The 100,725-nt window shown below is 49.9% G+C and carries 86 protein-coding genes; 41 read left to right on the top strand and 45 right to left on the bottom strand.

From position 1 onward, the window contains the following. Positions 1–190 precede the first annotated feature (190 nt). From EKK48_03170 to EKK48_03150, 5 genes are all read right to left on the bottom strand, one after another. Complete coding sequence (locus tag EKK48_03170; protein ID RTL45454.1) at positions 191–1,234, bottom strand: NAD(P)-dependent oxidoreductase; 1,044 nt, start codon at positions 1,232–1,234, stop codon at positions 191–193. After that, entirely contained in the window at positions 1,235–2,908 is a 1,674-nt protein-coding gene (locus tag EKK48_03165) for a hypothetical protein (GenBank protein RTL45453.1), read from the bottom strand. A 24-nt stretch (positions 2,909–2,932) separates the two neighbouring features. Continuing rightward, entirely contained in the window at positions 2,933–3,178 is a 246-nt protein-coding gene (locus EKK48_03160) for a DUF3343 domain-containing protein (protein RTL45452.1), read from the bottom strand. A 532-nt stretch (positions 3,179–3,710) separates the two neighbouring features. Further along, on the bottom strand, positions 3,711–5,972 hold the full coding sequence (locus EKK48_03155) for a hypothetical protein (protein ID RTL45451.1): 2,262 nt from the start codon (positions 5,970–5,972) through the stop codon (positions 3,711–3,713). A gap of 111 nt (positions 5,973–6,083) precedes the next feature. Then, positions 6,084–6,761, bottom strand: coding sequence for a response regulator transcription factor (locus EKK48_03150; GenBank protein RTL45450.1), 678 nt, complete (start codon positions 6,759–6,761; stop codon positions 6,084–6,086). Positions 6,762–6,812: 51 nt separating this feature from the next. Between EKK48_03150 and EKK48_03145 the strand changes: the two genes are divergently transcribed. Continuing rightward, positions 6,813–8,000: an aminotransferase class V-fold PLP-dependent enzyme gene (locus EKK48_03145; GenBank protein RTL45449.1), complete on the top strand. Its 1,188-nt coding sequence runs from the start codon at positions 6,813–6,815 to the stop codon at positions 7,998–8,000. Positions 8,001–8,004: 4 nt separating this feature from the next. Here EKK48_03145 and EKK48_03140 read toward each other — a convergent pair whose 3' ends face one another. Then, positions 8,005–9,288, bottom strand: coding sequence for a DUF2029 domain-containing protein (locus EKK48_03140; protein RTL45448.1), 1,284 nt, complete (start codon positions 9,286–9,288; stop codon positions 8,005–8,007). 104 nt (positions 9,289–9,392) lie between these two features. Between EKK48_03140 and EKK48_03135 the strand changes: the two genes are divergently transcribed. Next, positions 9,393–11,045 (top strand): glutamine-hydrolyzing GMP synthase, encoded by a 1,653-nt coding sequence (locus EKK48_03135; protein ID RTL45447.1) that lies wholly within the window; start codon positions 9,393–9,395, stop codon positions 11,043–11,045. Between the two features lie 5 nt (positions 11,046–11,050). Here EKK48_03135 and EKK48_03130 read toward each other — a convergent pair whose 3' ends face one another. Then, a complete protein-coding gene (locus EKK48_03130; protein ID RTL45446.1) occupies positions 11,051–13,612 on the bottom strand; it encodes a tetratricopeptide repeat protein in 2,562 nt (853 codons plus the stop codon). A 153-nt stretch (positions 13,613–13,765) separates the two neighbouring features. Beyond that, the gene (locus EKK48_03125; GenBank protein ID RTL45445.1) at positions 13,766–14,320 is read right to left on the bottom strand and encodes a hypothetical protein; all 555 of its coding nucleotides are present in this window, start codon (positions 14,318–14,320) and stop codon (positions 13,766–13,768) included. A 630-nt stretch (positions 14,321–14,950) separates the two neighbouring features. On the opposite strand from EKK48_03125, the gene EKK48_03120 reads away from it, so the two are divergent. The 4 genes from EKK48_03120 to EKK48_03105 all read left to right on the top strand — a co-directional run bounded on the left by EKK48_03120 (position 14,951) and on the right by EKK48_03105 (position 18,715). Continuing rightward, positions 14,951–16,456 (top strand): 30S ribosomal protein S1, encoded by a 1,506-nt coding sequence (locus EKK48_03120; protein ID RTL45444.1) that lies wholly within the window; start codon positions 14,951–14,953, stop codon positions 16,454–16,456. Positions 16,457–16,508: 52 nt separating this feature from the next. Then, on the top strand, positions 16,509–16,901 hold the full coding sequence (locus tag EKK48_03115) for a hypothetical protein (GenBank protein RTL45443.1): 393 nt from the start codon (positions 16,509–16,511) through the stop codon (positions 16,899–16,901). Between the two features lie 56 nt (positions 16,902–16,957). Continuing rightward, a complete protein-coding gene (locus tag EKK48_03110; protein ID RTL45442.1) occupies positions 16,958–17,824 on the top strand; it encodes a hypothetical protein in 867 nt (288 codons plus the stop codon). 219 nt (positions 17,825–18,043) lie between these two features. Beyond that, positions 18,044–18,715 (top strand): response regulator transcription factor, encoded by a 672-nt coding sequence (locus EKK48_03105; protein ID RTL45441.1) that lies wholly within the window; start codon positions 18,044–18,046, stop codon positions 18,713–18,715. Here the strand turns inward: EKK48_03105 and EKK48_03100 are convergent. After that, a complete protein-coding gene (locus EKK48_03100; GenBank protein RTL45440.1) occupies positions 18,672–20,939 on the bottom strand; it encodes a PAS domain S-box protein in 2,268 nt (755 codons plus the stop codon). The genes EKK48_03105 and EKK48_03100 overlap by 44 nt on opposite strands. Between EKK48_03100 and EKK48_03095 the strand changes: the two genes are divergently transcribed. Next, complete coding sequence (locus EKK48_03095) at positions 20,886–22,412, top strand: hypothetical protein (protein ID RTL45439.1); 1,527 nt, start codon at positions 20,886–20,888, stop codon at positions 22,410–22,412. The two genes, EKK48_03100 and EKK48_03095, sit on opposite strands and share 54 nt — an antisense overlap. A 76-nt stretch (positions 22,413–22,488) precedes the next feature. Here EKK48_03095 and EKK48_03090 read toward each other — a convergent pair whose 3' ends face one another. Continuing rightward, entirely contained in the window at positions 22,489–22,695 is a 207-nt protein-coding gene (locus tag EKK48_03090; GenBank protein RTL45438.1) for a Flp family type IVb pilin, read from the bottom strand. Positions 22,696–22,919: 224 nt separating this feature from the next. Here EKK48_03090 and EKK48_03085 point away from each other — a divergent pair, with 224 nt between their 5' ends. The 3 genes from EKK48_03085 to EKK48_03075 all read left to right on the top strand — a co-directional run bounded on the left by EKK48_03085 (position 22,920) and on the right by EKK48_03075 (position 25,192). Continuing rightward, positions 22,920–23,924, top strand: a complete 1,005-nt coding sequence (locus tag EKK48_03085) for an SDR family NAD(P)-dependent oxidoreductase (protein RTL45437.1) — start codon at positions 22,920–22,922, stop codon at positions 23,922–23,924. A 286-nt stretch (positions 23,925–24,210) separates the two neighbouring features. Then, positions 24,211–24,837: a hypothetical protein gene (locus tag EKK48_03080; protein ID RTL45436.1), complete on the top strand. Its 627-nt coding sequence runs from the start codon at positions 24,211–24,213 to the stop codon at positions 24,835–24,837. Next, positions 24,827–25,192, top strand: a complete 366-nt coding sequence (locus tag EKK48_03075) for a hypothetical protein (GenBank protein RTL45435.1) — start codon at positions 24,827–24,829, stop codon at positions 25,190–25,192. Before EKK48_03080 ends, EKK48_03075 begins: the two co-directional genes overlap by 11 nt. Before the next feature lie 147 nt (positions 25,193–25,339). Here the strand turns inward: EKK48_03075 and EKK48_03070 are convergent, their stop codons facing one another. Continuing rightward, the gene (locus tag EKK48_03070; GenBank protein RTL45434.1) at positions 25,340–25,570 is read right to left on the bottom strand and encodes a (2Fe-2S)-binding protein; all 231 of its coding nucleotides are present in this window, start codon (positions 25,568–25,570) and stop codon (positions 25,340–25,342) included. Positions 25,571–25,600: 30 nt separating this feature from the next. Between EKK48_03070 and EKK48_03065 the strand changes: the two genes are divergently transcribed. Next, entirely contained in the window at positions 25,601–26,866 is a 1,266-nt protein-coding gene (locus EKK48_03065; GenBank protein RTL45433.1) for an MFS transporter, read from the top strand. 90 nt (positions 26,867–26,956) lie between these two features. Here the strand turns inward: EKK48_03065 and EKK48_03060 are convergent, their stop codons facing one another. The 7 genes from EKK48_03060 to EKK48_03030 form a co-directional block, all read right to left on the bottom strand. Beyond that, positions 26,957–27,925, bottom strand: a complete 969-nt coding sequence (locus EKK48_03060) for an FAD-binding oxidoreductase (protein RTL45432.1) — start codon at positions 27,923–27,925, stop codon at positions 26,957–26,959. Between the two features lie 526 nt (positions 27,926–28,451). Next, positions 28,452–29,261 (bottom strand): MOSC domain-containing protein, encoded by an 810-nt coding sequence (locus tag EKK48_03055; GenBank protein RTL45431.1) that lies wholly within the window; start codon positions 29,259–29,261, stop codon positions 28,452–28,454. Between the two features lie 19 nt (positions 29,262–29,280). Continuing rightward, entirely contained in the window at positions 29,281–30,564 is a 1,284-nt protein-coding gene (locus EKK48_03050) for an FAD-binding oxidoreductase (protein RTL45430.1), read from the bottom strand. Beyond that, the gene (locus EKK48_03045) at positions 30,539–31,681 is read right to left on the bottom strand and encodes a PLP-dependent transferase (protein RTL45429.1); all 1,143 of its coding nucleotides are present in this window, start codon (positions 31,679–31,681) and stop codon (positions 30,539–30,541) included. The genes EKK48_03050 and EKK48_03045 overlap by 26 nt, the downstream gene beginning before the upstream one ends. Next, positions 31,675–32,409, bottom strand: coding sequence for an SDR family NAD(P)-dependent oxidoreductase (locus tag EKK48_03040; GenBank protein ID RTL45428.1), 735 nt, complete (start codon positions 32,407–32,409; stop codon positions 31,675–31,677). Before EKK48_03040 ends, EKK48_03045 begins: the two co-directional genes overlap by 7 nt. A gap of 81 nt (positions 32,410–32,490) precedes the next feature. After that, entirely contained in the window at positions 32,491–33,927 is a 1,437-nt protein-coding gene (locus EKK48_03035) for a hypothetical protein (GenBank protein RTL45427.1), read from the bottom strand. Continuing rightward, on the bottom strand, positions 33,924–36,713 hold the full coding sequence (locus EKK48_03030) for a pyridoxal-phosphate dependent enzyme (protein RTL45426.1): 2,790 nt from the start codon (positions 36,711–36,713) through the stop codon (positions 33,924–33,926). Before EKK48_03030 ends, EKK48_03035 begins: the two co-directional genes overlap by 4 nt. 287 nt (positions 36,714–37,000) lie before the next feature. Here EKK48_03030 and EKK48_03025 point away from each other — a divergent pair, with 287 nt between their 5' ends. Continuing rightward, a complete protein-coding gene (locus EKK48_03025; protein ID RTL45425.1) occupies positions 37,001–37,606 on the top strand; it encodes a hypothetical protein in 606 nt (201 codons plus the stop codon). A gap of 38 nt (positions 37,607–37,644) precedes the next feature. Here EKK48_03025 and EKK48_03020 read toward each other — a convergent pair whose 3' ends face one another. The 5 genes from EKK48_03020 to EKK48_03000 form a co-directional block, all read right to left on the bottom strand. Continuing rightward, positions 37,645–38,586: a tetratricopeptide repeat protein gene (locus tag EKK48_03020; GenBank protein ID RTL45424.1), complete on the bottom strand. Its 942-nt coding sequence runs from the start codon at positions 38,584–38,586 to the stop codon at positions 37,645–37,647. Beyond that, on the bottom strand, positions 38,586–40,115 hold the full coding sequence (locus EKK48_03015) for a hypothetical protein (protein ID RTL45423.1): 1,530 nt from the start codon (positions 40,113–40,115) through the stop codon (positions 38,586–38,588). The genes EKK48_03020 and EKK48_03015 overlap by 1 nt, the downstream gene beginning before the upstream one ends. A gap of 5 nt (positions 40,116–40,120) precedes the next feature. Further along, the gene (locus EKK48_03010) at positions 40,121–40,678 is read right to left on the bottom strand and encodes a hypothetical protein (protein RTL45422.1); all 558 of its coding nucleotides are present in this window, start codon (positions 40,676–40,678) and stop codon (positions 40,121–40,123) included. Positions 40,679–40,685: 7 nt separating this feature from the next. After that, positions 40,686–41,102 carry a hypothetical protein gene (locus EKK48_03005; GenBank protein RTL45421.1) on the bottom strand — a complete coding sequence of 139 codons (417 nt, stop codon included), beginning with the start codon at positions 41,100–41,102 and terminating at the stop codon, positions 40,686–40,688. 239 nt (positions 41,103–41,341) lie between these two features. Beyond that, positions 41,342–42,289, bottom strand: coding sequence for an alpha/beta fold hydrolase (locus EKK48_03000; GenBank protein ID RTL45420.1), 948 nt, complete (start codon positions 42,287–42,289; stop codon positions 41,342–41,344). A gap of 278 nt (positions 42,290–42,567) precedes the next feature. Here EKK48_03000 and EKK48_02995 point away from each other — a divergent pair, with 278 nt between their 5' ends. Beyond that, positions 42,568–44,364, top strand: a complete 1,797-nt coding sequence (locus EKK48_02995; GenBank protein ID RTL45419.1) for a PAS domain-containing sensor histidine kinase — start codon at positions 42,568–42,570, stop codon at positions 44,362–44,364. A 50-nt stretch (positions 44,365–44,414) separates the two neighbouring features. Here EKK48_02995 and EKK48_02990 read toward each other — a convergent pair whose 3' ends face one another. Then, positions 44,415–45,965 carry a hypothetical protein gene (locus EKK48_02990; GenBank protein ID RTL45418.1) on the bottom strand — a complete coding sequence of 517 codons (1,551 nt, stop codon included), beginning with the start codon at positions 45,963–45,965 and terminating at the stop codon, positions 44,415–44,417. A gap of 314 nt (positions 45,966–46,279) precedes the next feature. Between EKK48_02990 and EKK48_02985 the strand changes: the two genes are divergently transcribed. Together EKK48_02985 and EKK48_02980 are read left to right on the top strand one after the other, a co-directional pair. Then, the gene (locus EKK48_02985; GenBank protein ID RTL45417.1) at positions 46,280–46,729 is read left to right on the top strand and encodes a DUF695 domain-containing protein; all 450 of its coding nucleotides are present in this window, start codon (positions 46,280–46,282) and stop codon (positions 46,727–46,729) included. Between the two features lie 29 nt (positions 46,730–46,758). Continuing rightward, complete coding sequence (locus EKK48_02980; GenBank protein ID RTL45416.1) at positions 46,759–48,417, top strand: hypothetical protein; 1,659 nt, start codon at positions 46,759–46,761, stop codon at positions 48,415–48,417. A gap of 107 nt (positions 48,418–48,524) precedes the next feature. On the opposite strand, the gene EKK48_02975 is transcribed toward EKK48_02980, so the two are convergent. From EKK48_02975 to EKK48_02965, 3 genes are all read right to left on the bottom strand, one after another. Further along, positions 48,525–49,511, bottom strand: a complete 987-nt coding sequence (locus tag EKK48_02975; GenBank protein ID RTL45415.1) for an NAD-dependent epimerase/dehydratase family protein — start codon at positions 49,509–49,511, stop codon at positions 48,525–48,527. Between the two features lie 223 nt (positions 49,512–49,734). Continuing rightward, positions 49,735–50,649, bottom strand: a complete 915-nt coding sequence (locus EKK48_02970; GenBank protein RTL45414.1) for a hypothetical protein — start codon at positions 50,647–50,649, stop codon at positions 49,735–49,737. An 18-nt stretch (positions 50,650–50,667) separates the two neighbouring features. After that, the gene (locus EKK48_02965; protein RTL45413.1) at positions 50,668–51,435 is read right to left on the bottom strand and encodes a glycosyltransferase family 2 protein; all 768 of its coding nucleotides are present in this window, start codon (positions 51,433–51,435) and stop codon (positions 50,668–50,670) included. Positions 51,436–51,680: 245 nt separating this feature from the next. Between EKK48_02965 and EKK48_02960 the strand changes: the two genes are divergently transcribed. After that, positions 51,681–52,445: a nucleotidyltransferase family protein gene (locus EKK48_02960; protein RTL45412.1), complete on the top strand. Its 765-nt coding sequence runs from the start codon at positions 51,681–51,683 to the stop codon at positions 52,443–52,445. A 29-nt stretch (positions 52,446–52,474) separates the two neighbouring features. On the opposite strand, the gene EKK48_02955 is transcribed toward EKK48_02960, so the two are convergent. After that, the gene (locus EKK48_02955) at positions 52,475–53,356 is read right to left on the bottom strand and encodes an SDR family oxidoreductase (protein RTL45411.1); all 882 of its coding nucleotides are present in this window, start codon (positions 53,354–53,356) and stop codon (positions 52,475–52,477) included. Between the two features lie 262 nt (positions 53,357–53,618). Between EKK48_02955 and EKK48_02950 the strand changes: the two genes are divergently transcribed. Beyond that, complete coding sequence (locus EKK48_02950; protein ID RTL45410.1) at positions 53,619–54,839, top strand: hypothetical protein; 1,221 nt, start codon at positions 53,619–53,621, stop codon at positions 54,837–54,839. A 50-nt stretch (positions 54,840–54,889) separates the two neighbouring features. Here the strand turns inward: EKK48_02950 and EKK48_02945 are convergent, their stop codons facing one another. The 3 genes from EKK48_02945 to EKK48_02935 form a co-directional block, all read right to left on the bottom strand. After that, a complete protein-coding gene (locus EKK48_02945; GenBank protein RTL45409.1) occupies positions 54,890–55,852 on the bottom strand; it encodes an NAD-dependent epimerase/dehydratase family protein in 963 nt (320 codons plus the stop codon). A gap of 73 nt (positions 55,853–55,925) precedes the next feature. Next, the gene (locus tag EKK48_02940) at positions 55,926–56,690 is read right to left on the bottom strand and encodes a glycosyltransferase family 2 protein (protein ID RTL45408.1); all 765 of its coding nucleotides are present in this window, start codon (positions 56,688–56,690) and stop codon (positions 55,926–55,928) included. A 7-nt stretch (positions 56,691–56,697) separates the two neighbouring features. Beyond that, entirely contained in the window at positions 56,698–57,732 is a 1,035-nt protein-coding gene (locus tag EKK48_02935) for an NAD-dependent epimerase/dehydratase family protein (protein RTL45407.1), read from the bottom strand. 101 nt (positions 57,733–57,833) lie between these two features. On the opposite strand from EKK48_02935, the gene EKK48_02930 reads away from it, so the two are divergent. After that, positions 57,834–59,651: a hypothetical protein gene (locus EKK48_02930; protein RTL45406.1), complete on the top strand. Its 1,818-nt coding sequence runs from the start codon at positions 57,834–57,836 to the stop codon at positions 59,649–59,651. 43 nt (positions 59,652–59,694) lie between these two features. Here the strand turns inward: EKK48_02930 and EKK48_02925 are convergent, their stop codons facing one another. Together EKK48_02925 and EKK48_02920 are read right to left on the bottom strand one after the other, a co-directional pair. Then, complete coding sequence (locus EKK48_02925; GenBank protein RTL45405.1) at positions 59,695–60,810, bottom strand: hypothetical protein; 1,116 nt, start codon at positions 60,808–60,810, stop codon at positions 59,695–59,697. Between the two features lie 105 nt (positions 60,811–60,915). After that, a complete protein-coding gene (locus EKK48_02920; protein RTL45404.1) occupies positions 60,916–62,517 on the bottom strand; it encodes a glycosyltransferase in 1,602 nt (533 codons plus the stop codon). A 231-nt stretch (positions 62,518–62,748) separates the two neighbouring features. On the opposite strand from EKK48_02920, the gene EKK48_02915 reads away from it, so the two are divergent. Next, entirely contained in the window at positions 62,749–64,401 is a 1,653-nt protein-coding gene (locus EKK48_02915) for a hypothetical protein (protein RTL45403.1), read from the top strand. On the opposite strand, the gene rfbH is transcribed toward EKK48_02915, so the two are convergent. From rfbH to rfbF, 4 genes are read right to left on the bottom strand one after another with little or no spacing between them, the layout of a single operon-like run. After that, positions 64,398–65,708 carry a lipopolysaccharide biosynthesis protein RfbH gene (gene rfbH, locus EKK48_02910; protein ID RTL45459.1) on the bottom strand — a complete coding sequence of 437 codons (1,311 nt, stop codon included), beginning with the start codon at positions 65,706–65,708 and terminating at the stop codon, positions 64,398–64,400. The two genes, EKK48_02915 and rfbH, sit on opposite strands and share 4 nt — an antisense overlap. Continuing rightward, entirely contained in the window at positions 65,701–66,654 is a 954-nt protein-coding gene (locus EKK48_02905; GenBank protein RTL45402.1) for an NAD(P)-dependent oxidoreductase, read from the bottom strand. Before EKK48_02905 ends, rfbH begins: the two co-directional genes overlap by 8 nt. Beyond that, positions 66,614–67,591, bottom strand: a complete 978-nt coding sequence (locus tag EKK48_02900; GenBank protein RTL45401.1) for an NAD-dependent epimerase/dehydratase family protein — start codon at positions 67,589–67,591, stop codon at positions 66,614–66,616. Before EKK48_02900 ends, EKK48_02905 begins: the two co-directional genes overlap by 41 nt. After that, on the bottom strand, positions 67,588–68,364 hold the full coding sequence (gene rfbF, locus EKK48_02895; GenBank protein ID RTL45400.1) for a glucose-1-phosphate cytidylyltransferase: 777 nt from the start codon (positions 68,362–68,364) through the stop codon (positions 67,588–67,590). Before rfbF ends, EKK48_02900 begins: the two co-directional genes overlap by 4 nt. A 178-nt stretch (positions 68,365–68,542) precedes the next feature. Between rfbF and EKK48_02890 the strand changes: the two genes are divergently transcribed. Then, positions 68,543–69,604 (top strand): hypothetical protein, encoded by a 1,062-nt coding sequence (locus tag EKK48_02890; GenBank protein RTL45399.1) that lies wholly within the window; start codon positions 68,543–68,545, stop codon positions 69,602–69,604. A gap of 67 nt (positions 69,605–69,671) precedes the next feature. On the opposite strand, the gene EKK48_02885 is transcribed toward EKK48_02890, so the two are convergent. The 3 genes from EKK48_02885 to EKK48_02875 all read right to left on the bottom strand — a co-directional run bounded on the left by EKK48_02885 (position 69,672) and on the right by EKK48_02875 (position 72,626). Further along, the gene (locus EKK48_02885) at positions 69,672–70,361 is read right to left on the bottom strand and encodes a glycosyltransferase (GenBank protein RTL45398.1); all 690 of its coding nucleotides are present in this window, start codon (positions 70,359–70,361) and stop codon (positions 69,672–69,674) included. A gap of 109 nt (positions 70,362–70,470) precedes the next feature. Further along, positions 70,471–71,613, bottom strand: coding sequence for a DUF362 domain-containing protein (locus EKK48_02880; GenBank protein RTL45397.1), 1,143 nt, complete (start codon positions 71,611–71,613; stop codon positions 70,471–70,473). 5 nt (positions 71,614–71,618) lie between these two features. Continuing rightward, entirely contained in the window at positions 71,619–72,626 is a 1,008-nt protein-coding gene (locus tag EKK48_02875) for a hypothetical protein (protein ID RTL45396.1), read from the bottom strand. Between the two features lie 396 nt (positions 72,627–73,022). Between EKK48_02875 and EKK48_02870 the strand changes: the two genes are divergently transcribed. The 10 genes from EKK48_02870 (at position 73,023) to EKK48_02825 (ending at position 82,805) form a co-directional block, all read left to right on the top strand. Further along, complete coding sequence (locus EKK48_02870) at positions 73,023–73,220, top strand: Flp family type IVb pilin (GenBank protein RTL45395.1); 198 nt, start codon at positions 73,023–73,025, stop codon at positions 73,218–73,220. 342 nt (positions 73,221–73,562) lie between these two features. Next, positions 73,563–74,513: a Flp pilus assembly protein CpaB gene (gene cpaB, locus EKK48_02865; GenBank protein ID RTL45394.1), complete on the top strand. Its 951-nt coding sequence runs from the start codon at positions 73,563–73,565 to the stop codon at positions 74,511–74,513. Between the two features lie 82 nt (positions 74,514–74,595). Continuing rightward, complete coding sequence (locus EKK48_02860) at positions 74,596–75,780, top strand: hypothetical protein (GenBank protein RTL45393.1); 1,185 nt, start codon at positions 74,596–74,598, stop codon at positions 75,778–75,780. A 339-nt stretch (positions 75,781–76,119) separates the two neighbouring features. Further along, positions 76,120–77,517: a CpaF family protein gene (locus EKK48_02855; GenBank protein RTL45458.1), complete on the top strand. Its 1,398-nt coding sequence runs from the start codon at positions 76,120–76,122 to the stop codon at positions 77,515–77,517. Positions 77,518–77,541: 24 nt separating this feature from the next. After that, entirely contained in the window at positions 77,542–78,471 is a 930-nt protein-coding gene (locus EKK48_02850) for a hypothetical protein (GenBank protein RTL45392.1), read from the top strand. Positions 78,472–78,478: 7 nt separating this feature from the next. Then, positions 78,479–79,402 carry a type II secretion system F family protein gene (locus tag EKK48_02845; GenBank protein RTL45391.1) on the top strand — a complete coding sequence of 308 codons (924 nt, stop codon included), beginning with the start codon at positions 78,479–78,481 and terminating at the stop codon, positions 79,400–79,402. Between the two features lie 18 nt (positions 79,403–79,420). Then, positions 79,421–79,780, top strand: coding sequence for a DUF192 domain-containing protein (locus EKK48_02840; protein ID RTL45390.1), 360 nt, complete (start codon positions 79,421–79,423; stop codon positions 79,778–79,780). Between the two features lie 123 nt (positions 79,781–79,903). After that, positions 79,904–80,278, top strand: a complete 375-nt coding sequence (locus EKK48_02835; protein RTL45457.1) for a RidA family protein — start codon at positions 79,904–79,906, stop codon at positions 80,276–80,278. Further along, the gene (locus tag EKK48_02830) at positions 80,279–80,890 is read left to right on the top strand and encodes a prepilin peptidase (protein RTL45389.1); all 612 of its coding nucleotides are present in this window, start codon (positions 80,279–80,281) and stop codon (positions 80,888–80,890) included. A 514-nt stretch (positions 80,891–81,404) separates the two neighbouring features. Next, complete coding sequence (locus EKK48_02825; GenBank protein ID RTL45388.1) at positions 81,405–82,805, top strand: hypothetical protein; 1,401 nt, start codon at positions 81,405–81,407, stop codon at positions 82,803–82,805. Positions 82,806–82,876: 71 nt separating this feature from the next. Here EKK48_02825 and EKK48_02820 read toward each other — a convergent pair whose 3' ends face one another. Genes EKK48_02820 through EKK48_02810 form a run of 3 tightly spaced genes read right to left on the bottom strand, consistent with a single transcriptional unit; the run spans position 82,877 to position 84,796 of the window. After that, complete coding sequence (locus EKK48_02820; protein ID RTL45387.1) at positions 82,877–83,422, bottom strand: hypothetical protein; 546 nt, start codon at positions 83,420–83,422, stop codon at positions 82,877–82,879. A gap of 22 nt (positions 83,423–83,444) precedes the next feature. Beyond that, positions 83,445–84,101, bottom strand: a complete 657-nt coding sequence (locus EKK48_02815) for a hypothetical protein (protein ID RTL45386.1) — start codon at positions 84,099–84,101, stop codon at positions 83,445–83,447. Positions 84,102–84,145: 44 nt separating this feature from the next. Beyond that, positions 84,146–84,796 carry a hypothetical protein gene (locus EKK48_02810; protein RTL45385.1) on the bottom strand — a complete coding sequence of 217 codons (651 nt, stop codon included), beginning with the start codon at positions 84,794–84,796 and terminating at the stop codon, positions 84,146–84,148. Positions 84,797–85,202: 406 nt separating this feature from the next. Between EKK48_02810 and tsaD the strand changes: the two genes are divergently transcribed. The 9 genes from tsaD to EKK48_02765 all read left to right on the top strand — a co-directional run bounded on the left by tsaD (position 85,203) and on the right by EKK48_02765 (position 94,085). Further along, positions 85,203–86,171: a tRNA (adenosine(37)-N6)-threonylcarbamoyltransferase complex transferase subunit TsaD gene (gene tsaD / locus EKK48_02805; GenBank protein ID RTL45384.1), complete on the top strand. Its 969-nt coding sequence runs from the start codon at positions 85,203–85,205 to the stop codon at positions 86,169–86,171. A gap of 273 nt (positions 86,172–86,444) precedes the next feature. Continuing rightward, entirely contained in the window at positions 86,445–86,786 is a 342-nt protein-coding gene (locus EKK48_02800) for a zinc-binding protein (GenBank protein ID RTL45383.1), read from the top strand. A 173-nt stretch (positions 86,787–86,959) separates the two neighbouring features. Next, positions 86,960–88,165 (top strand): hypothetical protein, encoded by a 1,206-nt coding sequence (locus tag EKK48_02795; GenBank protein ID RTL45382.1) that lies wholly within the window; start codon positions 86,960–86,962, stop codon positions 88,163–88,165. A 308-nt stretch (positions 88,166–88,473) separates the two neighbouring features. Beyond that, complete coding sequence (locus EKK48_02790) at positions 88,474–89,133, top strand: FHA domain-containing protein (protein RTL45381.1); 660 nt, start codon at positions 88,474–88,476, stop codon at positions 89,131–89,133. A 49-nt stretch (positions 89,134–89,182) separates the two neighbouring features. Next, positions 89,183–89,971 (top strand): hypothetical protein, encoded by a 789-nt coding sequence (locus EKK48_02785; protein ID RTL45380.1) that lies wholly within the window; start codon positions 89,183–89,185, stop codon positions 89,969–89,971. Between the two features lie 142 nt (positions 89,972–90,113). Then, on the top strand, positions 90,114–91,739 hold the full coding sequence (locus EKK48_02780) for a hypothetical protein (GenBank protein ID RTL45379.1): 1,626 nt from the start codon (positions 90,114–90,116) through the stop codon (positions 91,737–91,739). Positions 91,740–91,759: 20 nt separating this feature from the next. Then, a complete protein-coding gene (locus EKK48_02775) occupies positions 91,760–93,223 on the top strand; it encodes a phosphoglucomutase/phosphomannomutase family protein (protein RTL45378.1) in 1,464 nt (487 codons plus the stop codon). A 15-nt stretch (positions 93,224–93,238) separates the two neighbouring features. Next, a complete protein-coding gene (locus EKK48_02770; GenBank protein RTL45377.1) occupies positions 93,239–93,520 on the top strand; it encodes a hypothetical protein in 282 nt (93 codons plus the stop codon). A 100-nt stretch (positions 93,521–93,620) separates the two neighbouring features. Next, entirely contained in the window at positions 93,621–94,085 is a 465-nt protein-coding gene (locus EKK48_02765) for a restriction endonuclease (protein ID RTL45376.1), read from the top strand. Positions 94,086–94,142: 57 nt separating this feature from the next. On the opposite strand, the gene EKK48_02760 is transcribed toward EKK48_02765, so the two are convergent. Further along, positions 94,143–97,205: a HAMP domain-containing histidine kinase gene (locus EKK48_02760; protein RTL45375.1), complete on the bottom strand. Its 3,063-nt coding sequence runs from the start codon at positions 97,203–97,205 to the stop codon at positions 94,143–94,145. Positions 97,206–97,373: 168 nt separating this feature from the next. Between EKK48_02760 and EKK48_02755 the strand changes: the two genes are divergently transcribed. After that, positions 97,374–98,054, top strand: a complete 681-nt coding sequence (locus EKK48_02755; protein RTL45374.1) for a hypothetical protein — start codon at positions 97,374–97,376, stop codon at positions 98,052–98,054. 50 nt (positions 98,055–98,104) lie between these two features. Here the strand turns inward: EKK48_02755 and EKK48_02750 are convergent, their stop codons facing one another. Further along, on the bottom strand, positions 98,105–98,521 hold the full coding sequence (locus EKK48_02750; protein ID RTL45373.1) for a hypothetical protein: 417 nt from the start codon (positions 98,519–98,521) through the stop codon (positions 98,105–98,107). Positions 98,522–98,678: 157 nt separating this feature from the next. Between EKK48_02750 and EKK48_02745 the strand changes: the two genes are divergently transcribed. Continuing rightward, entirely contained in the window at positions 98,679–100,202 is a 1,524-nt protein-coding gene (locus EKK48_02745; GenBank protein RTL45372.1) for a response regulator, read from the top strand. Positions 100,203–100,725 lie beyond the last annotated feature (523 nt).

The following is a 100,725-nucleotide window of genomic DNA, read 5'->3' as shown; positions in this document are numbered from 1 at the left end:
ACTTATTTTTCTTCGTCATGCTGCGCTCCTTGGTTATTTTACCTAAGAAGCGGATCTCCATCAGACCGGACTGTCTACTTTTTGGGGGGACCCTCATTCTTCTCTTTTGTGATTAAATACTATAATATGTAGTGTGTGTACTGTCCCACATCACGTCTTTAATTGTGATTCGCTCAGGCTGCCGACGAAACTATGAAATCATGCGCAGCAAGTTGAGAATACCAGCCTTGGCCTTGCTGTGATGAGCGGAAACGTTGGTGGCGCTGTTTATTGATTCCAGATTGTCGATGTAGTACTGATAAGCGCTGCACAAGATTTCTGTATTGGTCTTGGTCGGGCGCCACTGGATTTCCGTTTTGATTTTGGTTGTGTCAAAGACGAAGTTTGCAGCCAGCATGCGGTAGTGATAGGGACCAAGCGGCGACAAGCCGAGTCGATTCAAGATTTTGAGTGCTATCACAGTTGGTGCCTCTGGGATGCAAACGATGCGCGGCTTTTTGCCTGCATATTCCATCAAAGAGCTGTACAACTGTCTCATCGAAGGTACGTTGTCTGAACCGATGTTGTACAGTCCCGATTGGACAGACTGCGCTGCCAGCAGGCAGGCGTCTGCCAGGTCATCAGCAGAGATGAATGAATATCTGTTACTGCCGTCGCCGACCACGTAAAGCCGCCGTCCTTCTCTGACGAAGTCGAAGAGGATGGTGAGCAGTCCCAGCCGGCCTGCAGCAATGATGGTCGGGCAGCGAATAATCACGGAGCTTATGTCTGTATATGTGCGAATAATCTCTTCTGCTGCCAGTTTCGATTTGCCGTATATCTCAATTGGGTGTGTTGCCGTTTGTTCGTTAACTGGTTCTGGAAACCCGGTGCTGAAGACGCAATTTGTGGAGGTGAAAACAACTTTCGGTATGGAGAGTTGTCGTGCGCATTCCATTACGTTTTTCGTACCGTCTACGTTGGCGGCCCAGAGTTCATTTGGGTCGGCTGTAACATGAGCGAGGAGCGCGGCGACGTGAAATATTGCATCGATTCTGCTTTCTTTTCCAAACTCGTTCAGTGTTGACTTGAGGGCGTCGAGATTTCTCAAGTCGAGTTGAACGTTTTTATATCGTCTGGTCGAGGTTGTGTCGGCAAGCAGATCGACGCTGAGAACGTCGTGCCCTCTGCTGAGCAGATGGTCGCATAAAATGGAGCCGAAGAAGCCCATTCCGCCTGTCACTACAAATCGCATCTATCTTTCCTGTCTTGGAGTTTTGCGAGCCACTATAGCGCTGTTGGAGTCTTGAAAGAGCACTGTCCACTCCGGATTTTGCGACAGTGCTTTGACCAATTGCATCTTTGGATTTAGAAAAACCCAGTCGATTGAATACTTGTCCAGGAGCTGTTGTGACTCTGGTTTATTCTCCGCCATTTTCCAAAAATCTTGCAAGAGGGTGTTGCCGTAGAGGTTGTAACGTGAATCGATAAAAACCGGCGGCGCATCGGCAAGTTGCCACATGAGAACATTGCCGAAGTGCGGATCGTTCAACATGCGCCCTTTCGGTCTGTTTTTGGCGATGAACTCAATTGCTCTGGCCGGAGGTTGGAAGGCGGCGCTGTCTTGTGGAATTTCAGGTGGAATAATTATTGTCATGACGTAAGCTCCGGCTGACACGACCAGGAGCGTCAGAGCCACCCACATTGGTTGCATCGGTTGGCAGAGTTCATCGATACTTTTGTCGATCAGAGCAATTTTGCTTGCCTGTACTGTTTCATTTGCTGAGTCGCCCTCAGTCACGTCTGTTCTCTGCCTTGCACTGCCGCATATCTGAGCCAGCCCGGCGGAAGCAAACAGATCGGAGATAGGAATGGTTCTGATTGTTTTAATACCACCTGCGATACCGACTGGAAGCAGCAATTTAAAGAACAGCTCACCTGATTTGGTCGGTCTCTTAAATGCGTTCCTGAAAAATACGACCAGACAAACTGTAATCATCAGGTAAAAGGGATAAAGCGTAATCGTTTTGAAATTAGACGGACCGATGGGCTGCATTTCGTTATTAGTGTCGTTGAATGGTCCGAATATATTGGGCAGATATCTCCAGAGCGTAAAACCATAAGGCGTTACCAGCGTTGCGGGAATGCTCAGAACGAAAGCAATGGGAGCGGTCCAGTCCATTTTTTCTTGTGTGAAATGGAGGGCTCTTTCGAGTGCGAGGCAGACTGAATAGAAAGCCAGAATCATCAGCCCGACTATAAAGAGAGTGTGCAAATTTGACCAGAGCGCCATGAGAAGAACGAGGACGATGACCGACTGGTAATGGAAAGTTGTGTTGCGCTCACGCAAGCGCATCAGGATCTCGAGGTAGATGGCTACTATAAGGTACGAAAAAATTTCCGGTCTCACAGCCAGGTGGCAAAAGGAAGTGAAGGTAGCAAGCGAGGTCAGTAACAAAGCTTTCAGTCCGCTTACACCATTCAGTTTCAGGAAGCGATAAGGCATTATCGTGAATGTGAGTGTCAAAATTATCGCGTCGAAGACGAGCAGTCCGGCAGGAGTTGTCCACTTCCACAGACCAAAGAAGATAATTTCAGTGAGCCACTTTTCAATGACATATGGCTGGTCGTGATAAATCGTTGAGTAGGAAAACGGGTCGCTGCTCGGCAATTGCCCGTGCTCAACAATCCATCTTCCGCTTGCAAGAAGAAAGCAGATATCCGGCTCTTTCAGAACAATGCCGCTAATGCAAGCACCGTAAAGAAAGAGAAAGACAATAAATGTTGCGACGATGGCGAGCGGAATAAATTTGACCATGGTAAATTTGCGCCGATAAAGCACCAGTATTGCATATACTGCCGCTTTGCAAACATCTTGAATGGATATCAGGGCGTGCTTTCTGGAGCCCTGAAACGATTTTGAAACCATTTGAAATCCGGTTCTAGAAACCCGCTAGTTAATCTCAAAAACACCGCTTGGTGTCATGGCTCTGGCTGTCAAAAATTCCAGGATGTCTTCTTTCTGACCAACCTCTAGAATTTCGATTGACATGCCGCAAATCGAGGTAGATAGACCTGGGGGGGTAGGTGTTGGTCGAATCTTGAAAACAACCGGATTTGCTTCTCGCAAGGCTTTCTCAGCTGCCAGCACCTGGTGCAGGGTTTTGAAGGTAACGATGAGTCGAACCGCGTGCTGCATAGACTGCCTCAAAATTTGTAGTTGCAATTTTTGCGTTTTTCGCTCCTAATAATAATTGCCCAGGCGTTGCAAAGTAAGAAACAGGTAAAAATGTGGAGAAATCACGGGGCTCCATCCTGAAACTGTCTTCCCGGCTTAATTTCCCGTGTTATACTGCGATCAGAAAGTGAGGGGCTTATGCAGTACTATCTCTGTCCACGTTGTCAATTTAGAATCGCCGCAAATAAGCAACGGTGTAATACCTGCGGCTTTAATATGGCCTCGCTCAAAAGTTCCGCTCCAGTTGAAGAGCAAACACCGGCATCCAAATTGCCCAAAACGGCATTCTGGTCTAAGTTTGGCATGCAGCCTGCCAACAAAGAAAAAGCTCAAGAAAAGCCCGCTTTGAGCTAAGAGCCTGATCTCTTAAATTGTTGAACGAGCCAAACTTTTCAGTTGGCTCGTTTTGTTTTAGAGCCTGTCGCACTGGATGCAGTACTACTGGCGCGTGCGCCATTGCTATGCTGTTGCATCGTCTGCGCGTGTGTCGCCGTTAAATGGTTTTGCCACCATATAGCTGTTCGTAAGTCCAGTATGAGCCAAAGACCTTACGCACATAATCACGTGTTTCTCGGAACGGAATGTTTTCCACGAAAATATCGAAGTCTGAATTGCCTGCCAGTTTGTGTTGTTGGAACCACGACTGAACAGCGTTGGGACCGCCGTTATAGCTTGCGATTGCCAAAAGCGCGTTATTGTCGAAGCGGTGCAGTGTGTAAGCCAGGTAATTGGTGCCCAGCTTGATATTTACTTCCGGTTTTAATACTTCCTGCGTTCCTGATAATGGCACCGACAACCGTTTGGCTACACCGTATGCGGTGCCAGGCATCAGTTGCATTAACCCCAGTGCTTTGACACGACTGAGTGCATCTGGGTTATATCGTGATTCTTCTCGGATTAAGGCGTGCACTAGAAGCGGGTCGACACCATTCACTTTGGCCTCGGAAGATATTGATTCGCTATACTCGAGCGGGTAGGCCATGCCCCAGCGTTCATTGAGTTTTGGATTGCCTGTCAGATCTCTGTTTGCGGCATTGATGGCTTGCAGCGGTTTACTGCCGGCAGCAAGTAAACTGGCTTTGAACTCCGGACCTGTGTTTTCGGGTAGCAAGCCGACAGCTTCTTCGTACTGGTGGAGTTTGACGAGTTCCGTTACTGTTGCGCCGTAGCGCTTTTCCATGTGCTCGTAAGAGATGATTTCAGAAGGGCTTGGCCAGTGCCATTTAAGGTTGGGTGGTACTCGGGCTGGTTTGGTCGACCAACCTGGATCGTTAGCTGGATCTGCCACCGGGTTTGGTGCATTGCTGGCCAGCCGTCGCAATCTCGCTTTCGCTCTGTGTCCGTAATAGTAAGAGGGGAAGTGAGTGGCTGAGAATTCATAGGATAATTTTGCGGCTTCCGTTTGATGCAGTTGTTCATACAACTTTCCGCTCCAGAAGCCCAGGCGTGCCGCAGCTTTGCTGGTCGGATATTTGGTCAAGCCTTCCTTTGCCCACTGCAGCGCGGCTGTTGCCTTGCTCGGATCTGATTTGGATTGTTTGGCTGAATCCCAGAATATCCACCAGATGCACTCGGGTGAATATTCCGACGTCGGATATTTGGTCAGAATCCGCTTATATAAAGGAATAGCTTCGGCCGGCTCTGAGCGGATGGCGATGTTCCAGAGCGGATCATCATCCCGGGCTGGATGTGCCATGAGGATGTCGTGCCAGAAAGTCTTAGTGTCCGCACGAGAGAGTGGACCCGAGATCAAGGCTGCGGTTGCTTCGTAGGACGTAGACGGTTGAGCTCGAATTGCTTGCAGTAAAATCTGCTGCGCCATCGCACTTTTGCCTGTACGTGCATAACAGATGGCTTGTTTGATGGCGTGTATTCCGGGTTTGGCGTGTGACCATTGTGACAAAGCGTCGGCATATCTGCCGTTGGCGAAGTAGACCAGTCCGTAGGCGTCATGATCTGCTTCTGTCAGTTGCGTTACCCCTGTCTTAACCAGGTCGTTTAATTTGGCAATGGCGTCATTAGCAAATCGCCCATCAGGAGCACTGTGTATATACTGGCGCAACAAAACGGCGGCTCTCTGTGCCGGCTCTGGCGAGGTCTGTGTTTGTGGTTGGGTCTGACTCTGGGCCTGAGCCTGGGAAAGCTCGATCTGAGCCAGGTAATAGTTGGCTGCTTTGGCGAACTCAGTTTCGGGATGCTGTTTTTTCAAGTCGATAAAGAGTGCTTGCGCTTTCTCCAATTCTTGCGTGCGCATCTCGGATTGCCCGATCTGGTATTGATAACGCGCCCTGTCAACCCCGGTTGTTTTACGTTTCAAATACTCGAGCGCCGCTCTTGCACGTTCTTCATCACCGATAGTTGTGGCTATCTCCACGATATGCACAGCCGACCGCTCAGCCAGAGCAGGCAGCTGCGAAGCATCGTCGAAAAGCCTTATCGTGTCGGTTAAGCGCTCGCTGCCGTTGCTTTTGGGATCAGCTGATTTGCTGTCGAAAGGAGTAGTTTGTTGTTGCAGGCGGGCGAGCACGTATGATGCTTCGGCCTTCTGGTGCTCGGTCAGTCCTTCTGCCGACAGGTAATCTCTTAGAGAGGCAGTTAGCTGCGCTGGCGAGCCACTATCGTCTGTGAGAATGGTTGATAAAGAGCGCGTTTTGCTCTGGGCCGAATTTTCGAAGGAGAATTTTCCAGTGCATGATTGCAGCATTAAGCTGCTGATCAATAGCGTGGCGGCGATTTGCGAGTAGCGCAAAAACATTCAACCTCGGGGCAAAAGCTGAGATACGAATCCGACTGTGGAAATGCTAGCACGAAGCTATTTCGTCCGCTGGCGCTTCACTTAAGATGTTCGTTTAAGGACCGGCTGAAACTATTCTTTCGGCGCTTCGAATTTGTAGCCAACTCCATGCACGTTGTGGATCAAAGTTGGACCACCGTTGTCGAGTTTATTGCGCAATTTTTTGATCAATGTGCGAACGCTTTCAGGGCTTCGCTCTGAATCGACCGGCCATACTCTCTCGAGAAGCACGTCATTGCTGAATACCTGTCCCTTGTTGCGCACCAGAAATTCCAGTACGGCGAACTCCAGTCGCGCTAGCTGAATTTCATTGCCGTTTCGGGTGACGCGATGAAGCGTCAGGTCAATTTTCAGATCGCCTACAGTTATATCGGAAGCGGCTAGCAGCGAGGGTCTTCTCAGCAGTGCCGTGATACGGGCCGATAGTTCTTTGATGTGAAATGGTTTGGTTAAGTAATCGTCTGCTCCGGATTGGAAACCGCGTTCCTTATCGATAATCTGATTCTTGCCTGTGAGCATGAGAACCGGCGTGTGCGAACCTCTTGCTCTCAAATTTTGCAATATTTCCAGCCCGGAAACTTTCGGCAGATCCCAGTCGAGAATGACCAGCTCGTAATTAACCGACCTGAGAACATCCATTCCTTCCTGCCCGTCATGCACAATATCGACTATGTGATTTTCAAAGCTGATGCCATCTTTGACAAGCATCGCTAAGTTTTTGTCGTCTTCAACTAGTAATATCTTCGCCATAAGCAGATAATCCTAGCATGACGGTGGCTAAGGATTGCGGTTAAGGCGAGCATGTCGGATTCCAGCGAAAAGCCGATTTATTTTGACAATGCGGCCACCAGTTACCCTAAGCCGGCGAGCGTTTATGCCGCTCACGATCAATACTTTCGCCATGCCGGTAATCCCGGACGGGCTGCCCATGAGCTTGCTTTAAATTCGGCGCGAAAGATCTTCGATGTTCGTCAAAATCTGGCCCGTTTTTTGGGCGTTTCAAATTCGGAGAGAGTGATTTTTACTCCGGGATGCACCTACTCCATCAATATGGTGTTGCGCGGACTGCCGCTTAAAGAGGGCGATTGCGTCGTCACTGGACCACTTGAGCACAATGCAGTGACGCGGACGCTAAATGAGCTGCACAAGAAATTGAATTTGAAAGTGGTGGTGCTCCCTTACGCTCGTCGAGGAATTATCGATCAAGTTGAACTGGAGCGATATCTCGACAACTGCAGACCGGCATTGTGTGTTGTTTCAGAGGCGAGCAACGTTACCGGTGAACGTCTATCTCTTGAAGTGGTGGCGTCAGTCTGTGCTGGCAGAGAAGTTCCACTTCTGGTTGATGCGGCTCAGACTGCTGGTTCTGAATTCGATAGCCCCGGCCAGTATCCAGGCGTTAGTTTCTGGGCTGCTCCGGGTCATAAGGGCTTGTTTGGTAGTGCCGGCGCCGGTCTGCTTTTCGTGCGCGATAGTGACAGTCTCTCTCCAACAATTTTCGGTGGAACGGGTTCTGCTTCAGAGTCTCTCGATATGCCCCCTGATCTTCCAGATCGATTAGAGCCGGGATCGTTGCCCGGGCCGGCAATCGCCGCGATGGGCGCAGGGGTTGAGTTTATTGAGAATACGGGTGCTGAGAGCATCGCCGCTCACGAATATCAATTGACGACAGCTTTTCTGGAGTGGTGCTTTTCCAAAAGCTGGATCAGGGTGGTCGGGAATACTTACTTAGAGAAGCGCTTGCCTTCGCCTTCTGAGATTGTGCCAGTCGTTTCTATAGAGCTGGAAAATTTGACACCAGATCGGGCGGCAGATTTGCTCAACATAGAATTTATGGTGGCTGTCAGAGCGGGCTTGCATTGCGCATTCAAAGCGCATGAAACTCTAAATACTGTTGATCGTGGACTGTTGCGATTTAGCTTCGGATACTTCAACACGTTTGAGCAATTGGATACAGTCTTTAAGGGACTTGAGCGAGTTGTTCGTTAGTGAACTAGTCGTTTGTGCTGGCATCAACTTGAACGGAGCGTTTTTGAATCTGGTCCGGATATTTATAGGCCAGGTAAGTTAGACCGGCAGTCAGTGCTGCCAGCGCGAAGAAGTGGGGGTTCAGCAGCCAGTGCTCTTTAAGCAGATAGTCCCAGTGGATGTACATGTAGAAGGGCACCATAAACGTGCCCACTACAAGAAACCCGGACAGCAGAAGCCATGGCGGAGTAATAGATTCAAGCGGCCCTGACATCACCAGCACCAGGCTTGGTATCAACAGTGTCAGGTCGTAGGAGTGAAAGTGAAGTGCTGTAAGAAGCCCAAGAGGCATTGCTATCAGCAGTCCAGCCTCGAGCCAGTCCGGGTTTTTAGCAAACTTTCTGCCGCTCAAAAATATGAATGCCCAGGAAAGAAGCATTAATGCGCCACTGGCAAGCGCTATTAGCGACCTGCTCTCCGGTGCAAGGCGCAGTAATTGTCCTCTTACTGTTGGTCCTAATTCAGGCTGCATGAGCATGCTTTGCTCTTTTCCCAATCCGGAGTTGAGTGAAGAGAAGTAATCCATTATTCCGTGGGGGCCAATCAGGCAGGCAACGACAAGCGAGGCGGCCAGCAGCACCACCGCTGAAAAGCCAATCACTTTGTAGCGTCTGGCGCCTGCCATGTAGACCAACAAGGGCAGTCCTTCTTGCGGTTTGAGCATGAGAAGGCTGAGTGCGACGGCGGCGACCCAGATTTTGTCGCGCTTAAACCCCCAGATTAGAAGAGAAAGCGCAAAGAGAATCGGCATGGAGATCTGCCCCAGTTGTGTAGCCGCGAATGCCGGTCCACAAATTCCTATGCCGGCAATCAGCCAGCAGAGGGCTTTTCGTCTCAGTGTGAAAGTATCTCGTAAAAGGAGAATCGCTCCAATTAGGGCAAGCAGCTGCACTAGTTTCCAGGCTAAAAATGCCTCTGAACCACCCATCAAGCCAAATGGCAAAAACCAGATCAAAGATGGTGGAGGCAGATAAGTGGGCACTGCCGATCGGTCGCCCATGTCTGGAAACGAGTCATGCTGCATTTTTGAAATGACACTAAAGTCGTAGCATTGCGCGCCATGCCCGCCGCAAATAAGACGTGCAGGCGCGTAATATTGAGGAAAGTCGCTGATTTTTCCGTTGAACGGTTGCAGAAAAAACCAGCCCAGCCAACCTGCTGCAAGCACGGCGAAGAGCACGGGCATAGACTCTTTCACGATTCGGTTTAATATTTCAATTGACATCGCTAATTTGCAATATACCAGCATGACAAGTCGCTCAAGGCTGATTTCATGGCAATAGCGGCAGAGACAAAAAGTTTCCAAACAATCATGGCTAGAGGCTGCTATCGACTGGCACTTGACCGGGATTTATGTTCATAATAGGTCACCGTGAAAGGAGTATTGCCGTGACCTCTACAAAAGCCGAGACTGTCCAGAAAGGCACAGAGACCCTAGCCGACAATTCACTGGCCGATAGCATCGCAATTTTAGATTTTGGATCTCAATATTCACAGTTGATAGCCAGGCGGGTGCGGGAGTTCAATACCTACTCCGAATTGCTTTCCTGCAGCATCAGCGCAGCTGAATTGAAGCGACTCAACCCGAAGGGCGTGATTTTGTCAGGCGGACCGGCAAGCGTGTACGAACCGAAAGCGCCAAAGTGCGACCCGGAGATCTACAAACTCGGTATTCCCGTGTTGGGCGTCTGTTACGGCATGCAGTTGATGGCGCAAGACCTGGGCGGCACTGTGGAAGCGGCGACGGTGAAAGAATTCGGTCGCGCCATGCTCACTATCGTTCACCATGGAGATTTGTTCAATTCACTCGATCCCGCAATGGAGAGTTGGATGAGCCATGGTGATAGTGTTGCTGTTTTACCTGAAGGTTTCTCTGTTGTAGCAAGAACAATGGCTACACCGGTTGCGGCAATTGCTGATGATGTGCGCAAATTCTATGGTGTGCAATTCCACCCTGAAGTTGTTCATACACGAGGCGGGCAGCAGGTTTTGAAGAACTTTGTTGTCGATATTTGTAAATGCACTCAGAGCTGGACGATGGCGCAGTTTATCGATCAGGCAATTGAAGATGTTCGGCAGAGGACACAAGGAAAGCGCGTTTTGCTCGCTCTTTCAGGAGGAGTCGATAGCTCCACTCTGGCATTTTTGCTGCACAAAGCGATTGGCGATAACCTTACGTGTATGTTCATCGACCAGGGATTTATGAGGAAGAACGAGCCGGAGTGGCTGGTTGATACTTTTGAGAACGATTTCAAAATCCACGTGCACTTTATCAAAGCGCGCGATCGATTCATTGAGAAGTTGAAAGGTGTAACTGATCCGGAAGAGAAACGAAAGGCGATCGGTGCGGAGTTCATTCGTGTTTTTGAAGCTGAGTCGAAACGTCTGGGACCGTTTGATTTCCTGGCGCAAGGCACGCTCTATCCGGACGTGATTGAGTCTGCTGGTACGAAAATAGATCCCAAAACAGGTGATCGAGTCGCTGTAAAAATCAAATCTCACCACAATGTAGGCGGACTTCCGAAAGATTTGCAGTTCAAGCTGGTTGAGCCGTTTGCGAAGTTGTTCAAGGACGAAGTGCGTAAAGTGGCTAAGGAACTCGAAGTGCCGGAAGGCATCAGAGAGCGCCATCCTTTCCCTGGTCCAGGGTTGGCCATCCGTGTGCTTGGAGAAGTCACAAAAGAAAGGTTGAAAACGTTGCGCGAAGCCGATTGGATTATCCGCGAGGAAATCAAAGCACACGGCTTGTATAAGCAGGTCTGGCAGATTTTCGGTGTGCTTCTGCCAACGCTCTCTGTCGGCGTCATGGGTGACCAGCGTACGTACCAGAATCAAATCGTCATTCGTGCCGTCACCAGTGAAGATGGGATGACAGCTGATTGGGCGCGACTTCCTTATGATTTACTGGAGACGATTTCGTCGCGCATTGTCAATGAGGTTCCTGGTATCAACCGCGTTGTCTATGATGTGACATCCAAACCGCCGGCCACAATCGAGTGGGAGTAATGTGCCTAGCGTTGCGTCGCTTTGCGTGCTTTTAGTTCTTTCTCGGCTTTTTCGAGTTTGGTGAAGGCGCCTTCCATAAGCTGTGTAGAGTTGTCATCCTCGCCAGCCAGTGCCTTGAATGCTTTCATTGTGTACTGCATACTGGCTGTGCTGTCGTGCTCTGCGACTTTTACTGATGCCATCTCGTTCAAGGCATCGTAATAGTTGGGATTCTTTGCCAGTACTCGATTTAGAATCTCTTCCGCTGCCTTTGCATCTTTTGATTTCTTGAGCAACTCTTCAGCGACGTGCACGGCGGGCTGTTCGAAGTCTGGATACTTAGTCATGCATTCGTTCCATTTTTGAAAGGCCAAATCATTTTCTTTGTCTTGCCTGAGCTTTAGTGCGTCCATGTTCATTTGAATAGCGGCATCTGGTTGGGCTTTTAGCGGCATTCTGCATGTTTTAGTGCGTTCAATGGAGTTTTTTGTTTTATTGGACGCGTCGACCACGGCTTTATCAAAAGCTTTGGCGGCGAGATTATAGTTCTCTTCGTCGATCAGTCTGTCTGCGAGCCGTTCGTATTCGACAGAAAGCAGTCCGCTTGGTACTGTATTCGGTGGCACCGAGAGTGCTTTGACAATTCCGAATGCACCGACGACCAGCACCACAAATGTGGCAATGCCGGTTTTGGACATTTGGCTTAGTTCCGGAAGCGCCGAGCGAGCGAAAGGAACCATGGAAAGGAGGGCCATGGATGCGCCCTGAGAGAGTTCGTTGCGGGAAGGTGGTCCATACTTCGTTTTCAATTTAAGAGCAAGCACGGCGCCGGCCGTGATCAGTAGCGCCCACTCTCTGTAAGGAGCGACCCGCAGCCCGCTCAGCCATAGTGAATAGCATTCCCACATGAAAAACAGAGTCCAGAAGATAGGGAATCTTGATGGCTTGTGGACTGCCTGCACACTCTCGACGATGCTGGCGTTGATTTTCTGAACTACTCCCTGATTCATATTATTTATGTCGCGCAGATTTTGCTGCATCTGCTGAGCTTTCTTCTTTGCTAAGTCTGCGTCGTCGTTGTGCTCGATGCTGCGCAGATAGTAAGCATAATCTTGCAGGACACGTAAATACTCGGGATTGACCAGAGGCTTCCATGTGTCATAGGCTGCAGTCGACTTCTGATAGAATCCTAAACCGAGATCGTGTTGTGCACCGGTCACGTACAGTCTGGCCAGATCATAGTAGATTCGTCCCAATTCTCGCTGTCCGAGCGGACCTTCGGCCAGGGCTATGGCTCCGTGGAAGAAGCCTTCGCTCTCATCCAGTTTTCCAATGCCACGATATGCGGTGCCAAGGTTGGAGCTGACGAATGCTTTCATTGTCTCGCGTACATGGGGCAGTTCCTGTCCAATTTCATGTGCGCGCACGAGCAATGTCAGGGCTTCTGCGTGCTGTCCCATCAGATTTTTTACATGACCGAGATTAGCCAGGGCCGACACGATCGCCTCGCCATCAGGGTTGAGTTCAGTGCAAATCAGTTGCAGTGTGCGCAAATAGATTCTGTGCGCACTTTCGTATTGCCCCATGAGCTGATGAAATTCGCCTCTGTAGTTTAGAGACATTTGCAATAGAACGGCATTACTGTCTGTCTGTCGAGCCTTATAGTTTGATTCGGAAAGTTCTTGCGCTTGTCTGATAATCGTGTCCGCTGCATCCGTTCTGCCCGTGTAGGCGTGAATCAGCCCCAGTAATCCATAAGCTGAAATGTATTGCTTAGCCTGTTTTGCGCTCATCTTTTTGCAGGCTTTTTCAAGGACTTTTTCGGCGCTGACAAAATCGGCTGTATCAATGTAAGAAATTGCGATTTCGCGCGGGTCGCCCCAGCCAAGGAGGCTGTTCAGTTTTTGTGCTGTCAGTGGCTGAACCTTCATCAGCCAGCGGATGCCTTCTTTCAGTCCATATACAAGTGACAGTGGCACTGCCAGCATGCAAGCACGATTGCACCACTTGGTCAGCTCTGGCGAATTCATTGAATTCGAGGCGATTGTGACGATGATCAGCAAAACGACGCCCGCCACTGCCGCAAGCGCCAGTAATTTCTGTTTGCGGTGGGCTGCAAGCAGCTTGGCGATTGTAAATCGCTCCAGCTCTTTCAGTAACTCCTCGCTCGTCGGCGGTTTTTGTTGACCGCGTTCCGTCAGGGCTGCAACGTCGAAGGAGCCTGTAGAGGTTGGGCGCGCCTGATCTTTTGTCTGTCGTTTGGCTTCCACCGCACCACGCCGACTGGCTTTGAATGACAGGCTGCTTGAGCCTGTATCGGCAGTCTGTGGCGGGGGAATCAGGTCTGTGCGTGATTCACCTGGATTTGTTCTGGAATGGTTCAGGTGACTGGGTGAATCGGATGAGCTTTGGTGCAGACTTTCTGAATTGTCGTGCAAATCGCTTATGCTGCCCTGCGCATCGCGCAAGTTGCCCTGAGCATCGTTTTGATTTGTTTGCCCTTGTGGTCTTGGTTCGGCATCGGCACTTTTTTGATTCTGAGCGGGGTATTCCAGGTGTTTCAGGCGTTCTCGCCAATCTTCTGTCACGGAAATTCGCCTCTGTTTGTGTGCCTCTCCCAGGTATCCTGCATCCTTGTACCCGGTGTCATGGGGCGCTATGCATGCAGGCGTCCTATAACATGCATAAAAGCGCAGCTGGGGAAGCCCAAACTACGCGTGAACATTTTGATTGCCTTAAAACTAACTGATGACCTCGAAGGTGGCTGCTTCGATTCTGTACTGACTGTAGTGCTGACCTACGATGTCCCCAATCCGTTGCCTGAGAGGGTGGTCCGATTTAAGTGACATTAAAAGCGGTTGCGCGGCACGTGAATTCTTTAGCCAGCCCAGTAACTCGGCCGCTTGTTCTGACTCCGTTAGATCCTGTGACTTGAGCATGGACGATAAGTTAGGAATACCAATCGCCAGCGCGATCTGTTTCAGCGCATCTTTAGCTCGATGCACGGAAAAATGTCCTGGTCCTTGTTCAATGTTTTCTATAAGGGACTTGACGATGACCTGCCGCCATTTTGGTGAAGAGCGCGCCAGCGCGACACTGTATTCCAGCATGGGAAGCTCAATTTGACGTTGTTTCAAGGCAAAGGGCATTTTGCTGTCGGCTGCGAATTCAGACAGCTTTGTCTGTCGCATCATGGACAGAGTCTCATGATAGTGCTGCTCAAAAGCTGTGGAATCGCTGTTTCCTGGCGGTTCTGCAATTATTGGTATCGGCGCCAGGCTACTGATTTGAAGCATATGATTCTGGGCTGAGAGGAGCGGCGAAGTGGATTGTTGAAATTGGAGAGTGGGTGTTCTCTCTGAATTGCACATCCGTGTTCATGTTGTAGCTTTTGAAGATAACAACCGCATAACAGAACCCGATAAGCTCGCGCAGAGCACTAGCTGAGTTACTTAACCGTTTTTGCGAGCTCTGCTAGATTTGGAAATAGTTTCAGATCCAGTGAGCAAATCTTTTCTTGTTCGTTTGGAATTTCTTTCGCGAATTTCTTTCATAAGGCAAGCACGTCTTCCCATAAGTTCACGACCAGATTCTCTCTGGCTGCCAGATTAGACGCAACGCTAGCTGTGCAAATCGGTAAGTAATTCAAGTGGATGAAGCCGCAATCATCTTCTCTGACTTCGTATTTACCCCACCTTTTGCGGGGTTTGTATGTTGCGCTCCCGACTTTTGGTGTACCCCGAAAAGCTTATGAATGCCTGGTTGGCAGCTTTCAGAGCGGTTCTGGACGCATCTCCTGTTGCCTTTTTTCTGTGTTAGGAACCGTGTCTTCGAATTTGTTAGCAATGGGTATCAAACAAATCGCCATTTGAACCCGGAGCCGCAAGCAGAAACCTCGATAGATTCCAGCGCTACAACAATATTCCATGCCTGATCGATCAGTGTGTCTCTGCCCGTCCTCGAATTTAGATTGCGATCGAACGCACCGCGGTTGGTGTTGTTCGTTTAACCATTTAAATTTCAAAAAAATGAAAAGTTCAAAAATCTTCGGAAGTGCAAACTTCGCCAGCGTAAACAACGCAAACACTGCTCATGACGACTTCGATTGGGACGACGTTGAGGGCAAAACAGCTTATGCCAACAATCCCATGCACGAGCTGCTCAACGGCACCAACATGCCGATCAAACATCCTGATCTGAAACAGCTTCTGCGCGGAACTGTCGTGGGAAAAGGCAGAAAAGAGTATTTCGTGTCCATTCCCGGCGTGGGCACTGACGCAATGCTGCCCTTCAGTGAGGCAGAATCTGAACTCTCGAACGGTGACACAGTCGACCTCTATGTGAGCGGCATCGTGCCGAAATCGGACGCTCCCATGATTGTTTCGCAGAAAAGAGCCACCGTGTGGCTGGAGCTTCAGTCCGCACAGGAGGAGGGTGCGACCGTCGAAGTGCACGTCCACGACGTGGTGAAAAGAGGTGACCGCATTCAGGGTTTGAAGGTCACTTATCACAACGGAATGCAGGGTTTCATTCCGCGGGCTCACTTCAGTCGTGAAACGTTCGCCGCTCCCGGTGCTGAAAAGACGATGCGGGTAAAGATCGTGAAGGCTAATCCGCAGGGGAAATTCGCAGGCGATCTTGTCTTCTCCGATCGTTTGTTCCGCAATGAGATGGCCGACAAAGCTATCGCCGAGCTGGAGGTGGGAGAGGTTGTTAGCGGAGTGGTGAAAAAGTTTGTCACCGCGCAGAATAGCCCACTTGAAATTGGTGCGCTTGTTGAAATCGCCGACACTGATTTCACCGCCTTCCTGCACGCCAGCGAAATCTCAGAAGGTCGCCGTCCCAGCACCGTATTAAGTGTAGGGGAAGAGATCGAAGTGGAAATCCTCTCTATCAACAAATCGAAGCGCGATGTAAAAGTCAGCTATCGCGCCGTGCAGTCTGCCAAGCAGGCGGCTGGTTTGGTTGTTGGTGATGTGATTACTGCCATGGTTCTGCGCTTCAAAGAACGTATCGGCTTCTTCGTTTCAATTGGCAACGGCTTTACTGCACTTCTGCCCTGCAGTCAGGTGACTGATGGACGTAACGTCAACGTCAAGCCTTTCTTCAAAGCCGGTGACATCATCAATGTCGTGCTCTCTGAATTGAATCTTGAAGAAAGCAAAGCAATCGTCAGTTACAAACTGGCGTCTATGCGCTCCATGGTCGAAGGCGAGAAACATCAGGGTGTAGTGAACAAGATTCTTCCCGAGATCGGGCTCTATGTGATCTGCGAAGGTGTTGGCGGTTTGCTGCACTTTTCGGAGCTGAACAAAGGCGAGAAGCTCAATTCTTTCAAGGAAGGTGAGGCGATCGAGGTTTCTCTTAAGAGAATCAGCGAAACCAGGGACCATCGCACGCTGGTTGCCTGGGCGCGCCGTGTTCGTAACTAATTCATTCATCATTTAAAACACTTGCATGCGTAACAGCAAAAGAAAGGTATTCGTGGTTTGCGAAGACCACGAATACAAAGATTCAAACAAGGTGATCGGTCTCTTCCCTACCAGGGAAGAGGCTGAGAACTGCATTCGCCAGAAAGGAAAGGTGGTTTGTTGGAAGGCGGAGTACTTCATGTCCTTTGCGCTCGTCTGGGCACAGCTGCAAACTATCCACGCAGCTTACGGTCGCTTGAGTGCCTGGTACTGGATTGAAGTTCACGAGATAGACTTGCCTTTGCCGAAACCCAGGTTCTTTTGGGATGTGCTTGTCATGGCTCTGGGCATCGTCTTCGTACTGATTGGCATTACCATGAATCATCACGGCTTAAGCGATGCGCTTGTCGTGATTGGCTGCGTTGCTAATCTGATTGGCTTTGTGAGCGCTTTCCTGAAGGCTTAGAACTGAATACGGCTCCGCTTATGGCGGAGCTATTTATTAACTGAAAATCTACTGTCATGTGTAAATTTATCCTCAGCCGGCGCCGGGCAAAGGTGCTGGCCTGCACTGTTGCTGCACTTTTCGTTCTGTGGATTGGCATCTCGCCGCGAGTCGCGCCTGTGCTCTACAACGGTAAGTTGTTTCATCCTGAGATTCAGCGAGGTGAAGCAAAAGATCTGCTCAACGTCGTTTCCTTCAAAAACTACGAAGTCTTCTTCAAGGCCGTTGATGGCAGGCGGTTGCACGGCTGGATGTTCATTAATCCAAGCAGCGACAAGGTATGTTTGCTGCACCCTGGAAATGCAGGCGACATACTCGGCAAATTGAGTTTCATACGAATGTTGCTTGATGCCGGTGTTTCTGTTTTCGCATACGAGCCGCGAGGTTTCGGTCTCAGTGAGGGGGCTGCGTCGGTTGAATCTGTCTGCGCAGACGGAGTGTCTGCATTTGATTTCTTGACCGAAACGCAGGGCTACAAACCCGACCATATTGTTCTATTTGGTGTCTCGCTCGGTGCTGCCGTTGCTACCTATGTTTCAACGAAACGCCCGGCAGCAGCGATGATATTGCAGTCTGGATTCTCGTCGCTCGAGCGAATTGCTAAGGAACAGGTTCCGTTTCTGAAAATTTTTCCGTCATGGTTGTTTCCCCGCCCGGCTATGAATACTGCAGAAGTTCTGGCTCGTCCGCATCCTCCCTTACTCCTGCTTCACGGTGCATTGGATCAGCTTATTCCGATTGCGCATTCTCGCCGAATCTATAATCATGCTGTCGGCCCGAAGCTTTTCGTTGTTTGTCCACATTCAACGCATACGACCATAGATCCTGGCGATCAGGGGCTTTGGAAATCTACAATCTCTGCTTTTATCCGGAAGTTGGGTTAGGAGTTAAGGCTATGAAGCAACAGATCAACTAGCCGTTCAAATCGCCATTGATTTGAGCGGCTAGTTTTACAATCTCAATTTTTCGAGTTTCTGAACTCTGAAATTTTGAATATTTTCTACTATAGAGTATAGCCTTAACTGTTTCAATCGTCAGTTGAGGGGCCTTCTTCGCAAGCAAATCAGCGGTCGCCGCTATAATGTCGTCGGAGGGCATTCCGAGTGGCAAAACTCTTACTAGTTGACGATGACGAAAACCTCGTCTCAGTAATTGAAAAGGTGCTTACTGATGAGAAGCACGTTGTCGATAAGGTTCACACGGGCAGTGAAGCAAAGGCATATCTGCAGGGTATTCCCTATGACGTAATTGTTTTGGATTGGAGTCTTCCTGACACGACCGGTGTAGAGATCTGTCTGGAGTACAGAGCGTCTGGTGGAAAAACGCCGATCATTTTTCTCACAGGACACGACCAGATCGCCGATAAAATGACCGGACTGGATGCCGGGGCTGATGATTATTTGACGAAACCCTTCGCCGTCGGAGAGCTTGTGGCTCGGATCAGGGCGCTTCTAAGACGTCCTGTACAAGTACGCAACAAGACTTTGTCTGCTCGAGATCTTGAACTCGATCCGATCACTCACGCTGTAAAACGCGGAAACATCGACATCAAGCTGTATCCAAAAGAGTTCTCTCTGCTTGAACATTTTTTATTGCATCCAAATCAAGTCTTTTCGGTAGATGATTTGCTCGATCGAGTGTGGAAGACGGACGCCGATGCCTCGACCGAAACTGTGCGTATGACAATTATGCGTCTGCGTCAGAAGATCGAGACTGATGAGAAGAATCCGCTTATTCAGACACTTCGAGGCGTCGGTTATCGGTTGCAGCCTTAGAGACTGTAAACCAGAACGTGCTGCCCTTGCCTTCGTCGCTCTCCACTCCGATTGATTCGTTGTGTTGGGCGATTATAGTTTTGCAGATAGCCAGTCCCAGACCAAATCCCTTCGATTTATCGCGAGCAGAATTTGCTTGTTTGAAGCGTTCGAAAATCTCGCCTTGCTTGCGCAGTGGGATTCCCGGTCCCTGGTCTTTGACCCGTATTTCGATACGGTTATCTGTATCATTCGCACTGATTTCAATCGATTCATTTTCCGGAGAGTAACGGATTGCGTTGGCGAGCAAGTTTGTTAGAACCTGTACGAGCGCTTCTCGATCTCCAAATCCCGCGAGCTTCGTAGGAACATTCTTGAATGTAATTGATTTTGCTGCGGCTGGTTCAGATACCATTTTCAGTGCAGATTCAATTAAGTCTTGAATGGCGAAGTTCTTCAAGGAAAGCTCAACCAAACCTGCTTCCAGCTTTTCTAGATCGAGAAGCTTGGTTACCATTTGCAGAAGATTTTCGGCGTTCGAATCCGCGATGCTTAGCTTCGCTTGAGCCTCGGTCGATATCGGTCCAAGGCTGCCTGATTTGATAAGTTCGAAGATGGCGCGCATGGAGCTCAGCGGTGCACGTATGTCATGGCTCACCATGGCCACGAATTCTCGCTTTAACCGTTCTAGTTTGTAGCGCTCTGTGACATCGATTATGGTGGCAAGAACTCGATTACCCGCTGACGTGTCGAAACTGGTGACAGACACTTCGACCGGAATGAATTCGTGATCGCTCGAGACGCCTTCCATCTGCGCTGGACGACTGGCTGTTTCTTTCTTGAGTCGAGGCAATAGCGCAGCAGGTTCTACATCGGAGCCGTTGACGTTGAAAAGACTCGTGATCGGTTGCTGGACAATTTGTGGCGACGAATATGAAAACAAGGCTTCTGCTGTCGGGTTTAAAGATTCGATTTTGCCTGTTTCATCGGCAACAACCAGGGCGACGGGAACTGTGTTAATTACGGATGAAAGTCGTTCTTCACTGGCTTTTAGCGTCTCAATCATACGCCGCTCGTTATCAGTTGCTTCCTGCAGTGCCCGAGCCATTTCGTGAAACATGCGGTCCACGTCGCCAATCTCATCAGCGGCGTCAATGCGCTTTTGCAGTGGCTGATCAGCTGCCAGGCGCCAGGCATTGTCTTTCAGGATGGAGAGATTGGTGACAGTTCCTCGAACGAAGAAAAAACCAAGTGCCACCGCTAGTAGTGCATTTGTAGCGACCGCTATGTCCAAAAATTGTTCCAGGTGCTCCCGAAATTCTTTCTGTTGCTCGTTGACGTTCAGGACACGTTTTTCCTCTTGCTCGGCCAGACGCGAGAGTTCATCGCTGAGTGTGGTTCCGGCCGCTCTGAATTTAACACTGGCGGCGAACTCGGCCATGAGCGAGCCGGGATTGCCTTCCCTGAGTGTCTGGTCACGCACCTTTCTTACTTCCGTGAAAAATCGCCTCGACATGGCTGTGATTTTTTTTGCTTCGTCTTCGTCGCCGCCCTCATTGGCGATAACTCTGGCAAGATTGGCGATGCGATCATGCGCGCGCAGGGTCACTCTATCGAGATCCCGAAGAGAATTCTCATCGCGGTCGTTGTAGTACAAGACCAGCGCGCCGAAAAGCTGCCCGGTCTCGACTGTGGCGGCCGTAATGTTAGCTACGATTTTCTTCGAAAGTTCCTGGCTCTCGGCCTGTTGCTCGGTTGCTCGCAATTGTGATTTCAGCGCGATATAGATGACGCTCTGAAAGATCAATGGAAGCACAACGATGAGAATGCCTTTGTGCGCGAGTTTTAGGCGTGGCGTTTTCATTCGTTGGGAGAATCTGTGCGGGGAGTAAGCAGCCCGGGGTTCGTATTGCAATTGTATCCTCTGAGACTTGAAAGCTACAGGGGCTGGAATGTATACACTGCTCCGCGTGCTCCTGGTTTCGCCCTGGCACTTCGTCTCCGCTGCCGGTTTCGCATTGGACTTCGTCCCCGCTGTCGGTTGGTGACGTGGCATTTCGACTCTTACTCTGTTTGGATGAAAAGCGGTCATAATCAGTTTATGTCTGAGGAAACGGAAGATATAAAAACAGTAGCGGACGTTTGGCGTGGCGTTTTTGTATGGATTTGCTCTCGCCTGCTTCTCGCCTTTATGTTCTTGCTTCCCTTTGTGCTGGGCTGCTTTGTCGGCGGTGTGGCTCTTCATGATCCAGACACATGCTGGTTACTGGCACTGGGACGCTACATTTTTCAGCACCACGCTTTGCCCATATCCGATCCGTTTTCATATACATTCGCTCTTCAACCAGGCAAATCATTTGTGATGTATCAGTGGTTAAGTGAACTGGTTTTCTATTGTGCGTATCTGCTTTCGGGTTTACCTGGGTTGCTGGCATTTGCCGCTTTGGTGCTGGGTCAGTCTTTTCTGGTCTTTCCACTGCGTCTTGCCAGTCGCTGTGCCCCGATTTCTCTGGCGTCGCTGCTCACTGTGATTGGTGTTTTCGCCTCTTGTTTTCACTATTTAGTGCGTCCGGAGATCATGTCCTACATTCTCATGTCAGTGTGTCTGGTCCTTTTGAGAAAAGTCTACACGGCAGAAAATTCAAGCTCAGTGCAATGGCGTTATGTCGGTGCTTTCTTCTTTTTGATGTTGATTTGGGCAAACGCTCATTCTGCCTTTGTTCTCGGTTTGGTTTTGCAACTGATAATTCTGATCGTCAATTGCCTTCAGTGTTATGCACAGAAAAGAGAATTCTGTCGGTCTTATCGGACTGCATTCTATGCCTTGCTGTCATCGCTGTTGGCGACATTCATAAACCCGTATGGATTCGGCTTGTGGGCGTATTTGCCAGGTCTATTTTTCGCCAGATTCAACTACAGAATCGCTGAGTTGAGACCGATTCAACTTTCAGATCTGACTGAGTTTACCTATTATCCATTTGTGTTTTTGGTTGTACTTTGCTTATGGATAATTATCAGAGCCGCTGTTCGAGCGCGTAACGGTGGTGTCGAGTTCAAGTGGAGCAATGTCGTTGTAATTGCCATTTGCGTATTTTATGGTTTTAAGGCTCGACGAATTATTCCATTTTCAGTTCTGATGATGATTGCGCAAGTTAGTGAGCTGTGGGGTCATGCTGCGTTAGCTATAGATTCCCCAGCGCGAAAGAAATCTTTTTGGAGCGCGTTTGAGGCAAACTATGCGGGCATTTTCAATCCTTCCAATTTTGTCTGGCCCATTACTGTGGCAGTCTTGAGTATTGTTGGCTGCTTTTTTACTTTTGGAAAGGTAGTTGCACCAACCATCCCACAAGGCAGCGTGGCTTTCCTTCCCCCGACAAAGGTGATTGACTTTCTTCGTGTCAACAAACCAAGCGGCAACGGTTTTAATGACGCGCAGTACGGTGACATGCTGATCTGGTATGCACCGGAGATTCCAGTGTTTATCGATACTCGTTACGACATGCATGGAGAGCAGATGGCTTCCGATTATGTGTCGATGATGAGTGTGACCGGCGATTGGAGGGCATTGTTTGAGCGCTACAAGATTGATTGGATCTTCGTACCAGCATCAGCAGACATTGTGAGGAGCTTGGAGGCAGATCCACAATGGTCCACTGTTATTAGGGATAGTGATGCGGTAGTAATGAGCCGGTCTGCAGCGCTAAAGCGCGCGAAATGAAAGATAAAGGAGCGCCCGCTGAGAAAACCTCAAACGTTGACGCTCGCTTTGGAAAGTGTATTTTTAAGCGCTAAGGCTAGGACGCGCTCGCAGCGGCCGATGACAGGTTGTTTAGCTGTGAAACGACTGCGGAGAAGGCTCTTGAAATGGAGCCCGTCAGGGCACCTTTGGTAATTCCGAACACGAGAGCGACGAGAATGGCTACGAAAGCCAAAATAGCACCATATTCGGTGATGCCTTGTCCACTCTCTTCATGAAGAAATCGATTTAGTAAATTTTTCATTGGGTTCTCCTGAAGTGAACGTGACCTGATCTATCCGACGCGCGAGACGCGTCGACCCCTTGTCTTTTGTTGTATCCAGTAATCGATTCCTTTCAACAACTTTTCAACTGTTTTTATCAACTTGAACTTGAGCACTGCTTGAGAAATTTGATGCGAACATTCGCAGTTTCTGACAGTTTTTGAATAATGTCGGATTTTTAATCGTGTCAGTCTGGAGATCAAATATGATGGATCAGACTCCGGGGGTGCGTATGAAGACCGTGATTATTACAGGCGCGACGGGCTTTGTCGGTGCCAATTTGGCCCGCCGCCTGCTGCAAGACGGTTGTGCAGTTCACCTGATCGTGCGACCTCAATACAGCTCCTGGCGGATTGACGAAGTCAGATCTGAGTGCAGAATCCACGAGATCGATTTGCAGGATGCCGAGCCGCTGCAAAGCGCGGTGGCCAAGATCAAACCGGATTGGATTTTTCACCTTGCTGCCAATGGGGCTTATTCCTGGCAGACCGATGTTCGCGAAATCATCAATACTAATTTGATAGGCACCGTTAATCTGGTTCAAAGCTGCCTGGCTGCTGGTTTCGAAAGCTTTGTTAATACTGGTTCTTCCTCTGAATATGGATTCAAAGATCACGCGCCTGTTGAAAACGAATATATAGAGCCGAACAGTTATTACGCTGTCGCGAAATCGTCTGCGACCATGTTTTGCCAGTTTATGGCGCGCTCGCAGAAGGTTCAGATTCCGACCTTACGGTTGTATTCGATTTATGGACCTTACGAGGAGCCAAACCGTCTGATGCCCACAATCATCATCAATGGGCTTGCCGGAAAACTGCCGCCGCTTGTTGATCCAAACATTGCTCGAGATTATGTTTCTGCTCACGATTGTGTAGAGGCGTATTTGCTCGCTGCGTCTAGCAAGATTGCCGATTTAGGAGCCGTTTACAACGTTGGTTCGCAGAAACAGACATCACTTGCTGAAGTTGTCGAGGTCGCTCGCAATGTCCTGAATATTACCGAAGCGCCGAACTGGGGCTCAATGCCCAATCGGAAGTGGGATACGAGCGTTTGGGTTTCTAACAGTGAAAAGATCAAAGCCGATTTGGGATGGCAGGCACGCGACAGTTTTGAGCAAGGTTTCTCCAATATGGTGTCATGGTTTAACGAGAATCCTGAGATGCGCAAATTCTATGAAGAGAAGATTCACGCCGTTGCATCATCCAAATGATGTCCCTTCAGCGTCAATGCTTTTCCTGGCTTTTTAATTCTCATGGCAATTTTGGGGTTGGGTCTAACTGAGAATGATTTGCCCATTGCCAAGGGAGAGTAGTTCATCGTCTTGGTAAAGCGATATCGGCGCGCCAAGCGCACCGGATTCTTCGAAAAATGTTTTCGGGCGCCAGTTTGCCTTTTGTGTACTTCTTGCGAAAACATCTAGATAATTTTGCGTCATCCATGTAGTATTTGAGAATTGCTCTCAATAATTACCAATGACTTAGTTGAGAATCTTGTGCATGGACGACTCGTCGCGCAAAGAAACCAATCGCAGTAAAACCGCCGAAGACACGCTCAAGCTTCTTGAGCAGATCCCTGCTGGCACGCATGTTAACGCCATGGAACTCTTCGAGTTGGCAAAGGAAAGCAGCCTTTCCATTTCGCTTTCGAGTATTTATCGTCATCTTTCCTTCCTTGAGCAGAAGGGGGCAATCATCGGTGTTTCCACTGAACGTGGTCGCGTATTCGAAATCAAAACTGCTCGAGAGCACCATCATCTAATTTGCATCGGTTGCGGACAGACAACTGAGTTTGTCGACTCATTGCTGGAGCGGTTCGGTGAAACGCTGGCAGAGCGAATCGGATTTGAGTTTCATAACAGTCGATTCGATATTCTGGGTATTTGTCTCAATTGCAGAAAGACAGATCCGAAATACTCCACAGACCGAGGAGTAGAGCATTTGGAGCGGGTGCTCGATCGCGTCAAAAATCAAATTACCGTCATGCAGAAGAAACTTGTTCAGTTGAGAAACCAAAAGGATCGCCTAGCACTGCAGGATCTTCAGACAGCGCAAAGTGAATTTTTTGAACTGGTCAATGAAATAAAGCCTCTGACATCTAATTTGAAGGACCGTTATGACGCCTAGGATGCGTTGCGCGGCGGTCTTCTACAAACGTCTTTCGGAGTTGCCTCAAGATTCCGCAAAGCGATTGCAGCACATAAACTATGCGGCTACTTCGGCACGTCATGTTATTCTTGCCATTAAATATGGTGTTGCTGATGTGCACATCAGGGGTTTGAATAAAACTATCATTGGCTTGCTTCTCTCCAGGCTGAGGGCGGAGCGCTCTTGTAACTACAAACTTATTGAGCGTATCAACGAGACTATGCTTGGATTGCATCTGGCCATTGACTGGGCCACCGGGGTTCAGCCACCGTTTTCGGTTCAACCAATTGATCGAGGTTCTTGCAACCGTGTTTCGCGCAGAAGTAAGGCGTGATCAGCCGTTGCTGTCGAGAGAAGTTTCTATTATTTCAATTAGTAGCGATTCTCAAAAGAAAATTTTGAAGAGAGCAAACCGGTGGGCGCCTGTTTGCTCTCTTCAATATATTGCGGTCATTTTCTGTCTCTGGGTTGACTGTGAAATCTATCTCTGCGGACTCTCGCTGTCTGGAACCGTACCTGTTTCGGTCGCAACTGCGTTGTCTTTCGCGGCCTTTAGTTCCTTGAACAAAGCAAAAGCATACTTGGCACAAATGCCGCATTGCGTGCCAACTTTGGTTTTCTGCATCAATTCTCTCCAGGTGCAAACGCCTTCGTCGGTGACGCAGCGCTTGATCTGTCCGTCTGTGACGGCGTTGCAAGAGCATATGTACATGGGTTCTTACCCTTTCGTAGGTTTGTTTGAGTGAAGGCTGGCGTTGTGGCAAAAACATCTCCTGTGATAGCGAGGCAAAACTTCGTTGTTTTCTTTGCTATCGTTTACTTTTCGCATGGCATCTCTTGCGGCCAGTTCGGACTGATAGCGCAGCCGCTTCAGTTCTTCATGATGACGGGTCTGAAGCTAAATGCGGCCCAGGTATCTTCCTGTATGGCCGTGATGATGCTGCCATGGGTTATTAAGCCAGTCTATGGATTGTTCTGCGACTTCGTGCCCTTCTTTGGATATCGCCGGAAGAGCTACGTCGTAATGGGAAATGCCGTCGCAATGTTGGGATTTCTTGTGATTTCATTTGCGTCGACACTGAATGTGGTGCTAGCCGCTCTTATGTTCACTGCTATTGGTATGGCAATTTCAACAGCATTGATGGTCGGGTTGGCGGTGGAACAAGGTCGAAAGGACGGTAAAAGCAGAGAGTATTTTGCTGTACAAGAGTTCTTCTACTATGGCGCCAGTATCATTGCTGCTTTTGTCGGCGGACTGATTTGTCAGTACTGCCAGCCGCCTGTCGCTTTGCATGCGTCGGCTGCAGCTGCTGTGATTCCTGTGACTGTCGTGGCTCTCTTGACCGCACTCGGGCTGCATGAAACCAGGGCATCAGTAAGCCGAAGGTCGATAAGGGCGACTGCCGTTTATCTTCGCCGCGCCTTTCAGTCTGTGCAATTGCGAATTGTGATGACGTTCTCGCTATTGTGGTGCTTCTGCCCGGCCATGGGGGTGCCTCTCTATTTTTTCGAGTCAAACAATCTCAAGTTTACTCAAAGCGAGATTGGGCAGCTTGGAGCCCTGAACTCAGTTGGCATGCTGATTGGCACAGTTTTGTACCGTCAGTTGATGAAACGATTTTCTCTCAGCCGCCAGTTGCTGGCGACTATTGCTCTGGCGTGCTTGAGCACGCTTGGTTACTTTTGGATTTCCAGTTTTGCTTCGGCTGCCATGCTCGAATTAGTTCGTGGGGCGGCAAACATTATTGTCATACTTTCTTTGTACTGCCTGGCGGCAGAGTTCTGTCCCCCCAGGGTCGAGGTAACGGTGATGGCGCTTCTGGTGGCGTTCCGTAATGTCGCCACCGACGCATCAACATTTGTGGGTGGACAGCTGTTTACCCACTTGTTTCATAATCAGCTGCGTCCGCTGGTTATCGTTTCGTTGATTGCTCCATTGCTTTCGACACTGTTAATGCCTCTGTTTTTTCGGTCCGTTGTGGGCTCTCGGCAGAAGATTGACGGTTAGGCGGTTGCGTCTGAGCATTCAGCAATCCGAAATGCAAAAGAGTGGTCGGAGAATGGCAATTTCTGCCATCCTCCAACCCTCTTGCCTCGTTTAGAGGTAGCTTGCCACCGTGTCAGCAGCGCCCCAGGAGCACAGGTAGCCCATGCCGTTGAAGCCAGTGCAGTGGATGAGCTGTCGACCGTCGGTTGTGACGGTGTTCTCGATCCACGGTGTGCTCCGCTCGGGACGTGTGGCGCGGCGCACCTCGATGATGTCTGCCGCCGAGAGCTTCAGCCCCGGCTCGACACGCATGGCTCGGTCGAGGATGGCCTGGGTCTGGCTCTCGTCGACCTCCAGTGTCTCGCCACCGTCGAAGAAGCCGCCGATCGTGATGTAGTCGGCGTGCGGCACGATGCAGCAGCGATTGTTCGGCCCTTCGTCGTCGGTTTTGCAGACGCTGATGTGCTGGTTGTTGTCCTTGCGGACTCGAACCACCTGCACCCGGACCGGGAAGATGGAGGTGTCGCCGGTGAGAGCGCGTGTGCCCAGGCCAGTGCAGTTGATGATGGTGTCGAATTCTGACGGCGTGTCGACGAACTGCTTCACCTCATGCTGCTCGATTTTCACACCTGCCGCGACTACTCTGGAGCGCAGCCAGGGTAGATATTTCTCCGGGTCGATGACGGGCGTGTTGTCGATAGCCAGACCGTCGGCGTACTGGTCGGTAAGCTCGGCAGCTGTGGCGTGACGGAACCCGTCCACATTCGCGTACCAGGGCTCTTCGCCCTTGTGCTGCTTGAGGACGATTGCAGTGCGCAGCTCGATTCCTGACTGATTGTCGGAGACCAGCGCGGCGAACTCTGCGCGGGTCACCTCGGTGATGGGGAGGATGCGCGGATCTGCCGTGTAAACCGGCACCCACAGTGCATAGGCGCTCGCCGAGGTGTTCGGCAGAGCCGTCGCGCCTTCGAGCGACCAGATGGTGACATCGTGCCCGGCCTGTCGAGCGCGCAGCGCCACCGAAAGTCCGATCACTCCACCTCCTACGACGAGGATGTTCTTTGTGTTTGTCTTGGTCATAACTGGATTACCTTTCGTTCGCTGTTGCGATTACGAATTGCGGTGCAGACAGGCTGAATGCTTGTGTCTGCGTCTGTCCATGCGAATACGCACAACGATGCAACCTGATGCAACGCGGCAGAATGTCTGCTCGATTGCGTCAGTTAAAGCATCAGTGTGCGCACTCAGAGAGCAGTGCCAGCTGGCGCTGGGTGGCGCTGATTGTCACTGCATAAAATCTCCCGCATTCTCTTGTTCCGCTACTTCTACCCATGTCACTCTCAGTCGTTGTCGACTCATGTGATACGGTTGCGGTGCGGCGATGGATGCGTTTTCTGGCTTGGTTCCTGGCGTTTGAAAAAATACGGGATGACACTATTCTATGCCATTACAAATCGCATTCTCCAGAGTCTATGATTTTTCGTGGAGGATCATCTTGTGCGCAATGCTTGCGGCCATGATGGTTTTGAGCAGAGAGGTTAGTGTTGCCTTCACAACGAATCACTATTTACTAGAACTAATTGGAAGCTGCTTCGCACCTTGCGCTTTATTTTGCACACACTGTCAATGTCTCTCCGACTGAGATGTTCCCTGGCTCAGCGGCGAAAAAGTAGTGACCCAATACAGCTTTTTGATTGACCATTCTGTAAGCCGCAAGTTCTTTCAAGCAATCTGTTCCGGCAATGATTCCTCTTTCCTGATCGACGTTGATCACAATGCAGCGTGCAATTGGGCGGATATATGTCAATACCGAGTTTTCAGTGCGAATTAGTTTCAGGTTCTGATGTTCAGCCGCAGATACCCCTTCAATGACGATGGACGGACGAAATCTACTCATCTCCACAGGGATGGCCAGTCTGGTATTGAGTTCTTGAACCTCTTCTGCGAAGACGACTGAAAGCGGGCAGCAGTCAACAAAAGAGGCATCGAATCTGGTGTTATCTGGCCGGTGTCTTGAAGCCTGTTCATGATCAGTCAATTTCTTGAGAAGCCGGCAGCTTAAGCCCAGTTGATGAGAAAGCCATTCCGCAATTTCTTTGCCCTGGTCGATGCCTTCATATGTGTTGCCCCAGAGGTTTAGCGTCAATATCTCGCCGTCGACTTGGCGCGGAATCAAGGCTTCTGTGCCGTCTAAGCCGCGAATGATAAGATGCTCTCGCTCACTCAGCTCAGGCTTCAGTCTTGCCATATGCGGCAAATCTCTCTGAGTAAGAATTTTGTTTGATTTTGCACACACAATCACGTACTCTCGATCATCCACCAGACCCGATGTCGAGCAGGCTGATCGGGACCGTGAAATCGGCGCACAGGACTTGATTGGATATGTGTAGAGAGCTGTGATTTTTGCAGGTGACATTTGTTAGTAAATGCTATTGCTAATTCATGCTGTTTTGTAGGATTCGGTCCAGGTCTGATGCAAGTGGGCGTGCCTCTACTCTCAATTGTTGTGAGACCAGCCTGGCCACTTGTATCGCGCACCCCCAGGACATGGTGATTCCAGAGCCCCCATGACCATAGTTGTGGATGATGCAAGCTCCAAACTTTTCTTCCATCTCCAGCCGCACGCCGCTAGCGAGCGGATCTCGATAGTAGCGATAGCCCTCCCTGGCAATCAACTGTTTTCGGTCGAATGTCAGATCAAGCCAGTTGGAGATCAGCGCTGCGTTTAATTCTATGAATGGTAGCGGAACGTCGATGCCGTTGATAGCTTCAGTTTCTACAGGAGAAACGATACCCTGCCAGTGCCCGTTCTCATCGACTGTGCCGGGCTCTCTTGTTTGTCCAAGCAGCCAGCCGTCGCTGCGCGAGAAAAAATGCATGTATTCGGGGTTGCCGTCACCGCGAGGAAAAACTTCTTCTTTCGGTGTGTAGTTGTAGGCCAGCGGCAGGGCTCGCTTGCCGATTACATACGGTGCACCGCGAACGAGGAGTTGTTTGCCGCGCAATATTTTGAAATCCGCTTTGTCATTTGCAAAGTCGCGTGCACCAAACCCCATGCAATTTACCAGGAGCCGCCCGGCTGCTTGCTTGAGACTGTTAACTGTCGATAGGTTTTGCAATAAGCTCTCCGAATCGTCCGTTATTTTCAGGGTTTGTAATTTGCCTTCGCGCTTGTGGAACAGCGACCAGAGAAACGAGAGATATTTAGGCATATCCGCAAAATATGTGTCGAATTTCCAACCCCATAAATATTCAGCGCCTGGTCGTGCCGGTGGATCGATGGTGTTTTTCAGTTGGTTTGGTTTGCCATCGAAATACTCTAGAGCCATGCGTCTGGAGCCCAGTGCAGGAGGTTCGGGTTTGTCTTCGAATACTTCGTAAAGTTCTTGAATTTCGATGCCCGAGTTTACGTCTGTATTTAGGAAACCAAATACAGTCTGCGAGTCATCGCTTATCTGCTCTAAATTTGCAACTTTCAAGTAATGCGGATACGCCGAGGCCATCGCATAAGACGTTGCCACTTGGGGGGCAAGTGATCCTTCTCCAGCTGCCGCGCGTGGCAGTTGCTCGGTGACTATTTTTACCGATAATCCCAGCGACTGCAAAACAATTGCTGTCGTCAAGCCTGTGATACCGCCACCCAAAATCACTATATCGGCTGTATCGAAGAGCGTTTCGGTTGTGTCTGGTGACTTACGCGAGGGCATTTCGAAGATCATCGATTAGTTCGTCTGGTGATTCGATGCCCACCGATAGGCGAATCGTCGAATCGTTGATGGCCGACTCGCCGACTTGCTGTTCTGGGAATGAGCGAGCATAGAAGAGCCAGGCTGGATTGGCGATTGACTGCGTAAAGCCGGTTCCAAATGCTATGCGGAAGATTTTTAACCGGTCGAGAGTCTGGCGCATCGCTTCTGCACCGCCTCTGGTATCAAATATGAGGACGGAGCCGAAATCAGACATCTGTCTTTTGGCTACTTCGTGGTCAGGATGGCTCTTCAAGCCCGGGTAGAGAACGCGGCTGACTTGAGGATGCGTGCTGAGAAATTCGGCAATCGCCTGGGCATTAGACGATTGGCGCTTTATGCGCAGGTCATAAGTTTGCATTCCTTTCCACAACTCCACTGCGGCGTGAGAGCTGAGCGCATCGGTGTTCCAGACGTTTGCGTTTTTGACTTGTGAGACCAGTTGTTTGCTGCCCAGTACTGCACCGCCCATGACATCACCGACGCCGGACGCGAATTTGGACAAGCTGTGTACTATCAAGTCGACGGGAATATCACCGTGCTGGTGAAAGCCGGAAAGCGAGTTATCCAGAATTGTATAAACATTGTGCCTGCGCGCGATTTCTGCGCATCGATTCAGATCCGGCACCCTGGTAACGGGATTGGTCGGGGCTTCGAGAACCAGGACTCTGGTGCGTCCTCTCTCTATCTTTGTTTCTAGCTTGTCCAGCTCATCTACTCCCATCAAAGTTACTTCGACTCCGAATTTTTGTAGCATTGCTTCTGCAAACAGTCGTGTTGACTTGTATCCTTCGCGCAGCAGGATCAGATGGTCACCTTGCTTGAGCAAGGCCAGCAAGCTTGCTGCAATCGCTGACTTGCCAGTGCTGGTCACCCAGCAGGCTTCCACGCCTTGAATCCTGGCAAGAAGTTTTTCGAGGGCTGCCAGTGTCGGATTACCGTCACTTAAATACACCCAGCCGTCTTGCTCTCCTCTGAGAAGATTTTCCCAACTGGCCATAGACGGCAGCGAGAAGCTGATTGTCTCAAAAGAAGGAACTACAAAAGGGTCGTTTTTCTCTTTAACCGACCAATGACGATCAACTACCATGGCACTTTTTCTCCTGATGCTCGGACGAACAAACCTTGATGATTTTCTGTTTCGACCATTTCGACTATCGATTCTGCCGCTTGCTCCGGCTCTGTATCAGCATCGACTGGTCCAAATCTTGTTTTGACTTTGCCCGGGTCGATGGACAAAATCCGAAACCCTTGATTCGACAGTTCTATGGACAGACAAGAGGTGAGCATATTCAAAGATGCCTTGGCAATTCGGTATGCATAGGTCGCCTGGTCGGGCGGTACCGTTCCTGTCGAAACGTTCTCGATTGATGCGAAACGAGATGAGATATTTACGACGGTTGGGTGTTGCGATTTTCGTAGCAGCGGCAGGCAAGCTTTTACGCAGCGTATCGGTCCGTGCAGATGCACGGACATAACGCGATCGAGTTCTGCAATCTGCAGCGCTTCGATGCCGTATGCGGTGGCACCATAGCCGGCGTTGTTAATAAGAAGATCGACTTGCTCGAATTGATTTTGCAAGAACTCCTTCAAGACGTCTTCAGTAGAGGGTTCTGTTATATCGCAGCGCAACGGGAAAATGTTGTTGGGGTCGAGCGCGAATAAATCTCGCACCGATGACAGAGTGCGCACGACGGCTACAACTCGGTAGCCGCGTTTGAGCAAGGCTTCTAGAAATGCTTTGCCAAGTCCTCTGTTGGCGCCTGTGACTACAGCCACTGGTGCTGCTTTTTTTACTTTAGTAAGTTGCTGTGTCATCTTTCTTCGTTCTTGTCGTAAGACTTCAGGAGTTCATGTGTTCGGGAGTTGAGGAGTTTATCTGTTCAGGAATTCAGGTGTTCAGGCGGTTGTGATTATTTCCAGAGTAGTCGAGTCTAAGAGCAAATTTTTTGGCAGAGAATCCCCGTGTGTGCCTATCTCCATGTGGTGGGCCAGATATCCAGCAGAATTGGCAAACAGCACCAGGTCTCCTGGCTCTGGCATGTGTCCCAGAGACAGTTTGCGGCGGAATATAAGGTCACTTTCAGAGCACAGATTGCCGACTAGAAACGCGCCTTCTGTCAGGAGTGGGCGATCTTTTCTGCTGAGAAAGATTGGATCAGAGCAAAACTCGGCGCGGAAGGGGCGGAGATTCAATCGATTCATTGCCACGCCAACGAGCATATGTCCAAGCGTGTCGCGCTTGCGGAATGTGACTTGAGCGAGAGTTGCGCCTGCATTGTCGAGGAGAGCTCTGCCTGGTTCAAAGTAGAGTTTGATGCCGCGACCGGCGAGCTGTTTATGCAGAGGACCGTTTTTGTTTGAATGTTCGAGCACTTGCGAAATGAACCGCTCCTTTGAAAGCGCGTTCCAGGCTGGATATAGATCGGCGCTGCCTTCTACGCCGTTGCCGACCTTGAAATAACCAAGCCCATCGCCACGGAAAGTGAACGCCGCTCGATCGCCACGAATTGCCTTTGTCAGAGCCTCTGTGAATTCTTCGAATTGCTCGGAATGATCCAGGTAGCGCATCAAAATGCCGCCCCCGAGATCTATAGAAGTTATTTCGTGTCCTTGGGTTTTGGCGTAGTCGATTAAATCCAGAAGCTGGAAAGCCGCACAAGCTCTCTCTTCTGTGTCGTATCGATCGAGGTGTGCGTGTAGATTTTCGATCTTCAGCAAACCGTTTGCCGTGATTTTTGATAGCATGCCAGGGACATCAGCCAGCGGAATGCCGAATCTGCTATAAACCTGTCGAGTACCGACTTCGAACCCGGCTATCCGCAGACCGACGCGCACTGTTTTGTTGTGCAAAGCGGATATCTTTTGAATTAAATTGAGTTCGTCGGCGTTGTCGATAATCAACAAACATCCGCTCTTGATTGCATCACGGATCAGACCTTCGTCTTTTCCAATTGCTGTGACGACAATCTTACTTGCTGAGACTCCCAGTTGAAGAGTCTCACGCAATTCAGCATTGCTTGCGACGTCTACGCCGATATCGGTTTGTCTGGCGGCAGTGACAAACCAGGGCAGCTTATTTGCTTTTCGTGCGAAGTAGAGGCTGCCTTGCACTCCGCGCGACCGCAGTGGTGAAAGTAAGTCGCGCACATTGCGCTCAAATTCTGATGTGACAGTAACGTGAACGGGCGAGCCAAAGTTATTGATCCATGACTTAGTTCTTTCGGGGGCCTTGCACAGCGCCTGTATCCAGGGCGCCAGTTTAGGAGTCAATGGTGGCGCGCAGTCGTCTCCATTTGAAATAACCGTGTTTTGGGGCTGCGTGTAGGTATTCATCTTTCTATCTCTGTTTCCATGATGTCCTCGCCTGGCACATCATGGATTTGCGGGAAATATTCCTCGCCTAACGTGTCGTAGTAGTCATTCACGTGCGGCAGTGGTGAATCACAGCAAATGAATGCGCAGTGGAAATCGCCATCGGTTTTGATTAGCTGTTCAAGACGTCCGGAATCCTTCTCCGCCTGCAAGTACGCCAACAGTCCGGCGTAATTCATGCCTGAACTGGGACCACCGAGAATACCTCGACGCAGCAGTTTGATACTGCCTTTGAAGCTTTCTTCCGCTGTCAATTCCATTTGAGCGTTAGCGACCGTCTTCCAGTCGAATGTGACGTCTTTGAGGAGTGACTGCTCCCTTGGGCCTGGTACCGCCTGTCCGGCTACAGGGCAGCACGCTACTACCTTCAGGTGAGGATTTCTTTGTCTCAGTCCTCGACTCAGACCCACCATTGTGCCGCACGTCCCCAGTCCGCATGCAAGCAGATCGAGTTCGCCATTTGTTTGTGCCCAGAGATGCGGCGCGAGCCAGTTGGCAAAGCCTTCGGGGTTGTCTGGATTAGTGTATTGCCCGGGATTGAACCAGCCATCTTGAGCGCCGATTTTGCTGGCTCGTTCGCTTCTTGGTGCAAGTTTCCCAAACATTTCGTGTCCGGCGGCGGGGTGTAAAAAGGCTTCAATTCCAAAGAGGCGGAGCATACGCAGCAGCCCTGCTGATATGTTGTGGTCGACAATTGCAGTTGTATTTTCCACGCCGAATAATTTCGACATTACACTCAACGAGAGCACCGTATTTGATGACGAGCTTTCGATGATGTTGCTGACTCCTGAAAGATCGCCCCGTTCAAACGCTTTGCTGAGCATAGAAAACGCCGGAACCGACTTGATGTTCATCAGCGGAACAAGGGGCATCATCTTGGCGAAGATTCTCACCCCATCGCCTCGGAACGGATTTAAATCGGCGGGTAATTCAACCAGAGGTGTTGGAGCATAGTTACTGGGTGAGAGATATGACTTGAGCGAGTCATCACCAGAAAAGACTGTTCTGCTTATGAAGAGATCATCGCTTGTGCTTATGGTGAAATCTTTAGGGCTTACGGAATCAGGTGTTGTGACAACGGCGCGATTTGCTGTGTTTGCGGATCCAGCTGTTGTGATGCGCTTGATGCTCGGCAGCGGCATATTTAAGGCTGACCCAGATTCTTGTGTTTCCACTTTCTCCCAAACCTGACCTAGTTCGGTGTTGATCTCGTCGATTATTTCGCACAGTAGTTTGATGTGCAGGCGTGGTTCCGTGCCTACGGCTAATCGGAGAAATGGTTCTTCAAAAGGCGTAGATGGCGCTGTTACGTAAAAGCGAGTGACGTCGAATCCGAAGCTCGTACCTAATGTGATCGAACAGCGCTTTCGTGCGGCTCGTTGCATAACAGCATGTTCAAATTCCTGAAATCTTTCAACGGTGCGGAATTCGCGCTTCATTTTCAGAGTCAGGCAGGCGCCACGATACCAGGGCAACTGCGGGTCGAGGCTCAAATGTGAAAGACCTTCCAGAACACCATTCTCATTCTCAAGCGTTGATTGCAGTTCTCTTGTGATCAAATCAATGTTCAGAGAGTGTCGCCGCATTCTTTGCTCAAGGCGAAAGCGATCGGGCGCAGGAAGGCATCCCACGCTCTGGTCCGTAATATTGGTGCCAAGCCGGGCGCGGGTCTTTCTGAATTCATTGTGATGCGTTTCACTGAGGTGCCCAACCACGATACCGGCTGTGGTGTTATCCATGCCGAATTGATGATGCTTAGCAAGGCTTTCAATAAGGATCACAGAGACATTCTCGGGGATGTTGCCGAGAAAATCTTTGGGCATCAGAAAAGCCGGCTGACAAGTTGTATCGATGACTATGGCTGTTGACCTGGTAGTCTCATGTGAGGCCCAGTTGAGAACGGTTTCGATGTCGTGACGAAGTATGTCACCGCAATTGGTGACTGCATCGCACAAGACAACTGTAGGTTGAATTTGGCGCAGAGCGTGCAATAAATCTTGCTTTGTGTAGTCACTGATAGTTGAGAGCGAGGGGAAAAATTGTCTTGCCAGATGAATGTTTTCAAAATACATCGGTTGCAAGGCGACGGCGTTGGTGCCGAGATCCATCTCATGAGCCAGCCAATGTAATACTGTTGTGTAGCCAGCCATGCCGCTGTTTGTCAGATAGGCTTTACACTTCGATGACCCTGAAGTGGCAAGATATGCTTTTATGAACGCTTCTTCGTAAACAACCGCGTCCAGGTGTCCATCGCGCTTGTAGTCCCAGGCATGCTCTTTGATCGGATCAGAGAAGCGATTCAATTCTAGTTTGAAAGTGGATGCATAGACTGGGCTCTGCCAGTCAGCCGCGCACAAGGCTAATCCTCTATGTCGATAGGCCTGGCGAATCGCTGATTTCAGATCCAGGGCATCTTTGCGAATTTGTCGCACCAGGATTCTCAAATCGGCGGAGCTTGACCAGCGGGCAGCTCTTTCCACAAGATCTAGCAAAGCATGATGCTTGGACTTGAAAGTCTTCAGGTCTTTGTTGAAAACGTCCGCAAAGCTCTGGCTAAAGAGGGATGTATAAGTTGCTTCGTAGTTGTGGAAGTCGTTTTGATCGAAACACAGTCCGTCTAATAGGAAACGGATTTCGCAAAGATCCTCTACAAGGTCGGTGATGTCGCTTCTGTCGGAATCTGTTTGGGCTGTTTCAGTTTGTGGTGCGCGAATCTTCTGGTGTCCTGTGCCCCGTAGCTCATGCATATAAGTCTGCCCTTGTGTCTCCAATGTCGGAGTGATATTAAACACCTAATTGAGAATAACTCGCAATTAGATTGCACAAATATTTCAGAGCAGCTTCCGGGTAAGCATTTTCAATGAATGCGTTTTCATTCAGTGCAAATGGTTCGCAATAATAATAATTTACAATTGCGGATTAGTGTCAATTAGTGGAGCCTGCCTGATGTCATGTGCACCAATTCTTATTGCGAACATTCGCAATAAGAATTGGTGTCGTGTACAGTACGCATTGTTCTGGGGCGGGGGTGACCATGGATTACATCAAGCGAAAACGAGGCGGAAAGGGACCTTTGCAGTGGGAGCAGAGCTACCGTCTGCTCGATGTGGTTCGCGTCAATCCATCGATTACAGCTGAAGAGTTACAGATGGAAGGCGCCAGCATAGGCATTGAGATCAGTACAAGGACAGCTTTCCGGTTTTTGGAGCGATATCGCTCTACCAAGGGCGATATCGTTAAGTCGTTTCGCCCTCATTTGCAGGTTGTGGCAAATGTGATGAGAGACGCAGATCCCGACTTCCTATTTACGGCCAGCATCATTCAGGAAAAGGCACTCGAGCAAGGTGTCAGTTTGCACCTGAGTACTGTCTATAGAATTTTGCGTCGGCTGGTATCTACGGGTACCGCTGTGCAAACGGAAATAAAAGGGGTGACGTTCTATACCTGGAAACGCGAAACGAGTCACCACGGTCATGTCAAATGTGTCATGTGCGGACGAACAGTTGAATTTCAGAAGGACTATCTCGATGGACTGGCACGAAACATTTGTGCATCTTTCGATTTTGAGTTTGAAGCGTTTGATCTGACACTGCTTGCGAAATGCAAACACTGTTTGCAATTTGTGGAGATGGAGCAGTAGACCCTGGAGTGGACGTACGTGCTATGGCTGAGCCGGGGTCATTTGTTCTTCGGACTGTTCGATGAATTGTTGTTTGGTGAAGAAGTTGGTCCCACCGGATTGATGTTGGCCGGAGTCGACATGGGTAATTGAGCACCATCTGGTGGAACTGTTTGATAGTTTCGAATGTATAAGTTTGTTCCGGCTGGCACTAGATGATGACTACCGGGTTTCGCCTGCTGCGTCATCAATTCGCGCAAATTGTCAGCTGTCTTTTGTAACTCATGGCTACTTTTAGCCGTCGGCACATAGCGATTTCCTTCGTAAAGCTTCCGTAGAGCTTCCAGTTGTTTTGCTATGTCGGCCGGACTGGTGGGTATCGGGGTCGGAGATGGCTGAACGGGTGACGGTTCAATTAAGCGTCCGCCGCGGCCTACTTCTACTTTCTGCCCGGGCGGCAGAGGTGGTAGCGGTTTGTTTGGATCTGGCGCTGCTCCTCCGGAACCGCCTGTAGGTAACGGCAGTCCATTCGGTCCTGTAGGCATCCAGCCGCCCGGTTTAGACTTAAGGTCCAACAATCTATCGACGGCGAGTTTTGCCATCGCGTCTGCGTTTTGATTCCCCGGAATTGCCGGACCGAGTGCTGTAGGTGTAGAACCATCGGCATTCAGACCAGCCAGAGCTTGCTTTGCATACTTACCTACATCTTTGTCGGGATCTAGAGCATAGGCAATACGAAATTCACGAATGGCTGCATCACGCTGTTTCATGTGCACGTAGCAATTTCCCAGGTAGTAGTGCAGAACGGAATTGTTGAAGTCGGTAGATAAAGCTGCGCCAAGGTGTCCGGATGCATCGGAATAATTGCCAGCGTTGAATTCTGCGATTCCCTGTTTCAAGAAATTCTGTTCAGCGAGAGCCACTGGTGTTAGAGGCAATGCGAGCGACAGCGCAAAAAGTGCACTCAATGCAATGGTTCTTGTTTTTACGAATTTTGTCATCAAGGAACACCTGTGAAAACGCACTTGGTGGTTCTGGAGAGTTTAAGGTCTCCCAGACATTGTCCCATCCCAGTGCCTGGCTGCCAGCTTATACTGCCGTAAAATTCGGTCCAGTGCCGTCCGGTTGGAGATTTCCCGCCAATAATATTGTCCCAGCAGATATTTGGATCGTCGATGGACGCTTCTTCTGTGATGATAACTGCGCTTTGCCCCTCCGGCGGATTAGCCGCCTGAAGCCAACCAGGGAGCGCTGAGCCTGGTATAGAGGCTATTCTCATGGTTGGGCTTGTTGCGTCAGGGCTCGTGTAATGTGGATAGATGATATAACGAGAGGCGCCAGGCATCAGCATCTGATTTGACATCAGGGCCGTTAACTTTTGAGTCGTAAACGTGTGATCGATTTCTTTCACCCTCTGGACAAGTTTGTTTAGCGCGGCTGTGTGATCACCCGGACACTTCGTGAATAGTTGCCAGAGGCTGCCCAACTTGTATTCATTACCAAGATTTGCGAATCCATCAAGCATGCCTCCCACAGAGAGAGGCTGTTTTTTTACACCTTGCTGTGTTTCAGGCTCGAATCCGTAAAAGCTTTCTTTTACCTGTTTCCCTTCCACAATCCATAAAGCTCGATTGGAAAAAGTAATCGTCACGAATGCATGTGGTATGGCCAGTTGATACTGGGTTCGAGGGTTGGCTTGAGCGCAAGCAGATGCACTGAGGGTGGTGCCCTGACCATCAGCGCTTCCCATCTCCCGGAAAGCGTTTGGTATTGGATTTGTGACTATGCCGCTGGTATTTCGCTGGAAAGTCGAGTCTGATATAAGATGCGGCATCTCACCGCGCTTGAAACTTGGAAAGACGAATTCCCGCCCATTTGTGCGGATCGGGGTGTATCCCTGCATGTACTGCTGGTTGCCGAGATCCACGATCTTTGCGTGTACTCCTGTTGGCAATTGGCTTTGCGAAACAGTCAAATTGCTTTCAGCACCTCGATCAACCATGGCTGTAGCCCAGCCGATTTTGTTGTCAGCCTGGGTTTGTACGGTGGCTGATTCTCCCAGCAGTTTGGCTGGCTTGTTGGATGACAGCTGATTGAAAAATTGGTCAAGGAGGCTTTTGTTGGTCAGTTGCGCTCGCAGGTTATCGTTGACTTGTTGCGCGGCTGAATAGACTTTGTCTGCTGCATCTGATGCCGAACCAGTCAGGAGTCCTTCGTATCGCATGCCCTCTACATTTGCATTAATCAAATAAGCCTTTCCCCAGACGCGGCTGATGTTGCTCATACCAATGAAACCGGCAGAGTCAGCACAGTCTGCGAATATGTTGGCCGGCACCTTGAGTTGTGGAACGCGTTTACCCACGTTCAGGACAGCCGCGTCAACTGCATTACGCACCTCTCGTGAGCCGCCCATGATAAGAGCCAGGTGAAAGCTAAGATAAACAAGTATGACCAGTCCGACTGCGCACAGTGCAACGAGGATGATAGATGCACCGCGTCTGGTTCTGAGTTGTTTGTTCTTCTGCCGCACTTGTTTCACCGGGGGGCCGGCGTGGATACGATTGGTTGAATGGCTCCAGCCTTGCATGAAACAGTACTGAAATTTGGAAAGGGCACGGGCATTTTTACAGTCATGATCAGCGATACGCTGACAGTGCCCTTGCCCAGGTCAAAATTGACATCATCGATTTGTAAGTCTTGAACTACGTTGTTGAGGGTGACTCTCTCAACGATTTGTTGCACCGCGTTTGTCGCGCTTGCCGCATTAGCCTTGGTTGAGGCTGCTCTAGCGGCTGTTTCTGCAATTTCTTCGTTGTTTTGACTGGCGTTTGTGAGCACCACTATATCCACTGCTGCTAAGCCTATCGGGATGATCACGAGCAAACCGACCATGACTTCGATTAAACTCTGTCCCTTTTTTCTGCCTGTTGCTGCAGGCGGTCTCGACCCTCTGGAGCCTGTGCGACCACCGGACCGTTGGCGCGGCGATATCGCTCTACCTGTTGGAGGACAAATGTGTAAACCGATATCGAAATGCGGGTTAAACCATCCAGACCATTTGTTAGAAGCTAGACGAATGTTATTGCTATTCATCGTCGCCTCAATAGTTCAAAAATGCAGGATTCTCGAGAATTCTGCTGGTTGTGATTGTTAACGGCATGGGCGCGCTCAGGCCAGGGATGTTTGGGAAGAAAGGTATCACCAGCAAAGGGCGCACTTGCACCGTAGTTGAGACAGTGGCGACGGCGTTGCCCGCGACAACGTCATAGCTTACTTCAGTGACTGGTTCGGCCATGAGCGGTGCCAGTCCCCCAAAGACAGAGGCCCTCCAGTTGTTCGGGATTTCAAGTTGTACGCTGCCATTCGGGTCAGTCGCTTGTGATTTTGGTACTCGCACGGCTTCGCGCAACTGCAAATTGTTCAGGGTTACGCAGGCGCAGTAGCCGAGTCCGTCGAAAATTAGATCGAGGACGGGAAAAACTGCCACCACAAGCAGAAGAAAGAGGGCTGGCGCCATCTCACTGATCGCCGAACCCCGCGGCTTTCTAATTGCCCGACCCGACCTTTTCATGGATGTAGACGTTTGTAGTCTTAAGTCTAATTTTCGTCGTACTGAGTAACTAAGAGTCATCTGTTGATTCCATTACTATGTTACACGTTAGCGCCGACAGCTTAATACGAATAGATGACAGTGCGATGCTATTGCCCTCTATCCAAATTAGTCGTCTGACGTGCAGAACGCATGAACGGTTCTTTTTACTTCGACTTAAAGTCTACGACGCCAGCGATTCTCTTTTGCAGCGTGCCGTCGTCCTCGCCTCTGGCATACTTATTGAGAAAGGCAATGCAGTAATAGTCAATTTGTGCTTGCTTATCGGGTTCACGATTAAAGTTCGACCAGGTGAAGTGTGTGAATTGATCGAATTCTACGAAGTAGGCTGGGGCAGAAGTTTTTTCGTAGGCTCCGCCTGGTCTTCTGACAAATGGTGTTATGCCGAAATCTTTGGTACCACCCTGGTACATGACCGGTACATGCATACCAGCCAGGTTGCCGCTGTCTATATATGGGGTGACATAGGGTGAAAGTGCAATCACAGCTTTGACTCCAGGTATTTTCCATGATGGCCAAGCTCCTGCCAGTCCCAGGACGGTATAACCTCCCAGCGAATGCCCACAAAGAGCCAGCTCACTCCAGTCGATTTGTTTATTCCATTGTGGATCTGAGTGTAGTGCGGAAATCAACTTGACGATATCGTCATGCCTGTCTAAATGGGTCTTATCGCTCCATTCTCTAGGGTTTTTAAAACCTACTTGAGGTCGGAAATTAGTTGCTGTTGACCCGTGTGCATCTTTGTGGTTCGGAGCGATGACTAGATAGCCGGCTCTTGCGAGAGCGTCCATGAGAAAGGCACTTTGTGTAGCACTACCGCCGAAACCGTGGGAAAAAATAACAAGCGGTGCTTTTCCTTGTTCCATCGTGAATGGTTTCCAGATCGCCACCTCCAACCCGGCAATATTTTGTGTTGTGTAACCGGCTGTCTTGTTATTGATTTTGTTCAGCCGCTCATGAAGGCGTTGTCGGATTCTTCCCCTCACGCCTTCTTCTTCTTCTTCTTCTTCTTGTCCGCTTGCGTTGTTGGAAAGAAAGCCATTACCCAGTGCGATTGGTGGCATTCCGTAACATTGAGCGAGGAAGAACGCCATTGCGCATGGTCCTGCCACTCTTCCAATTTGGAATAACGAGGCTCCTGATTTCCAGCGATTGTTCACCTCAGCACCTCGATGGCAGGATAATTCTGGAAGTTCTTAATTCGTATACACCCGGCTGAAGCGTAAGTTGTGCGAAGTGGGGAGATTTAATTTATCGGTTCAGGTTCTCGGGATGAAGCAGCAGAGCGCAGGCGACAAAGTCCGCGAAATCAGGCGTACTGCAAGCCATATCGTGCTATAAAAAGCCTGAAGATTTACCAGGTGGGACCAATTTGAAACTGACCATTTTGCAAAAGGGAATGATCATTGTCTTCGTTCCGCTAATGGTTCAAATCGTCTGTATCGCTTCGCTCTATTCACTGCAGTCTGAGTTGGAGCGTGAACTCGACCGTGAGCATCGGTCTCGTTTGATCGTTGAAACTGCCAGTAAAACTGCTAGAGACCTGTACCTTGGGCTTGACTCGATACATAAGAAAGGACCATTTAACATAAGTCAGGCAACACGAACGCTCAATGTTGTCTTTGTCAAAATAAAAGAGAACATGGCGAACCTGACTGAATTGACAAAGGACAATGCCGAGGAGTCGGCAATTGTTCGCTCAATCTCCTCGCAGGTAAACGATATTATCAACCGAATACTTGCCTCTAAACGTATGGTTCATGAAGGAAATATGGAGGAGGCTATTCAGACATTTCACGATGCGGTGGAGTCAGGAAAGTTGATCTCCATAAAAGCTTCTACCGATTTATTGAGTCTAGTTGACCGTGAGAAGTCTATATCGGATAAAAGCCCTTTGATTTTGAAATCATTTCGCGAGCAACAGCAAACCGCGTTGGCAACAGCATTTTTTGTCAATATTATTCTGGCCGCTGCCCTGGCGATAATATTCAATCGCAATATTGCATCTCGAATCAGTATTATTTCCGACAATATTTTGCGTCTGGCTGCTGGTCGTGATTTGCATGAAAGGCTAACTGGTAGTGATGAACTGTCAGTTATGGATAAAGCATTTCGTGACATGGCTGCATCGCTGTCGGAGGCGCAAGAACAAGAGCAAGCTATGGTGCAGAATGCGCGCGAGGTAATCTGTTCTCTCAATTCAGATTTGAAGTTCTTATCTGTTAACCCCGCTATAGAGCTGCTTCTCGGATATTCTAGCGACGAACTCGTCGGCGCTCGGTTCGTTACTATTCTCCATCCTGTCTCTATTGATGCCAGTTTGGAATATCTCACCGAAATGAAAGAAAGTGCATCTACAAAAGTTTTGGACAATCAAGTCATTGGTAAAGACGGCTTGGTGCGCGATTTTGTCTGGTCTGTGCAGTGGTCAGACTCTCGTCAGGCTTATTTCTGCGTGGCTCATGATGTCACTGAAACTAAGAACTTAGAAAAGATGAAGCAAGCCTTTGTGTCGATGGTTAGCCACGATCTTCGTTCGCCTTTGTGCTCAATCCTGGCATACACAGAGCTCCTGGAAAAGGGAATATACGGCGAGTTGTCCGAACCAGGAATGTCTTCACTTCGTGACGTGAATCAAAGTATTTCACGGTTGATAGATTTGGTCGGAGATTTAGTCGACATTGAACGCCTGGAGTCCGGCAATCTGGAACTGAACTGGCAGGAGGAGGTTCCGGTAGAGCGTCTCTTCAATGCGGCTGTTAATTCAGTTGCGGCCCTGGCTGCAAGCAACCAGATTTCAATTCAGTCTGAGCACAATGAAACAATGGCTCGTCTGGATGAAGCAAGAATGGTGCAGGTTCTCGTTAATCTCTTGTCCAATGCAATCAAGTTTTCATCAGCGCAGGCGATTGTTCAGTTGACAGCGAATAAGATTTCCGATGGTATCGAGTTTGCAGTTGTAGATACCGGACGAGGTATTCCGGTAGAGCAGTTGGCATCAATATTTGAGCGGTTCAAGCAAGTCCACTCCTCTGATTCTGCTAATCGTAGAGGCAGCGGATTGGGATTATCTATCTGCAAGGCAATTGTCGAGCAGCATGGCGGCAAAATAGGTGTTGAAAGCGAAGTTGGCAAAGGTAGCAAATTTTGGATTCGCTTGCCGGCTTGAATTTTGCTGAGTTAACTTTATCTGCCGGAAGCTGTATTTCCCGACATTAGTTAGGTTTTGCTCTTTGCGCTTTGAGTAGCTTGATACTCGGTCTCTGCCAGGTCTTTAACATGATTCAGGACACGCATGTGAATACTGTGAATAATCCAGTCAGACCATAATTGCCAGTAAGCTCCAGGTCCCATGCGATTTTCGTACCATGTTGTGCCAAACAATTCTGTGTAACCATCTGGAGTTGGAGCTAATCGGAATTGACCTGCTTTGGCGACGAGGTAATGATCGAGATGGGGTGGATGTAGTTGCGGGTATAAAGACAGCTCGTGCATAGGCGGAGCTTGTTCCAGAACGCCGAAACGCAGCAGCTTTGGCTCATCCCAAATTTCAATCGGTTCGACGAATTTTCCGGTCGTAAAAATACATTCGCGAATAGCGCCCGGCCCTTTGCCGCTGATTTTCGCTTCAATCGGATAGGCTATGCCGGTTTTAAAGATCGGCTCTGTTGGTTCTTTCAGTCGGGGGAAATTGATAAGGTATCTCCACACTAGCTGTGGTGGCGCGGCGATCTTGATTCTACTGATGTTTTCGTATGTTGGAAAATCCACCGGTGAGCTGTATTCGCCCAGCATTAGAATCGGCACAAAAAGCGCGAAGCAACCGAGCATGCGCGGAACGCCTTCGTTGCGCGGTAAACATGCTTGAATGGTGTATCCAGTCAGTCCCCCCACCAATCCCACTCCCACAGCCAGAGGAGTAGCCATGGCCAGGCAGATAACCCCCTCGAAAGGAATTAGAAGTAATACGGAAGCCATTAGTATCAGGCAAGTGATTGAGCTGAGCAGGCACTCGATGAGAGTTCGTCGTTTGTTCCAGCCGTAAATTACCGGCGTGGAAATTGCTGCCACAAAAGGTATTACGGTGAATACACTCCAACCGTAAACGCCAAGCGTGGTGACGCTAAACATTGCAGCGAAGACTGAAATGGGCACGGGCAGTAAAGTTGCAATCAGGAAGGCCCTTGGACTATTTACAGGCATTTTGCTAATGATCTTTAGTGCCGTAGCTTCACCTGGGTAAACAGGTTTGTAAACTGCCACTTGCGCAGTGGCAGCTACTGCGGGCTGATGTTTTGTTTCGTCATCCTGTTTTTCATTGTTGCCAGATACCTCTAGCAAGGGCGGCGGTTCTGTGGAAGGAGCGCTATTAACAACCGATAGAATCACGAAAAAGATCATATTAACGAATGGAATGAAAAACAATATCACCATCCATGGTGGCAGCCCAATCGTATTAAGTCGCCTCAGTGTAAAGCGGGCTCCGAGGTAAGTGAATGGAAGGGCCCACAGGAGCATACATCCGTAGAACCATGCATCTGCTGAATCGAGACCGGTTACGCCGCTAAGTACACCCGGCGTGAAGTAGTTGGAAAATGCCCATTGTCGGTGAAAGAAATAGTTACTCACGAATGAATCAATGCCGTATTTAGTGAGCATTAAGGAAGTTCCCCACTTCACATATTCTTGACCTGACATTTTCGGCAGATTGGCCAGGAAATAGTGTTTAGGTTTTCGAATTGCTATTGGCGATTTGCTATTTGGATCCATTGACTTGACCTGAAATCAACTTTGAAAACTCTAGCAGCATTTGTCGGAAAGTTATTGAATTCTCGGAGCTTCATTTTACTCTGCTCCTCCGTAAGATGCTTTTGCACTATATGTGGTGGCGCTGCTATTTCGATTTTGCTGATCTTTTCGTATGTTGGGCAATGCACTGGCGAGCTGTATTCGCTCAGCATGAGCGGCGGCACAAATAGTGCGAAGCAGCCACGCATCCGAGGCTCTCCCATGAGCATCAAAAACATGACCGTTGAATTTTCTGGTGACTCGAACTGATTGCCTGCTTGGATTATGCTACGATCATGCAATTCCTTACTCGGGCTCAGGCATCAATGACTTGGACAGTGCATCAACGTCAAATAGAAGGCAGGACCGCGCAAATTTTACTCGATGATTATTTCGTCCCGCACGCGCCTGTCAAGGACCTCGTTTTGCTTAGCGGATTCAGTCTGTATTGCCGACAAGAGCCCGTCAATACGTTATGGCACCCTGACGAAGCCGACACTTTGGATACTATTGAAGAACGATTGATCAACTTGTGTGAAAAATACGCGCACGGTTGGAGTGTCTATGTCATGCGGATGGCGACATTCGGTGTTCGAGAATATTACTTCTATCATTCCGCGTCCGCTGAGCTACCCAAGGCTTACGCTGAGCTGAAAAATTTGACACCAGATTATCGCATCGAGTTTGCGACAGTCAATGATCCCGATTGGACGCAATACCGCAAATGCATGACAGCGCAGGATTGAATGATCTTCCTCAGATAAAGTGGCAACATATGACGAACACCACCGCTACCGCAGAAAAATTTCTCTTTGTCTTTTTGATTTGTCTGCTCATCGGCCTCTATTGCTGGTGTCTGGTTTTTATCGCTATTGATGTGAACGGCACAACATATTACTTGTTGCAGGACGACCCCATGATCGCCATGCGATACGCTTACAATTTCGCTCACGGCACTGGTTTGGTCTTTAATTCAGGAGAGCAGGTACAAGGTTATACGAATCTCGGTTTTACCTTGCTTATGGCTTTGGTCCACTGTTTTGGTCTGCCGCAGACGATTAATAGTTTGATCGTTCAACTTTTAAATCTGGTTGTTGTACTGGCTTTGATGGTCTTGTTGTACTTACATTTTAGAAAGTGCGACCGACCTCGCGTTGCACTTTGGGTGGCTGCGCTCGTGGCTTTCAATGCTTCGATTTTCACCTATGCTGTGTGCGGTTGGGAAACGCCGCTCCAGGCGCTGCTCGTTACGGCTGCCGTTCTCGGCTGCGTGCCGGTCTCGTTGTCACAAACAAAGTGCGGGTCGCTACCGCCTTTTGCTCCGTTTTTGTGTGCTCTTGCGGCCTTTGTAAGACTTGATGCGATTATTCCGTTTGTGGTTGTTTCCGCTTATAAAACAGGCGAAGTGTTCTTCAGTACAGATTGGCCCTTTAAAAGAGACCGTAATACCGAGGATCCGGAATATTCTGAGCGTCGCGCCGAGTTCAAAAAGTTGTTCTTCTGGCTATCTGCTAGTGCCTTGTGCTTTTTGTTGATATTTGCCTTCCAGAAAATTTACTACGGTGATTGGCTGCCTAATACATACTTCCTAAAAGCCAGCGCTGATGCACGAAGTAGTCTGGGCAATTCGTTTCGACTCAACTACTTCAAAGAATTTTTCGTTGATCGTTTGTACATAGTGCCGCTCTTATGTTCTTTTACGTATCTGACCTTGGGAATGCGCAATGCTGTTATTCGCAAACCTTGTCTGCTGATTATGTCACTACTTGCGATATGGGTTGGTTTCGTCTACTGGGTTGGTGGAGACTGCTTCAAGCTAGGTCGATTTTTCATCATGATTATCCCGATTATGGAAATCTGCACAGTCTTGCTTATCGCAGAAATTTGGACATGGGCTCAGCCAAGGCCGTTTATGTTTCGCTCGTGCTCGACACTGGTCGTGCTTTTGATCTGCATACAACAGGCTGTCTGCGCTTTCGATGGTCTCTCTTTACTTTTTAGTGTCAGAAACGACAACAAGCGAGCAATTGATGCGTGGAATGCGCTGAAGCAAGCACAGCTTCCGGCTGGAGCATTGATAGGAGTATTTAGAGCGGGCACCGTCCCTTACTTGATGCCTGACATGAGATTTCACGATCTGCTTGGTAAATGCGATCGCACCATAGCTCATACAAAAGCCAAGGTAGGAGCGCCTGGCCATTGCAAGTGGGATTACGATTACTCCCTCGGTGTAATAAAGCCGACAGTGATTATTGCGGAAGATTATGACAACACTACACCCGAGAGTCTGACTAAGTTGATTGAGGAGAAGACGCCGTTTTCATTCATTCCTAACCTGTGGTTTAACGAGCACTTCCAGAAGCACTATCTGCCCAATCTTCTTCCTACTGAGAAAAGGGATTACGGTAGGTACTGGATTCTCTTCTACCGCTGATGCAAAATGTGTGGCTTCGCAAGAGGCGCTAAGCATCTTTGCTCGTGCCGATATAAAGGAGCCGCAAAAGCCGGATTGGGTTGTTCGACAGATTGTGCTTGTCGGTGTTAGTGAACTAGCTCGGCTGGAACAGCAGCGCACGACACCTGGCTTTCAATCCAGGAGTAGGTTTTCTCTAACCCTTTAACCAGTGGTTCTGAAGGAGCCCAACCGAGTTTCTCGCGAATCAACTTGTTGTCGGAATTGCGCCCGCGCACTCCCATTGGCCCATCAATGTGCACAATTTGCAGCGTTTTACCGGCAATCTTCATGACGAGCTGAGCCAACTCGTTGATTGAGACCATCTCTTGCGAACCAATGTTGACTGGTCCGAGGAAGTCAGATTTCATCAGCCTGCGCACACCCTCGAGGCATTCGTCGATGTACAGAAACGAGCGTGTTTGATTGCCGTCACCCCAAATCTCGATTGAGCCGCCATCTTTCGCTTCGGCCACCTTTCTGCAGACAGCCGCCGGCGCTTTCTCTTTGCCACCGCACCAGGTGCCTTGAGGCCCGAACACATTGTGAAAGCGTGCCACGCGCACAGAAAGATCGAAGTTGCGCGCATAAGCCAGAAAGAGTCGCTCGCTGAAAAGCTTTTCCCAGCCGTATTCGCTGTCGGGTTGAGCCGGATAGGCTGAGGATTCGGCACAATCTGGATTCTGTGGGTCTTCCTGGTTGTAAGCCGGGTACATGCATGCAGAAGACGAGTAAAAAATCTTGCCAACTCTCATCAGGTGCGCCTGGTGCACTATGTTGAGATTGATCGTGGCGGAGTTGTGCATGACATTGGCGTCATTTTCGCCCGTGAACAGATATCCGGCCCCGCCCATATCGGCTGCAAGCTGGTAAACCTCGTCGAAGGCGATATCGAGCACAGACCTGCACACAGATTGCTCGCGCAGATCACCGATAACGAATTCGTGAGCTCCTGAGGCGCCAAAGTCAGGGTTCTTCAGGTCCACGCCGCGCACTCTATATCCTTCACCGACCAGTCGATTGACGAGGTGGTTTCCAATAAAGCCGCCGGCTCCCAACACTAACGCCGTTTTCATAGCTGTTCTCCCGTTCATCATAAACGCTCACACAAACATAGCCGAAATTTTCATGGTAAAACCTGCTTGGCAAACTTAGTAAGCAGGACGGTGCGGAAATGGGGCATCTTGGCGCGAACGCACCCATTTTGTTCGTACCCATTGCGCATCTGGAAATCCTGTAGTTGCCAATGTAAATGCCCCGCGGCGAGATTAATTTTTCCCGGAGTGACTTGGCGCTCGCCTAGCGGAAGTGCCTCTGATAAGCGTCTCTAGCCCGTGATGCGACTCCAGGCAGATAGTATCGGATCGACTCGGCATCACATGACAGATCCTGAACCAGCTTGAGATTGTTTTCATAGCCTAAATACTCAAGGGTCATGTCGCGAATCAGATCGTGTTCGTTGCGCTTTTGCTCAACTGATGCCTGCGCAAATACCACCGAATGTCCTTTTGCTTGCACGTAATAGCTCGCCCAGATGTCATCCATGCGGCCAACATGTGGAATGACAAAATAATCTTTGATCACCGAACGCTTCAAAAAAGTGTTCTGAGAGTTAAATGGTGCTGGTTTATTTGCCGCTATAGGAAATTTGTCGTTATCGAATTTGCAATCGGGTGCATGCTCTATGCGGCAAATGGCGTCGATATCTGGGTCACCGTTCCAGAAATCGGCCTGCACATCAGCGACAATTTTCTTGCGCGTCTTGCGTGTGTAATCACGCTTGGGTAGAAGCTGCAACGGAAAGCCTCTGTGCCACAAAGCCGGATAATTTGTCGCGCCGACTGCATCGAAGGCGGGCAAGTCTGTTTCGTAGTAATCGACCTCTACTTCCTCGCCGATAAGCAGGTTTTTTCCCCACGTATCGAAAGGAATGTTGTCATCATCTATGGTGGCGATGACATCAGCTCCCATGTCGTAAGCAAGCAAAAAACCGATGTTACGGCGCTGAATGCAGTTCCAACCGATGGCGTCCGACAGTGTCTTGTCGTACTTCTCTTGATCTTGTGGACTTACATACGTGCCGCGTTTGAGCTTAAAATCGGACGGGGTTTTTTTGTCTCCGATCACTATAAGTTGCCAATCTGGCATTGCATCAAACTTTTCAACCGCCTCGGTGGGTGGATTGATAGTTGTTGTCACGATTACTTTCTTCACGCTCTCCTCACCTTAGCTCTAAGACTTCCCATTGCGCAAAAGCGCTGATTGCGACTCAAAGCGAACTTTCAGACCGGGACGAAAGTATTCGAAATTACGGAAGAAGCTGTTGTGTGATTCACCTTCGCTGCGTGGCACCCAGTTGGTAGGAATCTCCATAACAGGCACGCCGAGCTGAATCGGCTTGATGATGGTTTCAAAAAAGAACGGATGCCTCAATTCATCCCATTTTATTGACTGCACCACTTTTGTAGGAAAGAGGCGGTAGCCGAATGTCATGTCAGTGAGATGCGTTCCATAAAGCGCGCAGAAGAACTTCTGAAATGCCCAGTTCGAGACGAGCTTCAATGGATTGTAACCTTTGAAGCTTCCTTTGATCAGCCAGCGCGATGTGCAAATGATTTTGTTTGGATCTTTCTTTGCCTCGGCAATCATCTTTGCCGCGTCCCGGGGATCGGTTTCAAGATCGCTTGCAATCAATAGCACGTGGCTGGCGGTAGCGAGGTCGAACGACTCGCGATAAGCGCCGCCAACAAAAGGTAGAACCTGATCGTGAACGACGATCAATCCAGGATATTGATTCTTGAGCTCCTCGACGGCTGCCAGAGCATCCGCGTGGGTTTTTTTGCAAATCAAAATCAGAAATTCGTGAATATCTGCTGAGCAGTCACGCATCAAGATTTCGACGGTTTTCTTTAAAGAGGCACTCTCGTCGATCACAGGTAGTAAGACAGAGAGGCCCTCAAATGATTCGGTTGTGAGCAAATCGCTCGCGCTCAGTGCCATACCTTTTTGAGCCCTCTTCCGCTGTCTCGTCCGTATACAAGCTGTCTTATTTTACATGATTGACATTTTTGCACTGCATTTGATTGTTAGAGAGCCTCTCGAATTGGGTAGAAATGAAAAGGGTTTCAAAGATTTTTGGTCTTTTATTGGCGTCACTTTTACTATTCTGCTTTTAAGTTCGAGCTTTTTCTTGACCCTTTTGCCTTCATTATTTGCAAGGCTTATCTGAAAAACGGGGAGTTACTATGAGAGGTCAAACGCTCCAAGCGATTATTTTGGCTGGCGGCCGTGGCGAGCGCCTTCGTCCGTTAACCGACGATCGACCTAAACCGATGGTTCTCGTTGGTGATGTGCCACTACTGTGCTACTCCATCCGCTGGCTGAAAAACGCTGGTATTGAACGCATTGTCATCTCGTGCGGTTATCGGCACTCCAGTATCAGCGACTACTTTGGAGATGGCTCGAAATTTGGCGTCTCGATAGATTACTCTGTCGAACAGCAACCACTTGGACGCGGTGGTGGAATTAAGTTGGCAAGCAAGAAGTTATGGGCAACAAAAAGCCCTGTCATCGTTTTGAACGGTGACACCGTCACCGACCTCAATTTGGATGATCTCTACCAGGAGCACGCTCAGGGCGGCAAGCCGATCACGATTACAGCTACTCCACTGCATTGCTCTTATGGCACCATCGACTTGTCAGACGACGGGTTAGCCGTTGCCTTTCGAGAAAAACCCATTCTTCCTTATTGGGTCAACGCCGGAATCTACGCCGTCGAGCCTGCCACCTTCGCAGAATTTCCCGACCAGGGTGATCACGAAGAGCTGCTTTTCCCGCAGCTCGCCAAAGAATTGCAGCTCAACGCCCACAAATTCAAGGGCTTCTGGAAAGCAATCGATACTAGAAAAGACCTCGAGGACTTGAAGAGGGAAAAACATCGGCTTGGTCCAACCATTGAGCAACAGGAACTGAGTGAACTCTTCAACAGAAGGCGCTCAAGTTCGTCTTGACCCTGAATTGGTTTAGAAAAAGCCTGATGCTACCTTGGTTGACCAGGTTGTAGCTCGGTGTTGTCGAGATATTGTTTCGGCACTTTCCTTGCCACTGCAAATGCTACAGGCGGGCAGATTCCCATCAATCGGTCCGTAACAATCGCTGGTATCGTGAGCACGATTTCTTGACTGTTCCCTGCCATCATCGCGTCTCGAATAGCTTCGGCTGCCTGTTGCGGGCTGTAGCTGAGCAAATTGCGCATCATCCAGCCGCGAAAATCTTTGCGCTCTCCGATTGTTGTTGGGTCCATGGCTGACGACAGATTGTTCTTCTTAAAGAAGTGACTGCGTACCCAGCCGGGGCAGACCGTGACGACATCCACTCCCCTGTGGATCAATTCTGCTGCCATACCTTCACTCATTCCCAGGCAAGCGAATTTGCTTGTCGAGTAACAGACTCGTCCGGGCAAGCCGACTTTTCCTGCTACGGATGCAACATTCACAATCGTGCCCTGGTTCTTCTTGAGGAAGTAAGGTAAGGCAGCGTACACGGCATAGAGCGGCGCGAAGAAATTGACGTCCATAACCCTGTGCCAGTCGTCCAGTGTGACGTTTTGCAAAAGCCCAGGAATCGAAATTCCAGCGTTGTTGACCAGGAGATCGATGTCGCCATATTCTTGAACACAAGTCTCGACAAGTTTCGCCGGCATTCCTGGCGAGGCTATGTCGCCCACTATCGCGATTGCTTTACCGCCGCGTTCCTCAACAATTCTTTTCGTGTCATTGAGCGCATCTTTGGTTCTGGCATTGATAACGAGCTTCGCTTGATACTCTGTTGCAAGGAGGATGGCTAAAGAGCGTCCGATCCCTGTCGATGCTCCAGTAATGACGGCTGAAAAGCCAGGCGGTAGCGATTTCTTTGACTTCATGCGGGAAGGTTGGTTGGTTTGGGAAAACAAGAGCTGTTAGCTTGATGACGCCGGTTTTTTAGCGCATCGCCGAAGTTGGTAACCGAAACGCCAGTTTAACGTGCTTCGGCTCACAATCCAACCGATGTGCCGCTACAATGAAGGAAGCAAATGTGGCACGAGAGGTTGTCTCTTCGCCGTTAATCTAGCCGCTCTGCGGGGCACAATAATAGCGGATCGTACTTACTAAAATGACTTTTGAATCCAGTCCGGGGTAATTTTTGTGGATGAACTTAGCTTTTCTACTGCCGGAGTAAATGATGGCGCGAAGACTCCAGCGCCCTCGACAGTCGTCGCACAGCAACCTGGCGGTGGGAGTTCGTGTCAAAGTCCAAGTACACCCCCGATAGCACCAACGACGCCTCCTGTGGCGTCTCAAGAGCCTTACGAATGGATCATGGGTCCGACTATCGACATGCTTTTCGTCTGCGGCGGATTTTTCTGGATTATTGTCGCCGCTTTGTATCTGACAAACTTCGATGTGAACTTGTATGGTTCGCCCACCGCTTTCTCTCTCGCCACAGTAAGCATCATCGGTTTGCAGCTTTTGGGCGACGCGCACCAACCTGCCACACTTTTCCGCGTCTACGGCAGCAAAACTACCCGCGATAAGCTGGGCGTGCCGGTTACTCTGATTGGTGTCTTCGCTCTAGCCGTCGGTTTGTGCGCATTTTTTGTGAGCAGCTCTACAATGCTGTTGCTTAAAATCATTCTGGCATGGGGCATCCAACACCAGTTGGCGCAATCGTATGGAATTGCGTTGGTCTATTGCTATAAGCGCAAATACTATTTAACCAAGAACGAGAAGCAGGTCATGTTCTTGATGGTTCAGTCGGCAATCGTCTTCATGATTGTACGCATGTTCTCCGTGAAAGAATTTGCTCAGTTTCGTTTGAGTAACAGCATCGACGTGCCTTTCTGGAATGTCTTACCGTCCTGGACGACCACTGTCGCAGGGTGTGTCCTGGGCGCACTTGTTCTCCTTTTCGCAGGCGTTGTCGCACGCAAGTACGTGCGCGACAAACAGATGTTTCCGCTTCCCGGTCTGTGCACTTTGATGTCGCTTATCGCGCTAGGTCTTTGTGCAGGAGACAAGTTCCTTATTATCTGGTATCTGTTTTCGACCTGGTGGTTCCACTCAAGCCAGTATCTTGTAATCACTTCTGCGTTCTACTTGAAGGAGAAGGGATTGCCGGAAAACATGGCGTTTTCGGAAATCGGTAAGCTGCTCTGGTCGCCCACCTTTATCAAGTATTACTTGCTTGTATTCGGCACAGGATTCACCGTTTTTTACTTGATTCCATGTTGGTTAGTTAGCAACGGTGTGGAAAAAGCGGTGGCCATCGGCGCCGTCTACATCGCATTCAATCTGCACCATTACATCACAGATGCCTTGATCTGGAAGTTACGCGATCCTTCAATCCAAAAACTATTGATCGCCTGAAGTCCTGCCCGATCGATAAAAGTAGCTGCGATCTAACCGATTGTTCGTACCTAAGTGCGAGTAAGCAGTGCATCGTTCTGCTGAAGATATTCGATTGTTTTTATCACACTTTGTTCGATCGTCAGCTCAGCCCGCCAGCCCAGCGAGCGGATCTTTGTGGTGTCTAAGAATATGAATGGATTGTCGCCGCGCCATCCACGATCTTCGGTGCCAAACTCCAGCTGTGGTGATAGCCCGAGGTGACCGGTGATCCAGCCGATTGAATCTCTCACTTCGCAGTATTCATCCGTGCCGAGATTGAAAATATTGACGCTGTCGTTCGACTTTTCCATCGCGCAAAATATAGCATTGATGCAGTCTTGAACGTAGAGATACGACTTCTTCTGATGTCCATTCCCCAGCACTTTGAGATGCCCTGGATCTTGTCTAAGACGTTTATAGAAGTCGAATACATGCCCGTGGGTGTAACGTTCGCCAAGAATCGAAACGAAGCGGAAGATCCAGCCTTGAAAATCATAATTTTCGCAATAACCGCCGATCATGCCCTCACCAGCTAATTTCGACGCACCATAGAGCGAAGTTTGAATTGGAAATGGTGCGTCTTCGGGCGTTGGAATTACTTTCGATTCGCCATAAATAGAACCCGTCGAGGCAAATGCGATTTTGGAAATACCGTTTGCCCGCATCGCTTCGAGCACATTGAAAGTGACAATTGTGTTCTGCTGCAACTCACGACTGGGATTGTTTGGATCGACGCGTACATCAGCAAACGCGCACAGGTGAAAAACTGCATCACCACCACCGTCCATCGATTTTTTCAGGGACTCTAGATCTGTCGCGTCAACTCGAATCAGTTTGAAGTTGTCGTGTTTGCGTGCGTTCGTGATGAAAAACTCAGAGCCGGTTGCAAAGTTGTCTATTCCGACCACATCGTGACCGTCTGCCAGCAATCTGTCTACGAGATTGCTACCGATGAAGCCGGCTGCTCCCGTTACAAATACTTTCTTCTTCATCCCTTTCGCCTCAGAAACTGCATCAGACTAGCATAGTTGATGGCGTCGAAAACGTCTGACGTGGCAGCGAGTGCTAAGAATTTTTCTTGCCCATGTAGAGAAAGGCGAGTCTGACGTATTCGACAAGCGTTGCAATCAGAGGCATTGAGGAAGGGCTGGTTTTGAGCCCGTAGTCATAGTGCAGCGGCACTTCTTCGATTTTAGGATGGAAAACTGAGAGCATAAGCAGAACCTCGCCGTTGACGGCGAATGATTTCTTGGCTTTCCATGTAACACCACCGGCGAAACCACGTTTAATGATGGAACCTCGATAGGCGCGATAGAAAATTGTGTAGTCATGCACCTTTGGAATGTGCAGAGCTACTCGCAGCGCCATGTTAACGACGGTCGAGCCGACGGTTCTGAACCAGGGGAAGCGAACATAGGCGCCTCCATGGGCATGGCGAGATGCGATGACAATGTCACTGCCGGCGCCGATTCGTTCGACCAGTTTCGGAATCAATTTTGGGTCGGAGGTACAATCAGACTCCATGACGATTACGACGTCGTCGTCATTTACTGTTTGTGCAACGAATTCGAACGCACTTTTGAATGTGCCTGGAATGCCCCGATTCGGCTTGTGGGTAATTACCTTGATTGGATATTGCTGACTGAGCGAAGCAAGAATTTCACCGCTTCTGTCGACACTTCCATCATCAACCGCCACGATTGTGCGACCAACGGAGGGTGGTAGCGGCTGATCGGCTAACAATTTCAAGAGAGTCGGCAGCGCTACTTCTTCGTTGTAGATCGGTAGAACGAAATACACATGAACTGGTGCTTTTGTTTCTTCTGCCATGGATAACCTAAAGCGGAGGCAATGTGTGTTGATTCTCTCGCGCCCATGCAATCAATTTGGAAATCCCATCTGCAGACGAAGTCTTGGGCCGCCAGCCGAAGTCGCGCTCAGCCTTGGAGACATCGCTGATGTAGACCTTCTGGTCGCCTGCTCGCCATGCCTCGAGTTTCCATTCTAATTTTGGAAATTCTCTTTTGATTATTTCCAAAACTTCAATTACAGACTGCGCTGAGCTTGGTCCACCGCCCATGTTGTAGATCTGCCCACGCGTTGCAACTACATTTGCTTCAGCTAAATCGTATGCTTCAAGCAGATCTTCGATGAAGAGCAAGTCTCTCACTTGCTTTCCTGTGCCGTAAACATTTACAGACTGTCCTTGCAATGCTTTGCGAATGAACCAGGCAATCCAGCCCTGGTCTTCGATGCCTACTTGTTGTGGACCGTATATGCAAGATTGTCTGAATACAACTGTATTCAAATCATAAATTCGCGCGTAGTCTCGAGTGTATTGATCTGCTGCGCCTTTCGAGCATCCGTAAGGTGAATGAAAGTCCAATCCTTGCGTCTCAGGGATGCCATTAGGCAAGTCTGCGAGATGATATCTCGTATCGCCTTCTTCGATTGTTAGCTCTTCCAAGCCACCATAAACTTTGTTGGTTGAAGTGTAAACGAAGAAGGCTTTCGGATTTTTCCCTTTGCGTAAGCCTTCGAGCATGTTCAAGGTGCCTGTTGTATTCACTTCGAAATCGTAGACAGGGTCTGCGATTGAGAGCGTGACAGCAACTTGAGCGGCGCAGTGGAGCACGGTGTCGAACGATTCTTTTGCAAAAATATCTGCAACGCTTTTGGCGTCGCGAATGTCGGCTTTCACAAAAGAGAGGTTGGGAAAATTCAGGCTCTTGAGCCAGGCTAAGTTGCGCTCGCTACCAGTGCGCGAAAGCTGGTCGACGAGGGTGACTCTGTCTCCGCGCGACGCATAGCGCTGTGCGGCGTTGCAGCCGATGAATCCTGCTCCTCCGGTAATTAGAATATTTTTTGCCATGGAGAATCCGCTCTAGTCAAGGAAGCGCAATTATATCTCATAAGTGTCAACTGTGTGAGGACCGAGACCTGTGCTGAAGGTTGGGCGTGCCCGTTGATATAATGAGCTCACCCATCCGCCGATCCCGCCAGGCAGACGGCATTACTGCAACAGGTGAGCGTGAAATCATAGTTCAACGGCGAATAAATGTGACTTTGTTGTTGGCCGCCATGATGGTTCTATGCATGGTGATGTTGTGGCCCACACTCAACATGGGCTTGTGGCTTGACGAGCTCTGTTCGCTCAACGACGTCATGTATCCTGACGTGCAGACAGTAGTTGCGAAGATGTGGGGGCGCATGGATGACTTGCACCCGCCCCTCTATTTCGTACCACTTTTTGCTTGCGTGAAGTTGCTGGGTGTAAGCGATCTGTCAGTGCGCACTGCGCCTCTAATTTTCGGATTGCTTTTGATTCCCGTTACCTATTGGCTTGGCAAAACTGTTCATTCGCGATTCGTTGGATTGATTGCGGCCTACTTTGCAACAGTGTCGCCATTCGCCAATTACTATGATTGTCAATCTCGCGGATACGGCATGGCCGCGTTGCTGACAGCACTTTCTCTGATCGCGTTTTGCAAACTGGCTGACACAAAACCTGGTAACAAAGTGGTGCCATTTATCGCTGTTGCCCTGACTACTGCAGGGCTGTGCTACACCGAATACATCAGTTGTTTCATACTGCCAGCTCTCGGCGCTGCGGCTATCTGGATTTTTCTTTCGATGCGGCGCGATCCCGAAAAAGTAGCCTTGTCTCTGCCAACGTTTTTACGCTGCGGAGCGGCTTTAACACTTGGTTTTCTACTTTTCGTACCGTGGCTGCCTTCTATGAAGATGCAATCTGGAACCATGTCTGATTTGGCTAATCAAGCGCCGCGCTCTTACTGGCCGCTGATTTTTGCTTACAACCTGATGATGATGTTTCCTATACCTATGATAGTCAGCATCCCTCTTTTTGCCATCGGCCTTCTCATCTTTGCCGTTTACCTGATTCGCAATCGAAAAAGATTTCCAGGCTGGAAACTCGCACTCTGCTCCGTTCCACCTGCATACATCGTCGTCATTTGCTCCATTGCTATTCCATCAAGCCTGATTGGGTATATCACCCCCTGGTACTACGGTTACTTTCGCTACATCTATCCTTACAGCCCAGCTGGATGGTGTTTGATTGCAATTCTGTTCTATCACTGGTTCGGTTTTGCCCGGGCTGAAAGAGCCAGGCTTAATGAGGCAACTGTTGTCTTGGCTGATCCTGGCAATGGTGCTATTCCTGCAGCGGATGCGAACTTAGATTCTGAAAAGGATGTCAGCCCCGCTGCTGCATTTGCTGGCAGCAAGAAAGGCACTATTTGGTTCTCGATTACTCTGGTTTTTATGCTCGGGCTGAACGGATTGTATGATGCATGGTTTGTATCTCGCCCACAGTCAGGTTTGCGAACAGTTGCTCAAGATGCAATCGCAGGCAAGTACGATAATTCTTTGATCCTCGTGGCACCAGATGTGATTGCTCCTACTCTCGGATACTACTTGCCTGCAGAGCAGCGGGCTGCCCATCACATTCAAGTGGCAGGTTATCCGAGATGGGATGATCCATTCCCTCCGATTCCTATTTCCGACTTAGTGCGCTTGTGGGGACCGGAAATACCGCAGGAAGCCGAGAAAAGAATAGACTTGCTGCCGCAAAAAGGGTTCAAGTATTTGGTCATTGCCAAGGATTCAGACAAACAGATCGAGTTGCTCACTACACCAACTGTGCAGCGCAGCGCACGCGTCAAAGCGCTCATGAACATCGTCAATCGCAAATACAAGAAGATTCGCGAAGTGCACTACAACGGACTGACTGAGGACGTGACAGTCTTTACGTTCGAACTTCCACATTGAACTCTGGCAAGCAGAAGGTGTCCGCGATCGTCTCAGCCTGGAGTTATGATTTTGCAGGGGCTTTGCGGTAGCTCATTAGATGTGGCAAGATGCTTTGTCTTGCGTGTGCTTCGCGGAAGCGCCAGAGGAATGCATCGAGGAAATAGTGACAGGCTGTGACGCCCAACCAGATTCCTGTGAGCATTTTGACCATGAGCGGATTACTCTTGAACACCGCCGTTCCGACCGGCATGATCAGCACGGCCGCGACAAGCAAACCGATGCAGGTGGTAAAGAAAAGCACCATCGGCGATATCTTAGGGAGATCGTTTTTGAACTGTGAGTCGGGGCTGTATTTTTTCTTGACGATGGCGTAGTTTAAGCCGATGTACTGAAACCAGTGCACCGTAACAGGAATCACCCATGCTTCTGAAAAGGTTTTGCCAAGAAATGCGAAAGGTATCATCATCGTGATTGCCAGAACCCAAAAGGCTAGCGCAGGCACGTTGATTGTTGCGCCTTCGCGCACTTGTCTGTGCAACTCCAGGATGTATCGAACAACTGGTGTGAATGCCCAAACGGCTACTATTGCGAAGAATATGTTCCATCCAATTCCAGGTGCATTCAAAAGGAAGATGCGATGGAAAAAGAGCAGTGAGAAAAGTGTCGCTGGATACTGCTGGCTTTTCATCTCCAGTTGGCGATCTACAATTGCCTCGCCTCTGCCCTGGTTGTGGTAAAGCAGCAATATGCCGACATTTTGCTGAACAACATGTTGAATCGCCCAGATAGTAATGAGAATTTCGACCACTCCGAACACATACATAAAAGTCAATGTAGTGCCGACTGCGAGGAGCACCGGCGCTACGAAGAAAATGATTTGTTTTTTTCGATCGCTTGCCCAGTGCTCTCGATTTTTCTTGTCAAAGTAGGCAAACCAGGTCGGTCCGAAGTGAAAGGGACCGGCGCCGAATGCGTCCAGCGCAAGAAACAACCAGATCGCTGATGAACTCACCCAGGACAGCTGAGACATGGTGAAACATGCCACCCCTATCAGGATTGGCACGAAAAAGAACATGATGTCGAATGTGCGTCCGAACATCCACGGATAGGTGAGCACCGCTGCTTGGTCGGCGTGCTCCGTGCTGGCTGGCTGGAGGTTTTCTTTCGGAACGTTCATTACTTAAATCTTGCCCGGAAACCGCACTCAATTATCATACAAGTCTCGATTCGTGGCTAATCGTTCTGCTCTTCTGCCTTTTCAATCAACGTCGGGACTCTTACCTCAACCCGAGCTATTCGGAAAATCGGCTGCGCTGTTCTTCGCCTCAATACTAAACAGTGCGGAATTTTTGATTAGATAGTCGTCGTCGAATGGACTTGCAAAAAAATACTTGAAGTCAGCAATGATCCATGTGATCGGATCGCGAATGACTGCAATTTTCTTGCCTTCGGCAAACCCTCTGGCGTTATAGTTGACCGGGATTTCGATAGGGCGGTAGCCCTTCTTGACCAACTTGATTAAGAGTTCGTGGTCGAAATCAAATCGGTTGCATTCGAATTTTAGTTTGTAAATACATTCGCGTCTGAAGACCTTGTACATTGTGAATGGGTCAGTCAGATTTTGGCCGCAGAATACATTGATGATTGTTGTAAACAAGATGTGGCCAAAGTTGCAGACGAATGCCATGACTGCTTCGCCGGCAAACTTTCGAATTTTCCAATTGCCTGAATGGCGAGTGCCGAGGACAAAAGTTTGCCGATATTCAACTAAAGGCTTGATCAATGCATCGTAGTCATAGACGTCGTATTCAAGGTCTGCGTCTTGAATAATGCATATTTCGCCGGTGGCATGCTTCAACCCGGTTCGCACAGCGTGCCCTTTGCCTTGGGGTTTTTCTTCAAGCACCAGGCGCACGTTGTCGTTGACGACAGAGTGAACGAGTTCGCGAGAACCGTCGGTGGAGTTGCTTTCGACTATGATTATCTCGACTTGATCTACGCCTGCGATACCTTCCTGGACGCGCTGGTTCACTTTCGTGAAAGAGTCCATGAAGGTGCGCTTCTCATTGAAGACTGGCATGATCACAGATAGTTTGTTTCTGCCGAGAACTTCAGTCTTCCGCGACATCACCACTACGGCCGATGATTCAAGCTGAACTTCTTTCTGCTGTATTGATTTCGGCAGCATCGCGAGCATTGACCAGAGTAAGCGCCGTGGCTGTTGCTCTGGCAGTCGACTGATCTGGCTCCTGGCATGCTCTATTGTGTAATGTCTTTTGTCTGGTGCTAGTAGGATTCGCTCGAATCCGGCTTTTTCGAGGAGCAATTGCAACGTGGCGCGGTTGAAATAGTGATTCAGTCCGGCGCTCCAGCCGATCCAGCGGCGACCGAATCGACGCGCCGGCAGGCTATCCATGCTCAGTCCAACGAGCATAAGGTGTCCGTCGGCCCGCAAACGTTTGCGCATCTGGCGGAGTAATTCGTAGGGATCGGGCGTGCGTTCCAGCGTTTGATAAAGCACCAGGCAGTCGAATTCTTCCTCCGCCTCAGCACTGTTCTCGGAAATTGAGGTGTGATCGAAATAAGTGACCGAATGCCCCGCTTCGGCAAGGAGTGTGGCGAAAAGGTCACGCTGGCTCAGACCGGCATAAAGGATCTTGGCCCCCTGCAAACCTTGCTCGGCGATGCATCGTACGTAGCGCTGGCTTGCTAACAGCTCTGGTCTGCTTTCGTTTTCAGCTAAAACGGTGTTGGGTTCAAATGGTGCCGCTGGTTCTCTTCGCAGCAACTCGCAGCCAGCGCACCTGACTATGCGTGCTTCGCCTCTGGCAAATGCAAAGATAGATTCAGATTGACTGCAAAGAACGCAAACAGAGGAGGTCATGAAACTATTATGAGCTATTGACCGTGAGGATTCGGTTTATCAGACGTATTTCACCGTCGCAAGCACGTGTCGAGTTTATCCTTGGCATCATCGTGAATCTACAGGCTAGTATGATTTGATTGGATCTGGGCGTCACTTACAGGCATAAAGTTGTACTTAATAGTCATCTCCGTTCTTTTATGGTTTTTCGTCCTGGGCTCCGTTGCTTTCCTGAGCTATTCCAGCAAAGGAATGTTTCTTCGAACGGGCATTGTCGAAAGGTTCAGCGCCAGGCTCTGGCGAAGTTTCGGTGATTTTTCCAGGCAGCGTGGCAAATGCTTGCTGCTACTTATCGTTCTTGCCATTGTGGCAAGGCTTCTCGCCTTACCGATTTTGCACGTGCCTGAACCGCGATCGCATGATGAGTTCAGCTACATTCTGGCTGGAGAGACCTTTGCAATGGGGAGGCTCACTAATCCAACTCCGCCTCTGTGGCAATTCTTCGAAACTGAGCATGAGCTGAGCGTGCCGACCTATATGTCGAAGTATCCGCCGCTTCAGGGACTTGTAATTGCAGTTGGAATTTTGCTTGGAAATAAGTGGATCGGCATTTTGCTGAATTTTGGTCTGATGTGTGGGGCGATTTATTGGATGGCGTGTGGCTTAGTGCCGACGCGATGGGCGCTTTTGGCCGGTCTTATGCCGCTGGTGCATCCGGGGATCGCATCGTATTGGGTGAACTCTTATTTCGGCGGCTCTGTGGCAGCAGTAGGCGGTGCACTAGTTTTAGGCGCCTCATCTCGATTGGCTCGAAAAATTTCTCTCAGCAGCGAGAATTGGTTCGTTGTCGGCGCAGCAATCATGGCTAACTCTCGTCCTTTTGAGGGGGCATTGACTGCGTTTGTTGCATTTAGCACGGCTATAAGTGCACTGGCCAGGAAAAAGAGATTGCATTTGTTGTTCAACCGTTGGTTGGTGGTGCCGACATTGATAGGGCTTTTCACGCTGGCCAGCATGTTGTACTTCAACTACCGAGTCACTGGTGACCCAATCACTATGCCGTACGTGGAATGGCAACGACAGTACTCACCGATTCCACTTTGGGCATGGTCGAAACTCAATCCAGCACCGCATTACAACAATCAGCAGCTGAAAGATAACTACGACACCACTGACACGATTGTCTACAGAAAATCCGCTACCATAGACGCAATGATCAACGGTCGCTTTGTCGGTTTGATGCATTTTTTCGTCGGTGTCACACTGATGCCTTTTGCGATCTGGTCGTTGTTCAGTCTGCCGGACAAACGCGTGCGACCGCTGTGGCTAGTGCTTCTGGCTGGGTTAATAGGAATCACAGTCACTGCTGTGGGCTTTCAGCGGCATTACGCCGGTCCTGTTACAGGTGCGATTTATCTGCTTCTCGTACAAGGTTTCAGACATCTGCGACTGGTCAAATTTAGAGACGTCGCAATTGGCATACCAATGGCAAGAGTTGCGCTTTTAGGTTGCGTCGTGGGTTTTGGCTGCGGGCTTTACACCCTGCCTGCGATTAACGCACAAATGCAACACGCACAAGACGAGTTTCCGCGGGTGCGAATTATGCAGAAACTGGCTGCGCTTCCAGGCAAACATTTGATTGTGGTGCACTACGCTGAGGGGCACAATCCGAGACGAGAATATGTAGTGAACGGACCCGATCTTGATAGTTCTAAAATCGTCTGGGCGAGAGATTTTGGCACCGAGAAGAACAAAGAACTACTCAATTACTTCCACGACAGAACGGTATGGCTCTTCGATCCAGACTGTAAGCCAGAACCGCATTTGTACAGCTGGGATGAAGCGAAAACGGCAACGCTTTCTACTAAAGTTGACGACTCCGATTGGAAAAACTTCGAATATTAGTTACGTACGAATTCTGCGATGCTGTCTACGATGTATTGAAGCATCGGTTCGTCTAAGCCCGGATAGACCCCGACCCAGAAGCTGTTCGTCATTACGATGTCTGTGTTGGTCAAGTCACCGACAATGCGGTGCGGCACATTCTTGTAAGCTGGCTGTCTTGTCAGGTTTCCCGCGAACAATTGTCGTGTGCCAATACGCTTGCTTTCTAAATAGCGCACAAGATCTGTTCGGGTAAAAGGTGCTTTTTCTGTCAGTGTGATCAGGAAGCCAAACCAGCTCGGGTCGCTGTTCTCTGTCGCTTCAGGTAGTATGAAATAATCCCGATAAGGTTGCAGTTTATCACTCAGAAACTTCCAATTTTTCTTTCTTGCTGCAATGAATGACGGCAGCTTCTTCAACTGCGAAACACCGACCGCTGCTTGCATATCAGTCAACTTCAAGTTGTATCCGATGTGGCTGTAGATGTACTTGTGGTCGTAACCAAACGGCAAATCACCAAGCTGCCACTGGAAGCGTTTGCCACATGTATCTGAGACGCCTGGCGCGCACCAACAATCGCGTCCCCAGTCGCGGAATGATTCGACCAGAGTTTTTATTGGTCCACTATTCGTCAGCACGCATCCGCCTTCACCCATGGTGATGTGATGCGCTGGATAGAAGCTTACTGTCGCCAGATCGCCGAAAGTGCCGGTCATTTTTCCATCGTATTTTGAGCCCAGTGCATCGCAGTTGTCTTCGATAAGCCAGAGTCCATGCTCTTTTGCTAGCTCTTTGACTGCCGCGATGTTGAATGGATTCCCTAAAGTGTGGGCGATCATAATTGCTTTTGTTTTTGGGCTGATTGCGGCATGTAATCGTTCTGGAGTCGGATCGTAAGTGGCTAGTTCTATGTCAACAAACACTGGTACCAAATTGTTTTGTACAATCGGATTGACCGTAGTTGGAAATCCCGCTGCTACTGTCACCACTTCATCACCTGGCTTTAGTTGCCGGTCGCCAAGCTTGTCAGAGGTGAGCGCAGACAAGGCGAGCAGATTGGCTGACGAGCCTGAATTGCACAGAAGAGCGTGTCTTGTTCCGACGAACTCGGCAAAAGTCTTTTCGAATTCTTCGGCAAATCTACCTGTGGTCAACCAGAAGTCGAGAGATGAGTCGACCAGCATGCTGATATCTGATCCATCGTAGACTCTTCCTGAGACAGGTACAGCGGACTGACCGGGCACGAACTCCTGCTTCGGGTATGCTTCGTCATGAAACTGTTCGACCAGCGCCAGAATTTGCTGTCTGAGTGCTTGAGCTTTAGACACTGATGGTTTCTCGGTAGGTTCTGATTGTTTCTTCAAGGGCTTCTTCCAGACGCCAGTGAGGCTCCCAGTCAATCAACTTCTTTGTCGCGGCGATGTCTGCAACGACGGGTTCTCGACTCTGGCGCACATCAGCTACACCGAACTGCGCTTCCACATGCGTATGGGTCAATTTACTGATCTGACTGGCTAAATTTTCCAGTGAGGTCAATCGACCTGTGCCCAGGTCGATTGGTTCCGTGTTTGTGGACTGAATCAGGGCTGCTTTCAAAATCCCGCGCACGACATCTTGCACATAAACGAAGTCGCACTGGCGCGAGCCGTCGGATAAGCGTGGTGGCACTTTGCGCATCAAGCTGAGAATGATGTGGGGAATCAATTTGCTCGATTCTTGCCCCGGACCAAAAGTCATAAAAGGTTTTACGACTGTTATAGGCAGTCCATAGCGCTCTTGAAAGAGCTTGAAGTAGATGGAGGCGCACTGTTTGGCGGCGGCATAAGGTGAAGCCGGCGATAGGTCGTTGCTGGGTTCCTCTGGTGTGGCGACTGCTACAAACTGCTGGCAGTCGCTTTCGGTCGCGCTCATAAGCAGATTGACAGTGGCGACAACGATATTGTTTAGAGTCGGGATGACCAGTTCGATGCGCTCTTGCGCGGTCACCGTGGCTGCAAGATGCAAAATGATATCGGCTCTGCTCTGCGCAACGAGTTCTTTCGTGCTCTGGAAGTTGCTTAAGTCGCACTCCAGCAAATGCAAATTATGGTCGTCTTTGGATGTACCGGCCCAGTCTCTCGAACTGGCTTGCACCGAAGCACCCAGTTCGAGCAAGGAAGTGACCACATGCTTGCCGATAAAGCCACGGGCTCCGGTAACCAGCACGCGCTTGTCTTTGAAAGCGTCTTTGAACTCAGAAGCCAAGGAATGCTTTGTACCAATCGATGGTTTCATTCAACCCCCTGTTTAGATCGTAATCAGCGGTCCAGCCCAATACTTTTTTTGCTTTGCCTGCAGCAAGGCTCTGGCTGTGGATTTCACCTTCTGCCTGGTTGAGAATTCGCACACCGATTTCTTCCAGTTTGAGCAATTTCTGAATCGCCTGTACCAGCTGTAGCACCGTAAGTGGTGCTTCAGTGCTGAAGTTGAACGCTTCGCCGCGCACCCCTGCTTTCGTTGTTTGCTCGGCCAGTAGCATGTAGGCGCGGGCGATGTCCCTGACGAAGATGTAATCACGCACATAGGCACCATCGCTGCGTATTTCCGGCTGTTGCTTGTGGAAGAGCGACCGAATCGTGCCAGGCACAATGCGATTCCAGTTCAAATCGCCACCGCCATAGATATTGCCGCATCTGGCAATCGTCACCGGTGTGTTGTAGGTATGGAAATACGATTGAGCGATGAGATCGGCGCAGCTTTTCGAAACCTCGTAAGGCGCTCTTCCAATCAGCGACATCTCCTCTGTATAGGGGAGATTCTTCTGCGTACCGTAGGCCTTGTCGCTGGAGGCAATAACGACCTCCTTAACGACTTTTGCATGCACGCGGCATGCTTCCATGATGTTGTAGGTACCGCGAATATTTACTTCAAAGGTGTGCAGCGGCGACCGGTGAGCTGTACCAACTATAGTTTGGGCGCCCAGGTGGATGACGGTATCAATCTCGTGTTCGTTGATGGCTCTTTCAACAGTGGCGTAGTCTTCCAGTGCGCCGTTGACGATGCAGCACTTATCGACATCTTTGCTGCGATAAAGCTCAGATTGAGGATCGGCGTCATGTATGAGAAGGACGGGCATGGCATTTTTGCCGAGCAGTTCCTTGACCAGCCATGAACCGATCATGCCTGTTCCACCTGTCACGAAAACCCGTCGCCCTTGCCAAAACTTGCTCACGGCCAAACCTTCCACGGGGCAGCTGCTGCTTCCCACAATCCTTCAAGCAGGCGCACGTCGCGCAGAGTATCCATACATTGCCAGAATCCATCGTGCTTGAAGGCTACTAACTGATTGTCTTCTGCCAGTTTTTGCAGTGGTGCTCGCTCAAAAATTTCTGAATCACCGCCTAGATAGTCCAAAACTTCCGGCTCAAGAACGAAGAAACCGCCATTAATCCAGCCTTCGCCCATCTGCGGTTTTTCGATAAAGTCGTTGACGTGCATGTTTTCGCCGTCAAAGTTGAGCGCCCCGAATCTTGCCGGTGGTCGCACTGCTGTCACTGTGGCCAGCTTGCCGCGCTCTTTGTGATATGCCACCAACTCCTTGATGTTGACGTTGGCCACGCCGTCACCATAGGTGAGCATGAACGTTTCGTTGTTGATCCACTTTCTCAAGCGCGCGATTCGTCCTGATGTTTGCGTCGCTGCACCAGTATCGATCAGGTGCACAAGCCAATCTTTAGAAGCTGTGGCATGCACTTGCTTTTTGCCGTCGGCCAGGTTGATGCTGAAGTCGTTTTCCAAATAATATTGATCCAAGAAATAAGTCTTGATCACTTCACCTTTGTAACCCAGGGCTACGATGAATTCTTTGAATCCATAGTGCCCATAAATGTTCATGATGTGCCAGATAATCGGTCGTCCGCCGACTTCGACCATCGGTTTGGGCTTGACTACGGTCTCTTCCATCAATCTGGTGCCCAACCCACCGGCGAGAATGATTACCTTCATGTGTTGGAAACGCCTTCCCTGCGTTGTTTGCAGGCGAGGATGGGAGTGTCATACAGGCAGGAATTGTACCATCGCGCTTCTGGCTCGAACTTCAGAATCTTTTCTAGTATTTTTACTGGTGTTTTCTCTTTGCATCCAGCGTAATATCAGTCCGTTAAATCTTCTTACCAGCTAATTCATGTCAATGAGATTCAAGTGCGCATCTTTGGTCGCGCTCTATTGCAATATCGTCGTGTGCGCGTCTTATGCTATTGCACAAGACGTTGCCGAAGGATCAGACTGCTTTTGTTCAGGCGGTGCATTTGACGAGGAGCGCTTGACCGCAGCGGCGCCTACAAAAGCTGTCGATTCTGCAGAGTCAGCGCGACTGCTCGTCTGGACCGAAGCGCCCCGAATTGCGCCGTCTCCCCTGGTCGGCAGGACTGACGTTAAAGAAGCCGAACACAGTGAGGTTTTCATTGGTGATGTCTTTTCCGGTTATGGACCTCATGACCTCAAGGAGATTGAAAGTTACTTCGATAATCTCGCCCTTACAAAAGATCCCTTCCAGTCGCACATAACGCTTCTGGATGCGATAGCCCGCCTCAGGCTCGAAACCAAAGCCAAACAGACTCTTGTTATCGGAAGGTCTTTTCCCTCTGAAATTGCCTGGGATGCGTATTTCGCCGGCAGGCGGAAGTTTCCACCATATGCCCTTGAATCGATAGTTCAATCGTCATCATCAACCAATGTAGATTCAATCGGCCAGTCTGCGAGCGCCCGCCCTTTGAGTGAGCCCCGTTGGTCGCTTTCTCATGGACCCCTGCGCGTCTATATTTCGGGCGTCGTATCTGAGGCTCGAAATGGACTCGTTGCCAGTGCAATACTTGCGGCTTTGCGGGACTGGCGGAATGCTGCCAACGGGGCCGTTCGTTTCATCGTTACCGATAGATACGTAGATGCTGATGTGCTGTTTGTTTGCGAGAACACGGTCGAAAATCAGTGGGCTGAGAATATTGTTTCTTACCACAACGGGATGTTCGATCGAGTCAAGGTAAGATTTATCGAAGAGGCACTATATAAGCTTGATCCAAAGCGTTTGAGAGCGATCTGTTTACACGAAGTTGGTCACGTGTTCGGCATTCGCAACCATTCGACAGATAAACGAGACGCTATGTCCGTATCAGCAACTGACGACCTGCATCCCACTCTTGCACTGACAAATAATGACAGGAAGTCGATTGTCAGGCTGTATCCCTAAACGCCTGCCGGTCCGTGTGGCATGTGATTAGCATTTGGGGACCAATCAGGTGCTCAAGGTTTGAGCATCAGCCGCCCAGCACAAGTCGGCAGAGAGTGCGCAGGTAAGTGTAGATGAATTTGGCCGTTTCTCGCTTTGACTTGCCTGTGACGCGCTCTTGAAAGATGTAAGGCACTTCCAAAATTTTCAAAGCGGCATTATTCCGTCGTGCTTTGACGAGAATTTCTTCAATGATGTCGAAGTTTTCGCAGTGCAGAACGAGCGGCTTCAACACACTCGCTTTGTATAGTTTGAAACTGTTTGACAAATCGGCATATTTTAAATTGAAAATAGTGCCGTATGTCGCATTCAACATTCTCGACATGACAATGGCTTTCGTCTTGGCCCGACTGGCTCCGCCCTTGGCATAACGCGAGGCAATAACAATGTCGTATGCATCTTGATGCGGCAAGAGCTTGTGAATAAATTCAGGCTCGTGCGATCCATCCGCATCCATAATTAAAACATGGTGACCTTTTGCCGCCTTGATGCCGGTACGGTTAGCAGATCCGTAGCTGTTGTTCGGGGCGCGATTTAAATAAGTGGCGGCATTTTTCTTGCAAACTTCTTGCGTGGCCATATCCGGATTGACGGTGTCGATAATGAGAATTTCGTATTCGAGCCCAGTTTCTGTTAAGACCGAGTTGAGGCGCGGCAAAACAAATTCGAGATTTTTGGACTCGTTCATCGAAGGAATGACAACGCTCAGTTCAACCACGCTGATCTCCAGTTCCTAAATTGCAGACGCGTAAGATCATAGTGCAATAAAGCGCTCAGATTCTGATTGTGATTTGATCTTCAGGAAGCCTGCGCACCGCGCTGTATCGTTAACCGGCGCCTTTGTTCGCTTGCACCATCAGTTTTTTGTCTTGATATGTAATCGGCATCTCGAATTCTTTTTTTACTGAAGCTATCTGCACACCTTTGATGTCTATTTGTGATTGATCAGTATTTCCTATTACCTTGCCGGCCATCTTCAGGTAGAGCAAGCGGTCGACCGGAATATCCATGGTGCGCGCGCAAGTCGCATCGACTGCGGCCAGGTCGCTACCTAACACGACCAATCCCATTGGTTTGGCTGTGCCCATGATGGGGCCGTCACCTTCCATGGCGATAATGCCGTCAACGAAGCCGATCTGAGGTTTGATCATGTGCATCAGATCGAGAATGCTGTGAGGAATTCCATTTATGTGGAGAATATTTTTTGGCCAGCCATATTTGCGCCCCGGCACAGTTCCAAACAGATTTTTCATGGAAGCAGTCATGCCCACCCAATGGTGAGTTTTCATCTTCGGCACGCTTATCACTGCGTCAGCTTCCATGATTGTTTTGGGCAAGTAGAACTCTTTCATTTTCGTGAATCCATCAACGTTTTCGACTTTTTCCAGATCGTCAAGATTGAGATCCACGTAACGTAATTTATGCTTTTTGCACAGGGCACCGATGCCTGAGGCTTCCAGCAAAAACTCTGTATCGCGCATGTGCCCCGGACCTTCACCGATAATGATCTCTTTTGCACCAAGGTAATTGGCCAGCTCTACAGCTGCCAAGATGGCAGCCGGATTCGTCGTAATCGGTGAAATCGGATGAAACTCGACCATGTTTGGCTTGATTACGACAGTTTTGTTTTTCAGGTCGGGCAGATTGAGAGTCGGCAGAAAAGGTTTAATCGCTTTGAAGATATCCTCTTCGTAAGAAGGACATTCGAGCAGACCGACAACGGACCGTCCCTGCTTTTTCCACGCTAGTTGTGCAGGAGTGGCTTCCTGCAGATCGACGTTGATCTTATGTCCACCGCATCCGCCTAGCGCCACCGCAGTGACGGCGCCGGCAGCTCCAGCAAGAAAATCGCGACGCTTGATTTTGTAAGTCAAGTCCGGCGGCGTTGAAGACGAATGCGCTTGCGCCTGGACTGAACCGGCGGCATGCTTTGCGGCACTGTATTTGCAGGGGTGTTTTTTTTCTTCCATCTTCTCTACGCCGGTTTTTTGTCGCTTTCAGGTTTGATTTTGTCAGTTTTCATCTTGAAAGGGTTGACTCCATCAACGGTGTGCAATGCCATCGATGCAAGAGCTGTAACCATCATATTTGGTCCGAAACTGCCATCTTCTTTCTGCAGTGAAACAAGCTTCGAAACTATCTTGGTTGTATCACGGTTGTAGGCGTGGAAAGCAAGCGCCATCCAGGCAAGACCCATAGCTGAATTTTTTTGCCCGGCCTCTGCCGCTTCGCTGCTGGCGTCGAGGAATGCAAAGGCGCGCACTATTTCTTGGTGGTCTGGAAAGTCTTGCAGGGCCAGAAGTGCTTCCGCAGTTGTCACTATATATGGAGGCAGGTTCACACCCAGGCTGAAATGACTGCCGTGATTCCAACCGCCGGCTGAGCAAGTATTTTCTAGAAGAAACTTATTAGCTCTCAAGATCACTTGATTGAATCCACCTTTATAAGTGGTTAACTCCGGAATTTTGTAGGCATAAAGGTTGTAGCTGGTTGGCTCCACCCAGTGATAGCACCCACGCGACCAGGGCCAGCCGCGCGCCGCTTCTTCTGTTGCTTTGACGCCCTGCACAGCGCCGAGCAGCATGCGAGCGGCCAGATTGTAGAGCTCTGTGGGCAGCTCTGAAAGAAAGTTTGCCCCTTTTTCGTAAGCGGCATTGGCTTGTTTGCTTGGCTTTCCGGTTGCCACTGTTCGTAGTGCAAACAAAGCCGGTCCGCTGCACCAATCAGACTTGCCTTCGTTGGGTCCTGTGGGCCAGCCGCCGTCTGGATTCTGCGACTTGATCAAATAGTTGAGAGTACGGGGCAGAACCGGGTCGTTCTCGTTTAATGAGAGAGCGCACCAGGCAGTTGCTTCTGTCGAGGCAGAGCGGCCGGGCAAGTAGGGCCACCAACCATCTTTCTCATTCCTATATATGTAATTGCGAACTCGTTTCTGGGCTGCTTCTACGGGCGCCTGTTTCGATTTGGAGTCTGGGGTGCTCAAAGGGATAGTTCACCAACGAGAAAATACGGGCCTAACTTGAGAATACTCTAACCAACAATTATGCCATGTCGCCAAGCGGGTGGACAATTTCGAAGATTTTCGATGCTCTGACCCCAACATTTAATTTGACAACCACTAGGCAACTTTCGGGTATAAGCTATGATAGAAAAGTAAGCTGAAAGAAAGCGGTTGATAATTCAACCGAAAGCGACGGCGGATAGAAAGCGAGGAGGTTTTTCGTAAAATAGTCTTTCAATCTATTCAGTTGTTGTTGTGTTGTTGTTGCTCAAAGTAATACATTACTAAAGTATAGATCTTGCATATTATCGATGCTTAGGGAGTAGAATCTCATCAGCATAGGTACTACGAGTGGAGATCGACTAAGGAGGTTCTCACATGGTTAATCGCTTCATTACTGACGAGTCAGGACAAGGTATTACAGAATACGGCGCCATCTTGGCATTCGTCGCGATTCTCGTAGCCCTAGTATTCGGTATCACCAAGGGTGCTTTGACCGGCGCTATTTCGCAAGCATTCAGCGCAGTTGTTTCACAATTGAACAACCTGTCGAGTGCTGCTGCTAGCGCGTCCTAATCGCCCAGTAACAGAAAATTGAAAACGGGAGGGCTAGCGGAAAGGCCCTCCCGTTTTTGCATGCTTGCTTCATTTCCGCGTTGTGGAGTGCCAGTCAAAACCACTTCATCGCCAAGCAAATTTCAACGTAAGCGAGCTGGTGTAAGCACTTCATGACATCGAAAGATGGGAAGTTTATCTGCTCTTTGTAACCCCACTTTGACGAAATCGTTTAGAAATCACGCTTTTGCGGGTAAAACATTTTTGGTAGGGCACAGGACAAGCGTTGTTCTTGCGTCACCAATGTGCGTTAATAGTAATTGGTTAATCTTTCTCAAGAGATAGATAGAAGGGGGAACCGTAATGAATCCATTACGAGCTTTGTTTTTAAGCCTTTCCCGAATGCCTCCAGCAGTAATGCTGCTCATCATCATCGGCTTAGCCGTTGTGGTGACAATGATGGTGACGGGAAAAGTTTCTGAACAAGAAAAGACATTCCAAAGCAAGCAGGCCGAACTCGAGTCGAAAATGAATGCTAAGGGCAAAGTTGTCTACACCATCAAGGACATCCCTGAAGGTCAGACAATTCCAACTGAAGCTTTAGAAGAGCGCGAGATCGAGCAGAGCAAAATCCCGCAAGATGCAATCACATCTGCGAGCCTTGCGGCTGGACGCGTAGCCAAATACGGTATTTCAACTGGTCAAATCGTGTCACAGCACGACTTAGCACCACAAGGAATTTCCCTTGGTTTCGAAGCCAGACTGAAGGAAGGATATCGCGCTGTAACGTTTGCAGTGGATAACAACTCTGGTGTAGCAGGTTTCGTCACACCAGAATCTCACGTAGACATCATCGCCATGGTTGGCTCCGGACCTGATACTAAGGCTCAACCAATCCTGTCAGACGTCGAAGTGATCGCAGTTGGTCAGATGTACCAGAAGACCCCAGGCGCAGCCACCGCTGTTCCTGCCAGCTCTGTCACAGTTGCCGTATCTCCTGAAGATGCTGGCAAGCTGATCAAGGGCATCGTCGCGGGTAAGCTTTATCTAACGCTCAGAAACGATAAAGATCACACACCCGTGGCAACAGTTGATGTAACGTCACTGTTTGCGAAGCCACCATCGCCTAAGAGCGAAATTTCAGCGCTCCCACCACCATCCGCTCTTCCTCCACCTCCACTTCCAGGAGCACCAGGAGATGCAGGCGGCATGCCAGGCGCAATGCCTTCAGCACCACCACCACCACCACCACTACACGAAATCGAAATATGGTCCGGAAGCAAGAAGGATGTACTCTCAGTGCCTAAGAGCTAATTCTTGGGAAATGAGTGATCATCTCTTGGCTAGTGGGTATACCCCTAGTTAAGGCTTACGGAAGGAGGAGAACGCTTAGACTATGAAACTGACCACACTTCTTGTTTGCGATGCGGGTTTGGACAAACGCCAAACCATCGAAGATTTGATCCATAGCCAACCATCGTTGGCTCTGGTGAGTACCGTCTCTGGTTCCATGGCGCGCGAGCAAATTGGCAGCCTACACCCGAAGTTGGTCTGGATCGAGCTGAGCCCAGCTCCTGTTCGCGGACTATCACTTCTAGCAGAGTTGCGGGAAACTTTCCCGCAACTCTACTTTTTCGTTAGTTACGAAGTTCCAGACCCTGAGTTGATCCGCACAGCGTATCGACTCGGGGCCTCTGACTTCCTCGATGCAGAGCGTTGGCGCACAGACCTTCCGGCTGCCGTGCAGAGTATCCAACTCAAGCACCAGTCAGAGTCGGTCTCCACTGCAGCCGGCAAAGTGGTCGCGATATTCAGCCCGACTGGCGGTATCGGAGCCACTACTATCTGTACTAACCTGGCTGGTTATCTTGGCAAATACGGTGAGTCATGCATCGTCGACCTCGACTTGCAGTTCGGCATGATTTCTCACTATCTGAACCTCGAACCTTCGTTCAGCTTAAGTACAATCGACTTTTCACACACAAACTTTGATGCCACTTATCTGCGCAACCTGATGACCCGTTACGACGATAAGTTGAGCATTCTGGCTGCACCACCTGAACTTGAGGACATTGGCGACATTTACGCCGCCCAGGTACAGGAAATTTTGTATACAGCCAAGCAGGAATTCAGGTTTACCGTCGTTGATCTTCCCAAGAACTTGCTAGACGAGCGAGCAATCGCAACTCTCGACCTTGCCGATCACGTGCTTGTGATTACCGAGTACAACTGGGCTGCGATTCTGAATGCCCGCAAGTGTCTCGATACCTTTAAGGCTCACTACAACCAAGAGAAGCTACTCCTTGTTATCAACCGCTCGGAATGGCTGCCTCAGGACGTATTGAGCGAATGTCGGGCCAATCTCAACTACCCTGTGTTCCATGAAATCCCCAACGATACGAAGACCGCTAAGTGGGTTAACAACCAGGGGCAGATAGCTCCCGGACACACCGCACTCGGTAAAGCCCTCGATTCGTTGGCGCGCAGAGTAGCAGGCGGCGAGCAGCTTCTCTTAACTACAAAAGATGGCGAAAAGGGCAGCGGTTTCAAACTGCCGGCAATTTTCGGCAAGAAGAGATAAGTCAGGCAGCTCGCAGAGTCGAGCAGCTTGCTGCCTTGACCCACTGGTATGCATCAGACTGTCCAAGGATAAAGGTGGTTCTAAATGGGCGACGAAAGAAAAGACCAAAATTTGCCGGCACGGCCTACATCCTCACTAATGGGGCAGCTGGTTAAACAAAGGCAGGCATCAGATGTGGTGCCTGCTGCTCAGCAAAGTACTGGTGTAGCGGGAGCGCAACAGTCGACCGGAGTAGGCGGCGCCAGAGGCGCTGGTCCGGCTCCAGGGCAAAGCGGCATGGCGCGTCCGGGCGGTGGCGGCCCAGCCACCGGCGTAGCCGGTGGTGCCAAACCAGGCACCATGCCAGCCAGCGAGGCCGGACCATCAAGAGCTGATATTGAACGTATCGATGCCAAAGACGAATTCGGCGGTCATGGTGGTCATGGCGGCGGCGTCGAGGTAGGACCCGCACCAGGCGACCTGGGAGCTAAGTTTTCTGCCAACCAACAACTGATTCGTGAAAGAGAAAAACTGATTATCGACCAGCTCAGAAGAGAGCTGGACACATCGCGTTTGACAAACATCTCAGAAGATACCCAGGCTCAGGTAAGAGCCCGTATCAGAGAAATCGTAAACTCAGACCCGGCGCCTCTCACCATGATGGAGAAAGGTATCCTTCTCCAGAACGTGCTTGACGAAGTATTCGGTTTCGGTCCGCTCGGTCCACTTCTAAGAGACCCAAGCGTAGGCGACATCTGCGTCAACGGTTGCAACTCGATTTTCGTAGAACGTCATGGACGTCTTGAAAAAACAAACATTCAGTTTGAAAACGAAAGACACTTGAGACAGACGATCGACAAAATCATTCAGCCTCTGGGCAGAAGACTCGACGATAACTCACCGATGGTAGACGCCCGTCTCCCCAACGGTTCCCGTGTAAACGCAACGATTCCACCGGTCACCATCGACGGTCCGACGATCACAATCCGATGCTTCGGTACATCGATTATGTCTCTCGGACAGTTGGTGGAAAAAGGCGCCATGTCGGTGCAGATGGCTGAAGTAATGAAGGCGTGCGTGAAGGGCAGAATCAACATCATCATCTCCGGTGGTACAGGTTCTGGTAAAACGACTCTTCTCAACGCTCTTTCCGCTCACATCAACCCGCGCGAACGTATCATCACGATTGAGGACGCGGCGGAATTGAGATTGCAACATGAGCACTGGGTGCGCATGGAAACAAGACCGGAAAACACAGAAGGTAAGGGACGTATCACACAGCGCATGCTCGTTATCAACTGCTTGCGTATGAGACCTGACCGCATCATTCTTGGAGAATGCCGCGGTGAGGAAGCGTTCGACATGCTCCAGGCCATGAACACCGGTCACGGTGGTTCAATGACTACAATCCACGCCAACACTCCAAGAGACTGCACAAAGCGTCTTGAGAACATGATTCTCATGTCGGGTGTGGAAATGCCGGCAAAAGCCGCCAGAGAATTGATCTCGTCAGCTATTCAGATGATTATTCAGATCAGGCGACTTGAAGACGGTACAAGACGTGTCACAGAAATTTCTGAGATAACCGGGATGGAAGGTGACACGATCGCTATTTCCACAATGTTCCATCTTGAGCGTGAAGGGCGTGACCCGCGTGGATTCTTTAAATGCCGTCACGTTGGATCAGGCTTGCCACCTAAGTTCCTCGAACAGCTGGAACAGGAAGCAGTTCCGTTCAAACTGGAATGGCTACGCTAAGCGCTCAGTAGGATAAATAAAGAAATGCCAGTAAGCGTCATTGTTTTTGCAGCAATTGTTGGTATCGGTCTTGCCGTTATGGCAATGACTCGCAGTCAGTGGTCAGATGAACTCAGCCGACTGGGTAAACATCACCGCCGCATGGCTGAAAAACACAACGAAGAGGCGGAAGTCAACATCTTCCTCACGCAAAGACAGGGCTATTTGGCTCGCACACTTGCTCTTGCCGGTTTGGAGGCAAAGTACGACCAGATGCGGATGACATGGATTTGTGTGTCGATCGCGGCTGGGTTGGTCTTTGGTTTGATCGCGTACTTGATGGTTCCAGACCTGGCAATTGTAGGTTTCATTCTCGGTCTTCCCGCTGGTGCTGCCGGCTTCATCGCCTACCTGGGCCATGTCGCCAAAAAGCGTCAGGACAAAATGACAGAACAATTGCCGCAAGTGCTTGAGACCATGGTGTCATCGCTTCGAGCAGGTTCTCCTGTAATGGAAGTCTTTAAGGTATTGGCAGAAACAGCTCCAGATCCAATTCGCGCCGAATTCAAGCGCGGTCTCGTATCGCTTCAGTTAGGTAAGCCGTTCAGAGACGTTATGAACGAAATGTCTTACAGAATTCGTACGCCTGACTTCAGGCTGTTGACCCAGGCCATCTTTATCAGTCAGGACGTAGGGGGCAACCTCGCCGACGTTGTCGCTGTAATCGCTGACGCCATCCGTGAACGGTTCAAATTGCGCGACTTCCTCAACGCCCTCACTTCACAAGGTAAAGCGACAGCCATGTTCATCGGCTGCCTGCCTTACGGCATTACACTGATGACATATCTGGCTACACCCGGATACATCATACCGTTCTTGAACAACTTCTACGCACGGATCATCGTGACTATCTTAGTGCTCTGGGAACTGCTCGGTTTCTGGATTCTCATGAAAATGACAACTTTCGAGGTCTAATCGTTCAATGCCAACGTATTTTCTAGGAATACTGACCTTCGTGGTTGTGATTGGTGCAGGTTTGCTGCTCATGCAGCCGGTCTTCACACAATACGTCGATACATACGCGGTGCGCGTCAGACCACGTAAAGAGAAAGAAGACACCGGTGCCGATCAGCCAAAAGACTCAGCTTTGCTGCAGCTCTTGCGCACCGTGGGCGAACTGGTTCTCAGTGTCCTGCCTGGACTGGCAGACAAGCGTACTTTGCAGTTATTGACTCAAGCCAACTATCGTACACAGGCTCACCTCGCCATTTATATTGGTATCAAGTCGGTCGTGGCAGGTGCAACGATCATGATGGGTTTGCTTAACGCTGCCGGGAACCCGATCATGCTTCTGCTCACTCCTTTCTCAGCCTTCCTTGGTTGGATCATGCCGAACTTCTTTCTCGGTGGTCGAGTCAAAAAGCGCCAGACCCAAATTCTCAAAGAATTGCCTACCATCATCGACCTTCTCATCGTCTGCGCCCAAGCCGGTCTGGGGTTGCTCATGGCGGTCGATAAAGTCAGTAAAGAAGTTATCGACACCTGCCCGATTCTTTGCGTCGAGATGCAGCAGCTGATTCAAGACGTAAAAATCTTCGCTAAGTCTGTGCCTATCGCGATGCGTGAGATGGGAGAACGATGCGGCGTAGATGAATTGATCAGTATGGCATCAGCCTTGATCGCAGCTGAACAGAAAGGTGCTGACATCAGCTATCCCCTCAGACAGCAAGCTGAAGCCCTTCGTGAAAGATTGAAGAGAAAGAAGGAAGAGGAAGCCGCCAAAGTACCGGTAAAAATGGTTCCGGTAATCATGCTTTTCGTTATGCCTTTGATTCTTGCACCGATGCTAGGTCCAGCCGTTGTAACCATTATCAACGCCCTCGGTCCGATTATGGGTAGCTCCTAAAAATCGCAGGATTATTCTGTGGGACTTTGCTTCAAGAATCAGACCCGGGGCACTACCCTGGCAACTGATGCGCGAGTCGCTGATAGTTTCGCCAGTCGATTGCGCGGCTTGCTCTACAGCAAACCGATCGTGGCCGGGCAGGGGCTCCTGCTCAAACCCTGCAATTCGATCCACATGATAGGAATGACTTATCCGATCGATGCAATATTTCTGGACGATGACTATAAAGTGGTCGGGCTGGTCGACGACATACAGCCCATGCAAGTATCGAAAGTCTACAAAGAAGCCAGAGCCTGCCTCGAGCTGCCTTCCGGCACCATATCCAGTACTGGCACTCAGTTGGGAGACCAACTCGTAAACGCAATCGAGTTGAAGTGATCGAATGCCTTGTCGAGAAGATATCCTAAGTCTGTCCGTCACTGTAGCCACACCCGGCGGACACCCAGGATACTCAGTATCGGCGATGCAAATTAAGCCGAATTTGACGGGAGCTGCGCCATGATTCAAGTTATTGATACCAAGCACGCGCCAAAGGCGATTGGACCGTATTCACAAGCTCTGGTTCACAACGGACTTGTTTTCGTGTCTGGGCAAATTCCATTCAACCCTGCAACCGGTGAACTGGTTACGGGCTCGATAACGGAGCAGACTAATCAGGTTCTTTCCAATATTGCTGCAATTCTGAAAGAAGCGGGTACAGAACTGAATAACGTCGTCAAAACTACCGTCTATCTCAAAGACATGAACGACTTTGATGAGATGAACAAAGAGTATGCTCAGCACTTCTCGAATAACAAGCCCGCTCGCGCAACCGTGCAGGTTGCGAGACTGCCAAAAGACGTTAGTATTGAAATAGACGCGATCTCAGCTATCTAAATGACACCCGAAACCCTTTTGCTCGTTTTGAAAATTTTGTGCCTGGCTGTGGTGGTCATCGGCATGGTGATCGACTTCCGCACTATGAAGATACCGAACTGGCTAACTTTTCCAGCGGCAGCAGTGGGCATCATATTGAATGCTGTCTACGGCTATATGCTGTATGGCACGGGCACCGGCGCGGGCGGCCAGGCTCTTGATGCGTTTCTGGGCTGGTGTTTGGGTGCCGGCATCACAGTTGTTTTTTCGTTGTTGCCTATTGGCTCAGCTAAAGACAAAGAAAAACTGGGCATGGGCGATGCCAAACTGATGGCTGCAGTCGGTGCATTTCTGGGCTGGAAGCTGGCTCTCATCTCTTTCTTTTACTTCTGCCTGTCTTTTGGTGTCATCTCGATAGTCGTTCTACTGAAAGTGGTTCCCTGGAATGCGCTCTATTTCTTGCTTATGTCCACGTTCATGGGTGGAGGCGCAAAGGCTGCACCAACGATTGATGCCACTAAGTTGAATGAACAGCGTAAGAAGCCGATTCCTGCTGGTGTTGCTATTGCCATTGGCGCATTGCTGGCGATTATTTTAGAGAAGCAAACGCTTCAATATTTTGTTGGACCCTAGTTGAATAACTAGGATTCGCTCATGCACCATATGTGGTGTCATCAGGCTCTGATTGCACTGTTCTTTTTCTTGCGGAGTGGGTCCGGCAATGCTGCTTGGAAACGTGGGCAAACCCATGTAACCAGCGCATTTTTTACTCAGCAGTTAGTCCAATTGGATGATACCTGGCCACATATCAAGCGCATAACCTGACTGACGTTCGGAGAAAGACTCTGTGTGTCAGTTGAATTACAGCCAATCCCCTATTAGCAATCGTCGTCGGTCGGCAGCCGTACTGCTTCATTGTCTGGGCGGGGCAAAACTGTCGCTGAAATCAGGGTCTCAAAGAATCAGTTGTCTGGTTTTTCTTTCCGGCAGTTACCTTCGCGTTCTCATTCCGGGGAACGGGTGAGGCGGTTGGGGAGCGCGAGACTTCCGATCTTGCTATCCCGAGCATCATTACGCTCAAGCAAAACGAAGCGAGTAAGCCACTTTAACGAACATCGCGCTCGCCACCAACAGGAGACAGTAAAAATTGAAAATTCAATCCGTCCAGAAAATTCTCTTAGCGTTGCTTGCGACTTCTGTGTTGACACAAAGTTCGCCTGCGCCTGTTTGGGCTGAGGACGCGGTTCTGCGTGAAGCTGCGCAGGTTTCTCAAACGCTGGACTCATCAACTCAATCGGTTGAACAGATTGACGAACAGATCCTCAAGAAGGAAGTCAGTCTACTTCGATTGAATACTAACTTCCGAACGCATTACATGAAGCCGGAGCGCAATAGAAAGCGACGTTTGAAGCTTTTTGACTTGATTGGTGGCGGCATCGCCAATGCTGGAGACATTACACTTATCGACCAATTTCGGCGTTACCAGAACAAGCCCGGCGAAGGACTTGCTCATAAAGGACGCCTGCAGTCAGGAGCAATCACAGTTCTGGTGGCTTATCTGACCATGGGAAGCTTATACGCCGGCGAAGGCGTATGGGATCTGTACACTGACTACAAGGGCAAAAAAGAGGGCTACGGCGCCAAGTCCATTTTGAAGCAAGCAACTGCTCTTAAGACCGATATCGATACACTTTTAGAAAACAGAAAACATGCAGTTGATAGCCTGAGCGTGGCCGGCACGCAACGAGAAGTGTTCAACTCGGAAGATAAAGTTCTCAGAGATAGTCGAGATCTCGCTCTATTGGAATTTTGTCGTCTCTACATCGACTCTCGCAAAAGACATACGGCAAGAGACATAACCACACTGGGCACGTTGATTGTTTGCGCTACGGGTGCATTCCCAGGCGCCTATGGCGTAATTAACGGTTTGACAAATGTCAACTTGAAACAGGTTGGCGGCGGTGGTATCGGGTTCCTGATCTCCGGGTCTACACTGACTGCTGCCCCTGTGCTCATCCATGGTGGTGCTGCGGTGACCGGTAAGTTAAGCGCTGATAAACTACTCAAGACTATTGGGGCTCAACAGTGCAAAACAACTTCAGCTCTGGCTACTGATGCGGCTCATTTAAATGAACTTCTGACAGCGTCCGAAGCAGGTAGTGGCGCTGGCGGTATCAGTGAAAGAGCAAAGCAATACAATGCACTTGCTGATTTGTTGAAAGACCGCGAAGCTTATTTGAACGCTGAAGCCAAAAGACAGAAGAGAGAAGTGCTGGAAAGCTTCATCTCCTATATGGCAGTTGGTGGTCCACAGATCGCCTGGGGTGCCACTCTCACGAGGGCTGGCTATAGACTCAGTGATAATCCTGTACGGGCATTTCACGGTGTTGCTTCAGGCGCTATCGTCAACGAGACTTCCTGGGGAATGTGGTTGATGAATACGCTGCGGATCCACAATAATGTGATTCCTTTGTCTCTAACACTCAAATTCACGGGTGATGGTTTTAGCCGGTTGGATAAGCTCCGCGGATATGCCTCACCCGTTTGATTTGGGTTGCCGTTTGGCTTGGGTTGTAATCGCGCCTGCTCGGTAAGCGGCTCGAGCTGGCGATTTTGAGACTATCCGCCGCCGTTAAAGCGGCGTGGGTTGTTCATTCCAGGTGAGCGAATCACAGTACCTGTTCTTCCCACTCCACCCGGACCGACTTGCATATCACCGCGACCGTTAATCGGAGCGGGCTGCGAGGTTGGGTTTTGGGTGGGATTGTTGCTGGCTGGGTCACCGCCTTGAGCTGGCTGATTTTGAATGTACTGCGGAGTCTGGGTGGGATTGCCTCGACCCGCTCCAGACATACTCCACTCATTGCCTGTAAATTCGTCGGCACCCCAGGCGTCAGGTAAGTAGCTGCCGTGACCGGTGGTCAGTCCCTTGCGACGAGTATCGTAGATGCCGGCGTTGATGCGGTGAATCGGATCGAAGTAATCGTAAGGCGGAATATCGACAACTCCTTCATCTCCATAAATCAGATCGGCGTTGCCGGCAGCCTGTCTGACAAAACTATCCATGCTGGTTGGGGGCAGTCCCAGTCTATTTTTGCCTTGCGCATCAGCAGGCAGGTTCATCGAAGCAGAAACGATAAGGGCCAGCAAAACATACTTTTTCATAGTGCTCTTTCAGCTCCGAGGCTTAATAACCGAAAACAGGCGCTAACCAGTGATTGCCTGCCTGAATTGGTGGAAGTTGCAAATCGCGACCAACGATGCTGGCGCTATTGTTTCGTGTCGTGTGTCCGAATGTGGGTGATTCTACTGTCTGATAGCCTCTGGTTTTTCCATTGCTGTGGGTCTGCTCTCCCGTGTCACCACTGGATCCCAGAGTGCCACCGCCAAAGCCACCACTCGTCGAGCCGTTAGCGTAGGTGCCGCCGGCGCCGACTTGTACTCCTGTGTCGTTCCAGGAGCCGTTGATGCCGCCCGGTCCGTTGAAGGTGCCGCCGCCATTCGTGTTGAATGTACCGCCGACGCCGCCTGGTCCGCTGAAGGTGCCACCATTGGAACCGAACGTACCGCCGAAGCCGCTGTCAGTGCCAACCGAGACGCCATTGCTGTTGAAGCTGCCGCCGTAGCCGTCGCCGCCGAAATTGCCGTTGATACCGCCTGGACCGAAGCTGGCGTTAACATCAACGCTGCCGCCGCCGGTATTGAGTGTCACGCCCTGAGAGTTGACTCCGACCAGGCCACTTCCCAGAAAGCTATTGCTGTCGAACGATTCGAATATTTGAGCATTGGCTGGAGCTGCCAGGGCTGTGGTTATCGAACAAGCAATGAGGAGTTTTTTCAACATTTTTATTTACCGTTGCTGATTTGAATTCGATGACGAGGGCTGGTCTAGAAGCCGAAGAAACTGTTTTGAAGCCAATTTAGAGTATCCATAGTCGAGGAAGTAGAAGAAGGCATTGGAGGCATTGTCACGACTGGTCTGCCAATGGGAGCACCCATGCCTCGTCCTGGCGAACCCATACCAACAGGTGCTACGCCTGAGGTATCGACTGTGTTGAAATCAACTGAGCCGAGCGATACGTTCGGGAGCATGCCGCCGTATGAGCCAGTTTGTCTGTAGGCGCCTTTGTACGGTTGGATTGGTGCATTTTTAAAGCCATAGTTGAAGCTTCCGGAAGGGAAGGGCGTGTTGTCTATGCTCGTGCTGCCCGTCGCCATGGGGGCTGTGCTGACCTGGTTCAGCCCGCCTATGCCCGCGTTCACCATCGGTCTGACCTGCGGGGTCTGGAAGCTGGAATGATCATTAGCTGCTGGATAGGCCGTGTTTGGGCTGACATAGTTCTGGGTGTCGCCGCGATGAATCTGGAATGCTTCTTTGCCGGTATTCAGATAGTCGGTTTGACCCATGTTGCCTGTATCGCCGGCAGAGGTGTATGTATCGCCCGAGGCAGGCGCACCGCCTATCTGCGCTTGTGCCTGAGAGCATGACGCGAGAGCCGCGAGTACAGCTAGAGAGACGACGACGTTTTTGCTTTTCATATATAAAGACCTATGCCTGTACTGGTTTTACCCAGAGCTTGGTTCGGAAAAGTAGCAATTTAGTAAGTTTATGAAGCCGGGGAGCTCCATTTGCGGCATCTACTCAGTGGGAATCCGGAAAAGTGGCACTAAATAGACTATTAGATGGGTTGAATGTTACTCTTGCCTGACCTCCTTGTCAATAGTCCGATATGCCGCTAAGAGGTTAATTCTGGCGGCTTTTGGGCGATGACGGCGTCTGCTTAAGCTATGAAATCTTTACGTTAGGGACGTTCGGAAATGCGCACTGTCAGGCGCTCCTGCCATAATTGACCCGTGTAGGGCTGGCCGCGCTTACTTCTCGCTGTTTTGTGGCGCTGAGAGTTGTGCTTTCTGACCCTGGTATGTCCGTTTTGGAGCAGAAAAAATGTCGAGCTCAATTTATCTGGCTCTCGAGACAAGTTGTGACGAGACTGCGGCCGCAGTGGTGGCTGAGGGGCGACATGTTCTCTCCAGTCATATAGTTTCGCAGACTGCTATTCATCAGGCTTTTGGTGGGGTTGTGCCAGAAGTTGCCGCCCGGCAACACGTTGAGACTATTAACGAAGTCGTCGACGTCGCGCTGAAATCCGCTCAGGTCAAGCCTTCCGAGCTTTCTGGGATCGCCTGTACGAACGGACCGGGATTAATCGGCACGCTCCTGGTCGGTCTCTCTGCGGCTAAAGCACTAAGTTGGACGTGGGATGTGCCGTTGATAACAATCGATCACCTCCTGGCCCATGTTTGTGCAAATTATCTCGACACAGATCTGGAGCCACCTTTCATTGCATTGCTGGTCAGCGGCGGTCACACTCAGATTATTCATTTCCAGTCATATAGCCAGGGAAGAATACTCGGACAGACTCTTGACGATGCTGCCGGCGAAGCTTTCGACAAGGTGGCTCGTTTGCTTGGTCTGGAATATCCAGGTGGACCGGCCATCGACAAGGCTGCAAAACGCGGTGACTGCAAGGCTTTTCGGTTCCCTGAGGGAGTTGTTGCGGGCTACGACTTCAGTTTCAGTGGTCTCAAAACTGCTGTTTTGCGAACCGTTGAAAAGTTGCCGAAACCCTTGCCCGTAGACGATTTGGCGGCATCTTTTCAAGATGCGGTGACGCGCGTGCTGGTGAAAAAGACTTTGCAGGCGCAACAAGAATTCAAAGTGCCCAGTATCGTTTTAGCCGGTGGTGTGGCAGCTAACAGCGATCTGCGTACTAAGCTTTCAGCACAATCTCCGGTGAAAGTGTATTTCCCCCGTCTGGAGTTTTGTACTGATAATGCTGCTATGGTCGGGGCCGCAGCTCATTTTTGCGGTGTGCAATCAGAGCTCGATGCTCGGGTTTATTCCCGAAATTAATGAGCGAATTTTGACCGTGTTTGCTTGAAATGCTTGCACTGACTCGATTTTCAGAGTTTCTGCACGCTTTTGTACTAATACGGGTGAATGCCTCATATAGTACTTCCCACAGCGAACGGGCTCATCTTCGCTCGCTGGTGCGGGCGCGTGATAGCATGGACTTGATCGCTCATTTGATGACGGTCGCATCTGGATCCGATCTTCCTCCTAAAAAAACTGAAAGTGAAGTCTAGATAAATTGGGAACGCATGAAGGGTTAGTAGGTATCTCACGATGGCATTTGAAGATAAGGATTTGACCTGTCGGGACTGCAATAAGACTTTTGTATTTTCCGGCGGGGAACAGGATTTTTTCAGCGCGAAGGGGTTGGTTAATGAACCCAAACGCTGTCCTAATTGCCGCATTCTCATGAGAGTGCAACGCAATGGTGAAGATCCAAGTCGTACAGCCGAAGTGAACTGCGCCGAATGTGGCTCACCAACGCGTGTGCCCTTCCAGCCCAAGGGTTACAGACCTGTTTACTGCAGCTATTGCTTCCGTACCAAGAAATTAGAACAGCCAGAAGTAAAAGACGAAGAACAAAACTCCGGCATTGACTCGGCTGCTGCCGTTTAATTGTCCAGTTGGCGGTGTGTTCACGGGTTCCGTGCCAATCGTTCGTTGTTTTAACGACGGTTCTGCTGTGCATTGCGGCATGCTCGCCGCGTAAAACCGACCAATCGGTACAGCCAATTGCTTCAAAACAGCCCTCGGAAGTTATTGACCGTTCGCCTGATGTCGTTCGGCATGTGAGCGTCACGGCCGGACCTTTCGATATTCACCGTAAATATCGTTCTATGGAAGGTCCCTACGTCACCCAGACCGTAAGAATCTCTGACTTGCTCGCAAAAGGAAATGTCTCTGTCGGCGAGGAGCAGATCAAATTCGTCGAAGACGGGCATCAAACGACGATGGCAGCTAGCGTTCACGAACGCACCATACCGCCATCCAATTCGAATCTACCCAGAGAGCTCATATGGCTTACAGGCGTGAAGCTCGTAGTTCTTGACGAGAACGATAAGGAGTTGCCTACATCAGAATTCATCTGTCATTGCAATGTCGATTTGGACACACGAGACCAGGTCTTTCCACAAATACACACCGGCAGCAACAGGCTATTCACGATAACTCAAGGGCAGACAGATATTCATTTCCCGGCCGGGTGTGCAGTGCCACTTTCAACGGACGAATACATTCACCTCAAGTTTCAAGCCGCAAACCGCACCACGACTGCGCATCGACGCGTCAGGCATCTGTGCACTATTGATCTTGTCAGGGATGCTGATTTGAAAACACCGATGAAGGCGCTTTCCTGGTATACGCCATTTATGGCCGTGGAGTTGAACAATAGTACCAAGTTGCCCTCTTCATCACTTCATGGAGCAAGTTGCCTGGCTCTTTCTGTCGGTGACAACGCACCAAATGCGATACCGGGTACGGTAATCGATTATGCCGGCGGCCGAAAAGTAACCGGTCACTGGAAAGTGCCGCCGGGCGAACATTTTTATATGTGTCCTCTGACAAAATACCGTGACTTTGGCTTGAACACTGAAGACCGCGTAGTGAGAACTGTGTGGACTCACTGTCACCCGTTATGCAAAAAAGTGACAATGCTCATCTGTGACGGCAATAAAAAGACGCCGCTCTGGACAGTTGATGTGACCACTAAAACTGATTCAGGTCTTGAAACCAAAAAAATAAGTGACCTGTATTTCAAGCCGGGTGTGATTATGCCGAAAGGCAGACAATTTGAAATTGATGCGGTCTACGACAACACTACTGGTGTGGCGCAAGATTCGATGGTGTCACAGGGGATTTTTTATGAGGAGCCAAACTTCGTTAAGCCCAACTGGAAAAACCATACGGTCTCCACTGCCGGTAAGTCAGTCGAATGCACAGATATCTATTGCGGTATCAGACCACCTCAAGCAGGGAAGACAGAGGCTTTGAAGTGATCAATCGAGCTGTTGAGTTTAGCGCGGCTAAGAGAACCTGAGGCTGCAAAGAGGATGTCGGTTATATTCTTTCCGCTCTTTGTTAATTGGATTCAGATTAGATAAGTTCATAAACGCGAGTCTCTCAGCGAAACCGTTCTGGAGATTGCAAATGTGGTTGTCCAGTTGCTTGCCGATATTTATGAAACAAAGGCTGGTTTGGGTTCTGGGCGCTTGAAAACAGGGCTGGCCGATTTGATCCGATTCGGTCCGGAGATGAACTTCAACAGGCGTGACCGGGTTGCTAATCTCGGGCATGAACTTTTGTAATGGCACCGGAATTGATCTCTGCGCACATTCTGTGGGCGTTCAAGCCGTTTAATCCGGTTTCCCGAATACGTTTTCTCCAACCAGTCATGATCTGTGGAGGTTCCTGGCTTATCAAGAGAGTTTTGCCAACTCGGTCTAGATTGTCATTCCCGTATAATATTGCTCAGACTGAGTCTTCAGTGGATCTACAAACCTCCAGAGGTCGAATGCCCGACGAAACGGAACCATGTCCAAGCTGCGGTCGTCCCACGCCGACCGGGCAACGCTGTGTCTATTGCTCCACTGTTACCGATCTGGACCTGAAGAGTCTCCAGCTCGATTACATGAAGTCTCAGGAATCAGACGTGCCCGATGTGCCGGTGCCGTCGTCTGTCGCTATCGTTGTTCAAAAAACAGGGCAGAAATTTCCTCTTAAAAATAGTAAGGTGAAGATAGGGCGCGACCCTTCCAATCAGGTAGTCATACCTGATGACACCTTTACTTCCAGGCATCATGCCTGGATCACCTTCGAAGAAGGCGATTTCTGGTTGGAAGACCTCGGCTCTACCAATGGAACCTTGTTGAACGGCCATCCGGTCGTCAAGAGACAGGTTCTTTCTGCTGGTGATAAAGTTCGTGTTGGTCACACAGAGCTGACGTTCGAAGTGGAAAAAAATTAGCTCGACAGGGTTGTTAGTGATGTTGGATGTGAGGCTTTAGAAACCACAAATGGCTGATGTCGGATCAGGTGGTGCCAACCGTATCGAACTCGAGAGCCAGATTCTCTGTTCGGCACTGCGTTTAAGTTGGGCTGATGACGACAACATCGGCGTTGTCAAATCTGCGCGCGAACTTTACCAGTTGTTTCCGGATTTGATGCCACCGCCAAAGACCGATATTCCTGAACGACCAGAAAACTATTACGAATTGCTCGGTTTGCGCTGCGATGTGCCGCAGAGTCTGGTTGTGGCCGGTTACCTGCGTGCTGCCAAAAAATTTCTGCGCACCCAGAATGTCAAAGACAACCGTCAGGATTACTACAAAATTCTCACAGCCGGCTTCGTACTGCGTAAGCCCCGATTAAGACTGAGTCACGATTTGATCACCGGTCGCGAATGGTTGATCAACACCAAAACAATTCCAGAAGATGGAACGCTCGAACCGATTGCCGCTACTCCTTCACGCGAGCCGGAGCCTGTGCAGATGGTTCGCACGCAACCTATCGTTGCGACACAATTGCCGACGCTGATCGAGCTTCTCAAATATGCACAAATCATTGGGCCGGCCGAAGTACAAGCTTTGACCAACCAGATGAGCATCGCTCCAGAAATCCCGGTCAAAGAGCTGATCTTGAGCGCCGGTTACGTCACCGATCAGGAAATGAATTCTCTCTGGTTAGCTGAAACTTTACTTAGCCAGAGCAAAATTACGATGGCACAATTTGCCGTTGCCATGTACGACGAGCGCACACAGGGCATCCGCATGGCCGAATCGCTTCAAGTTAGGGGCTGGCTCTGACCCGGTTCTGACTCATTGATGGGATTCCAAGAAACGTTTTTCGATGTTACTATTGAGTCGCGGTTGGGGATTGCGGCCAGGCAGTCGGGCGTTCCGACGGTTAAACGCGGCAAATAAATCCAGCTAAGAGAGCCGGATGGACATGAACGGTTGGCCACGTCACCAACTTCGAGCACAGGGGCGCCTCCGGTGCGATCCTCGTACGGGCTACCGCAAAGCCGGTACACCCGAGTTGGTTGCTCATGCACCATTGCGTCGAACCGATGCCAGCGATTCGGCAACCCGTTCCACATTGCTTTTGAACTTTCTTGCAAAAACGGCTTCAAATGCAGAACGTGATCTTTTGCAGAATGCCGCCGTTCCAGATTTTGCTCTGGTGCGTAATTCCGTCACGCCCGAGTTTGACATCAATGATCTGGTTGCTCGCAAGCGGCGTGGCATGGTGCCTGATCTTGCCATTAGTAGTGTTGTGGTTGCCCCGGTGATTGCACCCGAAGGGCTGCTCGGGCGTCTTGCCGATACGATCGCTGATGCGGCTATGGGCATTGGCGGCGATGCTGGTCAAAGCTTCAAAACAGACGGGCATAATTATGAAAACGACTTTGCCACCGTCATTGGTGTCGCGCAGACGCAGATGATTTCAGGCAATTCAGGCAATTCCTGCTTCAATGCAGGTGCCGGCGCCGCTGCTCTTGCTGCCGAGTTGACTGCTGAAGATTACGACACCGAAGACGGTGACGATATCGTTTATGAAAGAGAGCGCTCGTTATTTACGCCTCTTTCGGTGGAGTCCACTTCTTCATCTGCCTTCGAATTGAATGAATGGTTCAACTGTCTTTTCGATCCTGTTGACGAAGAACCACAATTTGCAACTTCTGCAAGAACTGAAGCGGCGCGCGAGTATGCTTTGTTGCCTGCCGCTTTACCTCCGATTGAGCCTCTTTTCGATACGGAAATTCTAGAATCGATCCCCCTTCCTGAAGTGCCTAAGACGTTTTCGCGTCGTCACAAGCACCACAGGTCTCGGCATGAGCGGGGCAAGCTTTTCAAACGACTGGTTATCGATCAGCCGCGCATTGCCAGTTTGCCGGACGGTGAGCGCATCGAACGTTTTGATAATGGTGCCCAGCTGAAGAAAGATGCTCTTGGTCGTGTCCGATATATACAATCGGGACTGGGCGTCTCAATCGCCGTTGCTTACGACAGCGAAGGCCAACCGCAAAGCTTTGTTCGCTCTGACCGCAACGGTCAGATGCATTCTGTCGGTGAACGTGACAGGCACGGCGTTGTCGTGCGCGACCTGGAAGGCAGAGTGCGAGCCGCTGGTGAAAGCATGAGCGTAGACCCGCGTGGCTGTCTGAGCGTCAGAAGAGTAGACGGTCAGTTCTGGAGCCTGGATCTGGTCAAGCAATTACACATCGAAAGACGCAGCATCGTCGGTCGTGATGGTAACTGGAACTTCTTGACTGCAGTGTTTACCTCTGACGGTTTCCGCATGATGACCAGGTTTCAGAGGCTGAATGATGATGGGCCGGCCGGCGACCGTTTTCACTGGCTGGCTGCAGAACCTACCGGAACATTCCGTTTCTATGGCAGAGACGGCTCGGTGATTGAATTTGAAGGTGAAGACCATTTAACTCGAATGAAACCGCAGCACGTCTGGGCTCCCGGCAGTCGCGCCATTGATCCCAATTTTAGAGGACATCATCAAGCAGGAACTGCCTGGGACTCTGTGCAAGAATACGTTACTAGTTATCTTTCGGCTTGAGCCTGTTGGGAGCAATATAGATGTCTGATGTAATCAGTTTCGGCACAGATGGCTGGAGAGCGATCATTGCCGAGGACTTCACCTTTGCCAATGTGGAGAAGGTTGCATATGCGATGGGCATGTATGTGCGTAACACATATCATCGCAATGGCGCTGCGAAAGTGCCGCTGTTAGTCGGATACGACACTCGTTTCATGGCCGACAGGTTTGCCCTGCGCTGCGCTCAAACTTTGATCACGATGGGCATTCCTGCCAAAGTCGTAGAGCGTGATGTGCCCACTCCATGCATCGCCCACGCCACCCAGCATGAACCGACCGCCGGCGCATTGCAGTTTACAGCCAGCCATAATCCGCCTGAATATTGCGGCATCAAATATATTCCTCATTTTGCCGGCCCTGCCACCGACGATATCACCGCTCAAATCGTTTCCCATCTTAACGATAAGCCCGATGATTTCCATGTTGACGACGTGGAAGTGCCGCGTTTTGATCCGACTGCACCATATCTGGCGTCATTGAAAGAGTTGATCGATTTCAAGAAAATTAGCGGTGCGCGGCTGAGAATCGGCTACGATGCGCTCTACAGCACAAGCCGAGGTTACCTCGACAAGATGCTCAAAGAAGCCGGCGTCAACGTCACTGTCTTGCATGACTGGAGAGATCCGCTCTTCGGTGGTGGCATGCCTGAGCCCAAGTATCAATATCTGCAAGATCTGGTCAAGACCGTTCGCGCTGAAAAACTCGATGCCGGGCTGGCTACAGACGGAGACGCAGACCGATTTGCCGCCATCGACGAGGGTGGAAATTATCTGTCGCCGAATCATTTGCTTTGCTTGCTGACGCGGCATCTCGTCAAAAATCACGGCAAGAAAGGACCAGTGGTGCGCACGGTGGCTACCACGCACTTGCTTGACAGACTCTGTCAGATGTACGGACTCGATTACGTCGAGACTGCCGTAGGCTTCAAATACGTGGGCGAGCAGATGCGTCTTTTGAATGGTCTGATAGGCGGCGAAGAGTCGGGCGGTGTCACAGTTATGGGGCACATCCCCGAGAAAGACGGCATCATGGCTAATCTGCTCCTGGTGGAAATGATGGCCTATGAAGGCAAATCGATTTCCGCCATCTGGCAAGATATGGTGAAAGAAGCTGGACTCGAGCTGATTTACCGTCGCGCCGATTTGAAGCTGACAATGCGCACCCAGAAGGGTCTGATGGATAGACTGCGTGAATCTCCGATGACCAGCCTGGCCGGTTTGCCTGTCACTGAAGTGGGACGCAAAGACGGATTGAAATTGTACCTCGACCATCACAACTGGGTCTTGATCCGACCCAGTGGAACCGAGCCTCTAGTGCGCCTTTATTTCGAAGGAACTAACGTTGAACAGGTGGAAAAGGTTATGGCCGATTTTAACCAACAGGTCGACAAAATACTGGCCGAGTTCGATTCCAAGCCGGTTATGGAAGCAGCAGCACGTCACTAGAAGCGGGAAATCATCATGACTAAAGCAAGAGCAGCCCGAGAATTTTTTATTCTAGCCGTCACATGCCTGGCTCTTTATCATGCTGGACGCTCGATTTATGGATCGATAGATCGCCAGATCTTCCTGCATAAACAGGCGATTGCCCTCAAGTCTGGCCAGGCACAGTCGCAGGAGATCAACAAAGAACTGCGCGAAGGGCTCTCCAGTTACCGTTCCTCAACCGGTATCGAACGTCTGGCACGCGAACGACTGAACCTGGCAGGACCAGACGAGATTATCGTTCGACTCGGCAAATAACAGTGGCTGCCGGCTTGCATAACTGACTTTGCTCATGTAGAGTGCTTTCGAGCGCCGGCATGTGGTGCGTTTCGAAGCAAACTAGAATCGAGATGCGGTCGTGCTTCCTGTCGTAAGAGTGGAGTTCGGAATCGGGCTCGTGATTTTGGCTCTGGCTGCTGCTTTGCTGCTATTCCTGCGCCGACACAAAGTTCGCCGCCACCGTAAACGCATCAATATTATGCGACACATTGATACTATGAGCGGTGCCGACTTTGAGCGCTTTCTGGCTCAGTACTTCAGAAAACAAGGCTATTGCGTCGAGTTGACAAAGGCAAGCGGTGACTTCGGTGCCGATTTGATTTTGAGAAAAGGCAGACAGAGAATAGTCGTGCAAGCGAAACGATGGACGGGCACCGTCGGGGTTTCGTCCGTTCAAGAGGTGGTTGCTGCCAGGCATTATTACAAGGCGACAGAGGCCTGGCTTATCACCAATTCCACTCTCACAAGAAATGCCGAAAAGCTTGCGCACGGAACCGATGTGAGAGTCTGGGCCAGAGCTTGTTTGCTTGAGAAATTGCAATGAGGCGTTAGTTCAGAAGATTGAGTCAAAACCAGTTATCGTGGTAAGGCGTGTCTACACTCAGGCTTGCCGGTCTGCGCCGGTGGCGTGCAGATGGGTTACCGCTTGCTGTTTTTGTGATGGTAGAGAAATCCAGAAGGTCGAACCTTTGCCCTGCTCGGTATCAACGGAAACTGCGCCGCCATGAGACTCGGCAATCAGCTTGCAGATGGCCAGCCCCAGGCCAAACCCCTGGCTTTTCTTTTCGCCTTCTGATTGGAAAAACTTCTCGAATACGTGTGCCGCTGTCTGGGCATCCATGCCCGGCCCGTTATCTCTAACACCGATATCGACTGAATTTGGCTTGGTTCTAGAGATTATTCTGACGGTCGTATCTCTGGCAGAAAACTTGACGGCATTGCTTATCAGGTTGGATAAGACTTGATTGAGTCTGGCTGCATCAGCTTCGATCTCGATTGCTTGGCATTCGTTGAGAAGTGATATCCCTTCTTTTGTTGCCAACCCTCCTACCGTCGCAATTGCCTCGTCTGTAAGCTGTCGAATGTTGCATGGTGCCAGCTCGAGCTCCAGTCTGCCGGCCTCCAGTTTGTCCAGAGTCAGTAGATCGTTAACCAGATGGAGAATGCGATCGATGTTTTTTTCCGCTGCAGGCAGATGTCTGCGCCCCACCGCAGGCAAGGATTCGCCGTGCACCGCATTGAGCAGTTCGATCGACGCCTGCGCCGCCATCAACGGTGAGCGCATGTCGTGTGCCACCATTTGCATCACTGCTCGTCGATGCTCCAGAGATTCGATCAGTCTGCTGCTGGTGCCTTCAAGCACAGTGTCCAGGTAAGCCAGTTCGTCATCTCCGGAGACGGTGGCTTCAACCGGTTCTTTCTTCGGCAGCATTCTGGCATGCTCGACGAGAACGTTCAGACGCCGGGTGATGCTCAACCCGAACACGACAATTACAATCGTTGCAAATACCAGGTTGGCCGCCATGCCGATGTATATTTGGCTTTGCACGCTTGTGCGTTTGGCCAGCTCTTCTTCGCTCAGTTTAAGAAGCTCCTGTTGGTTGAGCAGCAAGTCTCGACGTGTCAATTGCTCTTGTTTTTCGAAGCTGATTTCTCTGTTCTGCTCAGACATCAGTGCCGATACTTCGTGAATGTTGTCGAAGCGCTCCGCCCCTGGGTTCTTAGCCAATTGTTCCAGTTTTGTCAGCAGACCTAGCGTGCTCATGCAAGTCTTCAAGGCATTTTCGGCGGTCTGGTCTGCAGGTTTGTGACTTTGAAATTCTGTCAACTTGGCGTGCACTTTAGCGAAATCTTGCAGGGCCAGGTCTCGATCCTTCGTGTGCTCGGTCATAAAATATCGCAGCAGGCGCATATCGCCCACGGAGAGCAGGGAAATGGTGTAATTCAGGCAGTGCATGGCGAAATAGTTGTCGCGTGCTTTGTTACTTAAATTCTCTGTTTCAAGTATTCCGTGGCTAATCCAGCCGAGCATGCACGCTTCAAATAGAAGAGGAGGAACGGCGCAGAGCAAGATTTTTTCGAGCATTCTCGGATGTCGGAAATCAAAAGCATGTTCTCGCGTTTTGAATGCGGCAACTTTGGACTTGAGATAGTCGACTGGTGCACTTTCGCCGGCGGCGGCTCCATCTTGTTTCGACAGTGGCAGCCTGAGCCAGAAAGTCGAGCCTTCACCAGGTTCGCTGTCGGCGCCGACCTGACCTCCGTGAGCCTGAACGAGCAGCCTGCAGATGGCCAGACCTAATCCGTAACCTTGCTTTTGCCTTCCTTCAGCAGTCTGGCAATAGCGATCAAATACCTTACGGCAAGAGGCTTTGCTCATACCTCGACCTTGATCTTTGACGTAAATTCGAACCTGATCGTGGATGGTATCGTTGAGAATCTGCACTTCAGAGTGCTCCGGCGAGAATTTGATCGCATTTGAAATGAAGTTCGTCAGAACCTGCTCGATTCGCCGCTTGTCCGCCAATATTTCAATCGGCGTGCACAAGTTTGAGAGCGTCACTTTGCGTTTGCCGGCCAGTTCTTCTAAAGAGTTGATGCAGTCCTCAACGGCCTCGTTAATTTGATATCTGCAGAAAGTCAATTCAATGTCGCCTGCCTCAAGCTTTTCGATGGAAAGCAATTCTTCAATGAACTGCAAAACTCGCTTGAGATTTTTTTGCGCCATCAATAGACCCTGCTTGAATTTTTCCGGCAGAAGTTCGCTTTGTTTTTCAACTATTTCAAGTGAAACCTGCGATGCCATGAGAGGAGAGCGCATGTCGTGCGCGACCATCTCCATCAGAGCTTTGCGATGTTCTTCAGCAACTTTCAACTCCAGATCGGCGCCAAGCAGTATCGAGTTGAGATAACTGAGTTCGTCGTTGCCGGGCAGCGTGTTTAATACCTCATTGCGCCCGCCCACCAGGTGGGCATTTATGATCACGGTATTTAGCCGCCTCAGCACAGCTGAACTGAACCTGATCAAGAGCGTTAAGGCGATTGCAAAAATGCAAAAGGCCAGTACCACTGTCGTCCACTTCACTCTCTGTCTGGCTTCGTCTTGCTGCAATTTCTTGTTGGCTACGTCCTCGTCCATGGATTCATCGAGGGCCTCACCAACTTCCGCGACACTGGTGCCTGAGGAAATTACTTTCGACACGGCCAGAAGATCGCTTAGTTTGAGGTCTTTATGCCGAAAATGATCCAACATCAGTTGTGGACTTTTGTCATACAGATCCGTCAGCGTTTTGGATTGGGCTTGATCGAGTTTCTCGATCAAATCTAGTGTCTTCTGAGATGCACCGCTTTCTCTGGCGGTCTGCTTCAGCAACTTCAATTCTGCTTTGGCCAGAACATTTTCTTGATGAACGATTTCAATTGGTGCTCCGCGCCGGGCCCCCATCGTTATCTCTTTGGCATGCTCCATATTGAAGAATTCGTGGGCGACGCTTTCATAATTTTTGTTCTGTTGCCAGGCGATAAGGCTCTCATTTGCCCACTGCTTGTTCAGGTAGAGCAACAAACCACTGCTCAATAGAGCCGGTACAAGCACCATGAGCAGCGCTCGTCTGGCGATTGCCGGTTTGAATTGATCCTGTGTCGCTTGGTTGGTCTCCACCATCTGTTTATGCCACTTTAATAAGGAGCGTCCGCAGTTTTCCCGAGAGAGAACTTTTATGCGCTTGCCACTGGATTGACCAAAATTTCATCATGGTGCTCTTCCCACTAATAATGCCCACGAAGGGCTGACCAGGCGTATGATGTTCAGGTCCCTCAAGGTAACCAGATCATGCATCATGGCGGCGGCGGCGGCGCAGGGCACGGGCATGGTGGCCACCATAGTGGTCACGGCCACGGCACCCACCATCATCATCATCACCACGGCGGTGCACCTTCCAGTTCGGCTAGCTGGAACATGGCAATGCAGGCTGATTCCTTCTGGGTGAATATGCTCAAAGCGAATTCGAAGCCTCTTTTGGTCATGTTCGGGGTAATTGGTGCAATGTTTGGCTGGCTTTGCCTTTTGCATTATTTGCACCATAAAGACAGTCCTGACCATGTCGTCTCGAACGCCGTCTGGAATCAGCAACTGACGGCCGTCAATCCACATCAGGCAATGCCTGAGTTTTCACAGTCATCCCAAGATCAGGCATTGACGTCTCCGGTATCTTCCGCACCCGCTGCCTTCGGTTCTCCAAGAACTCCTGGTGATGCACGCGGTGCCCAAATGACGTCAGGTTATGGTGAAGCTGGCGGAAATGTTCAAAGTTCGGCCACAAGACCATCTCTGGCACCTCTGATGTTTTCATCTTTCATGCCTGGTGGATATCAGTCGCAAGCAGCGTCAGGACAGTTCTCCGCCGCATCGATGTACGCACCGTCCACCTGTGGCAGCGCCGGATCTTCCCAGCAACTGATGCCAACCAGAGTACATAGCAGCGAGCGTTTTCGCATGGTTGTCAGCCGATAGAATCAAATTTTTTTCCGATATCGGAAAAATCTCAAAAGTCATTGAAACGGCTACGTGGCAGCCAGTTTTTCGTCGGGCAGATATTTCTCGACCAGGTTGCGGATCATGCGTTTTGCACCGGGATGTGTATGGAGAACTTCCAGATACTCTTTCACTATTTTCAATTCAATCATCGTTTTCATTGTCGATTTAAGGACTTCCTCGTGCTGCGAGGACATTAGTCGAACGACAAGGATCGGTTGTTTCGTCGCCGTTTTGCGGCTGCTCACGCGCTTGATCAGATCCATCGCTTTGGAGTCATCGAAGAGGATACCAATTATGAATATGTCGATGTCATGCTGCTCATTGAGCAACCTCATGCCGTGTTGCACATTATCCGCGATGCAAAGCTCATAACCGTGAAGCGCTTCGACCACAGTGGCTAATGGCTCTGATTTGACTGCGACAAAGATTTTTGCGGGCGGCATGATTTTACGAGGTTTCCTGCAACTTTATTCTACCCTGCATGGTGTTCGCAAAATAGCTTGATCGGGTGAGTGACTAAATTTGGTGATTCGATACAATCCTAAACGTAAAATCCCGACAAACTATAGTGGCTGCTTGAGGTGAATCGCCCGCTTCCTTATGTCGAATCGAATTAGAGTCTTAATTGTCGAAGACCAGGAATTCATCAGATTGGGTCTTACGATCGCTCTTCAAAAGGAAGCGCGTCTCGACGTCGTAGGAACAGCCTCTGACGGGCTTTCGGCCGTTTCCAGCGCCATTGATTTGAAGCCGGATGTTGTTTTGATGGACATCGGATTGCCTGGTATCGATGGAATTGAAGCTGCAAAGCGCGTCAAAGGCGAGCATCCTCAGATTCACGTGATCATGTTTACTTCACATATAGACGACGATTCGATATTCACGGCCCTGGCGGCCGGCGCAGACGGTTATTGCAGCAAGGAAGCTTCAAGTGTGGAACTCGCAGCTGCTATTGAGACCGTCTATAAAGGCGCGATTTGGCTGCCGCCTCCGATTGCCAATCGTGTTCTGCGCACCTTCGCCACAAGTAGCGATTTGACAGTGAAAACCATTCCTCAAAAAGCTGACCTGGACCCCGGTGAAATTGATATATTGAGTCAGATCGTGCAGGGAAAGTCTGGTGATGAGATTGCCAGGGCTCTCAATTTAGAATTGAGTACTGTGCTCAGCGAGATGCACGTAGTGATTGACAAACTGGCTCGCTCAGATCGGGCTCGGGCAGCTTTGAGCGCGATGCGTTCTGTAGCTAGTTTGGAAGCTTCGGACGATCCATTAATCGGTAAGGTTTTTGCCGAGCGCTACGAAATTTTGAGTCAAGTTGGCGTCGGTGGAATGAGCACTGTCTATAGAGCCCGCCATAAGTTTATGAACAATGATGTGGCGATCAAAATTCTGGCCCCGAAGCTGGTGGCAGATTTAAAAAGCATGAAACGATTTCGGCAAGAGGCACAAGTTACTAGCAGCCTTGAACATCCGAACATCGTAACTGCACATGACTTTGGTATCACACCGCAGGGGCAGATTTTTCTGATTATGGACTTTGTCGAGGGACGAACTCTCGCTTCCATTATCACGGAGAGCGGCTCTTTGCCCAGCGCTAAAGCGCTGAACATTTTTGTTCAACTTTGTGATGCGCTCGAGCACGCACACCAGAAAAAGATTATCCATCGAGATCTGAAGCCAGGCAACATTATCATCAGTGAAAGCGAGCGTGGAGAGAAAGTCAAAGTCGTAGATTTTGGAATCGCCAAAATCTCGCAAAAAATCGGCTCTCAGACTGTTTCATTGACTGCTCAAGGAGAAGTATTCGGCAGTCCTGTCTATATGAGTCCTGAGCAATGCACTGATAGCCCGATGGACGAACGTTCCGACCTTTATTCGCTTGGCTGTCTGATGTTTGAAACATTGACCGGGCGACCGCCATTTTATGGGTCTAGTACTTGCGAAACTATCCGGCAGCAAGTTTTTGAGACTGCTCCCGCCATGAGCCTGATCACCCAGGCAAATGTTCCGCTGCAGCTGGAGCAGGTTGTGCAAAAGTGTCTGCAAAAGGATCCGACAGCAAGATTCGATTCTGCCAGGCAGGTTAGAGACGAGCTCGTACGCTGTTGTCTGATTGCATAACCTGCAGTTGTGATGATGTTTTAAAGTGACAATCTCGTCACCGCGCATATCTGCAGTCCGACCTGTTTTTCTGCGGTTTATTGTTTCTATGCTGGGGTAACTGGCGGTGAAGCTGCGGCTGCTTCTTTGGCTACATATCGCTTCGCGCCTTTGCTGAACAAAAGGCAGACATTGATGAGGTCGCCTACAGCACCGGGAATGTTGGCTCCGCCCATGTTTGCGAGCATTTGCACGATCACGCAGACTCTTGCTGCGGTTAACCACCGTTTACTGCGGTTGAATGCAGCGGGCAAGATAGGTAATGCCAGGCTCAGTGAGGCCAGGGAGTAGCCAAAGATATAGGCTGGATCGCCCACCTTGTCGCCCAATGAAGACTGCATGCCTTTGTAGACGCCCTGAAGAAACCCTGGTTCTGTTGGCGGTGCGCTCATGAATAACACCTGGAAAAATAGAATGAGCAGTATGCAAAATATTTTCCAGCACACAAATCCGACTGCGAATTTGAGCGAGATTGGCATTTTGA

The sequence above is a fragment of the Candidatus Melainabacteria bacterium genome, from assembly GCA_003963305.1.
GTDB lineage: Bacteria > Cyanobacteriota > Vampirovibrionia > Obscuribacterales > Obscuribacteraceae > PALSA-1081.
This window is presented reverse-complemented; position numbering and strand designations above follow the sequence as displayed.

Coding starts and splice junctions, on each gene's coding strand:
- EKK48_02975 (RTL45415.1), bottom strand. CDS start 49,511: ATGAAAACGGCGTTAGTGTTGGGAGCCGGCGGCTTTATTGGAAACCAC.
- EKK48_03075 (RTL45435.1), top strand. CDS start 24,827: ATGACGCCTAGGATGCGTTGCGCGGCGGTCTTCTACAAACGTCTTTCG.
- EKK48_03020 (RTL45424.1), bottom strand. CDS start 38,586: ATGACAAAATTCGTAAAAACAAGAACCATTGCATTGAGTGCACTTTTT.
- EKK48_02770 (RTL45377.1), top strand. CDS start 93,239: ATGACTAAAGCAAGAGCAGCCCGAGAATTTTTTATTCTAGCCGTCACA.
- EKK48_02980 (RTL45416.1), top strand. CDS start 46,759: ATGACGAACACCACCGCTACCGCAGAAAAATTTCTCTTTGTCTTTTTG.
- EKK48_02990 (RTL45418.1), bottom strand. CDS start 45,965: ATGGATCCAAATAGCAAATCGCCAATAGCAATTCGAAAACCTAAACAC.
- EKK48_03140 (RTL45448.1), bottom strand. CDS start 9,288: ATGCTGGTATATTGCAAATTAGCGATGTCAATTGAAATATTAAACCGA.
- EKK48_03145 (RTL45449.1), top strand. CDS start 6,813: ATGTCGGATTCCAGCGAAAAGCCGATTTATTTTGACAATGCGGCCACC.
- EKK48_02985 (RTL45417.1), top strand. CDS start 46,280: ATGCAATTCCTTACTCGGGCTCAGGCATCAATGACTTGGACAGTGCAT.
- EKK48_02945 (RTL45409.1), bottom strand. CDS start 55,852: ATGAAGAAGAAAGTATTTGTAACGGGAGCAGCCGGCTTCATCGGTAGC.
- EKK48_03035 (RTL45427.1), bottom strand. CDS start 33,927: ATGAATACCTACACGCAGCCCCAAAACACGGTTATTTCAAATGGAGAC.
- EKK48_02750 (RTL45373.1), bottom strand. CDS start 98,521: ATGCCGCCCGCAAAAATCTTTGTCGCAGTCAAATCAGAGCCATTAGCC.
- EKK48_03000 (RTL45420.1), bottom strand. CDS start 42,289: ATGGCGTTCTTCCTCGCTCAATGTTACGGAATGCCACCAATCGCACTG.
- EKK48_02955 (RTL45411.1), bottom strand. CDS start 53,356: ATGAAGTCAAAGAAATCGCTACCGCCTGGCTTTTCAGCCGTCATTACT.
- EKK48_02745 (RTL45372.1), top strand. CDS start 98,679: ATGTCGAATCGAATTAGAGTCTTAATTGTCGAAGACCAGGAATTCATC.
- EKK48_02755 (RTL45374.1), top strand. CDS start 97,374: ATGCATCATGGCGGCGGCGGCGGCGCAGGGCACGGGCATGGTGGCCAC.
- EKK48_02880 (RTL45397.1), bottom strand. CDS start 71,613: ATGGAAGAAAAAAAACACCCCTGCAAATACAGTGCCGCAAAGCATGCC.
- EKK48_02850 (RTL45392.1), top strand. CDS start 77,542: ATGCCAGTAAGCGTCATTGTTTTTGCAGCAATTGTTGGTATCGGTCTT.
- EKK48_03120 (RTL45444.1), top strand. CDS start 14,951: ATGCCTGATCGATCAGTGTGTCTCTGCCCGTCCTCGAATTTAGATTGC.
- EKK48_02815 (RTL45386.1), bottom strand. CDS start 84,101: ATGTTGAAAAAACTCCTCATTGCTTGTTCGATAACCACAGCCCTGGCA.
- EKK48_02890 (RTL45399.1), top strand. CDS start 68,543: ATGTCAATGAGATTCAAGTGCGCATCTTTGGTCGCGCTCTATTGCAAT.
- EKK48_03170 (RTL45454.1), bottom strand. CDS start 1,234: ATGCGATTTGTAGTGACAGGCGGAATGGGCTTCTTCGGCTCCATTTTA.
- EKK48_03160 (RTL45452.1), bottom strand. CDS start 3,178: ATGCAGCACGCGGTTCGACTCATCGTTACCTTCAAAACCCTGCACCAG.
- EKK48_02820 (RTL45387.1), bottom strand. CDS start 83,422: ATGAAAAAGTATGTTTTGCTGGCCCTTATCGTTTCTGCTTCGATGAAC.
- EKK48_02915 (RTL45403.1), top strand. CDS start 62,749: ATGTTTCTTCGAACGGGCATTGTCGAAAGGTTCAGCGCCAGGCTCTGG.
- EKK48_02905 (RTL45402.1), bottom strand. CDS start 66,654: ATGAAACCATCGATTGGTACAAAGCATTCCTTGGCTTCTGAGTTCAAA.
- EKK48_02780 (RTL45379.1), top strand. CDS start 90,114: ATGAACGGTTGGCCACGTCACCAACTTCGAGCACAGGGGCGCCTCCGG.
- EKK48_03025 (RTL45425.1), top strand. CDS start 37,001: ATGGATTACATCAAGCGAAAACGAGGCGGAAAGGGACCTTTGCAGTGG.
- EKK48_02935 (RTL45407.1), bottom strand. CDS start 57,732: ATGGCAAAAAATATTCTAATTACCGGAGGAGCAGGATTCATCGGCTGC.
- EKK48_02960 (RTL45412.1), top strand. CDS start 51,681: ATGAGAGGTCAAACGCTCCAAGCGATTATTTTGGCTGGCGGCCGTGGC.
- EKK48_03155 (RTL45451.1), bottom strand. CDS start 5,972: ATGTTTTTGCGCTACTCGCAAATCGCCGCCACGCTATTGATCAGCAGC.
- EKK48_02800 (RTL45383.1), top strand. CDS start 86,445: ATGGCATTTGAAGATAAGGATTTGACCTGTCGGGACTGCAATAAGACT.
- EKK48_03135 (RTL45447.1), top strand. CDS start 9,393: ATGTTCATAATAGGTCACCGTGAAAGGAGTATTGCCGTGACCTCTACA.
- cpaB (RTL45394.1), top strand. CDS start 73,563: ATGAATCCATTACGAGCTTTGTTTTTAAGCCTTTCCCGAATGCCTCCA.
- EKK48_03060 (RTL45432.1), bottom strand. CDS start 27,925: ATGACCAAGACAAACACAAAGAACATCCTCGTCGTAGGAGGTGGAGTG.
- EKK48_03165 (RTL45453.1), bottom strand. CDS start 2,908: ATGGTTTCAAAATCGTTTCAGGGCTCCAGAAAGCACGCCCTGATATCC.
- EKK48_02965 (RTL45413.1), bottom strand. CDS start 51,435: ATGGCACTGAGCGCGAGCGATTTGCTCACAACCGAATCATTTGAGGGC.
- EKK48_02930 (RTL45406.1), top strand. CDS start 57,834: ATGAGCTCACCCATCCGCCGATCCCGCCAGGCAGACGGCATTACTGCA.
- EKK48_03045 (RTL45429.1), bottom strand. CDS start 31,681: ATGGTAGTTGATCGTCATTGGTCGGTTAAAGAGAAAAACGACCCTTTT.
- EKK48_03055 (RTL45431.1), bottom strand. CDS start 29,261: ATGTCACCTGCAAAAATCACAGCTCTCTACACATATCCAATCAAGTCC.
- EKK48_03095 (RTL45439.1), top strand. CDS start 20,886: ATGTTCTTGCTTCCCTTTGTGCTGGGCTGCTTTGTCGGCGGTGTGGCT.
- EKK48_03050 (RTL45430.1), bottom strand. CDS start 30,564: ATGATCTTCGAAATGCCCTCGCGTAAGTCACCAGACACAACCGAAACG.
- tsaD (RTL45384.1), top strand. CDS start 85,203: ATGTCGAGCTCAATTTATCTGGCTCTCGAGACAAGTTGTGACGAGACT.
- EKK48_03030 (RTL45426.1), bottom strand. CDS start 36,713: ATGCATGAGCTACGGGGCACAGGACACCAGAAGATTCGCGCACCACAA.
- EKK48_03085 (RTL45437.1), top strand. CDS start 22,920: ATGATGGATCAGACTCCGGGGGTGCGTATGAAGACCGTGATTATTACA.
- EKK48_03125 (RTL45445.1), bottom strand. CDS start 14,320: ATGCTTCAAATCAGTAGCCTGGCGCCGATACCAATAATTGCAGAACCG.
- EKK48_02785 (RTL45380.1), top strand. CDS start 89,183: ATGGCTGATGTCGGATCAGGTGGTGCCAACCGTATCGAACTCGAGAGC.
- EKK48_02940 (RTL45408.1), bottom strand. CDS start 56,690: ATGGCAGAAGAAACAAAAGCACCAGTTCATGTGTATTTCGTTCTACCG.
- EKK48_02760 (RTL45375.1), bottom strand. CDS start 97,205: ATGGTGGAGACCAACCAAGCGACACAGGATCAATTCAAACCGGCAATC.
- EKK48_03110 (RTL45442.1), top strand. CDS start 16,958: ATGTGTAAATTTATCCTCAGCCGGCGCCGGGCAAAGGTGCTGGCCTGC.
- EKK48_03090 (RTL45438.1), bottom strand. CDS start 22,695: ATGAAAAATTTACTAAATCGATTTCTTCATGAAGAGAGTGGACAAGGC.
- EKK48_03010 (RTL45422.1), bottom strand. CDS start 40,678: ATGAATAGCAATAACATTCGTCTAGCTTCTAACAAATGGTCTGGATGG.
- EKK48_02860 (RTL45393.1), top strand. CDS start 74,596: ATGAAACTGACCACACTTCTTGTTTGCGATGCGGGTTTGGACAAACGC.
- EKK48_03070 (RTL45434.1), bottom strand. CDS start 25,570: ATGTACATATGCTCTTGCAACGCCGTCACAGACGGACAGATCAAGCGC.
- EKK48_03150 (RTL45450.1), bottom strand. CDS start 6,761: ATGGCGAAGATATTACTAGTTGAAGACGACAAAAACTTAGCGATGCTT.
- EKK48_02870 (RTL45395.1), top strand. CDS start 73,023: ATGGTTAATCGCTTCATTACTGACGAGTCAGGACAAGGTATTACAGAA.
- EKK48_03005 (RTL45421.1), bottom strand. CDS start 41,102: ATGGCGCCAGCCCTCTTTCTTCTGCTTGTGGTGGCAGTTTTTCCCGTC.
- EKK48_03100 (RTL45440.1), bottom strand. CDS start 20,939: ATGAAGAGCCACACCGCCGACAAAGCAGCCCAGCACAAAGGGAAGCAA.
- rfbF (RTL45400.1), bottom strand. CDS start 68,364: ATGAAGGTAATCATTCTCGCCGGTGGGTTGGGCACCAGATTGATGGAA.
- EKK48_02830 (RTL45389.1), top strand. CDS start 80,279: ATGACACCCGAAACCCTTTTGCTCGTTTTGAAAATTTTGTGCCTGGCT.
- EKK48_02925 (RTL45405.1), bottom strand. CDS start 60,810: ATGAACGTTCCGAAAGAAAACCTCCAGCCAGCCAGCACGGAGCACGCC.
- EKK48_03040 (RTL45428.1), bottom strand. CDS start 32,409: ATGACACAGCAACTTACTAAAGTAAAAAAAGCAGCACCAGTGGCTGTA.
- EKK48_02775 (RTL45378.1), top strand. CDS start 91,760: ATGTCTGATGTAATCAGTTTCGGCACAGATGGCTGGAGAGCGATCATT.
- EKK48_02790 (RTL45381.1), top strand. CDS start 88,474: ATGGCACCGGAATTGATCTCTGCGCACATTCTGTGGGCGTTCAAGCCG.
- EKK48_02810 (RTL45385.1), bottom strand. CDS start 84,796: ATGAAAAGCAAAAACGTCGTCGTCTCTCTAGCTGTACTCGCGGCTCTC.
- EKK48_02855 (RTL45458.1), top strand. CDS start 76,120: ATGCCAGCCAGCGAGGCCGGACCATCAAGAGCTGATATTGAACGTATC.
- EKK48_02920 (RTL45404.1), bottom strand. CDS start 62,517: ATGACCTCCTCTGTTTGCGTTCTTTGCAGTCAATCTGAATCTATCTTT.
- EKK48_02845 (RTL45391.1), top strand. CDS start 78,479: ATGCCAACGTATTTTCTAGGAATACTGACCTTCGTGGTTGTGATTGGT.
- EKK48_03080 (RTL45436.1), top strand. CDS start 24,211: ATGGACGACTCGTCGCGCAAAGAAACCAATCGCAGTAAAACCGCCGAA.